The following is a 115,343-nucleotide window of genomic DNA, read 5'->3' on the forward strand; positions in this document are numbered from 1 at the left end:
TCTCACCGCCCCACGCAGTCGCCAAACTCAATGGCATCGCCCGCAGTTTGCTGGGGCCGGCATGAAGCAGAGCCTTTTCGAAAATCGCCATCGAGCCGAATGGGATCAATTTGCCCAGCGGCTCGATCTGCTTGAACGCGGCAAAGCCAATGCCCGCGATGGCACCTCGTTCCCCAAGGATTACCGACGGCTGTGCCAGCACCTCGCGCTGGCACAGGAGCGCGGCTACAGCAGCTACCTGATCGACCCCTTGCAACAGCTGGTACTGCGCGGGCACCAACAGCTTTACCGGCATCGCGGTCGGGTCGGCGCCCATCTGCTGGCGTTTGTCCTCGCCGGTTTCCCGCGACTGGTTCGTGAGCAATGGCCTTTCGTGCTGGTCTCAAGCCTGCTGTTTTTCGGCTCGCTGATCGGCATCGGTGTGCTGGTGTATCTGTTTCCCGAGCTGGTTTATAGCCTGGTCCCGGCCGGACAGGTGTCCGAGATGCAAAGCATGTACGACCCGGCAGCCGGTCACTTGGGGCGCTTGGGTGAACGTGCAGCCAGCGATGACTGGGTCATGTTCGGTTACTACATCATGCACAACATCGGCATCGCCTTTCAGACCTATGCCAGCGGATTGCTGTTTGGCCTGGGCAGCGCGTTTTTCCTGTTCTTCAACGGTTTGATGATCGGTGCGGTTGCCGGTCACCTGACGCACATCGGCTACGGGGAAAACTTCTGGTCATTCGTCATCGGCCATGGCGCCTTCGAACTCAGCGCCATCGCCCTGGCCGGTGCGGCTGGCCTGCAACTGGGCTGGGCGCTGATCGCCCCTGGCCGCTTGCCACGCGGTGAAGCCCTGCGCCTGGCGGCTCATAAAAGCGTGTTGATGATCTGCGGCGTCATGCTGTTTCTACTGCTTGCTGCGTTTATCGAGGCCTATTGGTCATCCCGCAGCGGGCTTGCCCCGTTGATCAAATACCTGGTGGGTGCAGCCCTCTGGTTAGTGATGGCGACTTACCTGATGGTTGCCGGACGTACACGCCATGCGCCTGAGTGACGCCAGCGTGGTCATTCGCCCTCGTACCACCTGGGAAGCCATGGACCTCGGGGTTCTGCTGAACCAGCAACATCGCCGCCTGCTGATGACCAGTTGGGCCATCGTCACGCTGCCGGTGTTTGCCCTGCTGAGCCTGTTGCTGTGGGACTCGCCCTCAATGGCCGTGCTGCTGTTCTGGTGGTTGAAACCGGCGTTCGAACGATTGCCGCTGTACATCCTCTCGAGCGCCCTGTTCGGCGAAACCCCGACCTTGAGACAGGCGCTGCGCCAATGGCCGCGACTGCTCAAACCGCAGTTGCTGGCCAGCCTGACATGGCGGCGCTTTGGCCTGAGTCGCAGCTTCATCATGCCGGTCGTGCAACTTGAAGAGCTCAGCGGTCTGGCACGCCAGCAGCGCCTGGCCGTGCTGCAACAACGCGATCGCGGCGCAGCACGCTGGCTGACGCTGATTGGCGCGCATCTGGAAGCCGCCCTGTGGATCGGCCTGATGGTGCTGTTCTATTTTTTGCTGCCAGCGCAAATAGAACTGAACTGGGACTGGCAAACGCTGATCGCTACCCCTGAACAGGACTGGATCTGGCTGGACCACCTGATCAATGCGCTTTACGCGCTGATCCTGATCATCTGGGAACCGATCTACGTCGCCTGTGGTTTCAGTTTGTACCTGAACCGTCGTACCCGACTCGAAGCCTGGGATATCGAACTGGTGTTCCGTCGCCTGCGCCAGCGCCTGAGCAGCGTCGCCGCCTGCCTGCTGATGGTCGGGCTACTGTGGTTGCCCGCCACGCAGCCACTCTGGGCCGCCGAACCCGCCAACGCCCCCGACAGCCCGCGCCTGCTCCAGCAACCGCTGACCAGCCAGGCCGCCAGTAACAGCATCAAGGCCATACTCGACACGCCACCGTTCAAGAATCCGCAGACCGTCACCCACTATCGCTTTGGTAAAGAAACGCCCGATCAACCTGCCGAGCCGCAAACACCGGGTTGGCTCAAAGCGTTTTTCGCACTGCTCGACAGCCAGCGCTTCGCCGGTCTGGCGCAGGTCATCGAGGTGCTGCTGTGGGCGAGTGTCATCGGCGCCATCGCGTTGCTGATCTGGCGTTACCGCGACTGGCTACGGACCTTTGTCAGCCGCCGTCCAAAACTGCGCCAAACGCCCGCACACCCGGCGCCGGCCCAACTGTTCGGCCTTGATCTCGATCGGGAAACCCTGCCGGACGATATCGCCGCCAGCGTCGAAAACCTCTGGTCGACCCAGCCCCGCGAAGCCCTCGGCTTGCTCTATCGGGCCTTGCTCAGCCGTTTGCTGCACGACTTCAACCTCCCGCTGAAAAGCGCCGACACCGAGGGCCAGGTGCTGGAACGGGTCCAACAGCTACAAGAACCGGCTCTGCATACCTTCAGCAGCACGTTGACAGTCCACTGGCAGAACATGGCCTATGGGCATCGCTTGCCACCGGCACACCTGCAACAGGAACTGTGTGATGGCTGGCGGGCGTTGTTCGGCCCGGGAGCTTCGCGTTGAATCGGCGCCTGATCCCTGGCCTGCTGATTGCCGGGCTGCTCGCTGCATTGGCGGTTTATCTGTACCAGCAGGCCACGCCCTATCAGGAAGTCATCGACCACGGTCCGTCCCCCGAAGCCCGAGCCAACCCGTACCTGGCGGCCGAACACTTTTTGCGTCAACAAGGGCTGACCGTGACTCACGCCAACAGCCTCGACATCCTGCAGTTTCTGGAACCGCATCAACAGAGCCTGTTACTGCTCGGTGATCGCGCCAACATGACCCCGCGCCAGGCCGATCAGCTGCTGAACTGGACCCGTGCCGGTGGTCGTCTGCTGTTTGTGGCCGAAGCCTTGTGGGATGAAAAAACCGGCAAGAGCGGCGACCTGCTGCTCGACCGGGTGCAACTGCATCAATCCATGAGCAAGGATCTCAAGGATCCACCGCCTGATGCCGAGCCTGATCCTTACCCGAACCTGACCAAACTCTATCTCGAAGACGAAGACGCTCCGGCCTACGCCAGCTTCGATCCGCAGTTCCACCTCGAAGACCCGAAAAACCTCGCGCAGTCGTGGGCCAACAGCGCGTTGGCCACTCACATGATGCAACTCGGTTATGGCCTGGGTTCCATCACGGTGGTCACCGACGCCGAATTGTGGAAGAACCCGAACATCGGCCAATACGACAATGCCTGGCTGCTCTGGTACCTGTATTCGGACACCGGCGTGACCCTGCTCTTCAATATCGATCACGACAACCTGCCGACCTTACTGCTGCGTTATTTCCCGCAGGCACTGGTGGCGCTCGTCGCGTTGATCGGCCTGTGGATCTGGCAAGCCGGGTTACGTCAGGGGCCCGTGCAGGCTCCAGCCCCCAAAGCCCGTCGGCAACTTCAGGAGCACTTGCGGGCCAGTGCAGACTTCATGCTGCGGCGCAACGGTCAGCGCAGCCTGCTGCTGGCTCTGCAACACGATGTGCTGCGCCGCGCCCGACACCGTCACCCAGGCTTCGAACAACTCGGCGTTGCCGAACAATGGCAGGTGCTCGCGCGCCTGACCGGCCAACCGACCCGCGCCATCAGCCAGGCACTCAGCCCACGGCCCGAACAGCGGCTCTCCAGCGCTGAGTTCAGCCGTCAGGTCGCCCACCTGCAAACCCTCAGGAATGCCTTATGAATGACTCCACCGAACCTGCCGGCCTGACCCATGCCGCCCAACAACGCCAGCGCGCCAGTCAACTGGCGCAAGCGGTGCGCCTTGAATTGCAAAAGGCCGTCATCGGCCAGGACACGGTGATTGACGATGTACTCAGCGCACTGATCGCCGGTGGCCATGTGCTGCTCGAAGGCGTTCCGGGGTTGGGCAAGACCCTGCTGGTACGCGCCCTCGCCCGCTGCTTCGGTGGCGAGTTTGCGCGCATTCAGTTCACCCCGGACCTGATGCCCAGCGACGTCACCGGGCACGCGGTGTACGACCTGCAAACCGAGCAGTTCAAACTGCGCAAAGGCCCGTTGTTCACCAATCTGTTGCTGGCCGACGAAATCAACCGCGCACCGGCGAAAACCCAGGCTGCGCTGCTCGAAGCCATGCAGGAACGCCAGGTCACCCTTGAAGGCCGCGCCCTGCCGATTGCACAACCGTTTATGGTACTGGCGACGCAAAACCCCATCGAACAGGAAGGCACTTACCCCCTGCCCGAAGCGGAGCTCGACCGTTTCATGCTCAAGGTGCGCATGGACTATCCCGACGCCGATCAGGAGCTGAACATGGTCCGTCAGGTCAGCCGCTCGACCCGCGCCGACATGCTCGATGTGCAACCGCTGCGCACCGTCCTGCAAGCCAAGGATGTGCTGGCCCTGCAACGGATCGCCAGCGACCTGCCGCTGGATGAACAGGTCCTGGACTACGCCGTGCGCCTGGCGCGCACCACCCGCAACTGGCCCGGCCTGACCCTCGGCGCCGGTCCACGGGCGACGATTGCCCTGGTGCGGGTCGCACGGGCCCGGGCGCTGCTGCGCGGTGGCGAGTTCGTGATTCCGGACGACATCAAAGGCTGCGCGCTGGCCGTGTTGCGCCATCGCGTGCGCATCGCCCCGGAGCTGGACATCGAAGGTCTGGAAGTCGATCAGGTGCTCAGGCAACTGCTCGATCAGGTTCCGGCGCCAAGAGCGTGAGCAACGCCCTCCTGCAGACGGGCTCCCCTGTGGCGAGGGGGCTTGCCCCCGTTGGGCTGCGAAGCGGCCCCAAAACAGGCCATCGAATAATGTCAGGTAATACGCGTCTCTCGGTTTTACGACTGCTTCGCAGCCGAACGCGGGCAAGCCCGCTCGCCACAATGGCTGTATTCCTGATCGATGAGCGTCGTCTTTACCGAAGAGTCGCCACACCATGAAACCCACTCGCCTCTTGCTGATCTGGCTGGCCGCCCTGCTAGGCCTGAGCATCGTGCTCGGTACATTAAGGGCGCTGGGCTTCAGCGTTGCACCGAGCCTGCTGTCGATCAACTGGGGTTTGCTGCTGGCGCTTCCAGTGCTGGCGCTACTTGATGCCGTCCGGCTGCTGCGCCTGCCGTCGCCCGGCGTAAATCGTCAGATGCCCGGTAGCCTCGCGCTCGGGCGCTGGAGTGACGTCCATGTGGAGATTGCGCACGACTATTCTCAGCCGCTGAACGTGCAACTGTACGATCACGTCCCCGACGGCCTGAGCTTCGAACACCTGCCGCAATCGGTCGAACTGCAACCGGGCCAGCACAGCCTGATCAGTTATCGCCTGCGCCCTCTGCGGCGTGGCCATTTCAGCTTCGAGCGCTGCGAAATCAACCTGCCCAGCCCCTTCGGTTTATGGTCCGCCCGGCGCTACCTGAACGTCACCGACAGCACCCGCGTCTACCCGGATTTCGCCCGTCTGTACGGTGCGCAATTGCTGGCCGTCGACAACTGGCTGAGCCAGCTCGGCGTGCGCCAGCGGCAACGTCGCGGGTTGGGTCTGGAGTTTCATCAACTGCGCGAATTTCGCGAAGGCGACAGCCTGCGCCAGATCGACTGGAAAGCCACCGCCCGCCAACGCACACCGATTGCCCGTGAGTACCAGGACGAGCGCGACCAGCAAATCATCTTCCTGCTCGACTGCGGCCGCCACATGCGCAGCCTGGACGGTGAACTGGCGCATTTCGACCATGCGCTCAATGCCTGCCTGCTGCTCAGCTACGTGGCGTTACGTCAGGGCGATGCCGTGGGTCTTTGCACCTTCGCGGGCGATCAACCACGCTACCTCGCACCGGTCAAAGGCACGGGGCAGCTCAACGTATTGCTCAATAGCGTCTACGACCTGGACAGCAGTCAACGCCCGGCCGACTACCAGGCTGCCGCCAGCCAATTGCTGGCCCGTCAAAAACGTCGGGCGCTGGTGGTGCTGATCACCAACCTGCGCGATGAAGACGATGACGAATTGCTCAGCACGGTCAAACGCATCGGCCGCCAACATCGGGTGTTAGTGGCGAGTTTGCGCGAAGGAATACTCGATCAGGTACGGCAGTCACCCGTGCAAACCCTGGATGAAGCCCTGGCTTACTGCGGCACGGTGGATTATTTGAATGCCCGGGCCGAACTCCATGAGCGGTTGAGCGCTCATGGAGTGCCGGTGCTGGATGTGCGGCCCAGTGAACTGGGCGCGGAGTTGGTGACGCGGTATTTGAGCTGGAAAAAAGCCGGGGCTCTTTGAACCCCAATCAACCAACCACACCGCAGTCCTGTTACGGGTTACCTTGAGTGGGCTCATCGTACTCAATGCTCACTTCATCAGAATCGGCAGCTGATGCTGTGACGGTGAAACGTATGCCTGTAGATCCATCAAAAACAGGTGAGGATATGGCAATTCTAAATGATGACTCAGGCAGTGCCCCGACGTTCATCACCCACGAAAGCTCTGTCTCGATAGCACGGAGATCTCCAACTCTCGGTTCGAATTGCACATCGTTACGAGTGCAATAAATAGCAAGCTTCTGGCCACGTAGTCTGGAGCCATCAAGTAGTTTTAATCGGATTGTGATGTCTTTATTTTGACTCACCTTTCCCGAGGCCACTAACGGAAAAATAACAAGCGTCGTGTTCACCCATAGCTCAGTGCTTCCTAGCGCAGGATTTTCACTGTTTTTATTGACCCAGACATCATTCGATAACGTCGATTCGACATCAGTCCCCACATGCACCGTAGCGCTCACGTTCGCAAAGTTGCCGTCCGGAATCTGCGTCGCTGTAAACGTGCGAGTTGCCCATCCCTCGGCATCGGTTGAAGACGTGCTATCCGGCATCCCGGTAAATTTCCAGAGCACCTCGGTCCCCTGCGGCACACCTTCTACATGAGCATCGGCGGTCAAGTCCGAGCCAAGAAGTACCAGCGAACTGGACACCTTTATCTCGGTTATTTCGTAAAGTTTCACAACAGTGAAAACCAACGACTTGCTGGCACCAAAACCAACCGTCGCCGTCAGCGGATGCTCCCCCGCCTCCGTCGGTTTGAAAGTTATCCGCGATGTTCCATCCTCCTCGGTGGCGGTTGGCGGCAAGGTCAATCCCGGGAACGCCCACCAGACTCTTATCCCCTCAACAGGCTGACCGTCACCCCGGGAAACCACTGTCACCACAGCATCTGTTTCTTGCCCCAGCTGAATACTCAGCTCAGAACTGATCAACGACTCGATCACCGGGACCAGACCGCCATACAGCAGCTGTGCCGTGTCCCAGCCACCCACACCGCCTCTGACCGTAGCCATCAGCACTCCGTTACCTCCCGCAGTCAGCGCGAAGCTCAACGTTGCAATGCCGTCCTTGTCGGTGACTGAGGACGGCAACGCTTGACCCGAAAAGTCCCACATGACCTCGACGCCTTCCAGCGGCTCTCCTGTTCGGCTAGAAACAACTGTCGCCTGCGCGCGAGCCTCTGATTCCTGACCAGTCCCCTTGTCAACGTTGCTGACCTCAATGAGTTCACTGAGCTTGCGCGGTTCACTCAAGGTAAACGGCAACAAAACCGTCTCCGAGTAATCCTTATCCCCCACCGTTGCCGTCAGCTGACCGGCCCCCGTGGTTTTCGGCGTGAATCGGATCCTGGCCACACCATAAAAGTCAGTCCGGGTTACCACCTCTGCCAGATCGTGGCTACGCCAGGTCACGGCCCAATCCACCATGGCTTTGCCACTGATGGCAGAAACCACCGTGATCTGTTCAACAAGCTCCTGTTCCCAATCGAGCGTTTGATGAACGCGGTTGTTGACGATGATTTTCAGCACCTGCGAATCTGTCCCCAACGACATGGCATTGGCCGGTGACAGGTTTTGCAGCCTCGACGCCGCCAGGCGCAGCGCGAAGCTCCCGTCCGTCAGATCATCACATTTGAGCGTGTAGCTTAATTTCCCGTCGATAAACCTCTTTGGCACTCCAAGCGCTACCGGCGAAAAGCTCAGACCAAGAGCGGTGGGGCCAGTCCCGGTCAATCCAAGCGTCACCTCTTGATCTCGCAGCACGCTGTCCGCGTCCACCTCCAGTTCGATACGGTGTTCGCCCTTGCGGCGTGGGAAATACGTTTTTGCGCCCCAAGGCTGGTGAGGTTGTCGATCAAAGCGAACCCTGACCTCCTTCCACGGATCACTCGCCAGAGCCTTGACCGTCATGGGCACATGGTCCTCATAGCCGTTAAAAAAACTGTGAACCCGTGCTTCGACGTCATACCGCTGAGCGACCTTCGGTTTGAAGGGATAACCGGACCAGCCCTTCTCATCGGTATCTACCGCAAGCGGGGAATTATCAGCAGTCCACAAGACCGGTACATGCTCTACCGGTTGCCGGGTGTAAACGGAAATCACCCTGGCCCACATCCAGGCATTGTCCTGCTCTGCTACCGGGTCGACAGCGGCTTCATGCCACTTCTCGATCCGAAGGTTGTTATGCCCCAGGAACATCACATTGGCCGTGGACGTCAGCTTGAGCTGAGGCAGTTGCAGCGCCAGAGAAAACTCACCATTTTCCTGACTGGCGGTGAAGTTCAACACCCGGGGCGCCCCTCCGGCGCTGATAACCTGATGTAGACCCAACGGTGGTTCCACGCTTGCATCCAGCTCGTCGGCCGGCGTGCCCGACCATGTCAGCATGACATCCAGCCCGATCAGCGGGCTCAGGGCATTGGGCAAGAAGTTGTAACGATGAACAGCCCCCAGACACGGGAAAAATGTCCCATCCTCCTTTGCCGACACCTGATCAAGCCGCGCACTCGCTTCATCTGCCAACTCGCTGGACAGCAAACGCCCGGACAACCCCCGTGTTTCAGGCAACGCGTCGCTCTTGAGCGACAACTCGAACAACCCGCTGCGGCTGGAACCGAACACAGAGCTCAACCGCCATTCCCAGCCTCCTTCCGGCGTGGCGGTCGGCGCCCCGATCGTCAGCCCCAGGCCTGGATCGGCAGCACGCCAGGTCAAGGTCATGGGTTTATCTTTTAGCGGACTCCCGGCCGTCGGCGTCATGCGAAAGGTAGGCGACTCCCCCCGCAGGCAGGCGATGCCAACGGTGGCCAAATCCACTGGCACGCCATCCAGATCAAACTCGGCTTTACCACGCCAGGAACTGGTTGCCTGTGGCGTCACCTCAAACTGACGCTCAATCGGCGGCATGTCCGCATGTGCCCGGACCTGTACGGTGATGCTGTAAGGATCCGCACTTTCCGGTGTGTCCAGTACACTGGCCCAACCACCGGCCCCCGTGACGGTAGAAACCGTGCCGTTTGGTCCCAGCCACTCAACCAGTGCATTGATCACCGGATCACCGAGGCCGCTGGCAAGGACGTGCAACACCTGCACCATCAACAGCACTCGGCCCTCCTCGTCCACCACCGGGGACGTGTTAAACGTTCGCACCTCGCCGATCTCGACCACATTGCGCGCCAGCGACATTGGTTTTTTACGCGAAGGTAGCAACAGCTTCGAGCAGCCCAGCAGCAGTTCGAATTTGCCGTCGAGACGATCATCGCAGGTCAGCCACCAGATCAGCTCGTCGACGGTGACCGGCACCGGCTCCTTGAGTCCAGGACTCACCGCCACCCCCAATTCGGCAGGCGAATCGCCTTCCCACATCAGCCACAGCTGAGTACCCAGTAACGGACTGTCATCAGGCAGCTTCAGGCTCACCGGGTATTCAGTGCCGCGATTGGGGTAACCGGTCTTCTCGGCCCAAAGGGTTTCCTTACCGTCGACGACCGCCATGACCTCCTTCCAGGGATCGGTCGCCAGCACCTGAACGTCAAACGATTGAGTGATCACTGCGCTGGCGTAGTACAGGCTCTCCACCGACGCCTTGATGACGTACTGACCAGCGCCCGTCGGCTCATAGTCATAATAAGCCCAGCCATTGTCTTCAGTGAGGACCGTGCCCCCCGGTTTTTGCCCGTCGAGTATCCAGGTCACTGCCCGCCCGGCAAGCGGATCACCGGTGTAATACGACACCACCCGAACGCCCAGCTGAACACTTTGCTCGTACTCGAAAACCGGGTAGTAATCCGCGTCCTGTACCCCATCGAACTTGAGTCGATGATGCCCAAGCGAAGCCTTGATCGGGTAAGCCTCGGCGGTGTATTTGCTCAGCAGGTTGAACCAAAACTCATAGGGCGCGTCAGCATCCTCGATCACAGGGCAGTCGAGCGACCACAGTTTATCGAGCGGATGATCAACACCCAGAGCCGGCGTCGTGACCACCGCGCCTTGTGGGTTGTCGTCGCTGATCAGAGAGGCATGGGTGTCCAGCCAGGGGTTATTTTCGACAGGCACAAAACCAAGGCTGTGCGGCGAATCCCCGGTTGCCCCCAGACACAGGTACAACAGACGATCTGGCGACTGTGGCATGCAGTCAAACGTCACCTCCTGCAACTTTAATTCCCCCAGATGCAGATGGACGTTGATCCGGGTGATGAAGATGATCTTCGAATACTCACCGTCCTGGTTTTTTGGGCTGAATACGCTGACACGAACCTTGTCGTTTTGTTTGAGCGGCAGCGTCAGCTCGACCTCGTACTCGACAGGCTCGAATGCCAACAGTTGCCCATCAGCACGATGCGCCTTGTTCGCCTGGTTATTGCCTGGAGGAAGTGTGATCACCTGTGCAGGCTCCGAACTCCCTTCAATGCTGATTTCCAGCCTGCCGGCTTTGTCATGCCACGACTCGCAGAGAAAGTTGATGACGTAACTAGCATCAGCGCGAAGGTCCTTCGGCACCTCGATAATCTGACTGACCGACGCTTCATTCCCGACCGTCAGACAATAAACGTCTTCACCCTGATAGCTGACTGTTACGCGATTGGCCCAGAGTGGATTGATCGGACCTTTTTCCCAGGGAGAATACCCTTCGCGAAAATCACCATTGACTACCAGGCTCGCATTGGCCTGGATGACCGGTTCACTCATGACTGCCAACTCCTGTCCCTGTTTGGTTTAGCCGCTGTGTATCAGTGTTCGATCCGCCATCTACCAATCGACACGATTGACCAGGTCTTCGACTTTTCGGGTGAATGTCGGGTCGCCCACCTTGGCGGTGTAATGAACGCGCAGGATGATGTCGGTCAGCGAGGCCAACATGGATTGTTGCGGCTCCTTGAGTGGCCACGGGAAGTGCAGTGTCCAGCGCGAGACTGCCCCGGTGCATTCAAAGGGGTTGAGCAAACCTTCATCGGATTTCACCGTGATCATGCCGGTGTCACCAATGCCCACCGACAAAGCTATTTTCTGGCCACTGCGCAGGTTGAACCGCACATCCGCCGGAGCTATCTTTTCGAGGTTATGCAGGTACTCCACCGAACGGGTCGAGGCCTTGGTGGCGGTGATACTGCTGACCTGCAACAACGTAGCTTTGATATTTTCGTGAGGCCCTATCAGCGCGGGGATATCGACGTCCAACCTGCCGATCTGCCGGCAGTAGTGGCCCGGGTGGTCGCGATCGAAGAGCAACTGCGTGAGTTTGAAATCCAGCGTGCCAGTGCGTTGCAGCTCCGCCAGCGCGTCCTCCCAGCTTTTAAAACCTTCTTGCGGATCCACATCCTTGTCATTGAACAATTGCCGCAGGGAAATCGTCTTGACCAGCTCCAATCGTCGCTCATGGCGATGCAAGTATTCATGCTCCATGCGCAACAGGTGCACCCGCAGATGTTCACCCGCCGTAAGACCGTGATGCTCGTCCTGCCAGACCTGTGGCAGGAGAATCTGCGAATCGTAGTCTCCGGTCTCAAAGCTCAACGAGGCCTGCGCACTCCTGCACAAACTGACGACGGCGTCATGGGCCTGATAATGCAGGGCCTTGAGTTGGCCCAGCAGCCAGCCGAACAGCTCGGCGTTGGTCGCGCGTTTTTTGATGAAGGTGTAGAGCGTCAGCGCGTGGGCATTGGCCCGCAGGGTTTGCCGCAGGTTGGCCCTGGCGGCTTCGACGGCATGATTTTGCGCGGTGATTTGCTCGGTGAGTGCGCGCTCTTCAGCCCGTGCCTGTTGACCTTGCAGTTCCCATTCGCCGCGACGACGGCGGTAGGTTTCGTTGGTGGCGGTTCGCTCGGCTTGCAGGGAATGCACAGCGGCAACAGTATCGAAAGCGCTACCAATCCCTTCGAGCATCCCCCCGGGGTTCGCCACACCGTATGACGTACCGGCTTTATTCGGGACGACTGTTTTAGCGACTGCTCCCGCCGCCTTGAACCCTGTACCCACACCGTTGAAGATTTTCGCCAACAACAGGGCATCCATCACCTCATATTCCGCAGCACTCACATTGCTTACAACCTTTGCCTCATACGCAACAGCACGCTCAGTCGCCATCGCCTTGCTCTGCGTCAACGCGGCCACGCTCGCTGTCATCTGCTCGATGATTTGCTCCTGCAAGGTCTGGGCGTACGCCCCCAGGTCCAACAGATGACTGTGCCGCAACGTTTCCATTGCAGCCCGATCACGCTGTTCGAGCAGGCGCAGTATCTGATTGCCATAATCCTGCAACGTCTGCACCGCCCGCAGCGCGGCTTCGAACATGACCCGCCAACGGAACCCCACGACTTGCACCTGCCCGCCCATTGGCCGTGGCGAACCAGCGCCGCCAGCCGCCAGATCCTGCAGCAACCGTTTGGGGTCCGTCGGCGGGCTGAAGAGCGGAATATCCAGCGTTTTACCATCGATCGTGAGGTTGTTGCGCAGGTTACTCAGGCGCGTGCCGGACAAGTCGAACAGTTCGAACAACGGCTCATTGATCGGTAATTCAAAACCTTTGATTCCGAGCATGCCCAGCATGGGTGCCACCTCGGCCTTGGCTGGCACATCCGCCAGAGTGAACGCGAGTTTTTTCTCGAACGCTTCCAGCGCAGGTCGGGAAGAGGTATCAGCCAATAACTGGCCGACGGTTTTCGTCGTCCAACGGTTGACGGTTCTCCCCGTAGGGGGCTTACCCATCAAAAACTCGGCCTGCACATAACACAACCTCGCCGCTACCAGACTGTCACGGGTAAGTTGGCGGTAATACCAGTCACCCCAGGCGATCAGGTTTTTTACATACTCGGTGAACGCCACAATCCGAAAATGCCTGGGTTCCGAATAACCGATCGCATCCGGGTCGGTAGCCGCCTCGGCTTCCCAACCCGGGTTGCCGGGCCCCGTCAAGGGGCGGCAGCGCCAGTAAAGGGGTTTGTGCGGGTCGGTTGTAGAATCTACCGGGGCCTGAGGATCGAACAGGTAATGCAGCCATTGCTGCGCCTCCAGAAAACGGTTTTCAGCGTTCAACCGTGACGCCACCAGGTGCGGCAGGTGGAAAAACAGTTCCCAGAAGAACAGCCCGTTGGCGCCATCGAACGGTCCGTTCGGCTCGTCAATGGGACCTGCGGCCGGGCCCGGTTCTTTCAGATGCTGAGTTTCCCAATCCAGCACGGCATCGACCGAAATATTGGCGCGCTGCACCAGATCGGGACCAATCAACGAGTTCAGACGCACCTGCTTGAGGTACGGTTCAGGCAGGTTGAGCGTGAGAAATTGCGCGCCCTGAGCGTTGGTCTTGTCCAGAGACGGAGGGATAAAAGCAGCATTCGCAACCACCTTTACAACCTTGTACTTGTTGCGCCCATAACTTTGTGTTGGGGTGCTCCCCCCAAAAGAAAACTCGAAATTGCCGACAAAACCACCAGCCGGACGCTCAATTAGCATCCATTCGGTGGTCCAGCCACCTGCATCGGAATAACTGCCAGTGATCGACTCGGGGTCGTCACCTACTGGATTAAGAAAGCTCAAATCGAAGCGTCCATCGGCGAGCCCGCCAAGACCCGTTTTCGCAGCGCAGACACCACGAACAAACAGAACGTCCAGAGGCTTGCTGTCGGTATCGAACCCGCGAAATACCATAGCCTCCAGGGAGTAATAATTGGTCAACGTACCGGCGAGCTCGAGAGACTCGGTAACGTCCGGTCGACTGCCTGGCAATATTGGATGCTGCACGGTTTCAGGCGTCAGAAAACGATAATCGGCCACTGCATCCAGCCAGCCCGTACCGTCGTCAATGCTGCGAAACAATACATCTCGCGTCCGATAAACATCGATGGGGACCACTGGAGGTGTTTCACCCTTGCGGTTACGGTTGGTCAACAACACCCCCAACTTGCCTTTGGGATGCTGCTCATCAACCAACACCGTCGCGATCAAACGGCTGCCGAGCGAGACGTCGGTATTCTGATCCTCGCTGTGCAATAAAAACGGTGCTGACCAATGACCGTTCTGAGCCATGAACGCCAACTTGATCTCCAACTTGGGAAGCACGGGAGGAAGGAAGTCCACACTCGCTGCAATGCCTTCACGCCACTCGCCCCACACCACACACAAACGTCCGCCCCAGAACACCAGCCGTATATCCAGCACCTTATCCCCGACTGGAATCTCGAGTGGCTGCCACTCACGCCACGCGGCCGGGTTGATAGCCCGGCTACTGGACGTCAGTTCAACCTCGGCCTTGCGCCAGAAATACTGAAAAGGCTGAATCCGCTGCCGGGCAACCAAGTAATAATCTGCTTTCGTGGGTGTAAGGGACTGTGTGAGCGAGGTGCCGTCCATATAGCAGCTGATGACATCCAGGTTGCAGATCTGCTCGAACTCTTGCAGGTACTCCTGCAATGCCACCTGCACGGAGTCAGTGCTCAGGTGCGTCTGGTTCAGATTGTTCTCAAGGGTTTTGAACAGGTTGGTCTTGCGCCGACGTACATAGGGGGTGATGAAATTTTCCGGGTACAGGGCGATCATCATCAACGCCGCCCAATCCGGGTAGTTGTTGTAGAGTTCCCAGATTTGCAAATCCCGTCTATCGAACTCGCAATCTGAATACCCCGGTTCCAGCTTGCGATACGCCGCATGGATGAATTGCTGGGCACAACTGATGGCTTGGGCGACCCAGGAACTTTGCACCGAGTAGCTGTCCAGCGGATCCATGCGCAGGAGTTCAAGCAGGTCCGCCGGTGTTCTCAGGAAGTAGAACTTATCGTCAGCAGGAGCTGAGCCCTTTCTCACCTGCCCGATGCAATACTCAAGCAATGCCGTACGACGCTGTTCGAGCAGCCCGGCGATCTTGCTGTTTTCCATAACCCTTGCTCCTGAGGTCTCACCAAGTTGTACACGGCGGTGCAGAGGGCACCTGACCGTCAAGCTTCTGCTTCAACGGAAGGAGGAGCGGCGAAGGTAATAGCGTCAAAAAAAGCTGTTACAGAACCGTCCCGGCTGGTAACGCCGAGCTCGAATGTCCCGCCGGTGGGACTGGAGACGAAGACTCGTGTGATCCCCTCCTGATTGGTTACACCCTCAGCTGGCCGGATAAACAACGAAGGTATCGTCGTCCCGGGATTAGCCTCGACATCACTGCTCCACCTCACTGGCATGCCAATACCCCGATTGCCATAACGGTCCTGCATCGCGGCATACAACTCGACTTCCGCACCAGCCTTCACAACCCCATCCGGCACCTTGGACTTGAGCTGTCCCGGAAAGCTCATCGTGGTTCTATCAGCACCGATCACTACATGCGGCGCTGTCTGTTCCTCATACAGGTCCAGCCAGAAGCGTGGCGTTGCCGTGCCCATGACCTTGTCCGGTATAAACTCGGCGGTCGCCACTCCATCTGTCCAGGTAGCGGTCTGCTTGATGCTGCCCAGTGAGGTCTGCCAGTACACATTGACCCCGCTCAAACCCTTGCCTGCATGGTTCTTGATGGTCACTTTGAAGGTGGCTTTTTCCCCCGGCTTATTGGCCACCAGCACCGTACGATCCACCTCGCTAGTGAGCGTGACCATGTGTTCCAGGGCTTCATCTTCATTGGGGATCAACGGCGCGGGCGAGGTATTCAGGCTGAGCAGTGCATGTTCGGCAGCCAGTGCGTAAGCCGGTTTGTCGATTTCTGCCGGGAGCATGCCCATCAGGAAAATCGTCTGGGCATCCATGCCACTACGGGCTGACAGCTCACGGACGCGGATCAACAGATCCAACTGCGCGAGGTTCTTGATCAGCATCTTTTCCGGATCGACCCGTTTTGCGCACTCACGCACTTCCTGGACGCTCCAGGCGAAAAAAATCGCCAGCCTGATCGCCGCAGTCTCTCGGGCCAGCGCCAGGGCATCGTCAGAGAGAGGCTCAGGTAGTGCGTTGACCTGACGCAGGTAATCAAGCAGTTTTTCCGGTGGCTGCTGACCCAACGCAAAGGCCTGGTTGAGCACCGTCAAGTAATAAAGGGTACTCAGCGTGAACTCATGTTTGTTGTCGCGGCTCAGCCACGTTATATAGCCGTAGGCCAGGTAGTCCTCCAGCAGTTCGACGCTAAGGTCCAGCTTCACCACCACCGCACTGCGGCGCTGCACATCGGCCAATAGTTCGAGCAGCGGATCAGCTTCGTCTGCTTGTTGCCGCCGACGTCCACTTGCGGCGCCGTCATCGTGCCTTGCACCTTCGAGCGCAGACTTGAGCACCTGATAAACCGTCCCGCCTGCCCAGGTGAGTACCGTTAATACCAGCTCGGACTTCAGACCGGCATAGACCGCCAGGCACTCCTTGATCACCGACACCTGGCCTGCCCTGGCTTGCAGCAATACGCCGAGCATTTTTTCGACGATCAGCGCACGCGACTCTTTATCGCCTTCGCCAATGCCGATTTTCACCGCCTCATCGAGCCTCTCGCGGGCAAAGGTCAGGTAATCGAGTTCAATCGCCTCCGACAGCACTTGAACCAACCCGTTGCTGTCGACCAGAGCGGTCAGTAAATCCAGCCAGCTCGCACCGCCCGCCAGCGGCGGGACACCGGCCATCAGTAATGCAGTTTCGGAAAACAGGGCCGCAGACAGCAGACTTCGCAGCTGTTCGAACAACTCCTGCTCATTCGACGATACGGCCGATACCACAACCGGTGAAGCGTGTTGCAGCATCCAGAGCACCGACAGCTCACGCTCATTGCACCAGCGAACACAGGCCTCCATGGCCTGGATGATGTTCAGAGCATCCGGTACGCCTTCGTGTTTGTTCGACTTGAGCTCGGGCACGCCGGCCAACGCCTTGAGCCAACTGTCGCCCCCCAGAATAATGAGCAACAGAATGCCCTCGACCGGACTGATGCCCAACATTCGGGGCAGTTTCACCATGCGGTAAAAGCTTGAGAGGGTTGCCAGGTCGCAGATCAGCGTGTCCTCGCGACCATGGGCATGGGCAATTGCCTGTGCCAGGTGACGGTAGGTATGCAGGTCAATCTTCAGGCCACTGCAGAGTTGATTGACGGTTAACGCGTCCTCGCCCGGCACCGGAAACACCGGAAACTCGTGGCCATCGAGTTGCAGCGGCTTGGGGAAATGCACCGAAGCATTAAAAATGCGATCGAACTGCGACAGCACTTCGCCACGACCGAAAATCGACAGCACGTAGATAAACACCGCGAAGTCCTCGGCGGTACAGCCATAACGCTCGCGTAACTCTTGAAACAGGCCGATGGCCTGCAGGGTGTTTTCTGATATCCAGCACTCGGGCTCAAGCACCCAAGGGGTCACATTGGCATTGATTGCCGCCATCAGCAGGCAATCCACTTGCTCGCTGGGCAGACCTAGCCAGTTGTCCAGGCGCAGCTTGCGGTTCATTCGGTCGAATCGGGTGTGGCTGCTATCTATCAATCGGTGAAGAGCTTCATTTGTTCTTCTGAACTCAATTCTGACAGCAGGTGTTATACCCGCATTGAGATAGACCGAACCTGACTGTGCTCCGCTGGGAGGCAACTCCTCGCCACCTTTCAGAGGAACATTGGTAGACCGCACAGGAGCGAAGCTTTGAATCGATAGCAGCGCCTCAACCTCCAGGGTTTCGAGTTTTGTTCTTTCACAGAAAAAACGTACCTGATACATATTCAACCTCTCGATTGGAGAGGTTCCAAAGTTCAGTTGATAAAAGGCATTCAAAACCTCTGGAGCACCTCCGAGAAAGGGCTCCTCAGTCAACAACGCCCGCTGATAAGGCCCCAACCGAGATGCATGGAGCAAGGCCCGCTCCCCCTCACAGCCTTGGGCATTGAGTTGCAGAAAGTACGGAAAGGACCGATCGACCACACGGGCCACAGCTCCTACCGACAGGTCATGGTGCCGGGCGACAAAATCGATCGTCTTCCAGTCCTGGCAATGGGGCAACCCGTTGGGATAACGGGCCTCGCGCAGGGCATCATCGATATCACTGCCCGCCTGACCGTGGGCATTGATAAACGCTTCCAGCACCCGGACGATAATGTCCACCGATGACACCGGTTGATGCACCGCCTTGTGATCGATGGGCAACGGCAGTAGATCCGTGCGCCGCTCCATGAGTGGTATTTTTTCTTTATCACCACGAGGTTCGATTTTGTCTCTGATCCACATCAGCAGCTCAATCAGATACGCGACCGGCGAAGTCACCGACTCCAGGGCATCAGGCGGGCATAACCTATCAAAGGGGGGATAAAAGAGTTTTTCAAAACTGGGTCCCGTCACCAATGATAAAAGCCCGCTCATCGGTCTCATGGGGTCTGTTTTATCGCTGGTCAACTCCTGCTCGATAAACTGCCGTCGCACATAAATTGCCAAGGCATTGGCACGCCGCAAAAACATTTGCGCGTCACCCGGGTTCAAGCCGAAGTCACGCACCAGACCTTCCACACCCTTTGCCACCAGAGGGAAAACCGATCCATCCTGTTCGATGTATTGGCTCAGCGAACCATTATCCTTGCGCTGTTTCTCACTGAACACTTCGCGGTAGATCTGCCGAAGGGGGGGATTCTGTGAGGCAGCCATGATGACACTCCTTGTACGGATGACAGGACGCTGAACACCCTGGTGAGGGCGTCGCCGGGTTCAATTCACTGGTTGAATTTGGCGCCAGAGCGAAGCCTGCGTCTACTGTCATAACTGACAGTAACGCTGACCGCTCGTCGGAAGCCCTGAAGGCTGTTACTCAGACGAAGGCTTCGGCGATTCAACCTCGAAGCGCGAACTTTCGGCCCGGCGTGATAACCCCGTTCCACCCGCAAGGCGTTGCTGAAAGCAGACCCAATTACCCCCCGGCCTCAGCTTCACTTGAGCCGTAGCCCTCCAATCCGTCTCAGCGATCTCGATGCCGTCAACCAGCGTCTGATCGGGGTTGGACCAGTCAACCAATTTACCCACACCGGCCAGGCCTTTCCCGCCAAATACCACCGGATCAGCGACCCTGCGGCCCTCTGCCGGTACATTGATCAGTGGCTGATAAGCGCCCAAGCGAATCAGCCGTTCAGGTGACGGGGCAGAAGCAAAGCCATCGCGCGATTGCACGGCAATCAACAGGTGATCACCTCCCGGGCAGTCGAGCGTGATCCGCATCGACCAGCTCCGATCAGCAAGAACCTGGACTTGCCCCAGATCCGTTTGCAGAGCATCGGCGAGCGCCACCGTGACCGTATCGCCCGTAAAACCAAACCCGGAACACACCACCTCGTTCTGTACGAGTTCGTCAGGGGCCGGGGTTTCCATGAACGGCACATTCGGCACCACGTTACAGATCAGCGGGGGGCTGTCTTTTGACGTCTGCTGCTCAAAGGTTTGCATGGCCCAAATGACTATTTTGCCGACCGAAAACAACACCACCGAGCCCTCCCAGTGACCGGATTCGTCAACGGGAATTTCGCTAAGCACAGGCACCGGATTGTCTTGGCGCCATACCGAGACCCGGGCACCGGGCATGCCTTGGCCTGAAATGATCGAGGTGCGCGGTAGATCGTCTCCTGGCTGCGGCACCTCGATCATTGGCGGCAACAGCACCACCGTGAACGTGCACTCCTCACTACGCTCCGACTCCCGCACACTATTGCTCTGCGTCGCGTCAATGCTGTATCGACGAAACGCCAGTGGCTCATCAAGACACACTGACCAAGGGCCGTCTTTGGTTAGAAGACTGGAACCCAATATTGAGCTGTATTGAGCGTCCCGGATCTTCACCGTGGCGCACTTCACCCCGTTGTTACCTTTAACGATCAGGTCACGGCCAACCTCTTCGTCTTTACCTGGCTCAGGTGATGTGATGTCCAGTTTGGGGAGCGGAATAGTGAACATCTTGCTCGCCGATTCCGACGTTTGCGAGTCGACCGTCTGGCTCACGGTGACTGTATGAGTGACATCGTGGGCAAAGGGAATGGTGCGTTGAAAGGTCCAGGTGTCGTTCGTGACGAAAGGATTATGCACAGTGGAGGGGGCGTCGCTGTAGACAAGATTGACCCCGGCCCCGGCCCAGCAGGTACCGGTGATGTCCGGCGATAACTCATTGTCGACAATACTCGTGATGACGGGTGCCAAGGGACGGATGGTGACTGTCAGATCGACCTTCGTGGACCACAGACCATCCAATTCTTGTCTAACCCGGACCTGACGCCCAAGGGTCGGGCCCCAGAGTAGTGAAGCCTTCATTGACCACTCCAATCCGAAGACCTTGGTATCTGGAGCGACACTGCCGCCATTCTTATCGGTGACTTCAACCGTAGCCCCGTTCACACCTTTGCCGGAAAAAGTCGGCGTGTACTCCTGCGTATGCTTCAGATCTGTCGGAGGGGCGGGGGGAGGTCGTACCCAGTCAAAGTCAAACTCAACGTGATCCGATGGAATCCAGCCACCGGCGTTATCGGAAACGCGCTGCACGGCAGACAGCGTGTACCGGCCTGCCTCCCAGTTCGTCGCCTCTACCGCCCACTGACTCGTATCGCCCACGGTCGCCGTCAACGTCTTCCCACCCGGTCCATCGACCACGGTCAGGACAACCTCGGCTCCCCCGTACCCTCCTCCCGAGAACTTGACTTTGTTATCCGGCAGTGATTTGACCGTGACTTGCAGCTTGCGCGGGCGTATGTGGAAAATCATCGAATTGGACGATAGTGATATTTTTTCGCCAGCCCAGTACTGAGTCGCAACAATTGAGTGAACACCCGGCGTCAGCTTCCGGTTAGCAGACTCCCGCCAACGTCTTTCAAGATTCACGTGGGCAGTGCAAAGGGGCTGCTCGGGCTCACGATCTGGATGGATGATTACCTGAGTAAAGACTACTGGAGCACCCGCTGGAATCGTGCCTGAAATCACTGGCAATTGATCTTCTGTCCAAGACCCAACAGGTTCAATGAGAGGGGCAGGAACAAGAACCCCCAATTTGTTAAAAGAGACCGGAAGAGTGTCAGCGGTAGTACCGTCTATCCCATAACTCCTTGCAACGATGGTATGCCGTCCGAGGGGAACGAAAGTCGACAGAGCCCAAGGCCCTCCAGGAGTAAGTGCAGGAAAGGTAAACCCTAGAGGAATCTCACTCTTATCAGGGTTTACTTTAAATACATGGACAGCTACAGGAATGATTGTCCCCCCTTTCACGACGAAGGGGTCGGCCTCGACTGCCTGCCCTTGATACGGTTGGTCGATGCGAAAAGGCTCCTTGGCATTTTCAAGGGGCACTTGAAGCTCATATTTCGGGTCATCTTCCATAGCAGGCTCGCTAGCAGGAGAAGCGTTAGTGGCATACCGTCGATTTTTACAACCAAGGCCCGCGACTAGCTACCTGTAAAAACTGACAGTTCAGACGAACGGTATAGTTGATCTCCTTGCCTTCCCCCCGTGTTCTCATCCCCTCAGTCAGCGGCTACACCTCCTTGCGCCGCAGCCTACACATCCGCCAGAATCCGCCGGCTTGTGCACCTTGTTCGCCACGGCTAACGTGAGTCCTATCGCTGCCCATCAGCGATCGGGTTTAGTCGCTCGGAGGTTACACGTAGGTGCACTGCGCTCCAGATGGTCAGGTATTCCCTATCCCTGAACGTTATGGTGGCTGTGCGCAGGGCGCCCTCGGGCGCGCCGGTTTTTCGTGTTTCCTCCCGGTCGACTAACCTGCGTTCAGCCGCCACCCCTCGTTTAGTCGCGAGTCGGTGGCAGCCCCACTCAAGGAAACAACAGAATGTTCAAAGCCACGCCTAATCCCCCTGAATACGACAACGTTTCCCCCTACGATTCCCCCGACTCGAAAAAGCTCCACGCCGCCGCCCACAAGGCGCTGGACCACTACCTCAAACCCGGCACCGGCAACCCGCGCGACTATGAACGGCGCTCACTGAAGTTCTTCGCGGTGCTCCCCGACATCAACAACGAAGCCTTGATGGCCTAAACCTACGAGACCTTCTGCTCGGTGAGCACATTGATCCTCGACCTGTCCGACGACCTGGAAGACAAGCACCGCAACCTGGCGCTGGCGATCCATCAGCTGACCGAGCACGGGTTGTTGTTGGTGGAGAAGGCGCTGGACAACGAGTACCCGATCCAGCCGATCGAGTACGGGCTTCAGCTGTAACGCGTTGAACGGCAAAAGATCGCAGCCTTCATCGATCAAGTCCAATGCCTCTGTGGATAGAGGCATTGGTGGTAATACTCAATCCAGAGCAAGTGGTGGGTGCGCCCCGGACTTAGTTGCCACCACCAAGTCGAATGAGCCGTTTTGAATTCTTTTGCCTGTATACGTAGTAAATTGGAACGTGCCTTCCACACGCGTTCCATCTGCACTCACTATGATGGCGACCCAACCTGATACACCCATCTGGAGTAAATAGGTGCCATCTGGTCTTGTAAGCATATACGTGGCGGTTGCTTCGGTACCAACAACGTAACGTTTCGTCTTCACATCCGGAGGTAACACGATGCTTACCTCACTCTCGCCTAATGAATGGCCTTGTCTGGCATACACGTAAAAATTGCCATCCGACTGTTTTCCACAAATGAATTTTTCTCCAGAAAACCTCCCAGGTGGATCTGGTAGATCACAGGTGTATGTCTGCAAGAGCTTGGCTTCTTGCGACAAACCTTCGACTCTGGTGTTCATGATAGTGCTCCCTTTCATTCAGTAAACTTCAGATGACCTCGTAACGGCGTCAATCCAAAACTAAACAAAAAAAACGGGCGCGAATACTGTCACTTATGGCAGGTATAAAAACAGATTTTTTATCGCCAATTGATTAACCAGAATGCTGTTTTCGAAATAACATGCCTCCGATCCTGGCAACACTTCTTGTGTCGTCCAACGTTCGGAGAAGCTCATGCTGGGGATCCAGTCGCAGGCGATCTTTTGCTGCATCAGACCGAAGCCGGCATCGGGTAAAAGCTGAAGTACTGGTGCAAGGCACTCACCAGTTGCCCGTATTCAGCCGGTGCGCGTTGCACCTCGAAACCGGCGTCGTAGTGGTGGGGAGTGGCGTCTTCACGACACCACAGGCAACGGGCACGCAGGTCGATGACCTGCAAGGCTCCTTCGCTGGCCGGGATTTTCAAGCGCAGGTCAAACGCTGCGCCGACCATCATCGGCAACGGGCAAATGAGCATCAGGCTATCATCCGTGACATTGCCGATAAAGCCGACAGGCTTGTCGGTGACACTGTTGAACACTCGCAGAAAACACGGCAGTTGATGCCGCTCGATCCGACGGTCAGTGAACAGGCTGTTTATCACTTTGGAAAGCCCCTTGAGCAGGGTCGTACTGATACTTCGGAACGTGCCTGACAGACAGGAGCGCTCTCCCCGATTCCGTTGCCGGTCACAGGTATCAACATGGTTTAGGTTGAACATTCTAAAACACGCTAATCGAAGATTAGCTCAAGGCGGGCACACACACCCTGATGCTCGTCAGTTAACGAATATCTATCGACGGGTGATCAATTGTGGCGAGGGAGCTTGCTCCCGCTCGACCGCGAAGCGGTCGTAATCCGGTAATCGCGTTCCATCTGAATATTCGCGGTGGCTGATTTCAGGGTCGCTTCGCCCGAGCGCGGACCGACCCGCGGGAGCAAGCTCCCTCGCCACAGGTTTTGCGTTCGGCACGCTTGTCTCTTGGCTGACGGGGATCAGGCACATACCATTACAGAGGCGCGGGCATACTTTTGGCGCTGCTGCGCGGTGGGTACCAACCCAGCGACTGCAAGGTTTCCAGCCGCGCGCGGGCACGGTACGCGTACTCGTTGTCCGGGTACTGGGCGATGATGAACTGGTAAGTCTGGGCCGCATCGACATAGAGCTTCTGACGTTCCAGGCACTGGCCGCGCAGCATCGACACTTCCGGCTGTATATAGCGCCGCGCCCGGCTGTTGCGATCGACCTGGGACAATTCGAGCATCGCGTCCTCGCAATTGCCTCGGTCATAAGCGCGGTAGGCGTTGTTCAAATGATGGTCCATCGACCAACGGGTGCAGCCCGTGGCACTGAGGGCAAGGGCGGCAATGAGCACGAATCGCATGGGGGTTCTCCTGTCTTGTGCTCTGTATCGACCCGTTGGTGAAAATCTTCAATCACCGGATCAAGCGAAAAAAGCCCACTGAGCCGCCAAGGCTCAGTGGGCTTTTTAATGAACGACAACATCCTGGTCAGTCGACCTTAAATGTTCGAGCCGGTGACCAAGGGCCGGTGCCGGTGCCACGGATCAGGCGTGCAGTAATCATATGCACACCCTTGGGCAGATCTTCGCCCAACGTACCTGACCAATGACCGTCCGCTGACACCTCGCGTCTCAAAAGCAAATGGCCGCTCCCTGCTTCTGCGATTTCAACAACGTCGCCTTTTTCAGTTTTAGAAGCGGTGCCCGATACCTTGACCTTGTTTTGCTCTGTTGCGCCCTCTACCGGTTGCACGATTACCGGAATAATCAGTACCTGGGTGTCCGTGGTCATGTTGTCATCTCCTTGACTCGTCACCTTTTGACGAGCCTCCAGAGCATTCAACCCCCCCCCTAATGCCTGCCTACCTGTTAAAACTAACAGCGCCGACAAACGGCAGGTGCTTATCAATGAACGGATCCGAAAATTTTCAGGAATGTTCGTTTAAAGAAACAAATGAAAAGTAGTGCAAACGAACAATGACTACAGCATCGGACCATAGTAGCCTCACCCAGCGCTTGAACTCAGGAGTCTTTGCATGTCCGTCCGTCGTACCAAAATCGTCGCTACCCTTGGCCCGGCCAGTAACTCGCCGGAAGTTCTCGAACAGCTGATTCTGGCTGGCCTGGACGTTGCCCGCTTGAACTTTTCCCACGGCACCCCCGACGAGCACAAGGCTCGCGCCAAGCTGGTGCGTGACCTCGCTGCCAAGCACGGGCGCTTCGTTGCCCTGCTGGGTGACCTGCAAGGCCCGAAAATCCGTATCGCCAAATTCGCCAACAAGAAGATCGAGCTGAAGATCGGTGATCAATTCACCTTCTCCACCAGCCATCCGTTGACCGAAGGCAACCAGCAAGTGGTCGGCATCGACTACCCGGACCTGGTGAAGGACTGCGGCGTGGGCGACGAGCTGCTGCTCGACGACGGTCGCGTGGTGATGCGCGTTGATACCGCCACCGCCACCGAACTGCATTGCACCGTGACCATCGGCGGCCCGCTGTCGGACCACAAAGGCATCAACCGTCGCGGTGGCGGCCTGACGGCTCCGGCCCTGACTGAAAAAGACAAGGCCGACATCAAGCTCGCCGCCGAAATGGAAGTCGACTACCTCGCCGTGTCCTTCCCGCGTGATGCCGCCGACATGGAATACGCCCGCCAACTGCGCGACGAAGCCGGCGGTACTGCCTGGCTGGTGGCGAAGATCGAGCGCGCTGAAGCCGTGGCCGATGACGAAACCCTCGATGGCCTGATCAAAGCCTCGGACGCCGTGATGGTCGCCCGTGGTGACTTGGGCGTGGAAATCGGCGACGCCGAGCTGGTGGGTATTCAGAAGAAGATCATCCTGCACGCACGCCGCCACAATAAAGCGGTGATCGTCGCGACCCAGATGATGGAGTCGATGATCCTGAACCCGATGCCGACCCGCGCTGAAGTGTCCGACGTAGCCAACGCCGTACTCGACTACACCGACGCCGTAATGCTCTCGGCAGAAAGCGCCGCCGGCCAATACCCGCTCGAAGCGGTCCAGGCCATGGCACGGATTTGCATCGGCGCTGAAAAGCACCCGACCAGCAAAACCTCCAGCCACCGCATCGGTAAAGTGTTCGAAAGCTGCGACCAGAGTATTGCCCTGGCCGCCATGTACACCGCCAACCACTTCCCGGGCGTGAAGGCGATCATCGCCTTGACCGAAAGTGGCTACACGCCGCTGATCATGTCGCGCATTCGTTCTTCGGTGCCGATCTACGCGTTCTCCCCGCACCGCGAAACCCAGGCCCGCGCGGCCATGTTCCGTGGCGTCTACACCGTACCGTTCGACCCGGCATCGTTGCCGCCCGAGCAAGTCAGCCAGGCTGCGATCGACGAGTTGCTCAAACTCGGTGTGGTCGAGAAAGGCGACTGGGTCATCCTGACCAAGGGCGACAGCTACCACACCATCGGTGGCACCAACGGCATGAAGATCCTGCACGTTGGCGACAAGATGGTCTGAGTAAAAGAGCGCTGAAACGCAAAAGCCCCGCCATGTGAATGGCGGGGCTTTTTTTCGTTTAAAAATAATCAGATAGACGATTTAAGCGTTTCTCACCTGTCAGATCTGACAGTAGACGCCCTTCCGTTCACCCCCTTTAATCGATTCCGTCCACCGCTGCTATCGCTGTCATCAAGGCTTTCTCGCGCTTGGCTGATGCGGCTCGTCATTGGCAGCCCTTGACGGATAACTCACTCCAATTAAAGGAATAGAACGATGAGCCAATACACAGCACTGACCGCTCGCGCCGCGGGTGATCTCGACCCGGAATTTGGTGAAGACAAAGACGGTAAAGTCATTCTGCGTTTTCCCGATGCACGAGATACTTCAGGCGAATGTATTGCCGAAGGCCCCGACGGCGAGATCTATGTCGGCGGCAGTGTCGACGCCGAAGGCATTGACATCATCCACAAGCTAGGTATCGCTTGCCTGCACAAAAATGGCACTTTAGATACGGAGTTCGGCAAGGACGGATATGTAGTCTTACGTTTTGGCCCGATGCAAGACACCCACCTGCGCCAGATCCTTTTTCTCACCGTCGGGGGTGAACCCAGAATCCTGCTGTCCGGTATCGATACGAAAAGAGGTGAAGTTGTGCTCGCTCGCCTTCATATCGACGGGCGTGTGGATGAGCGTTTTGGCGTGAAAGGCCTGCTGACGGTCAAACAGCCTGAAAACCTTGCCAAAGACCTTGGGCTGGGTTTTACACCGCAGACGACCGCCAGCATGGACGCCTCAGGGCCTTGCACGGTGGCGGATGGGAAAATCTATGTGGTCATGGAAGTGTACATGCCGATCTGGATTGCCACGGTGGCGTTACTGATCCGCCTCAATGATGACGGCTCGTTTGACACCGCCTTCAACAAAACCGGTTATGTCGCCGTTACCAATCAGTACTGGGGCAATAGCACCATCAAGGACATTTTGGTGCATAACGGAAAAATCACCGTGTGCGGAACACTGGCAGGTCATGGCATGGTGGCTCGTGTGAATGAGGATGGCTCTTTCGACCGCACCTTCGCCGACAACGGTTTCAAACTGGTCGAGAATCCCGGTCCCTCGCTCGAAAAGCTCGTCCAGTATTCCGAAGACGCTGTTCTTGCAGCCGGTTGGGTGTCGTCTCCGACGCGGGGCGTGCTGGTTTGCCTCAATGATAAAGGTGAATTTGAACCAGGATTCAATGACGCAAAGGTACTGTTTCAGACGTTCGAAAGCGGTGTCATGTATTTTGGTGTCGGGTTGACCAATGGGAACATTATCGCGTCCGGGAGGCTGGTATCAGCAGACGGCTCTCCCTCATTCGTGGTGGCTCGTTACCTGATTAACGGCAAACTGGATACCGACTTTGGCCACGGTAAAGGCTGGAGCTCCACCCGATTCGAAGACCATTACACGGTCGCAAACACCATGACCTTACAAAAAGACGGGAACGTGCTGGTCCTGGGCGATTGGGGGAGCGGCGCCAGCTACGCTGCGCTAATTGCCCGCTTCCTGAACCCCGCAGCCTCACGTTGAATACAGTGCAGAACCGCCCCCGTAGTAGCTGTCGAGCCTGCGAGGCGGCGTTCGAACGAAGTCCTCGCAAATCCTGCATACGCGGCTTTCTGGTAAGAATGCGTTGCCTGATTTTACGACTGCTTCGCAGCCGAACGCCGCCTCGCAGGCTCGACAGCTGCTACAGAACCGGATCGCGGGCTCGGCAGCTGCGGCAACCTTCAGGATCTGTTGATAAACCCCGACAACGCCGCAATCGCTTCCGGCGAGCGCAACCGTTGGACAAACAGCTTGCCCTCCTCCTCGATCGCTTTGCGCAGCTGTTCGCGGTCCGGGGCTTTCATCAACTGCTTGCTGATGCGCACGGCTTCGGGCGCCAGTGTTTCGAAGCGCAATGCCATCTCGCGCGCCTTGGCCACTGCGGCCTCGCCAGTGGGCAACGCTTGGGTTGCGATACCCCAGGCGGCGGCCTGTTCACCGCTGAAACCTTCGCCCAGCAGCAACAGCTCGGCAGCTTTGGCCTGCCCGAGCAAACGCGGCAGGATCAGGCTGGAACCAAATTCCGGGCACAGCCCGAGGTTGACGAACGGCATGCGCAACTTCGCGTCCGCGCTGATGTACACCAGGTCGCAATGCAACAGCAGGGTAGTGCCGATGCCCACGGCAGCGCCGGCCACTGCCGCGATCACCGGCTTGCGGCATTCCAGCAGGTTGCGCATGAACTGGAACACCGGGCTGGTGAGGTCGCTTGGCGGCTCTTCGAGGAAATCAGCAATGTCGTTACCCGCGGTAAAGCATTCACGGGTGCCGGTGATCAGTATGGCGTTGATCTCGGGGTCGGCGTCGGCCTGTAGCAAGGCGTCCGCCAATTGGCTGTACATGGCGCGGGTCAGGGCGTTTTTCTTGTCCGGGCGGTTCAGGCGCAAGGTCAGCAGCCCGCGCTCACGTTCCAGCAGGATTGCGTTCGTCATGGTGAGTCTCGTGAAAGTGATTTCGCGTTCAACCCCGCGGCACGAAGACATCGGCCAATAGTTGATTGCGCGGCAGCCCTGCCAGGTACAGGCGCCGGGCAAAGGCGTCGACGCTGTCGGGGTGCCCGCAGAGTAAGGCCAGGGTTTGCCGGGAAACAAGGCGTAATTGCGCCAAAGCCGCCGCCAGCTCAGCCGTCGTCAACAGCTCGACGCTAAGGTTGGGACGCTGTGCCGCCAGCGCCGCCAAGGGTTTGGCCAGGTAATGCTCGCTGGCATCATGGGCCAGGTGAATTACCCGGATGGGGCCTTGATGATCCTGGCGCAACGCCTCGCGCAACACACCGAACAATGGCGCCAATCCGGTGCCGGCCGCCAGCAGCCACAACGGTTGGGTTTGCCAGTCGGGGTCATAATGCAGCGCACCGCCGCGCAACTCGCCCAGGCGAATCGGGTCGCCGATTTTCAGCAAGCGTGCCGCATCGCTGAATTCGCCCGGCAAGCGGCAGTCGAGGTGAAACTCCAGAAAACGATCTTCCTGCGGCAGGCTGGCCAGCGAATACGGCCGCGCCACATTACCGGCCCACAACACCAGATGCTGCCCGGCCTGATAGCGCAAGGGCCGCTCGGGCTGCAAACGCAGGCGCAACACGCTGGCACTTAACCAGTCGGCAGCTTCGACGGTGGCCGGCAAGCCGTCGCGCAGCGGATCGAATACCGCTACGTGCAGGTCATCGACGACCTCGCACTGACAGGCCAGCCGCCAACCTTGCTCACGTTGCTCGGCGCTCAGCGCATCGGGACGTCGGTCGCTCACCTCGCCTTTGAGGCAATGCACCATGCACGCATGGCAACTGCCGGCGCGGCAGCTGTAGGGCACGTGCATCCCCTTCTGGTTAAGCGCGTCGAGCAGGTTGCTGCCCGCTGCCACCGACCATTGGCTATCGCCCACCCTTAGTTCAGGCATCGGCGTTTTCCCAAGCGGCAGCGCAGCGATTGCGACCGTCACGCTTGGCGCGATACAGCGCCTGATCGGCACGCTGCAAGGCGTCATCCAGATAGTCACCCGACTCAAGCAAGGTCATGCCGGCGGACAGGCTCAGGTCCTGCACCGGCAGACCGACCAGTTCGACCTCGGTAAAGGCAATGCGCAGCCGCTCGCAGCAAGAGGTCAGGCGCTCGGGATCACAATCGGGTAGTAACAACACAAACTCCTCACCGCCATAACGCGCCAGTACATCGTCTTCACGCAGGCAGGCCGTGGCGACACCGGCGAACGCCTGCAACACCTGATCGCCGGCCGCATGGCCATACTTGTCGTTGATGCGTTTGAAATAGTCGAGGTCAATCAGTGCCAGACCATGCACCGTACCCTCTTCCATGCTGCGCAGTTCGCGCGTGGTCAGGCGTAGAAAATGCCGGCGGTTGAACAACCCCGTGAGTTCGTCGGTGGCAACCAGGCCTTCGAGTTGGCGCATCATCCCGCGCAAGGTGTCTTGATGCGCTTGCAAGGCAAAGCGCCGCTTGCGCATGCGTTGGCGTGAGGTCTGAACGTAGCCGGCATATAGCGTCAGCCAGACCAGCACGATAAACAACACGCAGACTTGCAGCGCCGCCAGCGCCGGGTCGACCGGTTCGAGGTGATAACCTTCCCAGAGGTTAAGGCCCGCAAAGCTGAAAAAGACCAAGGCCGCACATCGGATGAACGCTTGGCGCGGCAGATGGAAAAGTCCGAATAACAGAATCAACAGGTAAAACACCAGGAAGGCGCCACGGGCCGAGTCCAGATGAGCGATCAACCAGGTCTGCCAGCCAAGCCCCAGGAGCACCTGAACTTCAGTCAGGCCAGGGTCGGCAAAACGCAGATTGCTCCCGGTGGAGAACACCGCGAACAACACCGCCTGGCTGAGTATCACCAGCAGCGTACCGATTACCGCGCTGCGCACCGAGCCTTGATAGTGACCACTGAGAATCGCCAGCCACAGCAGCAATAACACCAGCGCATAGGTGCCCGTCGCCAGAATAAAGCGCTTGAGCAACAGACTCTGGAGAGCGTTATGGGTCAATCGTTGGCTCACCGTGCGAAGGGGGGACTGATAACAGTGTCCTACCCTGAAATGCCAGATGTCACTTTAGTGTTGCACCTCAAGAATGACCATTCAATTTTGAGGTAATCAACCGCACACAGACTCCTTGTGGCGAGGGGGCTTGCCCCCGTTCGGCTGCGAAGCAGTCGTAATATGGTTGAACGCGTTCTGCCTGGGAAATGCGATGACAGATTTTGGGACTGCTGCGCAGTCCAACGGGGGCAAGCCCCCTCGCCACAACTGCCCTGTCGTCTGAGTATCTTTGTCGTTGCATGTGACCAAGGTTTGACTGCCGGCGGGTGTGCCCGGCTTCGAGGCGCGTTATACTGCCGCGCCTTTTTAGCGTCGCGCCAGCAACCCCGGCGTGCCTTGAAAGGTGTTTGCAGCCGACCGATGCACCCCAACTGCAAGCACCTTATTGAATGTTCCCGTCTTTTAGAGGAGCGCGACTCATGACCGTGATCAAGCAAGACGACCTGATTCAGAGCGTTGCTGACGCCCTGCAGTTCATTTCCTACTACCACCCCGTGGATTTCATCCAGGCGATGCACGAGGCCTACCTGCGTGAAGAATCGCCGGCAGCCCGCGATTCGATGGCGCAGATCCTGATCAACTCGCGCATGTGTGCCACTGGCCACCGTCCGATTTGCCAGGACACCGGCATCGTCACCGTGTTCGTTCGCGTGGGCATGGACGTGCGCTGGGATGGCGCGACCATGGGCCTGGACGACATGATCAACGAAGGCGTGCGTCGCGCCTATAACCTGCCGGAAAACGTCCTGCGTGCTTCGATCCTCGCCGACCCGGCGGGCGCTCGTAAAAACACCAAGGACAACACCCCGGCGGTGATCCACTACTCGATCGTTCCGGGTAACACCGTGGAAGTCGACGTGGCAGCCAAGGGCGGCGGTTCCGAGAACAAGTCGAAAATGGCCATGCTCAACCCGTCCGACTCGATCGTTGACTGGGTGCTGAAAACCGTTCCGGAAATGGGCGCTGGCTGGTGCCCACCAGGCATGCTCGGCATCGGCATCGGCGGCACCGCCGAGAAAGCCGCGGTCATGGCCAAGGAAGTGTTGATGGAATCCATCGACATCCACGAGCTGAAAAAACGCGGCCCGTCCAACCGTATCGAAGAGATGCGCCTGGAGCTGTTCGAGAAGGTTAATCAACTGGGCATCGGCGCCCAGGGCCTGGGTGGCCTGACCACCGTGCTCGACGTGAAGATCATGGATTACCCGACCCACGCCGCCTCGTTGCCGGTGTGCATGATCCCCAACTGCGCCGCCACCCGTCACGCGCACTTCGTGCTCGACGGTTCCGGCCCGGCGTCGCTGGAAGCGCCACCGTTGGACGCCTACCCGGAAATCGTCTGGGAAGCCGGCCCGTCGGCCCGCCGCGTCAATCTCGACACCCTGACACCTGAAGAAGTGCAGAGCTGGAAGCCGGGCGAAACCGTCCTGCTGAACGGCAAGATGCTCACCGGTCGCGACGCTGCGCACAAGCGCATGGTCGAGATGCTGAACAAGGGTGAAACCCTGCCGGTGGACCTCAAGGGTCGCTTCATCTACTACGTCGGCCCGGTCGATCCGGTACGCGAAGAAGTGGTTGGCCCAGCTGGCCCGACCACCGCGACGCGGATGGACAAGTTCACCCGCCAGATCCTCGAGCAAACCGGCCTGCTGGGCATGATCGGCAAATCGGAACGCGGCCCGACCGCGATCGAAGCGATCAAGGACCACAAGGCGGTTTACCTGATGGCAGTCGGCGGCGCGGCTTACCTGGTAGCGCAAGCGATCAAGAAATCCCGCGTGGTGGCGTTCGCCGAACTGGGCATGGAAGCGATCTACGAGTTCGACGTCAAAGACATGCCGGTGACCGTTGCGGTCGACAGCAAGGGCGAGTCGGTGCACATCACCGGCCCAGCCATCTGGCAGAAGAAAATCAGTGAAAGCCTGGCGGTAGAAGTGCAGTAAGTCTTTAACCGCAGGTCAAGAAAGCCGCAGTGTTTGCAAAAACAGTGCGGCTTTTTTTCGCCTGTCGTTTGCGCAGGTCGCTACAAACGGATGGCGATAAAAAATCCTGCAGTTAAGCGCATTCGTTCTAGAAAAAACCCTCTCACCTGTCAGGTCTGACAGGTTACGTCGTGTGCCCTACTTGGTAGCGTGAGTCATCCGCTCGTCAGGCTGGAACAGAATCGACCATGGAAGATCAAGCCTCCCAAAGTCTCACCCCGCCTTCCATTGCCAAGAGCGCTGCAATTACCACGATTGGCAAAGGCTGGGGCGCCATTGGCACCAGCGGCAAGGCTTCCTTCGAGTTACCGTTGCCTATCTCGCCGGGGCGCGGCTTTGATCCGGCACTGGTGCTGAGCTACGACAGTCAGGCGGGCAATGGCCCGTTCGGCTTCGGCTGGCGCTTGAGCGTCAACGCCATCACGCGCCAGACCAGCAAAGGCGTGCCGCGCTACCTCGCAGACGATGTCATCGTGGGGCCCAGCGGTGATGAATGGATGCCCGAGCGTGATAAGGATGGTCACATCCAGTCCCGCCCCGAAGATCACTACAACGATGAACCTGTCGGCAAGCACTCGGTGACCCGTTACTGGCCTCGGGTCGAAGGCGCCTTCGATCGGATCGAGCTCTGGCAATCGAGCACCAAGCTTAACCAGCCGCCTTTCTGGCTGGTACACGGGGCCGACGGCAGTCTGCACATTTATGGCAAGACCGAGGCTTCGCGGCGCGCCGATCCAAACGACGGGTTACGGGTTGGCGTCTGGCTGCTGCTTGAAAGCAAGAGCGCCCATGGCGAACACATCGTCTATGAGTACAAACCCGAAGACCCGCTCAACGACCAACCCCACGACTACCGGGCCCAGCGTTATCTGCGACGGGTGTGTTACGGCAACTTCAGCGCCAGCGAGCATCTGTATGCCTGGACCGTGGACAACCCGGCTGAACTGGATTGGCACTTTCACCTGGTGTTCGACTACGGAGAACGGACGCTGGAGTGGGACAAGAAACCGGTCTTTGGCGAACCGTTTGCACAACCGAACGATGACATCGGCGAGTGGCTGATTCGCCCCGACTCGTTCTTTACCTATGGCTATGGCTTCGAATTGAGCACCCGCCGCCTGTGCCGGCAGGTTTTGATGTTTCACCACTTCCCCGATGAACTGGGGCCCAATCCCGCGCTGGTCAAACGCCTGTTGCTGGACTATCACCCGGAGCCGGCGTTCTACAGCCAGCTGTGCGCCGCGCACTATCAAGCTTTTAACGCCAGTGGTGCAGTCGAACACCTGCCGCCGATGGAATTCGGCTACTCGCCCTTCGAGATCAACACCCAGTCGGTACCCTTCTTCCCCTTCGAACACATGCCCGGCATCCAGGACGGGCAACACCATCAATGCATCGACCTGTATGGCGAGGGTGTGCCCGGTTTCCTCTGCCAATACACTCAGAGCTGGTACTACCGCGAACCGATGCGAGGGCCGAACCACCCCGACGAAATAACCTACGGCCCGTGGCGGGTATTGCCGACCATCCCGGTCACCGATGGCAGCAAACCGGTGAAGCAGTCGCTTAACGACCTGACCGGTGATGGCTTTTTCGACTGGGTCGTCGCACAACCGGCTTTCAGTGGTTTCTATGCCCTAAACCCTGACCGCAGCTGGTCGCCGTTCAGCCCCTTCACGTCCTTTCCCCTGGAGTTCTTCAACGCTCTGGCACAATTCGGAGACCTGACGGGCAGCGGCCTCAGTTCACTGGCACTGATCGGTCCAAAAAGCGTACGTCTTTATCCCAGCCTTCGGGAAGACGGTTTTGGGCCCGCGAAGGACGTGCCCCATGAACCGAACGGCGACAACCTGCCATTGTTCAGCAACTCACGCAGCGAACTGGTGCTTCTGGGCCATATGCTCGGCAGCGACCTGCCGGACCTGTGCCGCATTCGTCACGACGAAATCAAATGCTGGCCGAACCTGGGCCACGGACGTTTCGGCAAAGGGTTTGTCATGGATACCTTGCCCTTCGAGTACGGGACGTTCGACGCAGCGCGGGTGCGAATCGTCGACATCGATGGTTGCGGTGCCACGTCGGTGATTTACCTGCATTCGGATCACTTCGATATCTACCTCAATCTCGGTGGCAATCGGCTCAAGCAAACGCCGATCAGCGTGGCCTGGCCCGAGGGTGTGCGCTACGACACCCTGAGCCAGGTCAATTTCGCCGACCTGCAAGGGCTCGGTTGCGCCAGTTTGATCTTCACCGTGCCGTACCCATCGCCACGGCACTGGCGTTACGACTTTGTCGGCGTGCGGCCTTACGCGCTGATAGCAACCAATAACAATATGGGTTGCAGTGGCACCGTGCGCTACCGCAGTTCGGCACAAGAGTGGCTGGATGAAAAACGACAATGGCCGGATGCCGATAAACCGCCGCCCTGCTACCTGCCGTTCCCGGTTCAGGTGGTCAGCCAACAGAGTCAGCTCGACGAGATTACCGGCAACTGCCTGAATCAGTTTTTCAACTATTTTCATGGCTATTACGACAGCCATGACCGCGAGTTTCGTGGCTTTGGCCTGTTGCACCAGACCGACAGCGAAACCAGCCCGGAGGAAGGCGAAACGACGTTTAGCGCACCGGCACTGAACCGTACCTGGTTCCATACCGGACGTCTGGTCGACTTGCCTCGTGCGGGATATTTCGACGGCGACAGTGAAGCCTGCCCCTTGGGGCCGACGCTGATCAGTCGCTACCACGAAAAAGACCATGCCGATGAACTCTTCAAGCCGGTCGACAAGGACACGCTGCATGAAGTTGCCCGGGCACTGAGTGGCTCGGTGCTGCGCGTGGAGGTCTTCGGGCTACAGAAAGACCGCGTCGCAGCCATGCCCTACTCGGTAGAGCAATCGCGTTATCTGGTGCGAGAACTCAGGCCCATGGCCCCGCACCATCCCCATGCGATCGTCCTGCCGTTGCTGGTCGAAAAAATCAGCTACCAATATGAACGCTGCGTTGATGATCCGTTGTGCCGTCATGAAATCACGCTGCAGTGGGACCGTTTCGGCACGCCTGTTCACGCGTTGACCGTCAGCTATGCACGGCGCAGAACCGAACGGGACGATTCCCCCTTCCCAGAAGACCCCGATCAAGATCAATGGTGGCGCGATGCCCACGATAAAGCTCAACAGCGTTATTACCTGAGCGAGTCGCGTGCCGAGTTCATTCACCTGGACTCGTCGCAAGGCTGGAGGCTGAGGCTACCGTGGCGCCAGCGCCTCAACGCACTTGAGCTGCCCAAAGGCTCGCTCCCTACCGGCCTCAATCCCCAAGAAGTGTCGTATGAATGCTTGAGAAAATCCCACACGTGGAAGGAATGGAGCGCGTTGCGGCAGTTGAGCCAGTTGTCGCGGCAAAGCTATCTGTCTGCCGACGGCAGTCTGTTGCCAGACGGTAGCGCTCAGCTCCAGGCATTGGCGGGTCCCCTGGAGCGGGCGGAATATGACAAGACGGCATTGGCCGCCTACGACACCTTGCCCGCTCCATTCGACATCCGAAAGGAACTGCAAAACATCGGCTTCCAACCCATGCCGTTGTTTCTCGACAAAGACGAGGAAGAAGACAAGCTGGAAAACCTCTGGTCGGGCCTGCACGGTTTTTCCCTTTACGCCGACCTCGACGGCTTCTACAAGGTGCTGCAATTCAATGCGACCGCCAGTCACGGCTTGACCACGATCAGCTACGACCCCTATCGCTTGCTGACCACGGCAGTTGAGGTGCCGGACGGCTGCATCACACACGCCCAATACGACTACCACGCACTCCAGCCAAAATGCGTCATCGATGCCAACGAAAATACTCGGGAAGCGATCTACGAACCCTCCGGGCAACCGCTGGCAACCAGTTTTTTTGGCACTGAAAATGGCGCGGACGTCGGTTTCGATCCCCTCGATAAACACCGTCTCCCCGAAGACTCCAGCCCTGGCGAAGCGATCCGGGACCCGATCGAAGCCTTGCAAAAAGCGGCCAGCGTATTACGCAAGAACTTGCTCGGCTGGATGGGCACGCTACCCGATACGGTTCGCCAGCGCCCTGATCAGTTAGCCCAATGGATTGCACGAGGTTACATCCTGCCGTCCCTGCATATTTGCGCCAGCGCACGCACGCGTCTGGCCAGGCTCAAGGTCCGAACAGCGACCGAACAGACGCTGCTGGAGCTGATTCGCGGTGTTGCGCGTGAACCCGTGCACAGCCTGGTACTGACCGCCGCCGACTATCCGGACCCGGACGCCGAAACGGGCCAGCAAATCCAGATGCAGATGACCTGCGTCGATGGCTTTGGCCGTACCTTGCAAACCAAGCAATTGGTTGAGCCGGGGATGGCCTATGTCGTCAATCCACAAGGTGAGCTGGAACTCGACCCGGTAACCGGCGAACCGCTGGAACGTCATGCCGACCCGCGCTGGCGCGTCAGCGAACGGGTGGAATACAACAACAAGGGCCTGGCCGTGCGGGTCTATCGCCCCTACTTCGCTAACGCCTGGCGCTACATCAACGATGCATCGTTTCGCCGGTTCGGCTATCACGACCAGCAGTTTTATGATCCGTTGGGCCGACCGGTCAAAATCATCAATGCCAAAGGCTATGAGTCTCGCGAGACCTACCATCCTTGGTATCAGACCAGTGAGGACTTCAACGACACCGATGACTCGCAGCCCATCAAACCTCGGCGCCGGAACACGCCATGAACCTTCAGGTGCATCGCCATACACCGAGCTTGAAGGTCAACGACGGCCGTGGCTTGCCCATTCGGCACGTCGAATACCTGCGCAAGGTCATCGACGGTCCCGTGGAAACCCTCGTTACCCGGCAAATCCATGACCCTATCGGACGACTGATCGCGCAATGGGACCCGCGACTGTTCGGTACCGCCCCAAAGCCCAACATCTCCACAGTCCATGGGTTATCCGGCAACGCACTGCGGGTCGATGGCGTAGATGCGGGTAAGCGTTTGAATCTGACGGGCGTCGCCGGGCAAGCACTGCAGCGCTGGGACGGGCGCGGTTGTCACTGGCAAACCGACTACGACAACCAGTTGCGCGTGACAGCCCTGCACGAACAGCCGCCTGGGCAGCCGCAGACCATCGTCGAACGCATCATTTACGCCGACCATTCGGCCGATTCGGGCCACAACTTGCGTGGTCAGAAAACGGCTCTGGAGGATCCGGCGGGCAGGCTGGATGTCACACGTTTCAGCCTGCTGGGCGCACCGTTGAGCGAAACCCGAACGTTCCTCGACGGCAAGGCCTGCACCACCTCGTGGCACTACAGCGCCAACGGTGCGGAGCTGACCCGGACCGATGCCGCCGGCCATCGACAGCACACGCGTTTCGACCTCGCGGGGCAGCTCAAGCAAAGCTTTCTTCAGCTAAAGGATGACGACTCACTGCAACCGGTATTGCGAGGTCTGACCTACAACGCGTTCAACCAGACAGCAACGCAAACCACTGGCAACGGCGTGGTCCGCACCTGGACCTATCACCCTGCCGACGGTCGCCTGACAAGCCAGACGGCCGGCGTCCCAGGACAATCGCTGCTGCAAAACCTCAGCTATCACTATGACCGCATGGGCAACATCCTGCGTATCGAAGACCACGGCTTCAAACCGGTATTCTTTGCCAACCAGCGCATCGACGGCGACCGCGAGTTTGCCTATGACTCGCTGTACCGGCTGACCTGGGCGAGCGGTTTCGAGGCTGAAAAACCCAACCTCCAGCCGGGCTTGCCAGACTTGATCACGCCCATCGATCCCGCTCGCCGCTTCAACTACACCGAGCACTACCATTACGACCATGGCAACAACCCGACGACGGTGTGTCACCGCCGCGATGGCAATAACTTCACTCGCCAGATGCGCATTGATGAACACAGCAACCGTGGCGTGCGCTGGGAGGAAGGTGATCCAGAGCCGATTTTCGATGAGCTCTTCGACCCCAACGGCAACCTGTTACTGCTGCAACGTGGCCAGCCGCTGAACTGGAATGCCCGTGACCAACTGGCCAAAGTGACCTTGCTCGAACACAGCAACGGCCTGTCCGACGATGAAGAAATCTACGTCTACAGCCAAGGCGTGCGGGTCTACAAACACCACGTCTGGCATACCCCGTCCGCGACCCACTCTCAGGAAGTACTCTATCTGCCAGGACTGGAAATCCGCACCTGCAGCGACGGCCAGCAACTGCACGTCATCACCTTGTCGACCGGTGCCGGCAGCGTGCGCTGCCTGCACTGGGTCGTTGGAAAACCCACCGACATCGAGCCTGATCAACTGCGTTACCACCTCGGAGATCATCTGGATTCCATCGCTCTGGAACTGGATCGCGACGGCGTAGTGATCAGCCACGAAGCGTATTACCCCTTCGGCGGTACGTGCTGGTGGGCGGCGATCTCAGAGCTTGAGGCCAATTACAAGACCATTCGATATTCGGGTAAGGAGTTGGATGTCAGTGGGCTGTATTACCACGGGGTGCGTTACTACGCACCGTGGTTGCTGCATTGGATCAGTGCCGATCCGGGTGGGGATGTGGATGGGCTGAATCTGTATGCGTTCGTAGGGAATAATCCTCTGGCGTACATCGATCTGGACGGGGGTATGCGCACCCCCAAGGAAATGGCTGAACAGTACCAACAGTGGAGCGCGAAATATGATGATGACCTGGCTTTCAATCAAGTGGTCTATCGACATCTAGAGTTACTGAGCCTGGTAAAACAACGGACGCGGGACGCTGAGCAACAGATACTCAATCACCGCTCACCTGATCAGCACGCACTGTCCAGTGCGCGGCGAACAGGAACATTTCTGGCCGGACAAGGCGCTTCATATGCAACCAGCATGGCAGTGGGTGCCGTTGTTGGCGCTGCCGGCGGCCCTCCGGGCATGCTGGTCGGTGCGGGTGTCGGGTTCGTGGTTGGTAAAGTCGTGTCTCTGGCCTTCAATCATGTAGCGGAAACAACCGGCGCGAGCGCCTCGGTGAAATTAAAAAACAAGCGGATAGATCCGGACAAACTACTCGCACAGGTCAAATCCGAGACAGGGGGTCCTGTAGCCTATGTCAAAAATGTACTCCGCTCATTTGACCCAAGAACCGATGGTGGAAAACGAAAGTTGGCAAAGGAGATATACGCAACAACAGCGGGCAAAGCGCCGATTGTAGGCACAGGTATGAAAATGGCATTAGCTGCATCTGAAATTCTTCATGAAGTCAACGGCGCAGGGAAAGAGCTGACAGAGGAAAAAACAAACACTCTGGATACCCATCTTGAAAACCTGGCCCTTATGCTGGATCGGGGAATGACCCGAATAGAAGCAAAGTTCGAAGCAACTGGACGGGAAACATCATTGGGCTATACCCCGCAAGCACTTCGACAGAAAACCAACAAGAGAATCCGCCAGATGAATGACACCCAGTCGATACTCCGGTCTAGCTCCTCAAGGTTCACCGCAGTGTAAGGAGCGATATCCTTGTTGCGGGAGCCCCCCCAACCTCATGCTATGGTGCATTCCCCCAGACTCTTGCCAATGCACATAGCATGTTGCCGATCTCACGTTCGCTACGCCTGACGCTTTACACCCTGCTCATCATTGCCGGCGCTGCATTGGCGGCCGGCTTCGCCATGCGCCATGCCGAACGCCAGGCCCAGGTGGACGATGCCGCCCGCGCCAATCAGCAACTGGCGCTGTACGCTAATTCCCTGCACACGCTGATCGAACGTTACCGCACCCTGCCCGCGGTGCTGGCGCTAGACCCGGAACTGCGCGCCGCACTCGATGGCCCGGTGAGTGCTGATCAACAGGACGCACTGAACCGCAAACTGGAGAAGATCAACGGCACGGCCCAGTCGTCCACCCTGGAACTGATGGATCACACGGGCCTGGCCGTGGCCGCCAGCAATTGGCGCTTGCCCAGCAGTTACGTCGGCCACAACTACGGCTTCCGCCCTTATTTCAGCCAGACCCGCAGCCAGGGCGCCGGGCGCTTTTACGCGGTGGGCGTGACCAGTGGAATTCCCGGGTATTTTCTGTCCAGTGCGGTGACGGGCGATAACGGCGAGTTTCTCGGCGCCATGGTGGTGAAACTCGAGTTTCCGGAGCTGGAACGCGAATGGCGTCAAGGCAGCGACACGCTGCTGGTCAGCGATGCACGGGGCATAGTGTTTATCGCCAATCAGCCGGGGTGGCGCTATCGGTTGCTGAGCACGCTATCGGACACCGACCGCGCCGAGCTTAAAACCACCCGTCAATACGACAAGCAGCCGCTGACCCCGCTCGACCATCAACCGATTCGACGCTTTGACGAGAACAGTTACCTGGCCCGTGTCGACGGCCCCGACGGCACAGCGGATTACCTGTGGGAATCGCTGCCCTTGAGCACCGAAGGCTGGACCTTGCACCTGCTGCGTCGCCCGCAAGTGGCCTTCGAAGATTTGCGTAACGCCGGGCTGGCCGCTGCCGGAGTGTGGCTGACGCTGGTATTTTTGCTGCTGTTTCTCAGCCAGCGTTGGCGTCTGGCCAGGTTGCGCCAGCGCAGCCGCGAAGAGCTTGAACGCTTGGTCGAAGAGCGCACTCGAGAGCTGCGCACCGCTCAGGACGGCCTGGTGCAATCGGCCAAACTCGCGGCGCTGGGGCAAATGTCGGCGGCCCTGGCCCATGAAATCAACCAGCCACTCACCGCCCAGCGCACGCAGCTGGCGACCTTGCGCCTGCTGCTCGATCATGGCCGGGTCGACGACGCGTATAAAGCGCTGAGGCCGGTGGATGAGATGCTGACGCGCATGGCCGCCCTCACCGGTCATCTCAAGACGTTCGCGCGCAAAAGCCCCAGCGGTTTGCGCGAGCGTCTGGACCTGGCGGCGGTGGTCGATCAATCCTTGCAGTTACTTGACGCTCGACTGCGCGATGAACAGATCGACCGGGTTTTGCACATGAGTCGCCCGGCCTGGGTTCGCGGCGATGCGATTCGCCTGGAACAGGTGCTGATCAATCTGCTGCGCAACGCCCTCGATGCGATGCGTGACAAACCACTCAAGCGTCTGGAAATCCGCCTTGAAGCCGATGAACAGCTATGGCGCCTGACCGTCGCCGACAGCGGCGGCGGTATTGCGCCGCAGGATCTGCCGAAGGTCTTCGATCCGTTCTTCACTACCAAACCGGTGGGTGACGGCCTGGGCCTCGGGCTGGCGGTATCGTTCGCCATCGTGCATGAACTCGGCGGTCGCCTGAGCGCCGACAATCACGGCGACGGCGCCGTCTTCACCCTCACCTTGCCCATCGATCTGGAGGCGCACATTCAATGTTGAACTCGGTGATCGTGGTCGACGATGAGAGCAGTATTCGTGATGCCGTCGAACAGTGGCTGAGCCTCTCGGGGTTCGAGGTCAAACTGTTCAGCCGCGCCGATGAATGCCTGGCGCAACTGCCGGCAAATTTTCCCGGGGTGATCCTCAGCGATGTGCGGATGCCCGGCATGACCGGCCTGGAACTGCTGGCCCGGCTGCAACAGCGGGACGCCGATTTGCCGGTGATCCTGCTGACCGGCCACGGCGATGTGCCGATGGCGGTTGAAGCCATGCGCGATGGCGCCTACGACTTCCTCGAAAAACCCTTCAGCCCGGAAACCTTGCTCAGCAGCCTGCGCCGGGCGCTCGACAAACGTCGACTGGTGCTGGAAAACCGTGCCCTGCACGAACAGGCCGATAACCGCAGCAAACTCGACGCCAGCCTGCTCGGCGTCTCCCGTGGTTTGCAGACCCTGCGTCGGCAAGTGCTGGACCTCGCGGCGCTGCCGGTGAACGTGCTGATTCGCGGCGAAACCGGCAGCGGCAAAGAGCTGGTCGCCCGTTGCCTGCATGATTTTGGTCCGCGCGCCAACAAGCCGTTCGTAGCGCTGAACTGTGCGGCGATCCCCGAGCAGCTGTTCGAAGCCGAGTTGTTCGGTCATGAAAGCGGCGCCTTCACCGGCGCTCAGGGCAAACGTATCGGCAAGCTGGAATACGCGGACGGCGGCACCTTGTTCCTCGATGAAATCGAAAGCATGCCACTGGCTCAGCAGGTCAAATTGCTGCGGGTGCTGCAGGAGCAAAAGCTTGAGCGACTGGGCTCCAACCAAAGCATTCACGTGGACCTGCGGATCATCGCCGCGACCAAACCCGACCTGCTCGATGAAGCCCGCGCCGGGCGTTTTCGCGAAGACCTGGCGTATCGGCTGAACGTCGCGGAGTTGCGCCTGCCGCCGTTGCGCGAACGACGCGAAGACATTCCGTTGCTGTTCGAACACTTCGCTCACGCTGCCGCGCAGCGGCTGGGACGCAGCTTTCCACCGCTCAGCGGCCCACAGCTGAGTCGGTTACTGAGCCACGACTGGCCCGGCAACGTACGCGAATTGGCGAACGTCGCCGAGCGCCAGGTACTGGGCCTGGGTGAACCGGAACCGGTCGGCATCGAGCCCGGCCAGTCCCTCGCCGCCCAGCAGGAAGCCTTCGAAGCCCACTGCCTGCGAGCCGCACTGACCCGGCACAAGGGCGATATAAAAGCCGTGCTGGAAGAACTGCAACTGCCGCGCCGCACCTTCAATGAAAAGATGCAGCGGCATGGGCTGAGCCGAGAGATGTTCCTGCGAGAAAGCTGATTTTTGTGGTGTCTGTACTGGCCTCTTCGCGAGCAAGCCCGCTCCCACACTGGGTCTGTGGTGAACACATAATTTATGTACACCCAGGATCAAATGTGGGAGCGGGCTTGCTCGCGAAGGGGCCAGTACCAACAAAGTAATCCTTCGGCATGAATAAGCGAATTTCCGCCCACCCACCCTTCTGAATAAGCGGATTTCCGCTCACCCGTTCCCGTTAACCCCTCTAAACCGGCCCTCTCCCCCTTGGCACAGCTCCTGCTATAGCCCTCGCAGGCTGCGTTTACGCGCGCTCCACAAAAACAATTAAATGAAGGATCCGTCATGGATAACTCACAAACCCTGCCTCTTGGGTCGGCCGCTGCGCCTGCCAAAGAAAAGACCACGGCCAGCCGCATCAAGTCGATCTTCAGCGGCTCAGTCGGCAATATGGTCGAGTGGTACGACTGGTATGTCTACGCCGCCTTCTCGCTGTACTTCGCCAAAGCCTTTTTCCCCAAAGGCGACACCACCGCCCAACTGCTGAACACCGCTGCGATTTTCGCCGTGGGCTTTCTGATGCGTCCGATCGGCGGCTGGCTGATGGGCCTGTATGCCGACCGCGCCGGGCGTAAAGCCGCGTTGATGGCGTCGGTGTACCTGATGTGCTTCGGCTCGCTGATCATCGCCTTGAGCCCGGGTTATGAAACCATCGGCGTCGGCGCACCGATTCTGTTGGTGTTCGCCCGTTTGCTGCAGGGCCTGTCGGTGGGTGGCGAGTACGGCACCTCGGCGACTTACCTGAGCGAAATGGCAACCAAGGAGCGTCGCGGCTTCTTCTCGAGCTTCCAGTACGTCACGCTGATCTCCGGCCAGCTCATCGCCCTGGGCGTGCTGATCGTGCTGCAGCAAACCCTGACCACCGAACAACTGTACGACTGGGGCTGGCGCATTCCGTTTGGCATCGGCGCACTGTGTGCCATCGTCGCGTTGTACCTGCGTCGCGGGATGGAAGAAACCGAGTCGTTCGCCAAGAAAGAAAAGTCCAAAGAAAGCGCCATGCGCACCCTGCTGCGTCATCCCAAGGAACTGATGACCGTGGTCGGCCTGACCATGGGCGGCACCCTGGCCTTCTACACCTACACCACCTACATGCAGAAATACCTGGTGAACACGGTCGGCATGAGCATCTCCGACTCCACCACCATTTCGGCGGCCACGCTGTTCCTGTTCATGTGCCTGCAACCAATCATCGGCGGCCTGTCGGATAAAGTCGGGCGGCGGCCGATCCTGATTGCCTTCGGCATTCTCGGCACGCTGTTCACCGTGCCGATCCTCACCACCCTGCACACCATCCAGACCTGGTGGGGCGCGTTCTTCCTGATCATGGCGGCGCTGATCATCGTCAGCGGCTACACCTCGATCAACGCGGTGGTCAAAGCCGAACTGTTCCCCACCGAAATCCGCGCGCTGGGCGTCGGCCTGCCGTATGCACTGACCGTGTCGATCTTCGGCGGTACCGCTGAATACATCGCCCTGTGGTTCAAGAGCATTGGCATGGAAACCGGTTACTACTGGTATGTCACGGCCTGCATCGCGGTGTCGTTGCTGGTGTACGTGACCATGAAAGACACCCGCAAACACTCGCGGATCGAGACTGACTGACCATCACATCGAGGTTGGCTGGACCGGCCTCTTCGCGAGCAAGCCCGCTCCCACACTGACCGAGTCAGACATGGATTTCATGTCTGACGCCGATCTAATGTGGGAGCGGGCTTGCTCGCGAAGGCCGCGCCTCGGTCTTGAGCCGATCAAGACAACTCGGCAGCCCCACGATTCGCGTACTTGTTCTGCACGAACGAAGCGCCGGCGATCATCACCACCAATACCCCCGCCAAGACCAGCGACGAACCGATGGTGCCGAAATCCAGCCCGCCCTTTTCATGGGGTTTGGTCAGGAAGTCGCCCAGGGTTGCGCCGAACGGACGCGTCAGCACGAACGCCACCCAGAACAGCAGTACCGACGAGATCCTGGTGAAGTACTTGAGCAGCACGACCACGGCGATGGTCGAGCCGATCAACAGCGCGCCACCGGCAAAACCCAGCCCGGAGTCGTCCGCCAGGAAATCGCCCAGTGCGGTGCCCAGGGTGTTGGAGAACAGGATCGCGATCCAGTAGAACAGCTCGCCGCGAAAGGTCTGGATCTTGTTCACGTTCAGCGAATCACCGCTCAAACGCCAGGCCGCAAAAATCGCTATCAGGATGGCGATCAGAATCATCGAACCCGACGCGTAACCCAAGCCCAACGTGCGATCCATGAAGTCCGACATGGTGGTGCCGGCGGTGCTGGTCGAGAGGATTACGACCCAGTACAGCAGCGGGTTGTAGGTTTTGGAAAACAGCTGCGTAACCAGCGTCAGCAGGAACACGCTGATCAGGATCATCGAGCTGATGGCATAACCGACATTCAGGGTCATCGACAGCAAATCCCCGGCTGTTTCCCCCAGGGTCGTCGCGCAGATTTTCATGACCCAGAAGGCCAATGTGATCTGTGGAAGTTTGTTCATGTGATGCAGTGCTCCAGAGCTCGGATTAAGTGGCCAGATTCATGTGGCTTTGGCCCGGGCGGAGACTGAATGGCCGGCCGTGAAAAATAGGTCAGCGTCGTATGAAAAAACCATACAGAAGGCTCTGCTTCGGGGACTCAGCGCGATTAATGATCCGTTAATGCCCTGGCGACACGCTTGCGCTGTCGCCGTTTGAATCCATATCGACGTCTCGTGCGTATACAGAATGCAGGCCTCGAAGCAGCGTCTGGAAATACTCTGCCACGGCCTTAACATCTATTTAATCGATTGCTTTTAGCATTTATTTGCGCTTTTTAATCAAATTTACTTGCGTAGTATGAGCCCCATACCCAACGCACAACACGCAAACACACTTGGAGTACACATCATGAAAACCCAACTGATCCTCGCTCTGACCCTCTCCGTACTGGCCGCCAACACCTTCGCCGCCGACGGTTATGACCGCACCGGTTCTGGCGCTTTCACCGCTGAACGTTCGGCCGCTGTCGCGGCTGATGGTTACGATCACACAGGCTCGGCGTCTTTCGCCGCTGATGGCTTCGATCGCACTGGCTCGGCCAAAGTCGCATCTGACGGCTTTGATCACACCGGCACCGCTGACGCTATCGCCGCCGACGGTTTTGATCGCACCGGTACTGCCGCCGCTATCAGCTAAACCTTGGGCAGACTTCACAGCCCGGCTTCGGCCGGGCTTAGTTGTTTCTGGGACAGTGAAAACCCGGCGCTGCGAGAGTGGCACTCACCCTCAATGACTTGCACTATGGCAACCTTCACCTTTACGTCTGCACAAGAGCCCGCCATGTCTGATGATATTCACTACTACGAACCTGCCCTGGGCCATGGCCTGCCCCACGACCCGTTCAACGCCATCGTCGGCCCGCGGCCTATCGGCTGGATTTCCTCGCAGGATGCCGAAGGTCGGCTGAACCTGGCGCCGTACAGTTTCTTCAATGCGTTCAACTACATTCCGCCGATCATCGGGTTCTCAAGCGTCGGCCGTAAAGACAGCCTGAACAACATCGAGCAGACCGGCGAATTTGCCTGGAACCTGGCCACCCGACCGTTGGCCGAGCAGATGAACCAGAGCTGCGCGACGGTCCCGCCCGACGTCAACGAATTCGCACTGGCCGGGCTGACGCCGGCAGCCTCGAAAATCATTCAGGTGCCGCGCGTCGCTGAAAGCCCGGTGTCCTTCGAGTGCAAGGTCACGCAGATCATTCAGTTGCAACGTGCGGATAAAGAAGTGGTGCCGAGCTGGCTGATTCTTGGCGAAGTGGTCGCCGTGCATATCGCCAAGTGGCTGCTCAAGGATGGGGTGTACGACACCGCCGCGGCAGAACCGATTCTGCGCGGCGGTGGGCCGGCGGATTACTTTCAGCTGGGGCCTGAGGCCTTGTTCAAGATGTTCCGCCCGGGGGCGACCAAGGCATAAGCCAAAGGGTTACCAGACCAGTTCGCCGTCTTCAGCGACGTCGGTCAACTGCTCAAGCTTCTGCTCGGCAGCCTGATCGGCTTCGAAGGCGGTCTTGAATTTCTGTTCATCGAGGATTTTGTGAAAACGCGGGGCGCCTGAGCCACCCAGGGCTTTGACGGCGATGGCGGCGCTGTAGCCTCCTTCACCCGGTACTACGGCGGAAACAGCTTCGAACTGTGCAAACTCTTTACGTGCCATGTCGCGGATCCTGGCCAATGGAAAGTCGGCCATTCTAAACCGTCAGCTGGCCAACTGGTGTAATGACGCACTGTTCAACTGCGGATATTCGCCGTGGGCCTGAGCCGCCGAGACTTCGCTGAAGGTGTGAAAATCCAGGCTGTTGACCACCAACTCTTGCACCAGCTCGGCAAAGATCTGCATGGCCGGGGTGCCGAAGTAGGCAGTCATGGCCTGCTGGTCGACCCAAAAACCGGACACCAGCCACAGTTCGGGATCGCACAACGAATGCTGCAAGGCAAAGTGCAGGCAACCGCTGGCCTGACGCGACGGTTCGATCAGGCTGCTCAAACGCGCGCCCAACTCCATCGAGCGGCCTGCGCGGGCACGGACAAAAGCCATATGGCTGACGGGGATCTGCGTGGACATGTTCGACTCTCCCTGATGTAGACGATCGGCAGCCTGAGAGAAGCTGCGACAGGGACAGAGATTAAGCGACAGGCGCTAGGCCCGTTAGTCGATTCCTGCCGGCTTATTGCACAATCCTGCACGCAAACAGCGTTATCGCCGTGCCATGGCAAGCGCTGATCCTGGAATGTGACAAAGGGGTTTCAAGCAAGTTTTCCCGCGTTCTGTTCACGTTCTCTATGCTGAATCCGACCACACAGCAGGATCAGGCAAGTTTTGCGCAGGATTCGCCTACCACCTGGACTTGCACAAATTTAAGCTGTGCTCATCCCATCTCCTTGCCGAGGATGTTTCGCATGCCGTCTCTGGATTCCACTCACGCCCCGCTGGATGCCAACATGGAAAAACAGCGTGTGGAGCTCTCGGCAATCATTCGTCGTAATACCTGCGAGGATGGCAGCTACGCGACCGCCATCGGCTCGTTGTTTTTGTCGCGTCACAGCCAGTCCCACGACTTTGCCCCGGTGCTCGCGCAACCGGCCCTGTGCATCATGGCCCAGGGGCGCAAGGAAGTTCGGCTGGCCGACGAAGTCTTCAACTACGACCCGCTCAACTATTTGGTGGTCTCGGTCTCGATGCCGCTCAGTGGACGGGTGGTCGATGTCTCGCCGCAAGAACCGATCCTGGCCTTGCGCCTGGATATCGACCCGGCGGAAATCACCGCATTGATTGCCGACGCCGGGCCCATCGGCGTGCCCACCCGCCCTGCCGGGCGCGGCCTGTATGTCGAACAACTGGATCAACCGATGCTCGATGCCGTGCTGCGCCTGGCACGCTTGCTCGACACCCCGAAAGACATCGCGATGCTCGCGCCGCTGATTCGCCGGGAAATTCTCTATCGCTTGTTGCGCAGCCCCCAGGGCCATCGGCTGTATGAGATTGCCGTCGCCAACAGCCAGAGCCATCGCATCGGCCAGGCAATCAAATGGCTCAACGGTAACTACGAGCAGCCGTTGCGCATTGATGAGTTGGCCAAGGAAGTGAACCTGAGTGTGTCGACCCTGCACCATCGCTTCAAGGCGATGACGGCGATGAGTCCACTGCAGTATCAGAAGCAACTGCGCCTGCAAGAGGCGCGGCGCTTGATGCTCGCCGAGGGCATCGACGCCTCGGCGGCAGGTTACCGCGTGGGCTATGAAAGCCCCTCGCAGTTCAGCCGCGAGTACAGCCGGCTGTTTGGCGCGCCGCCGTTGCGGGATCTGGCGCGGTTGCGGATGTCTGTCTACCCCCCAAAACCCGTAGGAGCAAAGCTTGCTCGCGATGAACGATGACGCGGTCAGCGAGTGAGACCGCGGCGCCTGCATCGCGAGCAAGCTTTGCTCCTACGGGTTGAGCGGTGTGGATTTGTGGATGCGTGGCGGGTCAGGCGGCGAGTACGCGGCAGGCTTCGGATGGAATGGTCACCGACACCGGGTTGCCGATGCTCAGGCCGATGCCCTGGCACGGCGTGCTCAACGCTGTCAGCGTCACGCCGGAACACTCGACCGTGGTTTCGATGGTCGCGCCGATATCGCGCACGAACGTCACCCTGCCCAGCAAGCGATTACCGGCGGTTGCCTGTGGGTGCGACAGCTGCAGGTCTTCCGGGCGCACCAGCATCTTGACCTTTTCGCCGACCACGATGCTGCTGCAAATCGGCACCTGAAGTGCATCGCCACCGGGCAAACCGACTTTACCGTCACCCAATGCGGTGGCCGGAAAAATGTTCCCCGAGCCGATAAAGTCGGCGACGAACTCGTTGGCCGGATGCCGGTAGATCTCGATCGGCGTGCCGACCTGCTGCACCCGATTCTGCCCCAGCACCACCACGATGTCCGCCATAGTCATGGCTTCGCGCTGGTCGTGGGTGACCATGATGGTGGTGATGTTCAGGCGTTGCTGAAGCTGGCGGATCTCCACTTGCATCGATTCGCGCAGCTTGGCATCGAGGGCCGACAGCGGTTCGTCGAGCAGGAGGATTTTCGGGTGCGAGGCAATCGCCCGGGCAATCGCTACGCGCTGACGTTGCCCACCAGAGAGCTTCGCAACCGGGCGATCAATCATTTCTTGCAGCTGAATCAGCTCTAGCAACTCCACCACCCGCGCCTGCTGATCGGCCTTGCTCACGCCACGCAGTTTCAGCGGATAGGCGATATTCTCGCCGACCGTCATGTGCGGGAACAGCGCCAGCGACTGAAACACCATGCCGAAGTTGCGCAGGTGCGCCGGTGTGTTGCCGATGTCTTCACCGTCCAGACGAATTTCACCGTCGCTCAGGGTTTCCAGGCCAGCGATCATTCGCAGCAAGGTGGTTTTGCCACAGCCCGAAGGGCCGAGAAAACACACCAGCTTGCCCTCAGGCAGGTGCAGATTGACGTCCTTCACCGCGCACGCCGTGCCGTAGCGTTTCTCGACGTTTTCCAGAATTAAACCAGTCATGCTTCACCTCAAGAATCAGAACGAGACGCCACCTTCACCGACCAGCTTCTCCAACGCCCAAATGAGGACGAAGTCGATCAGCACGATCAGCACGGCAAACGAGAATACGGTTGGGTCCAGCGACGATACGGTGCGGCTGAACATCCAGATAGGCACGGTCATGACATCGATGGTGTAGAGGAAGTAAGTCACGGTGAACTCGTTGAACGAGACAATGAACGCCAGCAGCATCCCGGCGAGGATCCCCGACTTCATCAACGGCACCACCACATCGACAATCGCCCGCATCGGCGAAGCGCCGAGCATTTGTGCGGCTTCTTCGACTTCGCTGCCGATGGACAGCATCGCCGCGGTGCAGTTTTTCACCACAAACGGCAAGGCCAGGATCACGTGGGCAATCACCAGTCGCGACACCGTCATCTGGAACGGCAGGCTGTCGAACACCAGCAACAACGCCAGGCCCAGCACCACCATCGGAAACACCAATGGCAGTGACATCAACTGCAGTGCCACGGCCTTGCCACGAAACTCCAGGCGGGTCAGCGCATAAGCCGCCGGCACCGCAACGAGGGTGGCGAAGATCATGGCCGTGAACGACACCATCAGGCTGGTGGTCATGGCTTTGCCCAGGCTCAGCACATCGCTGGCGTCCGGGGACGCGAAGGTGTGCCAGGCGGCCTTGTACCATTGCAGGCTGTAACTGCTGGGTGGGAAGTCGAGGTTCGAAGAACCACTGAACGACATGACAATCATGGTCAGGATCGGCAACACCGCCAGAAACAGGATGACGCCTGAAAGGATCCCGGCAAATTTACCGGTATCGCCCGGTAACAGCGACAGGCGCTTCTTGCTCAACGTGCTCATTGCGAAGCCTCCAGCATGCGCCGACGACGGCCAGTGATGTATTCGGACAAGGTCATGATGGCCAGCGTGGTGACGATCAGCACCACACCCGCCGCGGAGGCAGCCGGCCAGTTCATCAGCGGGGCGATCTGGTCATGCACCATCACCGCGAGCATCGGCACGCGCCGACCGCCGAGCAGCAAGGGCACCACAAAGCTGCTGGCGTTATAGGCGAATACCAGGGTCGCGCCGGTGATGATCCCCGGCATGCTCATCGGCAGCACCACCTGGAAAAACACCTTCAAGCGGCTCGCGCCCAAGGTCGCTGCGGCTTCCTCGTAAGTGCGCGCAACGCCGCGCATGGCGCTGGCAATCGGCAGCACGGCCAACGGGAAAGCGGTTTGTACCAGGCCCATCAATACGCCGTTCTGGTTGTACAGCAGCATGATCGGACGCTTGATCAGGCCCAGGCCCATCAGCGCCTGGTTGAGCATTCCGCCAGGTCCCAGGATCACCAGCCAGCCGTAGCTTTGTAGCAACAGGTTGACCAGCAACGGCAACAGCACGGCGGCCAGAAACACTCGACGCAGCAACGGCGAGGTCAGGCGCGACATGGTGTACGCCACCGGGATTGCCAGCAGCACGGCAATCACCGCGCTGATCAATGCCAGGCGCAAGGTCAGCAGCAGGGATTTGAGGTAATAGGGTTCCAGCAGCTGGGCATAACTGGCCAGGCTGAATCCGCTCCATTCCGCGCCTTTAGTGCCCACGCTCATGCGCAACACCAGCAGGCTGGCGGCAATCAGCACACCGAGAAACAGCATCGATGGCGAAAGAAATAACCAGGCGCGCGTCGTCGGCGAAACGCCGAAGCTCGGGCGTACGGCAACGGGGCTGACCGTTTGGGTCAGAGGTTGGTGTTCCATAGCAATGGTCTCGTCAATGGAAGATCAAGTGCAAGGCGAGTGCTGCGCACTCGATCGCTGGCAAGCCCCGCTCCTACAGGTATTGCGCTGCTCCAGTAGGAGCAAGGCTTGCCCGCGATGAGGTTCGAAGAACCTCCCTGCGATTCAGATCAGGAAGAGAAGATTTCCGTGTAGCGACGAATCCATTGGTCATGCACGGTCGCCAGGAAGGCGTTGTCGTGCATGATCGCCTTCTCGGCAATCTGCTCCGGCGTCAGGATGTACGGGCTCTTGCGCGCTTCGGCAGAGATGATTGCCTTGGCGTTGACCGGGCCGTTGTAGATGTCTTCGGCCATCTTGCCCTGCACCAGCGGATCGAGTGAGTGGTTGATGAAGGCATAGGCCAGGTCGGTATCGCCCGGACGGTTCTTCGGCATGACCGACTGCATCAGGTCGGTGTAGAAACCTTCCTTCATGCCAAAGGTTGCACTCAGACCGTAGTTCGGATCGCGGATCTGTTTCGGGAAGAACGCTGGAGCGTACAGCCCACCCATGTCCAGAGAGCCGGTGCGGAACAGCTCGGCGATCTGGTTCGGGTTTTCGCCCAGGGTCACCACGCGGCTCTTGAGCTCAGCGAGTTTCTTGAAGCCGGGTTCGATGTTGTGTTCGTCACCACCGGCCAGTTTGGCGGCGATGATGATCAGGTCCATGGCCTCGGTCCAGTTCGGCGGCGGCAGGAAGATGTTCGGCGCCAGGTCCGCGTCCCACAGGGCCGCGTAGCTGTCCGGGGCTTCTTTCTGAGTGCGGCTGCTGTAGACGAGGCTGTTGCACCAGAGCAGGTAACCGATGCCGTGACCGTTGGCCCCGGTGCGGTATTTTTCCGGTACGTCGATCAGGTTGGGAATGCGGTTCAGGTCCGGTTTTTCCAGCAGGCCGGCGGCGGCCAGGCCTTCAGCGCCGACGCCAGCCAGGGTGATGACGTCGTATTGCGGGCGATCACCACCGGCCTTCAGTTTGGCGACCATTTCCGAAGTACTGCCGGTGCGGTCCGCAATGACCTTGGCGCCGGTCTTGGCTTCAAAGGTCGCGGCGATGTTGCGCAGCGCCGCAAGCCCGGTGTCATCGGACCAGGTCAACAGCCGCAGGGTCTTGCCCTGAAAACGTGTGTCACTGGCGTTGGCGCGGATGAACGGCATGCTCATGGCCGCCGCCGCAACCGATGCAACACCGACGGTCTTGATGAATTGTCTTCTGTTCAGATCATGATCGCCCATGAAGGACTCCCTTTATTGTTGTAGGTATGAGTTAGGAGCATCCCTTGCGCCCGCGCTCTTCGATCCGCTGCCAGCCCCGTGTTACAAGGGCTGTAGCGAGGTCTGCGGGTTCATCCTGAGGTCACGCAAAACGCGCAACAATCGAAAAAAAATCATTGGTGCCATGTCCCTGGCGCATGCCTCGTTACGAGGCATGCGCGGGCCGTTTTCGTGCCGTCAGACGGCCCGAATCACGTGCTTTATTTCTTGAAACGCCTGCAAGCCCCACGGCCCCAACTCGCGGCCGATACTGCTCTGCTTGTAGCCGCCCCAGGCCGTCTGCGGGAAGATCACCTGCGGCGCGTTGATCCACACCAGCCCCGCCTGCAAGGCGTTGGCGACCCGTTCGGCGGTTGTCGGATCACGGCTGACCACGCTGGCCACCAGACCGAACTGGCTGTCGTTGGCCAGCTCGATCGCCTCCTGCTCCGTGGCAAAACTGCGGACACAGAGCACGGGGCCAAAAATCTCTTCACACCACAACGCACTGTCGAGGGGCACTTCAGTGAAAATGGTCGGCCGCAAAAAATAGCCATGCGGCAGATCGGCAGGCCGGTCACCGCCACAGACCAACCGCGCACCCGCGCTCAAGCCGCGATCAATGTGGCCCAGCACGCGCTGGTATTGCGCCTGATTGACCAACGCGCCCATTTCAACCTCGGGGTCAAACGGGTCGGCCACGCGAATCGCCTCGGCCCGCGCCGTCAGGCGCAGCAGGAATTCATCCGCCAGTTCATCGGCGACCAACACCCGGCTGGTGGCCGAACACATCTGCCCGGCATTGAAGAAACCACCGCCACTGGCCAGCTCCACGGCCAGGTCGAGATCGGCATCCGCCAGCACCAGCAGCGAAGATTTGCCGCCCAGCTCCAGGCTCACGCCCTTGACGGTTTCCGCCGCACGCTGCATGACCTGAACGCCCACCGCGTTGCTGCCGGTGAAGGAAATTTTTGCCACCCGCGGATCGGCCGACAGCGGCGCACCGACCGCCAGCCCCGTACCGCAGACCAGGTTGAAGACACCGTTGGGCAAGCCGCTCTCGGCGATGATCGCCGCCAGCTCCAGCTCCGGCAGCGGCGTGACTTCCGAAGGCTTGAGCACCACGCAGCAACCCGCCGCCAAGGCTGGCGCGAGCTTCCAGGCGGTGGTGACCATCGGGAAGTTCCACGGCACGATCAACCCGACCACACCGCACGCCTCACGGCGCACGCGGGCGGCGAAGTCTTCGCTCGGCAGTTCCACAACGCGGTCCTGGCCGGCGTCCAGCGCTTCAGCGAGACCTGCGTAATACTCGAACGTGGCGATCACGTCATCGACGTCGATGCCCGCTTCGAACTGTGGCTTGCCGTTGTTGCTCGACTGCAAATACATCAAGCGCTCGCGGCGTGCCTGCACTCCATTGGCGATCTTGCGCAGCACCGCGCCACGTTCGGCACCGGTGGTTTTCGACCACTGCACAAACGCCGCGCTGGCCGCTGTAACCGCTTGATCAACCGCGCGCTGATCGCCACCCTTGACGGTGGTCAACAGCGCTTCGGTCGCCGGATTGATAACCCGCAAGTGCTCGTCGCCAGCCGACCATTGGCCGTCGATGTACAAACCGTCCTGGATGATTGGAAAGCTCATGCCGACACCGCCTTCATCCACTGGGTCTGATCGATTTCGATCAGCGTCGGGCCCTGGCGATCAGTGGCTGCACGCAGTGCCGCGCGCAGTTCTTCAACGCCGCTGACGGTGTGGGCCGCACAGCCCAGGCCTTTGGCCACGGCGATGAAATCCGGGGTGTAGATGTCGACGCCAACCGGTTCGATGTCGCGGTTGACCATGTACTTCTTGATCTCTTCGTAGCCCTGGTTATTCCACAGCAGGACGATGACCGGGGTGCGTGCTTCCACCGCGCTGGCCAGTTCCGGCAAGGTGAATTGCAGGCCGCCGTCGCCGATCAGGCACACCACCGGTGGACGACTGTTGCGTTCCTGACCACCGCCGAGCCACGCGCCAATGGCCGCCGGCAAGGCATAACCGAGGGTGCCGTAACCGGTCGATGAGTTGAACCAGCGACGCGGGCGCTCCGGGTTGAATGTCAGGTTGCCGGTGTACACCGGTTGGGTCGAGTCGCCGACGAATACCGCTTCCGGCAACTCATCCTGCACGGTCTTCAGGAACAGCGTCTGCGCACGGGTTGGCGCGTCCCAGATGGTTTCAAGCTCAGCACGCAAGCTGGCGGCGCGAGCCTGGCCCCAGTCGCTGCTGCGCTCGGCCAGCGAATGTTTGGCCACGCCGTCGAGCAAGGCCTGGGCCGCGCTTTGTGCATCGGAGACCAGCGCCACTTTCGGCGGATAGTTGCGCACGGTCTGGTCCGGATCGATGTCGACCCGCAGCAAGGTGCCCGGAATTTCAAAGCCGCCGGCAAAGGTCACGTCGTAATCGGTCTCGGCCAGTTCAGTGCCGATGGCCAGCACCACATCGGCGTCAGCCACCAGGGCACGGGTGGCCACCAATGTTTGGGTCGAACCAATGAGCAACGGGTGAGCCGACGGCAGCATGCCTTTGGCATTGATGGTCAGCGCCACCGGTGCATCGAGTAATTCGGCGAGCCGGGTCAGCTCGGCCGCTGCATCGATCGAACCGCCACCGGCGAGGATCAATGGGCGTTTGGCGTTGGCCAGCAGTTCGCTCATTTGCGCGACGGCGGACGGCGCTGCACCGGCACGAGTGATGCTCACCGGTTGGCTGGCGAGCAAGGCATCGGCGTCTTCGACCAGCACATCGAGCGGAATTTCGATGTGCACCGGACGCGGACGACCGGCCTGGAACAAGGCGAAGGCTCGGGCCAGCACGCCCGGCAATTCGGCAGCGGACATCAGCGTGTGGGAGAACGCAGCAACGCCGGCCACCAGTGCGCCCTGGTTCGGCAGTTCGTGCAGCTTGCCGCGTCCGCCGCCCAACTGGCTGCGCGATTGCACGCTGGAAATCACCAGCATCGGGATCGAATCGGCGTAGGCCTGGCCCATCGCGGTGGTGATGTTGGTCATGCCGGGGCCGGTGATGATGAAGCACACACCCGGTTTGCCACTGGTGCGTGCATAACCGTCAGCCATGAAGCCGGCACCCTGCTCGTGACGCGGAGTAACGTGGTTGATGCTCGAACGGGCCAGCCCGCGATACAGCTCAACGGTATGTACGCCGGGAATGCCGAACACCTGCTCGACCCCGTACCCTTCGAGTAACTTGACCAATACTTCGCCGCACGTCGCCATATCTTTACCCTTCTTGTTCGTTGAGACGCTGGCCCCGCGCGGCATTGGATGGCGCGCCGCGGTGCTCAGTCATGGCGGTATTGGAACGGTCAGCGGGTAGCCGCAACAATCGATAAAAAGTCATACTCGCCATGTCCTCACCTCATGCCTTGGCGTCCCATGAAACGACTTCCCCCCCTTCCCGCGCTGCACACGTTCCTGATCACGGCCCAGTGCTGCAATTTCACCCGGGCGGCCGAGCAGCTGCACATCACCCAGGGCGCGGTGAGCCGGCAGATCGCCGGGCTGGAAGAACATTTGGGCTACACGCTGTTTCATCGCCAGGCACGCGGTTTGAGCCTGACGGCCGAGGGGCTCGAGTGGCTGCCACGGATCCAGCAGGTGTTCGGCTTGATCGATGAGGCGGTGGAACAGGTGGGCGCACACCGCGAAACCTTGCAGCTCAAGGCCCCGACCTGTGTCATGCGCTGGTTGCTGCCGCGTTTGCTGCAATGGCAAAAAGAACGCCCGGACGTGCCGGTGGAGTTGACCACCACGGTGCAACATGGCGTGGATTTTCATCGCGAGCAGTTCGACGCCGCCGTCATGTACGGCGCGCCGCCCGACAGTTCGCTGGCCTCACTGCATCTGTTTGACGAGCAACTGACGCCGGTCTGTTCGCAGCCTCTGCTCGACGGCCCGGTGCCGCTGCACAGCCCGTCAGACCTGAGTCAACATTTGCTGCTGCACCCAACGCGCGATCAGCGGGACTGGAAGGCCTGGCTGAAAGCGGCGGACGTCAACCTCAGCACACTCGGCAAGGGTCAGCATTTCGAAACCCTGGACTTGGCGATGTCCGTGGCGTCTCAAGGAACGGGGGTGGCGATTGGGGATTGGTCGTTGATCGGCGATGACCTGAGTGCCGGACGGCTGGTCATGCCTTTTGATTTGAAGGTGAAAACGGGGCTGGGGTATTACCTGGTGTTCCCGCAGAAACCGGGACCGTCGCCGCAGTTGCGTGAACTGATGGAATGGCTGGTGGTGCAGGCGCAGGCGCGCTGAACACCCGTATCGGGACAATCACTCACTGTGGCGAGGGGGGGCTTCTGTGGCGAGGGGGCTTGCCCCCGTTGGCTTGCGAAGCGAGCCCAAATCATGCAAAACGAGATCTATCAGGTAGAACGCACTCGCAGATTTTACGACTGCTTCGCAGCCAAACGGGGCGGTGCGGCGTTCCGACAAGCCCCCTCGCCACAATGTGTGGATCAGTAGCCGACAGTAAACCGCTGGCGGCTATGCGCTGGCTTCTCGACTTCATCGAGCATCGCAATCGCGTAGTCGGCGAAGGTGATCCAGCTCTTGCCTTCGGCGCTCACCAGCAGATGGTCCTTGCCCACACGGAAGGTGCCGGTACGCTCGCCTTCGACGAACAGTGCCGACGGTGAAAGGAAGGTCCAGTCCAGATCCTTTTCCTGACGCAAGGTCTCGAGGTAGACGCCACCGGCAGTCGCCTCGGCCTTGTACTCTTCAGGAAAGTTCGGGGATTCGATGACTTTGCTGCCATCCGGCACCAACAGGGAACCGGCACCACCGACCACCAGCAGACGTTTCACGCCAGCCTTTTTGACCGGCTCGATAATCGCGCTGGCCGGGATCGTCGAAAAGTGTGCCGCGCTGATCACCACATCAGCACCTGCAACCGCCGCTTGCAACGCTGCGCTGTCGGCAACGTCGACATTTTTGCTGACAACACCGGCACGCGGGCTGATTTTCGAGGTGTCGCGGGCGATGGCGATGACGCTGTGACCGCGACGCAGGGCTTCTTCCAGCAGTTGGCTACCGGCACGACCGGTGGCGCCAATGATTGCGATCTTGCTCATGAACAGTGCTCCAGTTGATTAGGTTGACCTGTGGCGATAGGGTTTGTGTGGTGAGGGGGCTTGCCCCCGTTGGCTTGCGAAGCGAGCCCGAAACCAGTGAACAAAATCTGTCAGGTAGAACGCGTTCACAGGTTTTACAACTGCTTCGCAGCCGAACGGGGCGGTGCGGCGTTCCGACAAGCCCCCTCGCCACAAAAGCCCCTTGCCACAGTTGTTACTTCAGCGATTTACCACTTCATCTCGCCTTTGGCGACTTTGGCGCTCAGCTCAAGCGAGCTTTCTTCGCCGAGGTTCGGGTAACGCTTTTTCATCGCGGCGATCAGCTCGGCCGAATCTTTGGCCTTGGCAGTTTCAGCGTCGAACGCCTTGATGTAGTCGGCGGTGAAGTGCACAGCGGCCAGCGAACGTGCGCTGTCACCCAGGTAATGACCTGGAACGATGGTGTTCGGTTTCAGGCTGTCGATGGTCTTCAGCGTAGTCAACCAATCGGCATGGGACTGCGCGCTTTGAGTATCGGCCATCCACACGTGGATGTTTTCCGCGACGACCACACCACCGACCGCGGCTTTGATCGACGGGATCCAGACAAAGCTCCGGTCCGGTTGCTTGCCGTCCAGGCCAATGATGTCGAGCTGCTTGCCTTCCAGGGTCAGGCTATGGCCCTTGAGCACACCCGGCACGATGGTTTTTGCCGGTGCATCGGCACCCAGTTTCGGTCCCCAGAACGCTACTTTGCCTTCAACGGTGGCCTTGATGTGATCAACCGTCGGCTGTGAGGCCAGCACTTTGGCTTTTGGGAACGCAGCGGTGATCGTGTCCAGGCCGAAGTAGTAATCCGGGTCACCATGGCTGATGTAGATGGCGGTCAGTTGCTTGCCACTGGCGCGGATTTTTTCCACCACCTGCTCGGCCTGGGATTTGCCGAATTGCGCGTCCACCAGAATCGCTTCTTTCTCGCCGCTGACCAGTACCGAGGTCACCGGAAAAATCGCAGCGGCGCCTGGGTTGTAGACGTCCAGAGTCAGTGCCGGAGTGGCGGCTGCCGCATGAGCGGCAAAGCCCAGGGTGGCGGTGGCGAGTAAAAGACGCTTGAGAGAAGTGAAGCCGATCATGGTGCTGCTCCGTTGTGCATAAGCCGTGTTTGGCGATGGGACAGAGCTTAGTTGCCTGACTCGCTACAAAAAATGCGATGCTTGAACATAGTTTGTTTCTGAAAGCGGGCAAATCATGGATCGTCTCCAAGCAATGCGGGTGTTTGTCACCGTCGTCGACCTCGGCAGCCAGTCAGCCGCGGCCGATCACCTGGACCTGTCGCGCCCGGTGGTGTCGCGCTATCTGGCCGAACTGGAGGACTGGGTCGGGGCGCGCTTGATGCACCGCACCACGCGCAAACTCAGCCTGACCGCCGCCGGCACCGAGATCCTGCCGCGTTGCCGGCAGATGCTCGATCTGTCGAGCGACATGCAGGCCGCCGTCACCGAGCCGGACGATGCGCCACGCGGCTTGCTGCGGATCAGCGTCAGTACCTCGTTCGGCCAGGCGCAATTGGCCGACGCCATGGCCGTGTACGTCAAACGCTTTCCCGGCGTCAGTATCGACCTGCAAATGCTCGACCGCACGGTGAACCTGGTGGACGAGCGCATAGACCTCGCGATCCGCACCAGCAACGACCTGGACCCGAACCTGATTGCCCGGCGGCTGACCGTCTGCCGTTCGGTGATCTGCGCCTCCCCCGCCTACCTGCGCGAGCACCCGACGCCGCAACGGGTGGAGGATTTGAGCCAGCACAATTGCCTGACCCACTCCTACTTCGGTAAGAGCCTCTGGCATTTCGAACAGGACGGCGAGCAGGTTTCGGTGCCGGTACAGGGCAACATCAGCGCCAACGAAGCCAGCACGCTGTTGCGCGCAGCAATGGCCGGTGCCGGCGTGGCGATGCTGCCCAGCTACCAGGCCGGCGTGCATATCCACAGCGGCGAACTGGTGCGCCTGCTGCCACACGCCGAACCACGGCAGATGAACATGTACGCGGTGTACGCCTCACGCAAACACATGCCCGCGGCGCTGCGCAGCATGCTGGATTTTCTGGTGTCGAGGTTTCCCGAAGAACCTGCGTGGGATGTGGGCCTTTAAAGGCAGAACACATACTTTGTGGCGAGGGGGCTTGCCCCCGTTCGGCTGCGAAGCAGTCGTAAAACTTGCAAGCGAGTTCTATCTGATAGATCTCGATTGCAGGATTTGGGCTTGCTTCACAAGCCAACGGGGCGGTGCGGCGTTCCGACAAGCCCCCTCGCCACAATGGTTTCGCTGCTGATACTGAGTAAGTGGTGTGGGCGGGGTTTATGGCAACTCACCACCGCTGACCTATGCTGATATCAGTACCCCTTAAAAAATAAGGGGTATCGGTTCAGAGGTCAGCGCCATGAGCGTTAAAACCAGAAGGTATCTTGCGATCTTTATCACCTGCACCGCCGCGCTGGCGTTGTATGGCACCGCCGCCTATCGCGTTGAACAGGCCCGGCAGCTGCCACGTGAGTACGCCAGCTGCAACTTTGAACGGTGCATTCCACACACCGCGACCCTGAACCTCAAGTAACGAGGGCGCTTAGCCCTCGCTATCCTGATCAGCTTTCAAGCGATCCCGAAACGCCTTCGGTGAGATCCCCACGCGGCGTCGAAACAGCCGGGTGAAATTGGTCGGGTCGGAGAACCCCAACACATCCGACATCTCGTAGATGGTCATGCTGGTGTAGGTCAGCAGTCGCTTGGCCTCCAGCAACTGGCGCTCGTGCATGATCTGCAGTGCTGGTTGTCCCGCCAGCTCACGGCAGGTGCCGTTGAGGTGGGACACGGAAATTCCCAACCGGTGTGCCAGATCCTCAACCTTCACGTGCTGGCGATAATTCTCTTCCACCAACTGAATAAACCCGTTGAGGTATTCGCGTGCACGCTGTGGTCGCTGACTGGCGGCGCGGCGCTGGATCACCTGACGGCTGACCCACACCATGATCACGCTGACCAGCGCATGCATGAGCATTTCGCGTGCGGGCTGGTGCCCGATGTATTCATTCTGCAAGGCTGAAAACAGGCTGTTGAGGTAGTCCGCATCGCTACCCGCCGAGTAACTCTCGGCCACTGCCAGGGCATTCACCGAACTGCCCAGCTGCGCTTGAAGATGAGCCACCAGCGGCGCCGCCAGCGTCACCACAAAGCCTTCTACCTCTTCGGAAAATCGAAAACCGTGCACCGACAGCGGTGGCAGGATCTGGATCGCGGCTTCGCTCAGTTGCGTACGCTGGCCCTCGATTTCAAGCTCCGCCTGGCCTTTGTACACGAACAGCAATTGACATAAATCGGCATGCCGATGGGGTTTGATTTCCCATTGATGTTCCCGGCTGCGTTTGGAAATGGTTTCGCAATGCAACAGGTCAGGGGTCGGCCAATCCAGGCTCTCGCCATAGAGTTTGAATACGGGAATCGAAGGAAGGGCAGGCTTGTTCATCACTTCAGTCCAGGCCTCAGCGTAACGGGCGGTAATCGCCCCGATTGGCGAAATGTACAGGTTTCAGCGCAGTTTTCACCTTCAATTGACCGACTCACAAGCGAAAAATGCAAGCACTCGATTCATAAAAACCATTCACCGACTTTGTCCGCGTGAAGCTTGTGAGCCCTAACAATAATGAAAACCCTCAAAACCCAAGTCGCGATTATCGGTGCCGGCCCCTCTGGCCTGCTGCTCGGCCAGTTGTTGCACAATGCCGGCATCGCCACCGTCATTGTCGAACGCCAGACACCCGAGTATGTACTGGGGCGAATCCGCGCCGGGGTCCTGGAGCAAGGCATGGTCGAGCTGTTGCGCCAGGCCGGCGTCAGCCAGCGCATGGACGCTGAAGGTCTGGTGCATGGCGGCTTCCAGCTGGCCCTCGATGGACGCCAGGTGCACATCGATCTACACGCGTTGACCGGCGGCAAAACCGTGATGATCTACGGCCAGACCGATGTCACCCGCGACCTGATGGCCGCCCGTCAGTCGGCGGGGGCATCGACCCTCTACGAAGCCAGCAACGTGGTGCCCCACGGGATGAAATCCGCCGAGCCGTTCCTGACCTTTGAAAAGGAAGGTGAAACCTGGCGCCTGGACTGCGACTACATTGCCGGTTGCGACGGTTTCCATGGTGTCGCACGGCAATCGATTCCCGCCGACACGCTGAAAATATTCGAACGGGTCTACCCGTTCGGCTGGCTCGGTATACTCGCCGACACCCCGCCAGTCCACGATGAACTGGTGTACGCCCGCCATGCTCGCGGCTTCGCGCTGTGCAGCATGCGTTCGACTACGCGTACCCGCTATTACGTGCAGGTGCCCGCTGACGAGAAGGTCGAGGACTGGTCCGATCAACGCTTTTGGGAGGAATTGAAGTCGCGCCTGCCGCAGGCGCTTGCCGACACGCTGGTGACCGGACCGTCGATCGAAAAGAGCATCGCGCCGCTGCGCAGTTTTGTGGTCGAGCCCATGCAGTACGGACGGATGTTCCTGGTCGGCGACGCGGCCCATATCGTCCCGCCCACCGGCGCCAAAGGCTTGAACCTGGCCGCCAGCGATGTCAGCACCTTGTTCAACATTCTGCTCAAGGTCTACCGCGACGGCCGCACCGAGCTGCTGGAGAGGTACTCGGAAATCTGCCTGCGCCGGGTCTGGAAGGCCGAACGGTTTTCCTGGTGGATGACCTCGATGCTGCACACGTTCGAAGGCAGCGATGCCTTCAGCCAGCGCATCAGCGAGTCGGAACTCGAGTACTTCGTCGACTCCGAAGCCGGTCGAAAAACCATTGCAGAAAATTACGTCGGCCTTCCTTATGAGGCTATCGAATAGCAGGCTATCGACTTACACTGGCGAGCATCCCCGCTCGCCTTGCTTCTTGCGGGTTAATCACCGCCTGCAGGTTTGACCCGTGACCAATCTGAACCAGCCTGACTCCACCAAACCGGCCATCCGCAGCGTGTTGGTCTCCCTGATGCTGGCGATCTTTCTCGGGGCGCTGGATCAAACCATCGTCGCCGTCTCGATGCCGGCCATTTCTGCCCAATTCAAGGATTTCAGCCTGTTGGCCTGGGTCATCGCAGGCTACATGGTGGCGATGACCGTGGCGGTGCCGATCTATGGCAAGCTCGGCGACCTTTACGGCCGTCGGCGGCTGATGCTGTTCGGCATGGGGTTGTTCACCCTGGCCTCGGTGTTTTGCGGCATGGCCCAGAGCATGGAGCAGTTGGTCCTCGCCAGGATTTTTCAGGGCATCGGCGCCGGCGGAATGATTTCGGTCAGCCAGGCGATCATCGGCGACATCGTGCCGCCCCGCGAACGCGGGCGTTATCAGGGTTACTTCAGCAGCATGTACGCGGTGGCCAGCGTGGCCGGGCCGGTGCTCGGCGGTTACATGACCGAGTACCTGTCGTGGCGCTGGGTGTTTCTGATCAACCTGCCGCTGGGCCTCGGCGCCTGGCTGGTGGCCAACCGCACGCTGGTGGGTTTGCCGGTGCCACAGCGCAAGCCGGTCATCGACTATTTGGGCACGCTGCTGATGATCATCGGCCTGACCGCGTTGCTGCTGGGTATCACTCAGGTTGGCCAAGGGCATTCGTGGCGCAGCAGCGAAGTGCTCGGGTTGCTGGCGTGTGCGCTGCTGACCCTGACGCTGTTCGCCTGGCATGAGCGGCGGGCGCGCGAGCCGTTGCTGCCGATGCACCTGTTCGCCAACCGCAATGCGCTCCTCTGCTGGTGCACGATTTTCTTCACCAGTTTCCAGGCGATTTCGCTGATCGTGCTGATGCCGCTGCGTTTCCAGAGTGTCACCGGGGCCGGAGCCGACAGCGCGGCGCTGCACTTGTTGCCGTTGGCGATGGGATTGCCGATGGGCGCCTACTTCGCCGGTCGCCGGACCTCGGTGACCGGTCGTTACAAACCGATGATCCTGACAGGCGCCCTGCTCACCCCGATCGCAATTCTCGGCATGGCGTTCAGCCCGCCGCAAGCGATGCTCATCAGCAGCGCCTTCATGTTGCTCAGTGGCATCGCCGCCGGCATGCAGTTCCCGACCTCATTGGTCGGCACGCAAAACTCGGTGGAGCAACGCGACATCGGCGTCGCCACCAGCACCACCAACCTGTTTCGCTCACTTGGTGGCGCGGTCGGCGTGGCATTGATGTCGGCCTTGTTGCTGGCGCTGTTGCAGGATTCGAGTTTCGCCCATTTGACCGGCTCGTCGCTGATCGCCGAAGGCAGTTCCGGAAACGTTTTGCTCGATGGCCTGAACGCCGCACCGGGCGAGACTCAAAACGCCTTGCGCGCCGAGCTGCTGCTGACCTTCCAGCATTTGCTGATGGTCAGCGCAGCGGTGTCGTTGCTGGGGCTGGCGGCGGCGATTGCGATGCCGAACAAGGTGTTGCGCGGGCGGGAAGACAAGGTTCGATAGAAAGACCGAGTCGCCTGCATCGCGGGCAAGCCTTGCTCCTACAGGTAATGCACTGCTCTTGTAGGAGCAAGGCTTGCCCGCGATGGCGTCATCACAAACACCACATCATCAAGAGCTGTAATCCCCCCGCAGCCACAGGTGTTCAACGCCTATACATCAAGGTCGAGCGTTGAGCTGCTGCTGCAGGTTCTGAATCTGGCTCTGCAAGGTGGTGATGTTACGCGTGACCTGGCCACGGAAGGCGTCGAACTCGGCGACATTCGCATTGCTGCCTTGAGCCGTGGCCGGGCGGCTGTCCTGCTGGCTTTTGATCACTACCAATTCTTGCTCCAGGCGCTCGATCGCCGCGCTCGGGTTGCCTTGTTTCTTCAAGGCGGCGATTTCGGCACCCAGGCTTTTCAGCTGGGCATCGAACTTGCTGCTGTCGCTCGGGGTATTTTTCAGGGTCGCCACGTCAGCGCCCAGGGCTTTCAGGTCGGTTTGCAACTGAGCGTTGACGGCATGTTGCTCGACGCTTTGCGCAGCGATCTGTGCCAGCCGCTTGTCCAGGTCCGACGCCTGGCCGACTACGCCTTGCTGCTGTTGGTTTTGCTCCACCAGCTTGGTTTCCAGTTGCTTGATTTTCAGTTTCAGCGCTTCGCTGTCGCTGGTGACGTTCGACTGACTGGCGACCACTTTGCCGGAAATATCCTGCAAGCGCCCGGCGGCTTCCTCGCTGATGCGGGCAAAACTTTCCTGGGTCGCGACCAGTTGCTGCTCCATCAGCGAGATCTGCTGAAAGCTCCACCAGGCAAGGCCGGCAAAAGCGAACAGCAACGCCCCGACCAAGGCCCACAACGGGCCGGTGCTCGGGACTTTTACTTTGCCCCTGCTCGCGCTTCGCGCATGTACGCTGGTGTGTTCACGGGCAGCGGCGGCGGTTGGAAAATCGTCGGCATCGTGAGGGTCGGCACGCAGGCTCGGTACATCGTCGAAGTCGTCGTTGGCATCGTTACGCATGGACATGAGGCAACCTTTCTGAACCACAGTGATGGCTAAATGCGACGAGTATAAACCCTGAACTCGCCGCATTGATCGACCGTGATCAGTTGGCTCGGTTCAGAGTTTATTTTGCGCCTGGGTCCTGGGCCTTCCACCAGCCGCAAAACTCATCGAGCGCCGTCCACAGACTGACCTTGGGATCGTAGTCCAGATAATGCCTGGCGCGGCTGATATCGAGGGTGAAGTTTTTGTTCATCACTTGCATGCCCAAACGTGACAGGGTCGGTTCCGGACGCCCCGGCCAGAGTGCGCAAAAGCCCTCGTTCAGCGCCGCAATGCTGTAGGCCAAACCGTAGGAGCGATGACGAGTCACCTGCGGGACGTCCATCTGGCGCATTACATAATTGACCACATCCCACAGCGGCACCGGTGCGCCGTTGCTGATGTTGTAGGCCTTGCCAAGCGCCGAGCCCGTCGCCAGCAAACAGCTGAGCATGGCTTCGTTGAGGTTCTGCATGCTGGTGAAATCGACCTTGTTCAGGCCGTTGCCGATGATTGCCAAACGCCCTTTGCGCTGCATGTTCAACAGACGCGGGAAAATGCTCATGTCACCGGCTCCAGTGACAAAGCGCGGGCGCAGGGCCAGTACTTCAAGACCAAACTCCTGAGCACCGAAGACTTTTTGCTCGGCCAGGTATTTGGTCGCCGCATAAGGATGCTTGAAGCGCTTGGGTACCTGTTCTTCGGTCAGCCCCAGGTGGTCACGGCCATCGAAGTAGATCGACGGCGACGACAAGTGCACCAGCCGCCGGACGTTCTGTTTCAGGCAGGCTTCGACCACGTTTTCGGTGACCAGCACGTTGCCCTGATGGAAGTCCTGATAACGCCCCCAAAGCCCCACCGCACCCGCGCAATGCACCACGGCTTCGACGTCAGCGCACAGCTCGCGAACCAGTTCCGGGTCACTCAAATCGCCCTGGACGAACTCAGCGCCCCGCCGTACCAGATGTTCGACGCCTTCGGCCCGGCGGCCGTTGACCCGCACGTCCAGGCCCTGCTCCAGGGCGAAACGCGCAAAGCGCCCGCCAATGAAGCCGCTTGCGCCGGTGACCAGAATTTTCATGACTTGCTCCGATGTGTTTCGTTTTTCATGCGTGTCGCATTACAGATTTCGTGTGCTCTTGACGCTGCCCGTCAGTCCAACGGCACCAGCCACTGCCTGGATAAACGTACCAGATGCTCGGTGAGTAACCCCAGCAACTGGCCACCATTGCGCCAATGATGCCAGTACAACGGCACATCAATCGGTTTATCTGGCAACAACTCCACCAGCACACCGCGTTCAAGTTGTTCGCGCACCTGCAACTCCGGCACCAGCCCCCAGCCCAGACCGGCTTCAGTCAGTCGGATAAAACCTTCGGATGACGGGCACAAATGATGCTCGAAACCACCCTCCACGCCCAATGACGCCAGGTAACGGTGCTGCAGAAAGTCATCCGGGCCAAACACCAGCGCCGGCGTGCGCGCCAACTGATCGGCCCTGACCCCGTGGGGAAAATGCCGGGCAATAAACGCCGGGCTGGCCAGCGCGCGGTAACGCATGGCGCCCAGCAACACGCTGCGAGCGCCCGCCACCGGGCGCTCACTGGCACACACGCACGCCGCCACTTCACCGGCGCGCATGCGTTTGAGGCCAACGGTCTGGTCTTCCACCACCAGGTCGAGCAATAGATGTTGCTCGGCGCAAAAGTCACTCACCGCCTCGGCCCACCACGTGGCCAGGCTGTCGGCGTTGAGGGCGATGCGCAGGCGTTCCGGCAAGCCTTCTTCGTCCAGCGCCGGCACCAGGCTTTGCAGATCGCGCTCCAGCAAACGCACCTGCTGCACATGGTTGAGCAAACGCCGGCCAATTTCGGTCGGCGCCGGCGGTGTAGCCCGCACCAGCACCGGCTGGCCGATGCGTGCTTCGAGCAACTTGATGCGCTGGGAGATCGCCGATTGCGACAACCCCAACACCTGGGCAGCACGCTCGAACCCGGCCTGCTCAACCACCGCAGCAAGGGCGGACAGCAATTTATAGTCGAACATCAGTTTTCCTAATGAGCGATCAGCAATATTGGTTTTTCTTATACAGCCTGGAACAGGAGAATGACCAGCAAGAACTCCTCAACAAGGATCGGCGACATGGCTGGTGAAATCTCACTGAACACCCTGCTGCGCAGCATGAGCCCGCAGCTCAACGACGGCGAATACGTGTTCTGCACGATTCGCGACGGTCATCTGCCGAAGGACTGCGAAATCATCGGCAGTTTCCGCGAACAGGAAGGCCTGACGGTGATCCTTGAGCGCTCGCAAGCCGAAAAGGCCGGGTTGAGTTTCGACTATCTGGCGGCGTGGATCACCCTCAACGTGCATTCGGCCCTCGAAGCCGTTGGCCTGACCGCCGCCTTCGCCACAGCCCTCGGCCAGGCCGGGATCAGCTGCAACGTGATTGCCGGCTATTACCACGACCATTTGTTTGTCGGCCAGGCCGACGCCAAACGCGCGATGTCGGTACTGCGGCAACTCGCGGCCAACGCGGAGTAAACCTTATGTGGCAAAGCTATGTGAACGGCCTGTTGGTCGCTGCGGGACTGATCATGGCGATCGGTACGCAAAATGCGTTCGTGCTGGCGCAAAGCCTGCGCCGCGAACATCACCTGCCGGTGGCGGCGCTCTGCGTGACCTGCGATGCGTTGCTGGTGGCCGCCGGGGTGTTCGGGCTGGCGACGATCCTCGCGCAAAATCCATTGTTGCTGGCGATCGCCCGTTGGGGCGGCGCGGCCTTCCTGCTGTGGTACGGCAGCCTGGCCCTGCGTCGCGCCTGTTCCAGGCAAAGCCTGCAACAGGGTGAAAACCAGACCGTGCGTTCATTGCGCGCGGTATTGCTCAGTGCATTGGCGGTGACCCTGCTCAACCCTCATGTGTATCTGGACACGGTGTTGCTGATCGGTTCGCTCGGGGCCCAACAAACCGTGCCGAGCGCTTATGTAGTGGGCGCGGCCAGTGCATCACTGCTGTGGTTTTTCACCCTGGCGCTGGGCGCCGCGTGGCTGGCGCCGTGGCTGGCACGCCCGAGCACCTGGCGGATTCTCGACCTGCTGGTGGCGGTGATGATGTTTACCGTGGCCTTCCAACTGATCAGCGCCGCCTGATTATTCCCAAAGGCTCTGGAACCTCTATTCCACACAGTTGTTGCGTGGTTAAGCCGCACCCCCGGTGCTATGATCCGACACCTGCGCCGCAAAGAGTACAAACTCCCGGCGCTTGTCTGGCCGCCCGTGATCGGCCTTGCGCTCACCGCAACTGACCTGATTAGGAGAATCACCATGGCTTTCGAATTGCCGCCACTGCCTTACGCACACGATGCACTGCAGCCGCACATTTCCAAGGAAACGCTGGAATATCACCACGACAAGCACCACAACACCTACGTCGTGAACCTGAACAACCTGGTGCCAGGCACCGAGTTCGAAGGCAAGACCCTGGAACAAATCGTCAAGACTTCTTCGGGTGGCATCTTCAACAACGCCGCTCAGGTCTGGAACCACACTTTCTACTGGAACTGCATGGCGCCAAACGCTGGCGGTCAACCAACCGGCGCACTGGCTGACGCAATCAACGCGGCTTTCGGTTCGTTCGACAAGTTCAAAGAAGAATTCACCAAGACTTCGATCGGCACCTTCGGTTCCGGTTGGGGCTGGCTGGTGAAAAAAGCTGACGGTTCCCTGGCCCTGGCCAGCACCATCGGCGCCGGCAACCCGCTGACCAGCGGCGACACCCCGCTGCTGACCTGCGACGTCTGGGAACACGCTTACTACATCGACTACCGCAACCTGCGTCCGAAGTACGTTGAAGCGTTCTGGAACCTGGTCAACTGGAAGTTCGTGGCTGAGCAGTTCGAAGGCAAAACCTTCACCGCTTAAGTCTGCTTGCAGTCAAAAAAACCCGGCATTGCCGGGTTTTTTTATGGCTGAACATTGGCTACTGGTTCTGGGGTGCCTCAAAACCACGCTGCTCAATCACCCCAAACACATCGGCAACATCCTGGATCATGATCCGGGCGATGTTGGTGACGGTGTTGATGTCGTTCTCGGCGTAGTCCGGCAGGCTGGTGCAGGCCATGAGGTTGAGGTACTTGAGGACGGCATTAAGGCGTTCGCTGACGCAGTTGTGGAGATCGCATAGCGGCGCATCACTGTCGATGAGCAGGACGGGGTAATCGGTGGCGAATTGAGCCATGGGGGTGAAGCGGCGTGACGGGTTGTTCATCGTCATAAGTGAATCTTCCTCGAATCTAAAAGAAGAGCTACCGCCGTTCGCTGCGAAACGAATGGGGTGGTAGCTATGTGCGGGTTCGCAGACCAGGGATACGAGGAACCCGGCAGACCCGAAGATCTCCCACACACAGCCACCATAAAACGGACTTCGGGCGTTGAGGCGACCGTCGTTACTTTTTAGGGTGCTAGGTTACTACACGTATCGTAAGGGCTGCGAAACCCCGTAGCCGATTGATATTGGCCACGGGAGAACTTTAGGCGTCGACTTTAGTGACTGCAACTGCGGTGTAGGACGGATGCGCGGTCATTGTGGCGAGGGAGCTTGCTCCCGTTCGGCGGCGAAGCCGGCGTAAACCGGCCACTCGATGTGACTGGAGGAATGAACGCGCAAGTTTTTGGGCTGCTTCACCCCCCTGATGAGAACAAGCTCTCTCGCCACACCGGGAGCAGTCCTACAAGAATTACGGACATGCAAAAATCAAAAAATCGCAGCGTTGGCAGCGCCTATTTTTGGAAACAAACCCGCCCTTACGCGTCCCTTGCAGATGCCTGCCGGTGGCGTGCTCATGCCGCTTCCGTGGCCTGCGCTGCCAATTCAGCCTCGCGTTTGGCGATGGCGGCGTCCAGTTCCGGGGAGCGTTTGGCCCACTGTTCCGGGGGTAATGGTTTTGACCATTCGATGATGTCGGGATAGGGCAAATCGAGGGGAGGATTCAGTTTCCAGCGTTCAAGCACGTCTATCAGCAGCGTGTTGAAAATAAAAAGCCCGCAAAACCCTTCCCACAGGGCGGTTACGAACCAGCCTCTCAATTTCGCGGCTTTGATCAGATCGTCAAGGTAAGTAGCCCAGATTCCTTTTGACCTGTCGAAACGGGCTGTTTGATCCTCAACAGCCTCTGGTCCAACCTCCATATAACTGCGCATACACTCCCACAACGCCATCGCCGTGGTGCCGCCGCCACAGTTGAAACCCAGTGAAAAGTGCTTGTTATCTTCCTTGGCCTGCGGATCTGGGTTTTCGAAACCAATGATCAGTAAGCCCATCGTCGCTCTCCCCGCCTGACTGACCGACGACTGCTGGGTGGCGGCAGCCGTCACGCTTTCCCACGGCACTATCCAATACTCGCCATTGTCGCGCGGTACGCAGACTTCTCGGCGTTGTCGATTGAAACGCACTGGAAGTGGCACCTCGCGAAATAGCCCTTTGATTAATAAAAAAATTGGAATGGCCATGATGCAAGCCCCCAAAACCAATGCATCAAAATCTTTGAAGATATAGGCCATTCCTAAGAACAGCATCACCATAGGCCACAACACCATCACCGCCGAACCGATGCTGTAGCTACCGATATCAAGAAACACCTCGTTCTTGCGCCAAATGGTGTTGAGCACATCTGAGGGTTTTCTACCCGTGGGAATCGGCAACGGCGCCAAATAGTCATTGCGCGAAAGCATCCGTTTTTTCGTGGTGCCTGCCGGTGGCGTGCTCATTGTTTGTCCTTGGGTTGCAAGTAAATGGCGCCGGGGTGGTCCTCGCCGAGTGGGTAACTCGGCACTCGATCGAGTTGCGGCGTTGGGTCGGCCCGCAGTTCTATAACGCCAGTGGTGTCATTCAGGGTAAAAGCGAGTCCCAGTTCGCCGCCGATAAAAGTGCGGGCGCCGAGCATCGCGATCAATGGCGTGCGATACCGCAACCTTAGTGAAACCGTGCTGGGTGTCGTGCCCAATACGTTGCGCAGCTCTTTAAAGGGGCCACTCAAACGTAAGCCCTGACCTTCCTTGTGCGGTATCCACTGACAGGTTCTGCTGGGCAAGCAGCCTTGAGTATTCGCCCTCAAGCCAACGCTCGCTCTGCCTGCGTGGCCAGTTCAGCCTCGCGTTTGGCGATGGCTTCTTCCAGTTCCGGGGAGCGTTTGGCCCACTGTTCCGGGGGTAATGGTTTTGACCACTCGATGATGTCGGGATAGGGTAAATCAGGTGGTGGCGATAATTTCCACTCTTGCAACATCATTGCGAGTGGAGCACCCAGGAGCACAGCCCCAATTACCAGCCATAACGCCTTGCCAACTTCTTGCGCGACCAAGTGCTGTCTGATGCCATCTAAATATGCGCAACAAATGCCCCAAAAGACGTTTCTACCCCGCAGCTTTTCTCGTCCGCCCTCAAAGTCATTTGTGATTGGCAGAACGTGCGGCCCAATCTCCATATAACTGCGCATGCACTCCCACAACGCCATGGCCGTGGTGCCGCCGCCACAGTTGAAACCCAGTGAAAAGTGCTTGTTATCTTCCTTGGCCTGCGGATCTGGGTTTTCGAAACCAATGATCAGTAAGCCCATCGTCGCTCTCCCCGCCTGACTGACCGACGACTGCTGGGTGGCGGCAGCCGTCACGCTTTCCCACGGCACGATCCAATACTCGCCATTGTCGCGCGGTACGCAGACTTCTCGGCGTTGTCGATTGAAACGCACTGGAAGTGGCACCTCGCGAAATAGCCCTTTGATTAATAAAAAAATTGGAATGGCCATGATGCAAGCCCCCAAAACCAATGCATCAAAATCTTTGAAGATATAGGCCATTCCTAAGAACAGCATCACCATAGGCCACAACACCATCACCGCCGAACCGATGCTGTAGCTACCGATATCAAGAAACACCTCGTTCTTGCGCCAAATGGTGTTGAGCACATCTGAGGGTTTTCTACCCGTGGGAATCGGCAACGGCGCCAAATAGTCATTGCGCGAAAAGATCCGTTTTTTTGTGGTGCCTGCCGGTGGCGTGCTCATTGTTTGTCCTTGGGTTGCAAGTAAATGGCGCCGGGGTGGTCCTCGCCGAGTGGGTAACTCGGCACTCGATCGAGTTGCGGCGTTGGGTCGGCCCGCAGTTCTATAACGCCAGTGGTGTCATTCAGGGTAAAAGCGAGTCCTAGTTCGCCGCCGATAAAAGTGCGGGCGCCGAGCATCGCGATCAATGGCGTGCGATACCGCAACCTTAGTGAAACTGTGCGGGGTGTCGTGCCCAATACGTTGCGCAGCTCTTTAAAGGGGCCACTCAAACGTAAGCCCTGACCTTCCTTGTGCGGTATCCACTGACAGACGCTGCTGGACAACCAATGAGGCGTCATATCTCGCCAAGGTCGGGGCAGCTTGAAATTATTAGTCGGGCTGTTTTTGATCAGATTACGGTAGCCCTGGGTATCCACCGGGTCACCAACCATGCTCATCTCCAGATAGACACTGCCCGGCTCCGCCCCCGGTAAATCGATGGTCAGGGCATTGATGGAGCTGACGAAAGCGAGGCCGGAAGGGCCATTGCTCGGGGTCGACTGTGAGTTGCTTTGCATGCTGACCCGAGGCGAATAAAGGATGCGGTACAGCCGGTCGAGTTCCTCCACTTGGGTTTTCGGCGGTATAGGTGCCAGGTCCAGCGCCCGGGCTTTTGACCAGCAGCAGTAGCTCAGGAAGTTCTGCAGCGGGGTCTGCTGCAAGAACGTGGTAATTAGGTGCAATGCACCCAGCACCAGAATGATCCAGTTCAATGGTCCCATGTACTGCGTGTAACGCAAGATGGCGACTTCGACTTCAACTAACCCAGCCAAGGCTCTGCCGGTTTGGGCCATCCCCAAAAGTGCCTGAGCACCAAAAGCACCGACCTGCCCTGCGACCACGGTCTGACGCATCTCCAGCCATGGATCGACTCGGTTTTGGACACTCTCCAGTTGTATTTTCAGGGATTTGAATTCTTTTAATGCAGCATAGGCCGACAATCCACCAATCACCCCACCAAACAAAGTAAGTGTTGGTGCGCTTCCGACTCTGCCATCAGGCAGCCGTACGGACATTTCCTTGACCCCGAACCCCTTCCGCACCTGACTATCAACCACCGCCACCAAAGCCGCCGCCGCATACAACGTCGCCGACACCGTGTCATTGACCCGCCGACTGTCCATCCCCTCCAACACCCCGGCCTGACTCAAATAGTTATGCGCATTCAACACGTTCAACAACAACGCCGCCAACGGCACCACCCCACCGCTGTCGGTCACAAAAGGCGATCTGACAATCCGTTCCACACGCCCCATGCCTATGGCCTTCGCTGTGGCACTCACCCATTGACGAAGCCCTTCGGCCTGTTGCCCCAACAACTTCCACACCTGCCGGCCACCCTCGGTCACGAACTGCAAACGCGTGTCGCTGCCCAGTTGGGCGGCGATGAGGATGCCCATCCATGAACGGCTAAAGGTGCCGTCACCCATGAGCAACAACAGCGCCGCCGCCAGCCGGTTGACCAGCACGCTCCATTGGCTGCCGGCGTCTCGGGCCATGGCCGCGATGTCGTTCAGAACCACTGCGCTCAAAGGCGCCAGTGCCTGATGGGTGGCGCTGATGTTGTCGGAGGCCAGTGCCGCCATCAGCTCGCCCAGACGAGAGATGTCGTTAACCGCCGCCTCGATCGAGGGCGTCCAGGCGTTGAACAGTTGTTTCAGGGCGCCGCCATCGGCGGCCCGCACGTAATCGGCGAATTGTTCGGCACCCTGGGCACGGATGCATTGGGCCGTCAGGCAACCGTTGGCCAGTTCGGTCAGCCAGTGGCGCGTCTCCAGGTCGTGGTAGTCGACAAACCAGGTGCCGCTGCGGGAGCGTGCCAGGTACACGCCTCGGTCGGCAAACAACGTGGTGTGACGCTGTTCGATGTGCTGATAGTGCGTCGCGGCAGTTTCGGCGAACCAGCGGTTCATGGCGTGCAGATCGATGTACTCACCGACCTTGGCACTGAAGATCTGGTTATCGATATTGGCCTGTTTTTCAGCGCGGTATTCGCGCACCAGGTATTCCACTTCGGAGTACAAGTCCGCCGGAATAAACGCCCGCGCCGGGGCCACGATGTGAGTGATGCGCGCATCACGGGCGGCGACTTCGGCCTGGCTGGGCTGGCCGCCGTGCTGCCGGGCCTGGGTTTCAGCCCGGAGTGCTTCATCGAGCTGACGCTGAGTATCGAGCATGACCTGGCCCTGCTCGGGCGTGAGGTTAATGTCGCGCCCCTTGTAGCGGTAGCTGATGGACCCGGCCAATTCGGCGCCGTCTTCACTGATCAGGCTGCGCACAAAGCCGCCGATGCTCAGGCGCAGGTGGTTATCTGCGAGCCATTGCTCGTGATCCGCCTCTAGCCACTCCTGCTCGTGATTGATGTCACGCAGCACGCCCAGGTCGTCGTCCAGGCAGGCGAACACGGGAAACAACGCCCCGGCCTTCGCCTTGGCGGTGTCCAGCCAATCCTGGGTGCCCTGAGCATCCCAGCGTTCGGCGCTCCACTCGCCCGGCACCTGATCACTGGCCTCAGGATGTCGGGCGATGACCTTCTCGCGCTCACGTGCCCGATGCATGGCGTCGGTGTAGGCCTTGATGTTGGCCTGGGTCGGGTCTTTCATCAGGGTTGCGCCCAGCGCGTCGGTGTCCTCAGCGCCCTGTTGCTGGTCAGCCTTCATCGACCGCGCATAGGTACTCGGAATGAGTTCGGCCATGACCTGAACGGCTTTTTCCAGTGACGGACAATGCTCGGCTTGCAGTTCGTTGGCCACGGTGCGCAAGGCCAACTGGCGCATGTACGCGCTGCGTTGGGTGCTGCTGTCGCTCAGCGATTGGCAATGTTCCGGGCCCAGTGGGAACTCGCTGTAGAGCATCCAGGCATCGTGGACTTTTTTCAGGGCCAGCCCCGTCAGGGTGGCGTCGAGCACCTGAGTGGCATCGGCCTCCAGCGTCTGTTCCTTGAGCAAACCATTCGGCGAGACGGCAAAACGCTTGAGGGGGCCTGTGTCCTGCCACAGATAAACAAACCCGGCGCGCAGACGACGCGCCGCCATGGGACGACTTTGCGTGCTCACACCGGGAACGCAGCAGGGGTGCTCGGCCTTTTCCTCAGCCAGGGCATAGCGCACGGGCACCACGAATAGCTCGGACTGGCTGGCCGGACAAGGTGCCATCGTAGTGTTGATATCGACGTGAGGCTGAGCCTTGGCGGCCCGTTCGGCCTGAGCGGCGCGGTCGACCATCGCCAGTTTTTGGGCGCTCATACGCAGCCTTCCTTGTCGGTGAGCTGTTGACGCGTCAATTCGGCATTCAGGTTTTCCAGCCGTTGCCTGGGCGATACGCCGGGCTCGACCAATATCTGTCGGTAAGCCGCGTGAGCCGGCGCATCGGGAAAGTCAGTGCCCAGCACTGCGTGGAAGCGAGCCCAAAGCAGGACTTCATCGATGGCGCTGTAACCGTGACGTCCGGCAGTGTGCTGGCACTGCGACGCCCACTGTTGCAGGGCAAAGGCGTCCAGCCCTTGCAGGTATTCGGCAAAGTACTGTTGGCTATGTTCGATCAACCGTTGAGCGAGCTGCTGCCGTTGGGCGGTGCCCAAGTGCTCCAGTTGCTCCGCAGGCAGGTATAACCAAGGCTCTTGCGCATACTGTGCAGCGGGCTGATCCGGATTTTCCTGATGGATATCCAATTCCGGGAGCCGGATCAAGCGCACCGGTCCCATCAGCCGATCACGCTCATGGGGAGGCAAACCCGTCAGCCACAAGGCTGTGATGCGAGGGTCGTAATAACGAAATAAAACCGTGACATCCCCTTCGACACGAGCGTGAATCAGACTGCGTAAATGCTCAAGCACGACCGCTTCTTGCGCCTCTGACTCCAGCCAGATGCCACACATTGCGCTCCACTCCCGAAAAAAGATGTCAGCCAGCGGACTATTGGGGGAAACAGGCACCAAAACCGGCCCGACTTCCTCCAATGGGTCAAAAGCGGTGGTCTGGTAAAGCGATTGGAACGTTGTGCTCTCGAGCTCGAACAAACGCTCAGGCAGGCGTTCAATCTGGGCGCGATCCAGCAGCAGGTAAGCCTGACTCATGCCGATGTCTCCGCCAGTTTTTGACACACGGCACAGATCGGTGCGGCCTGCTGCGCCGCCTCAGTCAATGCCTGTTTTTGCACGGCCAGTGATGGCGTAATCAACGCCTGTGGCGCCACGGGGAGCAATGAGCGAGCAGGCTCCGGAGCTATCCCGGCCATCGGCGCGCCACCTTCAACAATGGCCACGCTGCTGAAAATCCCGCTGGCATTGATCACGATATGGTGACCACCCGCCTTGAGCGTCAGGCTCATGCCGGCATCGATCACCACGTTGGTGGCGGTAACGCGAGCCTGTTGACCCGCCTTAATCACCAGCGTGCCTTCTGCCGTCGTGCTGCTGTTGCTGCTGATAGTGATGAGTTCATCACCACCGATCACCGTGTTACGCACGCCTTGGGTGGTGTGCAGTTCGTCGCCCTTGATCAGACTGGTGCTGTTTTTGTGCACCTGTTCGAAGCGGTTGTTGCTGATCAGACAGTGGCTGTCGTTGAGGATCAGTTGCTCGAAGTCGCGTTGGGCGCGCAGGTAGATTTTTTCCTGCCCCGCACGGTCTTCAATCGACAATTCGCTGTAGCCGCCACTACTGCGCGGCGAGCTTTGGCTGCGCAGAACCGTTCTGGTCTTGTTCTTGGGCAATTGATGAGCGACGGACGTGACCTTGTTGACCACGCAACCGGTGATCAACGGTTGATCCGGATCGCCTTCCTGAAATGTCACGACCACTTCCATGCCGACGCGCGGGATGGTCACTGCCCCAAAACCCTCGCCGGCCCAACTGGATGCAACCCGTAACCAGCAACTGCTTTTTTCGCTGTTGAGTTCGTCCCTGCACCAAGGAAACTCAACTTTGACGCGACCGTATTCATCGCAAAAAATCTCCTCTCCGGGCGGTCCTGTGACACGAGCGGTCTGGCAGACCAGCACGGGTTTGCGGGGAGGCAGCGGTGGACGGTAGAGCACGTACGACGCAATTGCGCTGAAGCGGTTGCGGTAGCCTTGGGTAAAACCGCTTTCGGGTGTGGTGTCGCTGGTGATCGCTTCCTCCAGTGATTGAGGTTGTCGCCCAACGTGCTGAACGCTGACCAGCAGCCACAAATCGTTGCACGTTTTGCGCGGATGCTCGGTCAGGTCGAAGAAGTGACCGCTGCGCAAGGTCGGCTGATCGCTGTTGCCCTCGGCCAGTTGATAATCGGTACGGTGCCGTTCCAGCGCCTGGCGGGCGAGCTGTTTGCCGCGTTCTTCAGTGTCCATCCGCACCGGGTAGCGATAGTCCTCAAGCTCTGGGCTGAACTCGGCCGTGAAGCGGCTTTCCAGCAGCAAACTCGGGCGTATCAGGTCATAGTCACGGCGTGTGACTGTGCTGGTGCGAGTACTGAAACGCAGGGAGAACTGGTTAACGACCGGATGCTCCGCCACCATGCCGGCGTCTTGTTGATAAGGAGTTTCGCCCAGCTTCGGGAAAAAGACCTGATCGTCCGTGAATACCAGTACATGGCCATCAGGCGAATGCTGGTGATGCCACGCGATACCATCTTCGGCACACAGGCGCTGAATGAACTCAAAATCACTTTCCCCATATTGGGTGCAGTATTTGCGGCGGGGACTGGTGCTGACATGAAAGGTGAAGGCATCGGCCTGAACGCCGTGGCCTTCGAACACCTTCGCAATGATCTGCGGCACCGTCAGGTTCTGGAAAATCCGCTGATCGTGACTGAACTGCAAGTAATGCAGTGTCGGTACGAGAGTCAGGCGATAACGGGTCAGGCGCGTACCGGTTTCACCGACGAATACCTCTTCGATATGACCATGAAGGCCTTCGCCGTTATGACCGAACTGAAGGAATGCGGGTTGGGCGAGCAGGCTCTCCAGATCGAAATCAGGGTTTTCGCTGACCAGTTCAACCTGGATCGCGTACAAGGCGCTGATGGCCTCAGTGCCGTCGAAGGCCAGCACCTTGAAATCGTTGCGAACAGCGGGAATCTGCAGCGCGAAGTGCGCCGTATTGGCCGAATCGAACATACGCTTATCCCTAAGCAAAGAGGAAATGAAGCGCGATGTCCAAACCGTCCATGGTTTGTGCACGCGAAAATTGGCGGGCACGTTAACAATGGGGAAATTGGATTGATGTAGGAGGGTTCCTCGAATACAGCCAGACTGTTCTGCCCTTCAAGATGTTGCGTTAACAAATTGAAGCAGGCGGCCGGCACCCTGAGCCCTGGCGACTTGCAGGACCTGAAGCGTTATCTCGAAAACAAACGTTCCCTTGCCCCAACGCCACAGCCGTCTACCATCAACCAGACACAAATATTCGCCCCTCCCCCTCAAGTTGCAGGAGGTGCCTACCGAAACACTACTAATGGGCTCTAATTGCCAATACCCCGGGCAATGCGGCCAAGCCAGCAGACAAAATCTACACGGCTTGATTGTCCCTTTGACTGCCATCATCGGATTGCCAATACTCATGGCAACTTGACGTTACCCGCACGGAACAAGGAAAAACCCTTTGAAGCTGGAACTCAAAAACAGCTTGTCGGTGAAGTTGCTCCGGGTCGTGCTCCTGTCGGCATTGATCGTCGGTGTGGTGTTGAGCTGCGCGCAGATTGTTTTCGATGCTTATAAAACGCGCCAGGCCGTGGCCAATGATGCCCAGCGCATCCTCGACATGTTCCGCGACCCCTCGACCCAGGCGGTGTACAGCCTCGATCGGGAAATGGGTATGCAGGTTATCGAAGGCCTGTTCCAGGACGACGCCGTGCGCATGGCCTCCATCGGCCATCCCAATGAAGCCATGCTTGCGGAAAAAACCCGTGACTTGCAGCATTCTCACAGCCGTTGGCTGACCGACCTTATTCTGGGCCAGGAACGCACGTTCACCACGCAACTGGTGGGGCGCGGCCCCTATAGCGAGTATTACGGCGACCTCAGCATCACCCTCGACACCGCCACCTACGGTCAGGGTTTTATTGTCAGCTCGGTGATCATCTTCATCTCCGGCGTATTGCGGGCCCTGGCCATGAGCCTGGTGCTGTACCTGGTCTATCACTGGCTGCTGACCAAACCGCTGTCACGGATCATCGAGCACCTGACCAACGTCAATCCCGACCGTCCCAGCGAACACAAGATTCCGCAGCTCAAGGGCCATGAAAAGAACGAACTGGGGATCTGGATCAACACCGCCAACCAGTTGCTTGAGTCCATCGAACGTAATACCCACCTGCGCCACGAAGCCGAAAACAGCCTGTTGCGCATGGCGCAATACGATTTCCTCACCGGCCTGCCGAATCGCCAGCAATTGCAGCAGCAACTGGACAAGATTCTGGTAGACGCCGGTCGCCTGCAACGCCGGGTCGCCGTGCTGTGTGTGGGCCTGGATGATTTCAAAGGTATCAACGAGCAGTTCAGCTACCAGACCGGCGACCAATTGCTGCTGGCCCTGGCCGACCGTCTGCGAGCCCACAGTGGTCGTCTCGGCGCGCTCGCCCGCCTGGGGGGCGATCAGTTCGCGCTGGTTCAGGCCGATATCGAGCAACCCTACGAAGCCGCCGAGCTGGCACAAAGCATCCTCGATGACCTGGAAGCGGCGTTTGCCCTCGATCATCAGGAAATCCGCCTGCGCGCAACCATCGGCATCACCCTGTTCCCGGAAGATGGCGACAGCACCGAGAAGCTGTTGCAGAAAGCCGAACAGACCATGACCCTGGCCAAGACCCGTTCGCGCAATCGCTATCAGTTCTATATCGCCAGCGTCGACAGCGAAATGCGCCGTCGCCGCGAACTGGAAAAAGATCTGCGCGATGCCCTCACCCGCAATCAGTTCTATCTGGTTTATCAACCGCAGATCAGTTACCGCGATCAGCGGGTGGTCGGTGTCGAGGCGCTGATTCGCTGGCAACACCCGGAACATGGGCTGGTGCCGCCGGATCTGTTCATTCCGCTGGCCGAGCAGAACGGCACGATCATCGCCATCGGCGAATGGGTGCTGGACCAGGCCTGCCGACAACTGCGTGAATGGCACGACCAGGGGTTCAGCGACCTGCGCATGGCGGTCAACCTGTCCACTGTGCAACTGCACCACGCCGAGTTGCCGCGGGTCATCAACAACCTGATGCAAATGTATCGCCTGCCGCCGCGCAGCCTCGAGCTGGAAGTCACCGAGACCGGCTTGATGGAAGACATCAGCACCGCCGCGCAACACCTGCTCAGCCTGCGCCGTTCGGGGGCCTTGATCGCTATCGACGACTTCGGGACCGGCTACTCATCGCTGAGTTATTTGAAAAGCCTGCCGCTGGACAAGATCAAGATCGACAAGAGCTTCGTTCAGGACCTGCTCGACGACGATGACGATGCAACTATCGTTCGCGCGATCATCCAGCTCGGCAAAAGCCTTGGCATGCAGGTGATCGCCGAGGGGGTGGAAACGGTCGAACAAGAGGCTTACATCATCTCCGAAGGCTGCCACGAAGGTCAGGGCTATTTCTACAGCAAACCGCTGCCTGCGCGAGAGCTGGCCGCTTATCTGAAACAGGCCCAACGCAGTAATGCGTTGATCTTGTGATGCTCACACCCGATCCGTAGCAGCTGCCGAAGGCTGCGTTCGGCTCGGTCCGCGCTCGGGCGCAGCAGTCGTAAATCCTGATGTCGCGATTAGCCTGACACAACGCAGTGCCTGATTTCACGACTGCTTCGCAGCCGAACGCCGGCTGCTACAGGTGATGTGCAGGTCATGTGCAGGCGCTACTACCCTCCTAAACAAGACATATTTCCATCCGCGGCCCTTTACACATAATGCGAAAGATTTGCATTATGTCGCAGTTTTGCGCACCCCCGCGCCTGTCCATTATTTACCGAAGCAGGATGTTCGCCATGATTCGTATGCCTCTGGCTACCGCCAGTTTGCTGGCCATCGCTATTTCCCTCGCCGGTTGCGGCGAAGGTAAAGACAAGGCTGCTGCTCCTCAAGCGCCTACTCCGGCCACCAGCACTTCGGCACCTGCTGCGCCTGCCGCCACCGGAAAAGTCGATGAAGCCGCTGGCAAAGCCGTTGTCGCGCACTACGCCGACATGGTTTTTGCGGTCTTCAGCGATGCCGAATCCACTGCGAAAACCCTGCAAACGGCCATCGACGCCTTCCTCGCCAAACCGAATGCCGAGACCCTGAAAGCCGCTCGCGCAGCCTGGGTCGCTGCACGCGTGCCTTACCTGCAGAGTGAAGTATTCCGCTTCGGCAACACCATCATTGACGATTGGGAAGGTCAGGTTAACGCCTGGCCGCTCGACGAAGGCCTGATCGACTACGTCGACAAGAGCTACGAGCACGCATTGGGTAACCCGGGGGCCAACGCCAACATCATCGCCAACCCGATCATCCAGGTGGGTGAAGACAAGATCGACGTGACCGACATCACGCCGGAAAAACTCGCCAGCCTGAACGAACTGGGCGGTTCCGAAGCGAACGTCGCGACGGGTTACCACGCCATCGAATTCCTGCTCTGGGGCCAGGACCTGAACGGCACCGGCCCTGGTGCCGGCAACCGTCCGGCGTCGGACTACCTGGAAGGCGCCGGCGCTACCGGTGGCCACAACGATCGTCGTCGCGCTTACCTGAAAGCCGTGACCCAGTTGCTGGTCAGCGACCTGGAAGAAATGGTCGGCAACTGGAAGCCGAACGTGCCCGACAACTACCGCGCCGAGCTGGAAGAAGAACCGGCTGAAAGCGGTTTGCGCAAAATGCTCTTCGGCATGGGTAGCCTCTCGCTGGGCGAACTGGCGGGCGAGCGCATGAAAGTTTCCCTGGAAGCCAACTCCCCGGAAGACGAACAGGACTGCTTCAGCGACAACACCCACAACTCGCACTTCTACGATGCCAAAGGCATTCGTAACGTCTACCTGGGCGAATACACCCGCACCGACGGTACCAAAATGACCGGCGCCAGCCTGTCGTCGCTGGTGGCCAAAGCCGACCCGGCTGCCGATGCTGCGCTCAAGGCTGACCTGGCCACCACCGAGGCCAAAATCCAGGTCATGGTTGATCACGCCAACAAGGGTGAGCACTACGACCAGTTGATCGCTGCCGGTAATACCGCGGGCAACCAGATCGTGCGTGACGCCATTGCGGCACTGGTCAAGCAGACCAGTGCAATCGAACTGGCTGCCGGCAAACTGGGCATCAGCGACCTGAACCCGGACAACGCCGATCACGATTTCTGATCAACGCTGACCGACCAATAAGGCGACCTTCGGGTCGCCTTTTTTATACCTGCTGCTTGCCCTGTAGGAGCAAGGCTTGCCCGCGATGAACGATAACGCGGTCAATCCGATGCACCGAGGCGCCTGCATCGCGAGCAAGCTTTGCTCCTACAAATGGGAGCAAACGATAATTCCTCTTATTCAAACTCCGCTGCCCTGTTAGACTTTGCGCCCTTGTTTGGCTCGTCTTTCAGGATTGCCGATGCCCTCGCTGCCTCTTCGCTTGTCTGCACTGCTTCTGGCCCTGGGCCTGAGTGCCTGCGATGACGCCCCGCGTTTCACCAAGGCCGAACCCGGTGAAGCCCGCTCCGGTGGCGCAGCGACCGTCAGAAAGACCGACCAGAATGCGTTCTCCCTGCCTTCAGCCAACCTCTCGCCGACCCGTCGGCTGGACTTCAGCGTCGGCAACAGTTTTTTCCGCAGCCCTTGGGTGATCGCCCCCTCGACCACCACCGCCCGCGATGGCCTCGGCCCGCTGTTCAACACCAACGCCTGCCAGAACTGCCATATCAAGGACGGTCGCGGTCATCCGCCGACGGCCGATTCCGCTAATGCCGTGTCGATGCTGGTGCGCCTGTCGATCCCCAATGCCCCGGCCTACGCCAAGGTCATCGAGCACATGGGCGTGGTGCCTGAGCCGGTCTACGGCGGGCAACTCCAGGACATGGCCGTGCCCGGCGTCGCCCCCGAAGGCAAGGTTCGCGTCGACTATGATCCGCTCCCGGTGCGCTTTACCGACGGCACTGAAATCGAACTGCGCAAACCCAGGCTGCTGATCACCCAACTGGGCTACGGCCCGATGCATCCCGACACGCTTTTTTCCGCTCGAGTCGCCCCGCCGATGATTGGCCTCGGACTGCTCGAAGCCATCTCCGACGCCGATATCCTGGCCAACGCCGACGCCCAGGCTAAAGCCAAAAACGGCATCGCCGGACGTCCGAATCGGGTGTGGGATGACGCGCAGCAAAAGACCGTTTTGGGGCGCTTTGGCTGGAAAGCCGGGCAACCGAATCTCAATCAGCAAAACGTTCACGCGTTTTCCGGTGATATGGGCCTCACCACCCGTCTGAGACCGTTCGATGATTGCACCCCGGCCCAGACCGACTGCCTGCAGGCGCCTAACGGCAATGGCCCGGATGGCGAGCCGGAAGTCAGCGACAACATCTTGCGCCTGGTGCTGTTCTATAGCCGTAACCTGGCCGTCCCGGCCCGCCGTGACGTCAACGGAGCGCAAGTCCTGGCCGGTAAAAACCTGTTCTATCAGGCCGGTTGCCAGTCCTGCCACACGCCGAAATTCACCACCGCCGCGAATGCCGCAGAACCTGAACTGGCCAATCAACTGATTCGCCCCTACAGCGACCTGCTGTTGCATGACATGGGCGAAGGCCTGGCCGATAACCGTAGCGAATTCCAGGCCTCAGGCCGCGACTGGCGCACCCCGCCGTTGTGGGGCATTGGCCTGACGCAAGCGGTCAGTGGCCACACGCAGTTTCTGCATGACGGCCGCGCTCGCAACCTGCTCGAAGCCGTGCTCTGGCACGGCGGTGAAGCACGCGCGGCGCAGCAGCAGGTTTTAGCGTTCAATGCCGAGCAGCGCGCTGCGTTGCTGGCCTTTTTGAATTCTCTTTGACGCATTTCCCATACGCTTTTGCCCATAAAAAGGGAGCCCGACATGTTCCGCCCCAAGCTGTTGTTCACCAGCCTTGCCGCACTCGTCCTGGGTGCCTGCTCGCCCCAGGACCCTCAAGCCGTCACCTCGGCAGCCATCGCCAAGCAAGTGATCCTGCCGACCTACAGTCGCTGGGTTGAAGCCGACCGCCAATTGGCCGCCAGTGCGCTGGCCTACTGCGAAGGCAAGGCAGACCTTGCAACAGCTCGCGCCGATTTCCTCCATGCACAAAAGGCCTGGGCACAATTGCAACCGCTGCTGGTTGGCCCACTGGCCGAAGGCAATCGCTCCTGGCAGGTGCAGTTCTGGCCGGACAAGAAAAATCTGGTCGGCCGTCAGGTCGAGCAACTGGTCACTGCGCAACCGCAGATCGATGCCGCTGCGCTGGCCAAATCCAGCGTCGTCGTGCAGGGCCTCTCGGCCTATGAGTACATTCTGTTCGACGAAAAAACCAACGTGGCCGACGCCGCGCAAAAAGCCCGTTACTGCCCACTGCTGACGGCCATCGGCGAGCGTCAGAAACAGCTGGCCGAAGAGATCCTCGCGAGCTGGAACAGCACCGACGGCATGCTGGCCCAGATGAGCAAATTCCCGAACCAGCGTTACGCCGATTCCCACGAAGCCATCGCCGATTTGCTCCGCGCTCAAGTGACGGCACTGGATACCCTGAAGAAGAAACTCGGCACGCCGATGGGGCGCCAGACCAAGGGTATTCCACAGCCGTTCCAGGCCGATGCATGGCGCAGTCATTCGTCGCTGCAAAGCATGCAATCGAGTCTGGCTGCCGCGCGGACAGTCTGGGTCGGTGTCGACAACAAGGGCCTGCGTGGCCTGTTGCCGGCCGAGCAAAAGCCGCTGGCGGACAAGATCGATGCCGCCTACGCCGCGTCGTTGAAACTGTTTGAAAGCAGCCAGCGCTCGCTGACCGAAATGCTCACCGACGATGCCGGTCGCCAGCAACTCAACGACCTTTACGACAGCCTCAACGTCGTCCATCGCCTGCACGAAGGTGAACTGGCCAAGGCACTGGGCATCCAACTCGGCTTCAACGCCAACGACGGTGACTGATGAGGGGTAGCGCCATGCTGCGACGTCAGGCTCTGACATTAGGCAGTTTGTTGCTGGGCGCCGTGACGCTGGGCGGCTGGAAGCTGTTCAAGCAAAAGGACCACGGTCCTTTGCTGCTTTCGGCGCGCGACGACAGCGACGGCAAACATTACGCCGTCGGCTATCGGCTGGACGGCACTCGAGTGTTCGCCACCGAAGTCGGCCAACGCTGCCACGACATCATCAACCACCCTGCTCTGCCAATAGCCCTGTTCGTCGCGCGGCGGCCGGGCACCGAGAGTTATCTGGTCGATCTGCGTGACGGTGCGCTGCTGCAAACTGTGGTGTCGCAACCGAACCGGCATTTCTACGGTCACGCGGTTATTCATAAAAGCGGCGACTGGCTCTACGCCACCGAAAACGACACCACCGACCCGGGTCGCGGCCTGCTCGGGGTGTACCGTTTCGAGGGTCAGCGATTGATTCACAGCGGTGAGATTTCCACCCACGGCATCGGCCCGCATCAAGTGTCATGGATGCCCGACGGTGAAACCCTGGTGGTGGCCAACGGCGGGATTCGTACCGAAGCCGAGAGCCGGGTCGAGATGAACCTCGACGCCATGCAACCCAGCCTGGTGCTGATGCAGCGCGATGGCACGCTGCTGAGCAAGGAAACCCTGGCCCAGCAGATGAACAGCGTGCGCCACATGGGGATCGCCAGCGATGGCACCATCGTCACCGGCCAGCAGTTCATGGGCGCCGCCCATGAATCATCCGAGCTGTTGGCGATCAAGCGTCCCGGCCAGCCCTTCGTCGCGTTCCCGGTCGCCGAGCAGCAGTTGCAGGCCATGGGGCACTACACCGCAAGCGTCGCGGTGCACAGTGACTTGCGGCTGGTGGCGCTCACCGCGCCGCGCGGCAACCGTTTTTTCATCTGGGACCTGGACAGCGGCGAAGTGCGCCTCGATGCACCGCTGCCCGACTGCGCCGGTGTCGGGGCAGTGGCCGATGGCTTTGTCGTGACCTCGGGGCAAGGGCGTTGCCGTTTCTATGATTGTCGCCAGACACCGCTGCTGGCCAAGCCCCTCGAACTCCCCGCAGGGCTTTGGGATAACCACCTGCATCTGGTTTGAAACCTGCGCTGCCAAATTGATCGTTCCCACGCTCAATCTGGCCGATACCCCTGTAGCAGCTGGCGCAGCCTGCGTTCGAGCGCGAAGCGGTCGTAAATCCTGCAGCCACGGTTGAGCCTGACACACCGCGGCGCATGATTTTACGACTGCTGCGCCCGAGCGCGGACCGAGCCGAACGCAGCCTTCGCCAGCTGCTACGGGTCAGGTGTGACCGCCGAGAGAATGCTGTCTGGAATCACCTGCATACACGGAGTAATGTCTGGTCTGTCTCGCCTGATTTTTTCCAAGGAAGTGGAATATGCTGCGTCGCCGCATGCTGATCATGTTGGGTGTCGTGCTGTTGATCATCCTGATGCTGGGAGGCTACAAGGCCTTCTCCATCTACAAGATGATCCAGACCTTCGCTGTGCCAAGACCACCGGTGAGCGTTGCCGTGGCCACGGCCACCGAACGGCCCTGGCAATCGCGCTTGCCCACGGTCGGCACACTCAAGGCGCTGCAAGGGGTCAACCTGAGCCTGGAGATTGCCGGTACGGTCAAGGACGTGCAGTTCGAATCCGGGCAGAAGGTCAAGGCCGGCCAACCGCTCGTGCAACTCGACAGCGCCGTTGAAAGCGCCCTGCTGGAAACCGCCCAGGCCGACCTGGGCCTGGCGCAACTCGATTACGGCCGCGGCAGCCAACTGGTCGGCAGTCAGGCGATCTCCAAGGGCGAGTTCGACCGGCTCACCGCGGTGCTCGCCAAGAACAAGGCCACCGTCAATCAGCTCAAGGCTGCGCTGGCAAAGAAACACATCGTTGCGCCCTTCAGCGGCACCATCGGCATTCGTCAGGTGGACGTCGGCGACTTCCTGCCCAGCGGCACGGTCATCGCCACCCTGCAGAACCTGAGTAGCCTTTACGTCGACTTCTTCGTGCCGGAACAAATGGTGCCGAAAATCGCCCTCGGCCAGGCGGTTCAAGTCACGGTCCCGGCCTACCCGACACAGAGCTTCCCCGGTGCCATCAGCGCGATTAACCCCAAGGTCGAAAGCAGCACCCGCAACGTGCAGGTACGTGCCACTCTCGCCAACCCGGACGGCACATTGCTGCCGGGCATGTTCGCCAGCCTGCAGGTCATGTTGCCGGACCCGCAACCCAGAATCGTCGTACCGGAAGGCGCGATCACCTACACCCTCTATGGCAACTCTCTCTACGTGGTCGCCCAGAAGAAGGACGCGAACGGCAACGTCGAGAAAGACGACCAGGGCCAGCCGATCCTGATCGCCGAACGGCGCTTCATCGAAACCGGCGAGCGTCGCGAAGGCCTGGTGACGATCAACAAAGGCTTGCAGAACGGCGAGCAAGTGGTCAGTGCCGGTCAGATCAAACTCGACAACGGCACGCATATTGTCGTCAGCCCCGACAAGAACCTGCCAACTGAACAGACCAGCCAACCGCGCACGAACTGATCAAGGAATTCCCATGGCTTTTACCGATCCGTTCATTCGCCGCCCGGTGCTCGCCACCGTGGTCAGCCTGCTGATTGTGCTGCTGGGTTTCCAGGCCTGGAGCAAACTGCCGCTGCGCCAATATCCGCAAATGGAGAACGCGCTGATCACGGTGACCACGGCCTACCCCGGCGCCAACGCCGAAACCATTCAGGGCTACATCACCCAACCCTTGCAGCAAAGCCTGGCCAGCGCCGAAGGCATCGACTACATGACCTCGGTCAGCCGCCAGAACTTCTCGGTGATTTCGATTTATGCGCGCATCGGCTCCAACAGCGACCGCTTGTTCACCGAGCTGCTGGCCAAAGCCAACGAGGTCAAGAACAAGCTGCCCAAAGACGCTGAAGACCCGGTGCTGAGCAAGGAGGCCGCAGGTGCTTCGGCGCTGATGTACATGAGTTTTTACAGCAAGGAATTGAGCAACCCGCAGATCACCGACTACCTGTCGCGGGTGATCCAGCCCAAGCTCGCCACCCTTCCCGGCATGGCTGAAGCGGCCATTCTCGGCAATCAGGTGTTTGCCATGCGCCTTTGGCTAGACCCGGTAAAACTCGCCGGTTTCGGCTTGAGCGCCAGTGATGTCGGTAACGCAGTGCGCCAGTACAACTTTCTGTCCGCTGCCGGTGAAGTCAAAGGCGAGTACGTCGTCACCAGCATCAATGCCAACACTGAATTGAAGAGCGCCGAAGCCTTCGCCGCCATTCCGCTGAAAATCGACGGCGACAGTCGGGTACTGCTCAGCGACGTGGCGCGCGTGGAAATGGGCGCCGAGAACTACAACTCCGTCAGCTCCTTTGGCGGTACGCCGTCGGTGTACATCGGGATCAAGGCCACACCAGCTGCCAACCCGCTGGACGTGATCAAGGAAGTGCGCAAGCTCATGCCGGAGCTGGAATCCCAGCTGCCCCCGACGCTCAAGGCTGAAATCGCCTACGACGCCACGTTGTTCATTCAGGCCTCGATCAACGAAGTGGTGAAAACCCTCTTCGAAGCCGTGCTGATCGTGATTGTCGTGGTGTTCCTGTTCCTTGGCGCGCTGCGTTCGGTATTGATCCCGGTAGTGACCATTCCGCTGTCGATGATCGGCGTGATGTTCTTCATGCAACTGATGGGCTACTCGATCAACCTGCTGACGTTGCTGGCGATGGTGCTGGCGATCGGCCTGGTGGTGGACGACGCCATCGTCGTGGTCGAAAACATTCACCGACACATAGAAGAAGGTAAATCGCCGCTGAGCGCTGCCCTCGAAGGCGCCCGGGAAATCGCCATGCCGGTGGTCTCGATGACCATCACCCTGGCGGCGGTCTATGCGCCCATCGGCTTTCTGACGGGCCTGACCGGTGCTCTGTTCAAGGAGTTCGCGCTGACCCTGGCCGGCGCCGTGGTGATCTCCGGGATCGTTGCCCTGACGCTGTCGCCGATGATGTGCGCACTGCTTTTGCGTCACGATGAAAACCCGTCCGGCCTGGCCCATCGCCTCGATCTGATTTTCGAAGGGCTCAAGCGTCGTTATCAAAGTGTCCTGCACGGCACGCTCAATACCCGGCCGGTGGTGCTGGTGTTCGCCGTGATCGTGCTGTGCCTGATCCCGGTACTGCTCAAGTTCACCAAGTCGGAATTGGCACCGGATGAAGACCAGGGCGTCATTTTCATGATGGCCAACGCCCCGCAAACGGCCAACCTGGATTACCTGAATACCTACACCGACGAATTCCTCGCGATATTCAAGGTGTTTCCCGAGTACTACTCGTCCTTCCAGATCAACGGATTCAACGGCGTGCAGTCAGGTATTGGCGGTTTCCTGCTCAAACCCTGGAATGAGCGCAAACGAACCCAGATGCAGATTCTGCCTGAGGTGCAGCAAAAGCTTTCGAGCATCGCCGGCCTGCAAATCTTCGGCTTCAACCTGCCCTCTCTTCCGGGCACGGGTGAAGGCTTGCCGTTCCAGTTTGTGATCAACACCGCCAATGACTACGAGCCATTGCTGGAGCTGGTCAATCGGGTGAAGAAGCGTGCCCTGGAGTCCGGCAAGTTCGCGTTCCTCGACATCGACCTGGCCTTCGACAAGCCCGAAGTGGTGGTGGATATCGACCGCGCCAAGGCCGCTCAAATGGGCGTCTCGATGGAGGATCTGGGCGTGACACTGTCGACGTTGCTGGCAGAAGCCGAGATCAACCGCTTCACCATCGAGGGGCGCAGTTACAAGGTCATCGCCCAGGTCGAACGGCCTTACCGGGACAATCCCGAGTGGTTGAGCAGCTACTACGTTAAAAACACCAAGGGTGAACTGTTGCCCCTGTCGACCTTGATCAACATCAGTGACCGCGCACGACCGCGACAGCTGAATCAGTTCCAGCAACTCAACTCAGCGATTCTTTCCGGCGTTTCGACGGTCAGCATGGGTGAGGCAATCGATACCGTGCGCCAGATCGCCAAAGAGGAAGCACCACCGGGTTATGCTTTCGATTACGGCGGCGCCTCGCGGCAGTTCGTTCAGGAAGGCAGCGCCCTGTGGGTGACCTTTGCCTTGGCACTGGCGATCATTTTCCTGGTGCTGGCGGCGCAGTTCGAAAGTTTCCGCGATCCATTGGTGATTCTGGTGACCGTGCCACTGTCGATTTGCGGTGCACTGATCCCGTTGTTCCTGGGCTGGTCGAGCATGAACATCTACACCCAGGTCGGGCTGGTGACCTTGATCGGACTGATCAGCAAACACGGGATCCTGATCGTCCAGTTCGCCAACCAGTTGCGCAGGGACAAGGGCCTGACGCCCCGCGAAGCCGTGGAGCAAGCGGCAGCCATTCGCCTGCGTCCGGTATTGATGACCACGGCCGCCATGGTCTTCGGCATGGTGCCGTTGATCATCGCCACTGGCGCGGGAGCCGTCAGCCGCTACGATATCGGGATGGTGATCGCCACGGGCATGTCGATCGGAACACTGTTCACGCTGTTCGTGCTGCCCTGCATCTACACGCTGCTGGCCAAGCCCGACAAACCGTAAATACGGACTCCGCGCAGGAGATTATGCGTTACGGCGGTTGAGCCATCTCAAAAGCAAAAAGCCTCGCGCATGCGAGGCCTTTGATGTGGGCCGAGGGGTTTCAACTCTGGTGTTTCATTCCCTGAGTCATGCCAAGCATGAACAAGAACAGCTCATCATTTTCGGAGTGGGTCACTCTGGATGACTTCGTAGTCCGTGGTAGCGGGCAATGCACGCCGCCATTCTTTGCACTGAGAACTTGCGTACGTGGCTGCTCCAGGCCGACCACCGCCAATGAAACAACTGCCAAGGCTCCTGCCAAAAATAGCCCCCTAGCAATTTCTAGTTTCATCGCTACAAACCTTTGATAGAGCTGCCAAACACCTTCTTATAAAAATAGATGAGCTTCGCCCAATCCGCCGAGCCCCACGACGAGTGGCGGCGCAGCTGTTTCATGTCATGCGAAGCCGCTTGCTGGCGGGTCCTGAACCCGAAAATCCGCCTGCTTGAACTCCGCTTCTACGGTTACGACCGTGGCATCAGGCGTCCGGCTTGCCCAGTTCGACATGAAAGCGGCAGCCGTTGGGCTCCATGGTGCTGAGACTGACGCTCCAGCCCTGGTTTTCACAAATTCTCTGCACCAGCGACAGGCCCAGCCCAAGCCCGTCCCCACGTTTCTCGCCCCCGCGTACAAACGGCTCGAACATCGCTTCACGCTTCTCTTCGGGAATACCGACACCGCTGTCTTCGACCAGAAAACCGCAGGGCAGAATGGTCAGGCGAATAAACCCGCTGTCGGTGTAGTGCAAGGCATTACGCAACAGGTTCCCCATGACCGCGTGCAGGAATGTCGCGTTATAACGCGTATCCGTCGGGTTGCCGGGTTCATAAAACAGCGTGAGACCCTTGTCTTCGATCGGCTCGCGCCACAGACCGAGCAAGTCCTCGGCCACCTGCCCCAGGGTCTGTTGCGGCGACATGCTGGCATCTTCGCGCTGGGCGCGGGCGAGCATCAGGAAGGTCTGGACCAGTTCGCGCATCTCTTCACAGGCACGAGCGATCCGCTCGACCTGGTTGCGACTGCGCTGATCGAGGTCCGGGTTCTCCAGCAACAGTTCGCAGGAGCTGGCCAATACCATCAACGGGGTGCGCAGTTCGTGACTGACGTCGCTGGTGAACAGCCGTTCGCGACTCAGCGCCTGGCGCAATCGGCCCAGCGTGGCGTCGAAGGCGACGGCCAGTTCACCGACTTCATCGGCGGCATAGTTCGGCGCCAGGGGCGGTGCCAGGCCGAGCAGTTGATCGCGGTGACGCACCTGGCGCGCCAGCCGGACCACCGGCGCCATGACCTTGCGCGCGAGCACCCAGCCAAGGAACACCGCCAATGCCAGACTTAATACAAACCCCACCAGTACCACGGCAAACAGCACTCGCTCGCGCTCTTCGAAATCGCTTTGATCCTGCATCAGGACGTAGCGGCGGCCGTCAACAATCTCGACGAGCGCGTGGTATGAGAGCTGCTCGCGAAATACTTCATGAAAGCCCGCATTCAGATGCCGCAGGTCCCTGGGCAAGTCAAAGTCGCCAGGGCCGCCACTGAAGTAGAACAACTGATCGGGTTCGGGACGATGACTCCAGTCGGCCATGCTGTCCATCAACAGCAAACGCTGTAAATCGCCACCCAGGCCTGAAGAAATCAGCTTTTCTTCGACCAGATGCACGGTCGCCACGATGCCTATGGCGAATGCCCCCGCCACCAACGCACTCATCAAGGCAAAGGCAATAATGATCCGCTGAGCAAGGCTCTGCTTAAACTCCATCACGTCCCTCGGCCAGGCGATAGCCGACGCCGTGCACGGTTTGCAGCAAGGGTTTGGCGAACGGCTTATCGATCACCTGACGCAACTGATGGACGTGACTGCGCAGGCTGTCACTGTCTGGACAGTCGTCACCCCAAAGGGCTTCTTCGAGTATTTCGCGACGCAAGACATGCGGGCTTTTCTGCATCAACACCGCCAGCAGCTTGAGGCCTACCGGGTTGAGTTTCAGCAGGCGACCTTCGCGGGTCACTTCCAGCGTGTCGAGGTCGTAGCTCAGATCGCCAACCTGCAGGGCTCGGCGACCGCCACCCTGGGTACGGCGCATGACCGCCTCGATGCGCGCCGCCAGTTCAGACAGGGCAAACGGTTTGACCAGGTAATCATCGGCACCGGACTTGAAGCCCTGCAGCCGGTCATCCAGTTGGTCACGGGCGGTCAGCATGATCACCGGGGTATCGCGCCGGGCATCTTCACGCAGGCGTTTGCACAGGGTGTAACCATCGATACCGGGCAGCATGATGTCGAGCACGATCAGGTCGTAATGCTCGGTGGCCGCCAGGTGCAGACCTGACAAACCGTCCTGCGCGCAATCCACGGTATAGCCTTTAAGCCCCAGGTAATCGGCCAGATTGGCGAGGATGTCGCGGTTGTCTTCAACCAATAGAATTCGCATGGGCACTTGCTCCGTACACAGTTACGGCCGTCTTGGACCGCGCAGCTTAAGGCCAAGAGTGGCTCAGGGATAGATCTGTTGATCCAAACCCTGTCAGGGACGCAGAGCGTCCCGGGCTGCATTCCCACGCAGAGCGTGGGAACGATCATCTTCACAGAAAATAAAAAACCCCGCTGGCTTACGCCAGCGGGGTTTTTTCGTACAGGGTAAGGCTGGCTTACATCATGCCGCCCATGCCGCCCATACCGCCCATGTCTGGCATGCCGCCGCCAGCTGGTGCGTCTTCCTTGATCTCGGCGATCATGGCTTCGGTGGTGATCATCAGGCTGGCAATCGACGAAGCCGCTTGCAGAGCCGAACGAGTCACTTTAGCCGGGTCCAGGATACCCATTTCGATCATGTCGCCGTATTCGCCGGTAGCAGCGTTGTAACCGTAGTTACCCTTGCCCTGCTTGACCTTGTCGACTACAACGCTTGGCTCGTCGCCGGAGTTGGCAACGATCTGGCGCAGTGGCGCTTCAACAGCGCGACGCAGCAACTGGATGCCGACGTTCTGGTCATCGTTGTCGCCTTTCAGCTCGGAGATCGCTTGCAGAGCGCGAACCAGTGCCACGCCACCGCCAGGTACCACGCCTTCTTCAACGGCTGCACGGGTAGCGTGCAGGGCGTCTTCAACGCGGGCTTTCTTCTCTTTCATTTCAACTTCGGAACCAGCGCCAACCTTGATCACTGCAACGCCGCCGGACAGCTTGGCCAGACGCTCTTGCAGTTTTTCACGGTCGTAGTCGGACGAAGTGTCAGCCACTTGTTGACGGATCTGCACAACGCGAGCCTGGATGTCAGCCTCAACGCCAGCACCGTCGATGATGGTGGTGTTTTCTTTGGACAGGATCACGCGCTTGGCATTACCCAGGTGTTCCAGGGTAGTGCTTTCCAGGCTCAGGCCGATCTCTTCGGAGATAACGGTACCGCCAGTCAGAACAGCGATGTCCTGCAGCATGGCCTTGCGACGGTCGCCGAAGCCCGGGGCTTTGACGGCAGCCACTTTAACGATGCCGCGCATGTTGTTCACAACCAGAGTCGCCAGGGCTTCGCCTTCAACGTCTTCGGCAACGATCAGCAGAGGACGGCCGGCTTTGGCAACGGCTTCCAGTACTGGCAGCATTTCGCGGATGTTCGAGATCTTTTTGTCGACCAGCAGGATCAGCGGACCGTCCAGTTCGGCGGTCATGGTCTCTGGCTTGTTGACGAAGTACGGGGACAGGTAGCCACGGTCGAACTGCATGCCTTCTACAACCGACAGTTCGTTTTCCAGGCCCGAGCCTTCTTCAACGGTGATCACGCCTTCTTTACCGACTTTTTCCATGGCTTCGGCAATGATGTCGCCGATGGAGCTGTCGGAGTTGGCCGAGATGGTGCCGACCTGAGCGATTGCCTTGGTGTCAGCGCATGGCTTGGACAGGGCTTTGAGCTCTTTGACGATAGCGATGGTCGCTTTGTCGATACCGCGCTTCAGGTCCATCGGGTTCATGCCGGCAGCGACGGCTTTCAGGCCTTCGTTGACGATCGATTGAGCCAGAACGGTCGCGGTGGTGGTGCCGTCGCCTGCGTCATCGTTGGCACGGGAGGCAACGTCTTTGACCAGCTGCGCGCCCATGTTTTCGAAACGGTCTTTGAGTTCGATTTCTTTGGCTACGGAAACGCCGTCCTTGGTGATGGTCGGGGCGCCGAAGCTCTTCTCGATGATCACGTTACGGCCTTTAGGGCCCAGGGTCGCTTTTACTGCGTCAGCCAGGACGTTGACACCGGCGAGCATTTTCTTACGGGCGGAATCGCCGAATTTAACTTCTTTAGCAGCCATGATCGATATTCCTTAAATACTTTTGTAGTAGCGGGAAATTGAGCGCAAATCAGCCTTCGATAACAGCGAGAATCTCGTTCTCAGCCATTACCAGCAGGTCTTCACCGTCGACTTTCACAGTGTTGCTGCCGGAGTACGGGCCGAACACAACCTTGTCACCCACTTTCACGGCCAGCGCACGCACTTCACCGTTGTCCAGCACGCGGCCGGTACCTACAGCGAGGACTTCACCGCTGTTGGCTTTTTCGGCAGCCGAACCTGGCAGAACGATACCGCCAGCGGTTTTCTTTTCTTCTTCGCTGCGACGGATGACGACGCGGTCATGCAGAGGACGAAGCTTCATTGTCGATCTCTCCTAATTGTGGTTTTCAGCGGCCGGTGTAATCCCGGCGGGTTAAATTCCGGCGTTGCCGGTTGCGGCTCGTCAAGCGAACCGCGGAAGTCTGTCTGGTGATCTTCACCAGAAACCTTGCGGTGACCGTTACATAAGGGCGCATAAGCTTATTACAAGGGCTGGGCAGTGAAATTTTTTACGGCACCGACCACAGAAACGAACACGGCACCCGAAGGTGCCGTGTCAATGAAACAGTTATTTGGAGTCGCGGTGCTCGAACTCGCCCTCGATCACGTTCGGCTCACGGCCCAACGGTTGACGTGGAGCCGGGCCGCCACGCGGTTGCAGATCATCGGCAAAGGCACGCTGACGAATTGCCTGCTCCTCGGCGCGCTTGCGCATCGCGTTGGCCAGCAACCGACGGGTGATCGGCAAGATCATGATCAGACCGATCACGCTGCTGACGAAACCTGGCAGGATCAACAGACCGCCGCCCAAGGCGAGCATCAGGCCTTCAAGCATGGTCTGCGCAGGCAACTCGCCGCGGTTCAGGCTTTCACGAGCACGCAATGCGGTAGCCAGGCCGGCGATGCGCAGCACGAACACGCCGAACATCGAGCCGAGAATAATCAGCAGCAGTGCCGGGAAAAACCCGATGGCCGCGCTGACCTTGACGAATACGAACAGCTCCAACACCGGGAACAGCAGAAAGAGCAACAAAAAAGGGCGCATCAAATGGTTCCTCAACGCAAGAATGCCTTGCAAGTAGAACGTAGATGACGTCGCCGTTTCGTGATTTCAAGCGTCGGCTGTCGCATTTTTCGGCCATTGCTCGGCGTGAGCCAATAAAACCAAGGCTTCGCGTACTTGTGTCGGCGTATTACACACTTCCGGGAACGGTAACCAGTACAGCCCCTGGCCAATGCGCAGGTGCATGCCTTCGGCGTCGATGCCCGCCAACTGAGCGGGTGCGGTTTTCGGCAGGCCGGCCAGTTCGACGTAATGGGCGATGGCCTTGGCATGGTCGGCGTTCATGTGTTCGATCATGCTCGCTTCGGCCTTGCCGGCGAATGGGTTGGCCAGGGTCAATTGGTCGACCCAGTGAATCGCACCGAAACCGCCGATGTAGCGATGCCGTATCGGTTTGAGTACCCAGAAGTCGAAATCATGCGCCTTGTGATAATTCTGCGAATCCGGGAAATAGCGGTAATAACGCTCGGCGGCGGCATCGATGGCGGCCTGATCCTGGATTTTTTCCGCTTCGGCCAGGTAGGTCAGGCGACCAACGGCCTGTACGTCTTCAGCCTCGCGCTCACCCACCAGCAATGAGCATTTGGGGTCTTTTTGCAGATTGTGGGTGTGCTGGGCGATCCGGCTGATCAGGATCAGCGGCCGGCCCTGCTCGTCCAGGCAATAAGGAACCACTGAGCCGAACGGGAAACCGGGCATTGCCTTGGAGTGCGTCGAGAGCACTCCGCGGTATTCCTTGAGCAACAATTCTCGGGCATGCTTGGCAGCTTCAACGCTCAATTTATGACTCCTTATATAGAATCCGTCAAAAAAACGGACAGGCTCCTGGGACAAAGTTCCAGCAACGCCATCGGGGCAGTTCTCATGTGCAGCCAGGCCACATCAGGTGCAGATCGAGAGGCTCTCTAAAAGGAAACCACTCTGACCTGCCATTTGGGGCATGCGAATGAAACTCACTGACAAAGTAATCATTATCACCGGCGGTTGCCAGGGTTTAGGCCGTTCGATGGCCGAGTATTTCGCCGCCAAGGGCGCAAAACTGGCACTGGTCGATCTCAACCAGGAAAAGCTAGACCAGGCCGTCGCCGCCTGCAAAGCCGCCGGTGTCGAAGCTCGCGCTTATCTGTGCAACGTCGCCAATGAAGAACAGGTGACGCACATGGTCGCCCAGGTTGCCGAAGACTTCGGCGCGATCCACGGCCTGATCAACAACGCCGGGATTCTGCGCGATGGCCTGCTGATCAAGGTCAAGGATGGCGAAATGACCAAAATGAGCCTGGCCCAGTGGCAGGCCGTGATCGACGTCAACCTGACCGGCGTGTTCCTGTGCACCCGGGAAGTGGCGGCGAAAATGATTGAGCTGAAGACCGGCGGCGCGATCGTCAACATCTCCTCGATCTCCCGCGCCGGCAACGTCGGCCAGACCAACTACTCCGCCGCCAAGGCCGGGGTTGCTGCGGCCACCGTGACCTGGGCCAAGGAGCTCGCGCGCTATGGCATTCGCGTGGCCGGTATTGCGCCAGGCTTCATCGAGACCGAAATGACCCTGAGCATGAAGCCTGAAGCCCTGGAGAAAATGACCTCCGGGATTCCGCTCAAGCGCATGGGCAAGCCCGAAGAGATCGCCCATTCGGCGGCGTACATCTTCGAGAACGATTATTACACCGGCCGGATCCTGGAAATGGATGGCGGTTTGCGGATTTAAGACCTGCACAAATCAAATGTGGGAGCGGGCTTGCTCGCGAAAGCGGTGTATCAAACAACATCAACGTTGACTGACGCGCCCTCTTCGCGAGCAAGCCCGCTCCCACATTAAATTGCATTTCAAATGAGCGGCTTTGATAGCCGCTCATTGGTTTCACCTCATCAATCGTCGCTGACAGTGATGTTCGGCATCGCTGGCGTGGCGGCTTCCTGCAAGACAATTCGCGCACCGACGTGACGGGCCAGTTCCTGGTAGACCATGGCGATCTGGCTGTCCGGCTCGGCGATCACCGTTGGCTTGCCGCCGTCAGCCTGCTCGCGGATCAACATCGACAGCGGCAGCGATGCCAGCAGTTCGACGCCATATTGACTGGCCAGCTTCTCGCCGCCGCCTTCACCGAACAGGTGCTCGGCATGACCGCAGTTGGAGCAGATGTGCACGGCCATGTTTTCCACCACGCCGAGCACTGGAATGTTGACCTTGCGGAACATCTCCACGCCTTTGCGGGCGTCCAGCAATGCCAGATCCTGCGGCGTGGTGACGATCACCGCCCCCGCCACCGGGACTTTTTGCGCCAGGGTCAACTGAATGTCACCGGTGCCCGGCGGCATGTCGATCACCAGATAATCCAGATCGCTCCAGGCGGTCTGTGTCACCAGTTGCAGCAAGGCGCCGGAGACCATCGGGCCACGCCAGACCATCGGCGTGTTGTCGTCGGTCAAAAACGCCATGGACATGACTTCAACGCCATGCGACTCGATCGGCACGAACCACTTCTGGTCCTTGATCTTCGGTCGGGTGCCTTCCGGGATGCCGAACATGATGCCCTGGCTCGGGCCGTAGATATCGGCATCGAGGATCCCGACCTTGGCGCCTTCGCGGGCCAGCGCCAGCGCAAGGTTGGCGGCGGTGGTGGATTTGCCCACGCCGCCCTTGCCGGACGCCACCGCGACCACGTTCTTGACGTTGGCCAAACCCGGGATCTGCGCCTGCGCCTTGTGCGCGGCAATCACGGTGCTGATGTCGACTTTGGCCGAGGTCACGCCCTCCAGTCCTTCGATCGCCATTTGCAGCATTTGCGCCCAGCCACTCTTGAACAGGCCGGCGGCGTAGCCCAGTTCCAGCTGAACGCTGACGCGGTCGCCCTGAATGTCGATGCTGCGCAGGCAACCGGCGCTGACCGGATCCTGGTTCAAGTAAGGGTCGGTGTACTGACGAAGGACGGCTTCCACCGCTGCGCGATTGACGGCGCTCATGGGCAACTCCGATAACAAGGCTGGAAAATCAGACGGGTATCCTACGCCGGACACTCATTTGTGGCGAGGGAGCTTGCTCCCGCTCGGGTGCGCAGCAGCCGTAATTTTATTGACGCGGTGGTACTGCCAGCTCGGCGTCGCCTTATATGGGGCGGCTTCGCCACCCAGCGGGAGCAAGCTCCCTCGCCACAGATATTCGCAGCGACGCATCGGGAAACAGGCCTGAAGGGTGAAAAATATGCGCCGGCGCTTTATAGTGGCCGACCTCCGTTTCATCAAGTAGCCGAGCCCCATGTCCGAGCCACGCAAGATCCTCGTCACCAGCGCCCTGCCCTATGCCAATGGTTCAATCCACCTTGGCCATATGCTTGAGTACATCCAGACCGATATGTGGGTGCGCTTCCAGAAGCATCGCGGCAATCAATGCACGTATGTCTGCGCGGACGACGCCCACGGTTCGGCCATCATGCTACGCGCAGAAAAAGAAGGCATCACCCCGGAACAACTGATCGCCAACGTCCAGGCTGAACACAGCGCCGACTTTGCCGAGTTCCTGGTGGACTTCGACAACTTCCACTCCACTCACGCTGAAGAAAACCGTGAGCTGTCGAGCCAGATCTACCTGAAGCTGCGTGACGCCGGGCACATCGCCACGCGCTCGATCACCCAGTATTTCGACCCGGAAAAGAAAATGTTCCTGGCCGACCGCTTCATCAAGGGCACCTGCCCGAAGTGCGGCACTGAAGACCAGTACGGCGACAACTGCGAAAAGTGCGGTGCCACTTACGCGCCGACCGACCTGAAAGATCCGAAGTCGGCGATCTCGGGCGCCACGCCGGTGCTCAAGGATTCCCAACACTTCTTCTTCAAGCTGCCGGACTTCCAGCAGATGCTGCAGGAATGGACCCGCAGCGGCACCCTGCAAGACGCGGTTGCGAACAAGATCGCCGAATGGCTGGATGTCGGCCTGCAACAGTGGGATATCTCCCGCGATGCGCCGTACTTCGGTTTCGAAATCCCCGACGAGCCAGGCAAATACTTCTATGTCTGGCTGGACGCGCCGATCGGCTACATGGCGAGCTTCAAGAACCTCTGCGCACGTCGTCCTGAACTGGATTTCGACGCGTACTGGGCCAAGGACTCTACCGCCGAGCTGTACCACTTCATCGGCAAGGACATCGTCAATTTCCACGCGCTGTTCTGGCCAGCCATGCTCGAAGGTGCGGGCTACCGCAAGCCGACCGGTATCAACGTACACGGCTACCTGACCGTCAATGGCCAGAAAATGTCCAAGTCCCGCGGCACCTTCATCAAGGCCCGGACCTACCTGGACCACCTGTCGCCGGAATACCTGCGCTACTACTACGCCTCCAAGCTCGGCCGTGGCGTCGACGACCTGGACCTGAACCTCGAAGACTTCGTACAGAAGGTCAACTCCGACCTGGTCGGCAAAGTCGTCAACATTGCCAGCCGCTGCGCCGGCTTCATTCACAAAGGCAACGCCGGTGTGCTGGTGGCCGGTAATGCCGCGCCAGAACTGACCGAAGCGTTCCTGGCCGCCGCGCCGAGCATCGCCGAGGCCTATGAGGCTCGCGACTTCGCCCGTGCCATGCGCGAAATCATGGGCCTGGCCGACCGCGCCAACGCCTGGATCGCCGACAAGGCGCCATGGTCGCTGAACAAGCAAGAAGGCAAGCAAGACGAAGTCCAGGCGATCTGCGCCCTGGGCGTCAACCTGTTCCGCCAACTGGTGATCTTCCTCAAGCCTGTGCTGCCGTTGCTCGCCGCCGACGCCGAGGCGTTCCTCAACGTCGCACCGCTGACCTGGAACGATCACGCGACCCTGCTCAGCAACCATCAACTGAACGAGTTCAAACCGCTGATGACCCGTATCGACCCAGTCAAGGTGCAAGCCATGACCGACGCTTCGAAAGAAGACCTGGCCGCCAGCCAGACCGACACCGGTGATGCCGCCCCACAAGGGAATGGCGAACTGGCCAAGGATCCGCTGTCGCCAGAGATCGAGTTCGATACCTTTGCCGCGGTTGACCTGCGGGTGGCGCTGATCCTCAAGGCCGAAGCCGTGGAAGGCGCGGACAAGCTGCTGCGCCTGACCCTGGATATCGGTGACGAGCAACGCAACGTGTTCTCCGGCATCAAGAGCGCATATCCAGACCCGGCCAAGCTTGAAGGTCGTCTGACGATGATGATCGCCAACCTCAAGCCACGCAAAATGCGTTTCGGGATCTCCGAAGGCATGGTCATGGCGGCAGGCCCTGGCGGCGAAGAAATCTACCTGTTGAGCCCGGACAGCGGCGCCAAGCCGGGTCAGCGCATCAAGTAAGTTGCCTGACTGAACCGATCCCACCGTCGCGTTGACTCGCGGCGGTGGGATTTTCATATCTGCTTGCCGGATAATGCCTAATCTTTATGCACAGGCCCGTTCGCTCAACCCGGCACGCCCATGACCGACATTCTGCTCACGCTCATCAGCACCGCCCTGATCAATAACTTCATCGTGCACTGGCCGCTGGGTGTCGATCCGTTGATGCAATCGACGCGTGAGCCTGCCATCGAACGTCGTCAGGTTCATGCCCTGGGCATTGCAACCACCTGCCTGATGTTGCTCAGCGGCGTTCTGGGTTACGCGGCCTATTACTGGTTGCTGATACCGCTCGGGCTGACGTCCTTGTACCTGTTTGTGTTTTTGCCCTTGAGCGTACTGCTGATTACCCCGCTGCTGAATCTGCTGACGCCTGCCCTGCCGCAGTTACCGTTCAACGGCTTGTGGCCGTTATTGCTGGGCAACGCTGGCGTGCTGGGGCTGAGCCTGTTCGGCATGCAGAGTGACAAAGGCTTTGGCTATCACGTAGCGCTATGTCTTGGCGCCGGGCTGGGTTTCTGGCTGGTGCTGAGTCTGTTCAGCGACCTGCGCCAGCGCATTCTCAATAACGATGTGCCCCTGCCCTTTCGTGGCCTGCCGATCGACCTGATCAGCGCCGGACTGATCGCAGTGGCCTTTCTCGGCTTCAGCGGACTGATCAAAACATGAGTCTGATTCAACGTATCGACGCACTCCTGCCGCAGACCCAATGCGGCAAATGCGGCCACCCCGGATGCAAGCCCTACGCTGAAGGCATTGCCAATGGCGAGGCAATCAACAAGTGCCCGCCGGGCGGCAACGAGACCATTTCAGCGTTGGCCGAACTGCTGAAAATCCCGGTGTTGGAACTGGACACCAGCCGTGGCTCGGCACCGGCGCAAATTGCATTTATCCGTGAAGCCGAATGCATCGGCTGCACCAAGTGCATTCAGGCCTGCCCGATAGACGCGATTGTCGGCGCGGCAAAACTGATGCACACGGTGCTGATCGACGAATGCACCGGCTGCGATCTTTGTGTAGCACCCTGCCCGGTGGATTGCATCGAAATGCATCCTTTACCCTCGACCCAGGTGCTGCCGATTATCGGTGGTCTGGCGTTCACGCCCGAAGAACTGCAAGCACGCAACGCCAAACGCGATCACGCAAGGCAGCGCTTCGAACAGCGCAATGCACGCCTGCGTCGTGAGGAAGAGCAAAAGCACGCCGAACGACTGGCCCGCGCGCAAAAAGCCGCTCAACACAGCGATGCCAGCAATACCCCGCTGCAGGACGCCATTGCCCGGGTTCAGGCCCAAAAAGCCGCAGCCGCCGATGCCGCGCTGAAAAAGGCCAAGATCGATGTGGCGATGAGCCGCGCGCAACTGAACAAATCGCTGAAAGCTTTTGGGCATCCTCCGACCTTCGAACAGCAGTCGCAGCTGATCATTTTGCAGCAGCAATTCGAAGCCGCCGAGCAAGCTCTGACGCAGCTCGAAAGCACAGTCCCCTCAGCACCTGTGCAACCGACGGCGCCGGCCAACGATGCCGAACTCAAACGCGCGAAAATCCAGCTGGCGATGCGTCGCGCCGAGCTGAAAAAAGCCCAGGCCAGCGAAGCACCGGCCGAGCAACTGGAAGCGCTCAGCGCGGCCCTCGCTCAAGCGGAGCAGGCGCTGCACGATGCCGAGGGAGCCAGCGAAAAACCGGCACCCGATCTGGTACGCGTCGAAAAACGTCCCATCGACGCTCAACTGCGGCAACTGAAAACCGAGCTGGCTTATGCCCGCGCCGACGTCAGCAAGCTCGAGCGGCGTCCTGATACACCGGCGGAGCTGCTGGCCAAGGCCCGCGAACGGCTCTGCGAAGCCGAGCGCCAGGTAAACGCCTATGTCGCCCCTTGAACCGGTCGATGATCGCCTGCAACAGGCGATGAAGCGGGTTTTACTGGCTACCGTGCCGGGCATGCTGGTGTTGTTCTGGTTATTTGGCTGGGGCGTTCTGATCAATCTGCTGCTGGCCTGCGGCAGCGCATTAGCCGTTGAAGCCTTGGTGTTGCGCTTGCGCAAGTACCCGCTCAAGCCTGCGCTAAGCGACGGCAGCGCGTTGGTCAGCGCCACCTTGCTGGCACTGGCGTTACCACCTTACTGTCCATGGTGGCTGACGGTCAGCGCTGCGGCATTCGCGATGTTTTTCGGCAAGCACCTTTATGGTGGCGTTGGCAAAAACCCGTTCAATCCGGCCATGCTCGGTTTTGCGCTGGTGCTGGTGTGTTTCCCGCGACAGATGACCCACTGGCCGACGTCCCACGGGATGAATCTGCTCGCCGGCCTGCAACAGATTTTCGGTTTCAATTTCAGCGGTGCCGAGCAGCCCGACGCCTGGGTGACGGCCACGGCGCTGGATAGCCTGCGAATCAACAAAAGCCTGACCATGGACGAACTCTTCGCCGGCAACCCGGCGTTTGGCCACATGGGTGGTAAAGGTATCGAATGGGTGAATCTGGCTTTCCTCGCCGGCGGCGCGTTCCTGTTACAGCAGCGGGTGTTCAGCTGGCATGCGCCGGTCGGCATGCTCGGCAGTCTGTTCGTCATCAGCCTGTTGTGCTGGAACGGCTCAGGTTCGGACTCCCACGGCTCCCCGCTCTTTCACTTGCTGACGGGTGCGAGCATGCTCGGGGCATTCTTTATCGTGACCGAACCGGTGTCGGGAGCGAAAAGTCCAAAAGCCCGCCTGATGTTCGGCGCGGGCGTCGGCCTGCTGACCTACCTGATTCGAACCTGGGGCGGCTATCCCGACGGGGTGGCCTTTGCGGTGCTGCTGATGAATCTCTGCGTACCGGCCCTGGAACGCCTCGCTGCTGCACAACCAGAGCCTCGTACACCATGAAGCGGAATTTCAGTGTGCTGATGCTGGTGGTCGTGGCCGGATTGGGCGCAGGCGCTACATTTTTCCTGCAACACGCCACCGCGCCGCAGATCTCGGCTGAACAGCGCTTGATCGAAAGCCGCAAGCTGTTCGACATGCTGCCAGTCGGCAGCTACGACAATCAGCCTTTGGACCAGCCACTCGCGTTCAAGGATATCGCGCTGAGCAACAGCACCTTGCTGGGCGGTTACCTGGCCACAGCAGGCGGAAAACCCAGTGCAGTGATATTACGCAGCCAGGTGACGGGTTACGAAAATGCGATCGAACTGCTGATCGTGATCGACATCAACGGCAAGTTGCTGGGAGTCAAAACCCTCAAGCAATCGGAAACACCAGGGCTGGGCGGGAGAATCGCCGACCAGCCCAATCCCTGGCTTCAGGGCTTTTTCGGCAAGTCGCGCAACGACCCTGGTGACAGTGGCTGGGCGCTGAAAAAAGATCAGGGGCAATTCGACCAGTTGATCGGCGCAACCGTCACTTCCAGGGCGGTGATCAGCGCGATCCATGATGCGTTACGCTATTTCGACGAGCATCAGCCACAACTGATCGGGAGCGGACAATGAACCAGTCCTCGATGCTGCAGAACTCGCTGATATTGACCCCGTTGATCGGCGCCAGTGACTCCTTGGTAAAAGCCTTGGGTCTGTCGCTGTTATCGCTGCTGGTCATTGGTGTTTACGGCCTGAAGATGAGTGTATTGCGGCCGCGAATCGTCCCGTCCATGCAGTTGATCACCTGCATTGCACTCGCCGCCACATTGACCAGCCTGGCAACATTGGCATTACAGGCCTGGGCCTTTGAACTGCATCAGCAACTGGGAATGTATGCCGAACTGATTGCCCTGCAGTGCATTGTGCTGGAGTACAGCGGCTTTTTTACCCAGGCAAGCATGATCGACCGGACTCGCCTGTCCAGCCTGTTTTTTGGGCTGATGGTTGTACTGGGCGTGTTGCGAGAAGCCCTTGGCAATGGGTCATTCGCCAGCCATGTGTCCTGGTTGAGCGGAATTATTGATTCCAGCGGGCAAGGCTGGCTGTTTGCCGCTGATGGCGGCATACGACTGGCCATCCTCGCCCCCGGCGGATTTATCCTGCTGGGACTGCTCATAGCCGCCAAACAAGCCTGGCCCGGCGCCTCGACCTCACACTGACCGCCTTCAAGGAACTGCTCTGCCCATGAATGCTGCAAAACGCCTGGAAATTTTCCGTCGGCTTCACGAAGACAATCCGGAACCAAAAACCGAACTGGCCTACTCGTCGCCCTTCGAATTGCTGATCGCCGTGATCCTTTCCGCGCAGTCCACGGACGTAGGCGTCAATAAGGCCACCGCCAAGCTGTTTCCGGTGGCCAATACTCCGGCAGCGATTTATGCGCTGGGTATAGAAGGATTGTCCGAGTACATCAAGACCATCGGCCTGTACAACAGCAAGGCAAAAAACGTCATAGAAACCTGCCGAATGCTGGTAGAGCTTCATGGCGGCGAAGTACCGCAAACCCGTGAGGAGCTGGAAGCGCTGCCCGGGGTCGGTAGAAAGACCGCGAACGTGGTGCTCAATACGGCTTTTCGCCAGCTGACCATGGCCGTCGACACGCACATTTTCCGGGTCAGCAACCGCACAGGGTTAGCGCCAGGCAAGAATGTCGTCGAGGTGGAAAAAAAACTGATGAAGTTTGTTCCCAAGGAGTATCTGCTCGACTCCCATCACTGGCTGATCCTCCACGGACGCTACGTTTGCCTGGCTCGCAAGCCCCGTTGTGGCAGCTGCCGTATCGAAGACCTGTGCGAATACAAGCAAAAGACCTCCGACGATTGAGGTTCTATTAGATTTATTGATTTACCGATTGAAAAAATCTTTTTTACCCGCCGGGAGAATGTCGATATAAGAAGCGCCAATGGCATTCTTAGCCTGGAGTTAACCTTATGAGCACTGGCAAAGAACAACTGGACACAGAAGACGACTTCATCTCTGTTGAGGCCGATGATGCCGAGCCTGTGGTAGAGGTAGCAAAGACCAACCTGAGCAAACGTCGCACCATCGATAATCTCCTGGAGGAGCGCCGCTTGCAAAAGCAACTGGCCGATTACGACTTTGACCTTTAACACCTGAAAGCCTCCCGAAATGGAGGCTTTTCAGCACTCCCTCAACCGCTGGGCAATGCTCTCTGATTCATCAATGAGTCCGGCGCGGCGGGGACATCAGGGCAAGCCATCCGGCGACTCAAAATCCGATCAGACTCCGCTTACCTTCAGACGCTTTCCATGCACAAAGCACTACTCGCCCCGAGAGATTCAAACCAGACCATTACGCTGCGCAAGCTCGATAAGGTCTACCAGCGAGCGGGCATTGAGCTTCAATAGCAGACGCGTTTTGTAAGTACTCACGGTTTTGTTGCTGAGGAACATTCCATCGGCAATTTCCTTGTTGGTCTTTCCTCGGGCCAACTGTTGTAAAACCATCATCTCCCTTCCTGACAGACGATCCACCATGTCGGCTTCGCTCGCGTTCCCCAAACTTGAGCGAACCGAGTGCAACGCCTGATTCGGAAAGTAGCTATATCCTGACAATACAGCCTTGATTGCACTGAGCAACTCGGTGAGGTCCTGCTGTTTGCAGACATACCCGGCTGCCCCTGCCTGCATACAACGCATTGAAAAGTGACCGGGGGCCTGCGACGTCAAGACCAGCACTTTCAAAGGCATGGTGGTCGAGGTCAAGCGTGCAATAACTTCCAGGCCATCCAGTTTCGGAATACCGATATCCAGTATCACGATATCCGGCATCTGTTCACGGGCAAGTTGCAAGGCATCGACACCATTGTCCGTTTCGGCAATGACTTCGTAGCCATGACGCTCCATTAGCATACGTACAGCAAGACGAATGACGGGGTGATCATCCACGATCAGCACTTTATTCATGGGCAAGTCCAATTTCGCTGTTCGAATTTTTAGAGCCCGCACAATAGCGTAGTCGTTTCGACCTTGGGATGCTGCCCACCCCAACCACCTACACCGAGAGACAATCCCTACAAACAACAGGGATTCCCCCTACAGGATTTCATAAAAAACAATGTCGCTTAAAGTTTATTCGAGGCGTCCCCCCTCTCTGGTCACCGGTATTTTTCTGTGGACATCTAAGAAACCAGCTGACAATACACACTCTATCCCGGCCATTAATTAAACATGCGTCTATTATCAAAAAACAACCCGCTTTCACCCGCTTACATGAATCACGTTAAAACAAGGCTATTGATCCGTTAAAAATAGTGATAAAACTGCAAAGCAGACCGATCCATAAACCCTTTACAAAAACCAATAAATCAATACCGAACCACCACGACCACTTAACATTTTCACCCACAAGGAATCACTATAGATCACTATTTAACGAGTAATAAAAATGACAAAAATTCAAAGAAGAATATCCAACCCGATGACCATAATTGCGATATTTGCGACGCTCTCCGAAACGTCGGCAGCCGTATCGTTGCCCTTTCTCGACAACGAGGAGCGCCAGACGTACATCTGGTTTCTGATCAGCTTCCCCTTTTACCTGCTCTTTTTATTTTTTATCACACTCAACTTTAACTACAAATCACTGTATGCACCTTCTGATTTTCAAAAGAGCAAACAGTTTGTAAAAGTCATCGACGATGCTGCTCGACCAGAAAAAAACAGAAACACCTCCCTCAACGACCCTGCTGAAGAGGAGAATCAACCCAACTCAATCAAAGGACATAAACCCGACTATCTGCTTCAGAGCGCGCCCGCTCCACCCGCCTATATAACCTTCATCACGAACCTTTCGACCCAACAGCCAGTGTCTTTACCGGCGTCGATACATGGCATGCAAATCATTGATGCACGATGGATTCGCAAAAAGAAAGATGTCGGCGGTTTGATGAACGCGCTCTATTCAAGGAAACACCATGACCGTGAAGTGATCGTCTTCCTGACAAGCGGTGAGTCGGAACATTTGATTAACGAAAGAGCACTCAAAAAATCAGGTGCAAGATCCCTGAAGCCCAAAGAGTCTTTTTACATGAGTTATAACTTGAGTACTTTGGCAGTGACCGTCGTCAGCCAGCACTGACACAGACAGAACAGAAGGGGGGTACAGACAATCCAGGAAGTTAACAACCAGGACCTGGTGACGCAGATTCAGGAGACAAACCACACACAAACGCTTCGATCACATTGTGGCCCCGTTACAAACGGGGCCACAATCGTTGATCATACCAACAGCATCAGAACAGCTTGCGGCCTTTGTTTGCGGCAATGCGCATACGCAGAGCGTTCAGCTTGATGAAGCCGGCTGCATCAGCCTGGTTGTAAGCGCCGCCATCTTCTTCGAAGGTAGCAATGTTGGCGTCGAACAACGATTCGTCAGACTTGCGACCGGTAACGATCACGTTGCCTTTGTACAGCTTCAGGCGAACCACACCGTTCACATGCGCCTGGGAAGCATCGATCATCTGTTGCAGCATCAGACGCTCAGGGCTCCACCAGTAACCGGTGTAGATCAGGCTGGCATATTTAGGCATCAGCTCGTCTTTGAGGTGAGCCACTTCACGGTCCAGAGTGATCGACTCGATCGCCCGGTGAGCACGCAGCATGATGGTGCCGCCTGGGGTTTCGTAGCAACCACGGGACTTCATGCCGACGTAACGGTTCTCGACGATGTCCAGACGGCCGATGCCGTGCTCGCCACCGATACGGTTCAGGGTCGCCAGCACGGTAGCCGGAGTCATTTCGACGCCGTCCAGTGCAACGATGTCGCCGTTGCGGTAGGTCAGTTCCAGGTACTGCGGCTTGTCAGGAGCGTTCTCCGGGGAGACGGTCCAGCGCCACATATCTTCTTCGTGCTCGGTCCAGGTGTCTTCCAGCACGCCGCCTTCATAGGAGATGTGCAGCAGGTTGGCGTCCATCGAGTACGGGGATTTTTTCTTGCCGTGACGTTCGATCGGGATCGCGTGCTTCGCCGCATAATCCATCAGCTTCTCGCGGGACAGCAGGTCCCACTCGCGCCAAGGGGCGATCACTTTCACGCCAGGCTTGAGTGCGTAGGCACCCAGTTCAAAACGAACCTGGTCGTTGCCCTTGCCGGTCGCGCCATGGGAAATGGCGTCAGCGCCGGTTTCGTTGGCGATTTCGATCAGGCGTTTGGCGATCAACGGACGAGCGATGGAAGTACCCAGCAGGTACTCGCCTTCGTAAACGGTGTTGGCACGGAACATCGGGAAAACGAAATCACGCACGAATTCTTCGCGCAGATCGTCGATGTAGATTTCTTTTACGCCCATGGCTTGTGCCTTGGCGCGGGCCGGCTCGACCTCTTCACCCTGACCCAGGTCAGCGGTAAAGGTCACCACTTCACAGTTATAAGTATCCTGCAGCCACTTGAGGATCACCGAAGTGTCCAGGCCGCCGGAATACGCCAGAACGACCTTGTTTACGTCCGCCATGCCATCACTCCACGGGGTTCTACGGAAAGCCGAGAAGTCTACCGCTGCGAGCGGATAAATTACAGAGGCGCGACAGCTTATGATGACGAAGCGACAGATTATGTCGAGCGGGCGACGATTTCAGCCGGTTCAGGAGGTCGTCGCGGCACTGCTTGCCGAGCTGACTTGCGGAGCCGGTTTATCGGTGGGTGCAACGCGCTCAAGATGAACGTTGACCCGGCGATTCCTGGCCCGATTGGCGGTGTTGGTGTTAGGGGCCAACGGATAGCGTTCGCCGTGAAAACGCATCGTGATCTGTGATTCCTGAATGCCATTGGCCTTGAAGAAGTCCATCACCGCCAACGCCCTGCGCCGAGACAGATCACGGTTGGTCAGGCGATTGCCGCTGTTATCGGAATGGCCGTCGAGTTCGATGTGATTGACCGTCGGGTCGGCCTTCATGAAGTTCAGCATAACCTGCAGCTTGGCCTTGGCCTGCGCGTCCAGATCGATACCACCGCCCGGAAAACCAACCTCAGCCTGCTTAACCTGCTCGTAATTCATCGGCAGCAACTTGGCGACACACGCCTGATAATCGGCGTAGGCCTTGCTGAAGCTGACCGGTAACAAACGGACTTCCGACACACCGCCATCGCGCGAATAATGGCGAATCAGCGGACTGCGACCGTCCATCAAACCGCCGATAAGGCGTCCGGCCTGGAGTTGCGAGCTGTTGAACAGCACATCACCGCTGCCAACCTTGACCGCCCCCAGATTGATATCGCCGCGCCCCGGCTGCCAAGGCGCAGCGGCGGCCAGCAACGTCGCCGAGCCGCCGCTGATCATCGGGTTGTAGGCCTTCAGACGAAAGGTGGCCTGCTCGCCTGCGCGCCGCACGAACTCGCCCGAACCGAAATCGGTAATCGGCTGGCTCAGGCGACATTCGAACTTGTCGCCTTCGACCGTCCACTCGATGCTCTCCAGACGCGTCTGGAAAGTGAGCGCCATCGCAGGAAGGCTGGCAAACACGCTGAGCAAGGCTAAATAACGCTGGCGCACGGGAGGCTCCACTGGCTTCTACAACAAAAAGACCGATACATATAATTACGGCATACCTTTGTCATATCGGAAGCTTGCTGCAAAACTTGATAGCGAGTGCCTGGATGAGTCTTTTCCGGTAGCATTCCCTTGAGTTTGACCCGCCTGGAATCCCCAATGTCCGACCGCCTGACCCTGCTGCGTCCCGACGACTGGCATATTCATCTTCGCGATGGTGCTGTGTTGCCCAATACTGTCGCGGATGTCGCGCGCACCTTTGGTCGCGCGATCATCATGCCTAACCTGGTACCACCGGTGCGTAACGCCGCTGAAGCCGACGCCTATCGCCAGCGCATTCTCGCTGCGCGCCCGGCCGGCAGCCGTTTCGAACCGCTGATGGTGCTCTACCTGACCGACCGGACTACACCCGATGAAATTCGCGAGGCCAAGGCCAGCGGTTTCGTTCACGCCGCCAAGCTGTATCCGGCTGGCGCGACCACCAACTCGGACTCCGGTGTTACCAGTATCGACAAGATCTTCCCCGCGATCGAGGCCATGGCCGAGGTCGGGATGCCCTTGTTGATTCACGGTGAAATCACCCGCGGCGACGTCGATGTCTTCGACCGCGAAAAAATCTTCATCGACGAGCACATGCGTCGGGTCGTGGAGCGTTTCCCAACGCTCAAAGTGGTGTTCGAACACATCACCACCAGCGATGCCGTGCAGTTCGTCAACGAGGCTTCGGCCAACGTTGGCGCAACCATCACCGCTCACCACCTGCTGTATAACCGCAACCACATGCTGGTGGGCGGGATTCGTCCGCACTTCTATTGCTTGCCGATTCTCAAGCGCAATACGCATCAGGTCGCCCTGCTTGACGCCGCTACCAGCGGCAGCGAGAAGTTCTTCCTGGGCACGGACTCGGCTCCGCACGCCCAACACGCCAAAGAAGCCGCGTGTGGCTGTGCCGGTTGCTACACCGCTTATGCCGCGATCGAGATGTACGCCGAAGCCTTTGAACAGCGCAATGCGCTGGACAAGCTCGAAGCCTTCGCCAGCCTCAACGGCCCGCGTTTCTACGGCCTGCCGGCGAACACCGACCGCATTACCCTGGTCCGCGAAGAATGGACTGCCCCAACCAGCCTGCCGTTTGGCGAGCTGACTGTCATCCCGCTGCGCGCCGGTGAAAAACTGCGCTGGCGCCTGCTGGAGGAACACGCGTGAGTGAAGACCATTTCGACGACGAACAGGAAAGTTCAGGCGGAGGTGGTTCACGTCACCCGATGGCAGCCAGGTTCCGTGGATACTTGCCCGTTGTCGTCGACGTTGAAACCGGTGGTTTCAACTGTGCCACTGACGCCTTGCTGGAAATTGCCGCCACGACCATCAGCATGGACGAAAAAGGTTTTGTGTACCCCGATCACACCTATTTCTTCCGTGTAGAACCGTTCGAAGGCGCCAACATCGAAGCCGCGGCGCTGGAGTTCACCGGGATCAAGCTCGATCACCCACTGCGCATGGCCGTGAGTGAAGAAGCGGCACTGACCGACATCTTCCGTGGCATACGCAAGGCGCTGAAAGCCAACGGCTGCAAACGGGCGATCCTGGTCGGCCATAACAGCAGCTTTGACCTGGGCTTCCTCAATGCCGCCGTTACGCGCCTGGACATGAAGCGCAATCCGTTTCACCCGTTCTCCAGCTTCGACACCGCGACACTGGCCGGTCTGGCGTATGGTCAAACGGTCCTGGCCAAGGCGTGCCAGGCTGCAGATATCGACTTCGACGGTCGCGAGGCCCACTCGGCTCGCTACGACACCGAGAAGACTGCCGAGCTGTTCTGCGGCATCGTCAATCGCTGGAAACAAATGGGCGGCTGGGAAGATTTCAACGACTGATTCAGTCGCAGGATTTATCCCGCCCATAAAAAAACCGGCCTCAGCGGCCGGTTTTTTTATGCCTGACGCGTGGCTTACAGCTTGCCAGCGTTCTCGGTCAGGTAAGCTGCAACGCCTTCTGGCGAAGCAGTCATGCCCTTGTCGCCTTTTTTCCAGTTGGCCGGGCAAACTTCGCCGTGCTCTTCGTGGAATTGCAGGGCGTCGACCAGGCGAATCAGCTCTTCCATGTTACGGCCCAGTGGCAGGTCGTTGACGATCTGCGAGCGAACAACACCTTTGTCGTCGATCAGGAATGCGCCACGGAAAGCCACGCCGCCTTCAGACTCAACGTCGTAGGCCTTGGCGATGTCGTGCTTCATGTCAGCAGCCATGATGTACTGAACCTGACCGATGCCGCCGGCATTGATCGGGGTGTTGCGCCATGCGTTGTGAGTGAAGTGCGAGTCGATCGAAACAGCGATCACTTCAACGTTGCGAGCCTTGAAGTCAGCCATGCGGTGGTCCAGAGCGATCAGCTCGGACGGGCAGACGAAGGTGAAGTCCAGTGGGTAGAAGAACACCAGGCCGTATTTGCCTTTGATGGCCGAGGACAGGGTGAAGCTGTCAACGATTTCGCCATTGCCGAGTACGGCCGGTACGGTGAAGTCAGGGGCTTGTTTGCCTACGAGTACGCTCATTGGATATCTCCTGGTGTGGTGGCGTGAAGAACGGCATCGAACCAGTCTGTCGCCAATAAACGACAGGTTCATGACTCGAGTGCCCTTCGCAAAGACCGCACATCATACACCGCGTTTTTCGCCTGTCCTTAGCGCTTTTTACAACGACATCAAAAACCTCGGCGCAGGCTTGATGACACTGTCCCGGGCGCATTATGCCGTTCGTCAGGCTGTCGCTGTTCTGGCGCAAAGCGTGCCGAAACCACTTTGACAATCATTCTCGTTAACATTAAGATCCATCGCAACCGAGCCATAACCCACGACGGTTCTCATTTTATGTATGTCTGCCTTTGCA

At 59.0% G+C, this 115,343-nt stretch carries 91 protein-coding genes and 2 pseudogenes (2 of these 93 cut by a window edge); 47 read left to right on the forward strand and 46 right to left on the reverse strand.

All coding sequences use genetic code 11. The features are described 5' to 3' along the window. The 6 genes from AC3WK5_RS09130 to AC3WK5_RS09155 form a co-directional block, all read left to right on the forward strand. Positions 1–65: the end of an RDD family protein gene (locus AC3WK5_RS09130; protein WP_103315031.1), read on the forward strand. The gene continues 661 nt to the left of window position 1, outside the view; 65 of the gene's 726 nt are visible here — the last part of the coding sequence; its start codon lies beyond the left edge, outside the window; it ends in the stop codon at positions 63–65. Beyond that, on the forward strand, positions 62–1,042 hold the full coding sequence (locus AC3WK5_RS09135) for a stage II sporulation protein M (RefSeq protein ID WP_103315107.1): 981 nt from the start codon (positions 62–64) through the stop codon (positions 1,040–1,042). Before AC3WK5_RS09130 ends, AC3WK5_RS09135 begins: the two co-directional genes overlap by 4 nt. Continuing rightward, positions 1,029–2,567: a DUF4129 domain-containing protein gene (locus tag AC3WK5_RS09140; RefSeq protein WP_103315032.1), complete on the forward strand. Its 1,539-nt coding sequence runs from the start codon at positions 1,029–1,031 to the stop codon at positions 2,565–2,567. The genes AC3WK5_RS09135 and AC3WK5_RS09140 overlap by 14 nt, the downstream gene beginning before the upstream one ends. Further along, positions 2,564–3,721, forward strand: coding sequence for a DUF4350 domain-containing protein (locus AC3WK5_RS09145; protein WP_103315033.1), 1,158 nt, complete (start codon positions 2,564–2,566; stop codon positions 3,719–3,721). Before AC3WK5_RS09140 ends, AC3WK5_RS09145 begins: the two co-directional genes overlap by 4 nt. Next, positions 3,718–4,719 (forward strand): AAA family ATPase, encoded by a 1,002-nt coding sequence (locus AC3WK5_RS09150; protein WP_103315034.1) that lies wholly within the window; start codon positions 3,718–3,720, stop codon positions 4,717–4,719. The genes AC3WK5_RS09145 and AC3WK5_RS09150 overlap by 4 nt, the downstream gene beginning before the upstream one ends. A 214-nt stretch (positions 4,720–4,933) precedes the next feature. Continuing rightward, entirely contained in the window at positions 4,934–6,265 is a 1,332-nt protein-coding gene (locus tag AC3WK5_RS09155; RefSeq protein WP_103315035.1) for a DUF58 domain-containing protein, read from the forward strand. Between the two features lie 31 nt (positions 6,266–6,296). On the opposite strand, the gene AC3WK5_RS09160 is transcribed toward AC3WK5_RS09155, so the two are convergent. The 4 genes from AC3WK5_RS09160 to AC3WK5_RS09175 form a co-directional block, all read right to left on the reverse strand. Beyond that, positions 6,297–10,991 (reverse strand): hypothetical protein, encoded by a 4,695-nt coding sequence (locus AC3WK5_RS09160; RefSeq protein ID WP_103315036.1) that lies wholly within the window; start codon positions 10,989–10,991, stop codon positions 6,297–6,299. A 60-nt stretch (positions 10,992–11,051) separates the two neighbouring features. Beyond that, on the reverse strand, positions 11,052–15,170 hold the full coding sequence (locus AC3WK5_RS09165; RefSeq protein WP_103315037.1) for a Tc toxin subunit A-related protein: 4,119 nt from the start codon (positions 15,168–15,170) through the stop codon (positions 11,052–11,054). A 59-nt stretch (positions 15,171–15,229) separates the two neighbouring features. After that, positions 15,230–18,688: a Tc toxin subunit A gene (locus AC3WK5_RS09170; RefSeq protein WP_256585118.1), complete on the reverse strand. Its 3,459-nt coding sequence runs from the start codon at positions 18,686–18,688 to the stop codon at positions 15,230–15,232. Between the two features lie 339 nt (positions 18,689–19,027). Next, the gene (locus AC3WK5_RS09175; RefSeq protein WP_103315039.1) at positions 19,028–21,571 is read right to left on the reverse strand and encodes an Ig-like domain-containing protein; all 2,544 of its coding nucleotides are present in this window, start codon (positions 21,569–21,571) and stop codon (positions 19,028–19,030) included. 466 nt (positions 21,572–22,037) lie between these two features. Here AC3WK5_RS09175 and AC3WK5_RS09180 point away from each other — a divergent pair, with 466 nt between their 5' ends. Beyond that, complete coding sequence (locus AC3WK5_RS09180; protein ID WP_371919116.1) at positions 22,038–22,244, forward strand: hypothetical protein; 207 nt, start codon at positions 22,038–22,040, stop codon at positions 22,242–22,244. Positions 22,245–22,256: 12 nt separating this feature from the next. Beyond that, positions 22,257–22,427, forward strand: a pseudogene (locus AC3WK5_RS09185) (DUF6124 family protein); the annotation flags it as partial. A 78-nt stretch (positions 22,428–22,505) separates the two neighbouring features. On the opposite strand, the gene AC3WK5_RS09190 reads toward AC3WK5_RS09185, so the two are convergent. From AC3WK5_RS09190 to AC3WK5_RS09205, 4 genes are all read right to left on the reverse strand, one after another. Beyond that, positions 22,506–22,952 carry a hypothetical protein gene (locus AC3WK5_RS09190; RefSeq protein ID WP_103315041.1) on the reverse strand — a complete coding sequence of 149 codons (447 nt, stop codon included), beginning with the start codon at positions 22,950–22,952 and terminating at the stop codon, positions 22,506–22,508. Positions 22,953–23,203: 251 nt separating this feature from the next. Further along, positions 23,204–23,563, reverse strand: coding sequence for a pilus assembly protein PilZ (locus AC3WK5_RS09195; protein WP_103315108.1), 360 nt, complete (start codon positions 23,561–23,563; stop codon positions 23,204–23,206). 418 nt (positions 23,564–23,981) lie between these two features. Further along, positions 23,982–24,356, reverse strand: coding sequence for a tetratricopeptide repeat protein (locus AC3WK5_RS09200; protein WP_103315042.1), 375 nt, complete (start codon positions 24,354–24,356; stop codon positions 23,982–23,984). A gap of 127 nt (positions 24,357–24,483) precedes the next feature. Next, a complete protein-coding gene (locus AC3WK5_RS09205) occupies positions 24,484–24,786 on the reverse strand; it encodes a hypothetical protein (RefSeq protein ID WP_103315043.1) in 303 nt (100 codons plus the stop codon). Positions 24,787–25,030: 244 nt separating this feature from the next. On the opposite strand from AC3WK5_RS09205, the gene pyk reads away from it, so the two are divergent. Continuing rightward, positions 25,031–26,482: a pyruvate kinase gene (gene pyk, locus AC3WK5_RS09210; protein ID WP_054593742.1), complete on the forward strand. Its 1,452-nt coding sequence runs from the start codon at positions 25,031–25,033 to the stop codon at positions 26,480–26,482. Positions 26,483–26,737: 255 nt separating this feature from the next. Next, positions 26,738–28,036 carry a hypothetical protein gene (locus AC3WK5_RS09215; RefSeq protein WP_103315044.1) on the forward strand — a complete coding sequence of 433 codons (1,299 nt, stop codon included), beginning with the start codon at positions 26,738–26,740 and terminating at the stop codon, positions 28,034–28,036. A 200-nt stretch (positions 28,037–28,236) separates the two neighbouring features. Here the strand turns inward: AC3WK5_RS09215 and AC3WK5_RS09220 are convergent, their stop codons facing one another. The 3 genes from AC3WK5_RS09220 to AC3WK5_RS09230 are packed head-to-tail and all read right to left on the reverse strand — an operon-like array spanning position 28,237 to position 31,049. Beyond that, entirely contained in the window at positions 28,237–28,986 is a 750-nt protein-coding gene (locus AC3WK5_RS09220) for an enoyl-CoA hydratase-related protein (protein WP_103315045.1), read from the reverse strand. Between the two features lie 28 nt (positions 28,987–29,014). Then, positions 29,015–29,950 carry an iron-sulfur-binding ferredoxin reductase gene (locus AC3WK5_RS09225; protein WP_103315046.1) on the reverse strand — a complete coding sequence of 312 codons (936 nt, stop codon included), beginning with the start codon at positions 29,948–29,950 and terminating at the stop codon, positions 29,015–29,017. Continuing rightward, on the reverse strand, positions 29,943–31,049 hold the full coding sequence (locus tag AC3WK5_RS09230; RefSeq protein ID WP_103315047.1) for a GGDEF domain-containing protein: 1,107 nt from the start codon (positions 31,047–31,049) through the stop codon (positions 29,943–29,945). The genes AC3WK5_RS09225 and AC3WK5_RS09230 overlap by 8 nt, the downstream gene beginning before the upstream one ends. Before the next feature lie 473 nt (positions 31,050–31,522). On the opposite strand from AC3WK5_RS09230, the gene AC3WK5_RS09235 reads away from it, so the two are divergent. The 6 genes from AC3WK5_RS09235 (at position 31,523) to AC3WK5_RS09260 (ending at position 45,396) form a co-directional block, all read left to right on the forward strand. After that, positions 31,523–33,046, forward strand: coding sequence for a fumarate hydratase (locus AC3WK5_RS09235; protein WP_019693298.1), 1,524 nt, complete (start codon positions 31,523–31,525; stop codon positions 33,044–33,046). Positions 33,047–33,273: 227 nt separating this feature from the next. Further along, positions 33,274–37,818 carry a SpvB/TcaC N-terminal domain-containing protein gene (locus tag AC3WK5_RS09240; RefSeq protein WP_103315048.1) on the forward strand — a complete coding sequence of 1,515 codons (4,545 nt, stop codon included), beginning with the start codon at positions 33,274–33,276 and terminating at the stop codon, positions 37,816–37,818. A gap of 263 nt (positions 37,819–38,081) precedes the next feature. Next, positions 38,082–40,580 (forward strand): RHS repeat-associated core domain-containing protein, encoded by a 2,499-nt coding sequence (locus AC3WK5_RS09245; RefSeq protein WP_492574147.1) that lies wholly within the window; start codon positions 38,082–38,084, stop codon positions 40,578–40,580. Between the two features lie 80 nt (positions 40,581–40,660). Continuing rightward, the gene (locus AC3WK5_RS09250) at positions 40,661–42,427 is read left to right on the forward strand and encodes a sensor histidine kinase (protein WP_103315050.1); all 1,767 of its coding nucleotides are present in this window, start codon (positions 40,661–40,663) and stop codon (positions 42,425–42,427) included. Then, a complete protein-coding gene (locus AC3WK5_RS09255; RefSeq protein ID WP_103315051.1) occupies positions 42,421–43,755 on the forward strand; it encodes a sigma-54-dependent transcriptional regulator in 1,335 nt (444 codons plus the stop codon). Before AC3WK5_RS09250 ends, AC3WK5_RS09255 begins: the two co-directional genes overlap by 7 nt. Positions 43,756–44,076: 321 nt before the next feature. Beyond that, positions 44,077–45,396 (forward strand): MFS transporter, encoded by a 1,320-nt coding sequence (locus AC3WK5_RS09260; protein ID WP_103315052.1) that lies wholly within the window; start codon positions 44,077–44,079, stop codon positions 45,394–45,396. A 146-nt stretch (positions 45,397–45,542) separates the two neighbouring features. Here the strand turns inward: AC3WK5_RS09260 and AC3WK5_RS09265 are convergent, their stop codons facing one another. Further along, positions 45,543–46,298 (reverse strand): COG4705 family protein, encoded by a 756-nt coding sequence (locus tag AC3WK5_RS09265; RefSeq protein WP_103315053.1) that lies wholly within the window; start codon positions 46,296–46,298, stop codon positions 45,543–45,545. 388 nt (positions 46,299–46,686) lie between these two features. Between AC3WK5_RS09265 and AC3WK5_RS09270 the strand changes: the two genes are divergently transcribed. Together AC3WK5_RS09270 and AC3WK5_RS09275 are read left to right on the forward strand one after the other, a co-directional pair. After that, a complete protein-coding gene (locus AC3WK5_RS09270) occupies positions 46,687–46,974 on the forward strand; it encodes a hypothetical protein (RefSeq protein ID WP_103315054.1) in 288 nt (95 codons plus the stop codon). Positions 46,975–47,118: 144 nt separating this feature from the next. Continuing rightward, on the forward strand, positions 47,119–47,751 hold the full coding sequence (locus AC3WK5_RS09275; protein WP_103315055.1) for a flavin reductase family protein: 633 nt from the start codon (positions 47,119–47,121) through the stop codon (positions 47,749–47,751). 9 nt (positions 47,752–47,760) lie between these two features. Here the strand turns inward: AC3WK5_RS09275 and AC3WK5_RS09280 are convergent, their stop codons facing one another. Further along, a complete protein-coding gene (locus tag AC3WK5_RS09280) occupies positions 47,761–48,024 on the reverse strand; it encodes a hypothetical protein (RefSeq protein ID WP_054593752.1) in 264 nt (87 codons plus the stop codon). A gap of 9 nt (positions 48,025–48,033) precedes the next feature. Continuing rightward, positions 48,034–48,399 carry a putative quinol monooxygenase gene (locus tag AC3WK5_RS09285; protein WP_103315056.1) on the reverse strand — a complete coding sequence of 122 codons (366 nt, stop codon included), beginning with the start codon at positions 48,397–48,399 and terminating at the stop codon, positions 48,034–48,036. Between the two features lie 335 nt (positions 48,400–48,734). Here AC3WK5_RS09285 and AC3WK5_RS09290 point away from each other — a divergent pair, with 335 nt between their 5' ends. Beyond that, a complete protein-coding gene (locus AC3WK5_RS09290) occupies positions 48,735–49,709 on the forward strand; it encodes an AraC family transcriptional regulator (RefSeq protein WP_103315057.1) in 975 nt (324 codons plus the stop codon). A gap of 91 nt (positions 49,710–49,800) precedes the next feature. Here AC3WK5_RS09290 and AC3WK5_RS09295 read toward each other — a convergent pair whose 3' ends face one another. The 6 genes from AC3WK5_RS09295 to AC3WK5_RS09320 form a co-directional block, all read right to left on the reverse strand. Then, positions 49,801–50,856: an ABC transporter ATP-binding protein gene (locus AC3WK5_RS09295; protein WP_103315058.1), complete on the reverse strand. Its 1,056-nt coding sequence runs from the start codon at positions 50,854–50,856 to the stop codon at positions 49,801–49,803. 15 nt (positions 50,857–50,871) lie between these two features. Next, the gene (locus AC3WK5_RS09300) at positions 50,872–51,720 is read right to left on the reverse strand and encodes an ABC transporter permease (protein WP_103315059.1); all 849 of its coding nucleotides are present in this window, start codon (positions 51,718–51,720) and stop codon (positions 50,872–50,874) included. After that, positions 51,717–52,625 (reverse strand): ABC transporter permease, encoded by a 909-nt coding sequence (locus AC3WK5_RS09305; RefSeq protein WP_103315060.1) that lies wholly within the window; start codon positions 52,623–52,625, stop codon positions 51,717–51,719. Before AC3WK5_RS09305 ends, AC3WK5_RS09300 begins: the two co-directional genes overlap by 4 nt. 149 nt (positions 52,626–52,774) lie before the next feature. After that, a complete protein-coding gene (locus AC3WK5_RS09310; protein WP_054593758.1) occupies positions 52,775–53,878 on the reverse strand; it encodes an ABC transporter substrate-binding protein in 1,104 nt (367 codons plus the stop codon). Positions 53,879–54,094: 216 nt separating this feature from the next. After that, the gene (locus AC3WK5_RS09315; protein WP_103315061.1) at positions 54,095–55,543 is read right to left on the reverse strand and encodes an aldehyde dehydrogenase family protein; all 1,449 of its coding nucleotides are present in this window, start codon (positions 55,541–55,543) and stop codon (positions 54,095–54,097) included. Next, positions 55,540–57,177: a 5-guanidino-2-oxopentanoate decarboxylase gene (locus tag AC3WK5_RS09320; protein WP_103315062.1), complete on the reverse strand. Its 1,638-nt coding sequence runs from the start codon at positions 57,175–57,177 to the stop codon at positions 55,540–55,542. Before AC3WK5_RS09320 ends, AC3WK5_RS09315 begins: the two co-directional genes overlap by 4 nt. 159 nt (positions 57,178–57,336) lie before the next feature. Here AC3WK5_RS09320 and AC3WK5_RS09325 point away from each other — a divergent pair, with 159 nt between their 5' ends. Next, positions 57,337–58,218 (forward strand): LysR substrate-binding domain-containing protein, encoded by an 882-nt coding sequence (locus AC3WK5_RS09325; RefSeq protein ID WP_103315063.1) that lies wholly within the window; start codon positions 57,337–57,339, stop codon positions 58,216–58,218. A gap of 203 nt (positions 58,219–58,421) precedes the next feature. Here the strand turns inward: AC3WK5_RS09325 and AC3WK5_RS09330 are convergent, their stop codons facing one another. After that, positions 58,422–59,036 carry an NAD(P)-dependent oxidoreductase gene (locus AC3WK5_RS09330; RefSeq protein ID WP_103315064.1) on the reverse strand — a complete coding sequence of 205 codons (615 nt, stop codon included), beginning with the start codon at positions 59,034–59,036 and terminating at the stop codon, positions 58,422–58,424. Between the two features lie 227 nt (positions 59,037–59,263). Beyond that, the gene (locus tag AC3WK5_RS09335) at positions 59,264–60,148 is read right to left on the reverse strand and encodes an MBL fold metallo-hydrolase (RefSeq protein WP_103315065.1); all 885 of its coding nucleotides are present in this window, start codon (positions 60,146–60,148) and stop codon (positions 59,264–59,266) included. 115 nt (positions 60,149–60,263) lie between these two features. Between AC3WK5_RS09335 and AC3WK5_RS09340 the strand changes: the two genes are divergently transcribed. Further along, positions 60,264–61,169 (forward strand): LysR family transcriptional regulator, encoded by a 906-nt coding sequence (locus AC3WK5_RS09340; RefSeq protein WP_103315066.1) that lies wholly within the window; start codon positions 60,264–60,266, stop codon positions 61,167–61,169. Positions 61,170–61,458: 289 nt separating this feature from the next. Continuing rightward, positions 61,459–61,632, forward strand: coding sequence for a hypothetical protein (locus tag AC3WK5_RS09345; RefSeq protein WP_173859945.1), 174 nt, complete (start codon positions 61,459–61,461; stop codon positions 61,630–61,632). 9 nt (positions 61,633–61,641) lie between these two features. On the opposite strand, the gene AC3WK5_RS09350 is transcribed toward AC3WK5_RS09345, so the two are convergent. Then, positions 61,642–62,538: a helix-turn-helix domain-containing protein gene (locus AC3WK5_RS09350; protein ID WP_103315067.1), complete on the reverse strand. Its 897-nt coding sequence runs from the start codon at positions 62,536–62,538 to the stop codon at positions 61,642–61,644. Positions 62,539–62,715: 177 nt separating this feature from the next. Between AC3WK5_RS09350 and pobA the strand changes: the two genes are divergently transcribed. Further along, on the forward strand, positions 62,716–63,909 hold the full coding sequence (gene pobA, locus AC3WK5_RS09355) for a 4-hydroxybenzoate 3-monooxygenase (RefSeq protein WP_103315068.1): 1,194 nt from the start codon (positions 62,716–62,718) through the stop codon (positions 63,907–63,909). A gap of 79 nt (positions 63,910–63,988) precedes the next feature. After that, entirely contained in the window at positions 63,989–65,506 is a 1,518-nt protein-coding gene (locus AC3WK5_RS09360) for an MDR family MFS transporter (protein ID WP_103315069.1), read from the forward strand. A gap of 156 nt (positions 65,507–65,662) precedes the next feature. Here AC3WK5_RS09360 and AC3WK5_RS09365 read toward each other — a convergent pair whose 3' ends face one another. The 3 genes from AC3WK5_RS09365 to AC3WK5_RS09375 form a co-directional block, all read right to left on the reverse strand. Further along, complete coding sequence (locus AC3WK5_RS09365; RefSeq protein WP_177474751.1) at positions 65,663–66,511, reverse strand: ATPase; 849 nt, start codon at positions 66,509–66,511, stop codon at positions 65,663–65,665. 100 nt (positions 66,512–66,611) lie between these two features. Continuing rightward, on the reverse strand, positions 66,612–67,610 hold the full coding sequence (locus AC3WK5_RS09370; RefSeq protein ID WP_054593768.1) for an NAD-dependent epimerase/dehydratase family protein: 999 nt from the start codon (positions 67,608–67,610) through the stop codon (positions 66,612–66,614). 71 nt (positions 67,611–67,681) lie between these two features. Continuing rightward, a complete protein-coding gene (locus AC3WK5_RS09375) occupies positions 67,682–68,575 on the reverse strand; it encodes a LysR family transcriptional regulator ArgP (RefSeq protein WP_103315070.1) in 894 nt (297 codons plus the stop codon). Positions 68,576–68,671: 96 nt separating this feature from the next. Between AC3WK5_RS09375 and AC3WK5_RS09380 the strand changes: the two genes are divergently transcribed. The 3 genes from AC3WK5_RS09380 to AC3WK5_RS09390 all read left to right on the forward strand — a co-directional run bounded on the left by AC3WK5_RS09380 (position 68,672) and on the right by AC3WK5_RS09390 (position 70,452). Further along, positions 68,672–69,073, forward strand: coding sequence for an ACT domain-containing protein (locus AC3WK5_RS09380; protein ID WP_103315071.1), 402 nt, complete (start codon positions 68,672–68,674; stop codon positions 69,071–69,073). Between the two features lie 5 nt (positions 69,074–69,078). Further along, complete coding sequence (locus tag AC3WK5_RS09385) at positions 69,079–69,681, forward strand: LysE/ArgO family amino acid transporter (protein WP_103315072.1); 603 nt, start codon at positions 69,079–69,081, stop codon at positions 69,679–69,681. A gap of 174 nt (positions 69,682–69,855) precedes the next feature. Further along, complete coding sequence (locus AC3WK5_RS09390; protein ID WP_054593772.1) at positions 69,856–70,452, forward strand: superoxide dismutase; 597 nt, start codon at positions 69,856–69,858, stop codon at positions 70,450–70,452. A gap of 58 nt (positions 70,453–70,510) precedes the next feature. Here the strand turns inward: AC3WK5_RS09390 and AC3WK5_RS09395 are convergent, their stop codons facing one another. The 7 genes from AC3WK5_RS09395 to AC3WK5_RS09425 all read right to left on the reverse strand — a co-directional run bounded on the left by AC3WK5_RS09395 (position 70,511) and on the right by AC3WK5_RS09425 (position 79,726). Then, positions 70,511–70,804, reverse strand: coding sequence for a fructose-bisphosphate aldolase (locus AC3WK5_RS09395; RefSeq protein WP_103315073.1), 294 nt, complete (start codon positions 70,802–70,804; stop codon positions 70,511–70,513). Between the two features lie 566 nt (positions 70,805–71,370). Then, entirely contained in the window at positions 71,371–72,297 is a 927-nt protein-coding gene (locus tag AC3WK5_RS09400; protein WP_103315074.1) for a DUF6708 domain-containing protein, read from the reverse strand. After that, positions 72,294–72,566, reverse strand: coding sequence for a hypothetical protein (locus AC3WK5_RS09405; protein WP_146039796.1), 273 nt, complete (start codon positions 72,564–72,566; stop codon positions 72,294–72,296). Before AC3WK5_RS09405 ends, AC3WK5_RS09400 begins: the two co-directional genes overlap by 4 nt. A 74-nt stretch (positions 72,567–72,640) precedes the next feature. Further along, positions 72,641–73,591, reverse strand: a complete 951-nt coding sequence (locus AC3WK5_RS09410) for a DUF6708 domain-containing protein (protein ID WP_103322111.1) — start codon at positions 73,589–73,591, stop codon at positions 72,641–72,643. Next, a complete protein-coding gene (locus AC3WK5_RS09415) occupies positions 73,588–76,875 on the reverse strand; it encodes a toxin VasX (RefSeq protein WP_256585117.1) in 3,288 nt (1,095 codons plus the stop codon). The genes AC3WK5_RS09410 and AC3WK5_RS09415 overlap by 4 nt, the downstream gene beginning before the upstream one ends. Next, a complete protein-coding gene (locus AC3WK5_RS09420) occupies positions 76,872–77,705 on the reverse strand; it encodes a DUF4123 domain-containing protein (RefSeq protein ID WP_103315077.1) in 834 nt (277 codons plus the stop codon). The genes AC3WK5_RS09415 and AC3WK5_RS09420 overlap by 4 nt, the downstream gene beginning before the upstream one ends. Further along, positions 77,702–79,726, reverse strand: a complete 2,025-nt coding sequence (locus tag AC3WK5_RS09425; RefSeq protein ID WP_103315078.1) for a type VI secretion system Vgr family protein — start codon at positions 79,724–79,726, stop codon at positions 77,702–77,704. Before AC3WK5_RS09425 ends, AC3WK5_RS09420 begins: the two co-directional genes overlap by 4 nt. Before the next feature lie 484 nt (positions 79,727–80,210). On the opposite strand from AC3WK5_RS09425, the gene AC3WK5_RS09430 reads away from it, so the two are divergent. From AC3WK5_RS09430 to AC3WK5_RS09460, 7 genes are all read left to right on the forward strand, one after another. Continuing rightward, positions 80,211–82,262 carry a putative bifunctional diguanylate cyclase/phosphodiesterase gene (locus tag AC3WK5_RS09430; protein ID WP_103315079.1) on the forward strand — a complete coding sequence of 684 codons (2,052 nt, stop codon included), beginning with the start codon at positions 80,211–80,213 and terminating at the stop codon, positions 82,260–82,262. Between the two features lie 308 nt (positions 82,263–82,570). Further along, on the forward strand, positions 82,571–83,914 hold the full coding sequence (locus AC3WK5_RS09435; protein WP_103315080.1) for an imelysin family protein: 1,344 nt from the start codon (positions 82,571–82,573) through the stop codon (positions 83,912–83,914). Positions 83,915–84,155: 241 nt separating this feature from the next. Beyond that, entirely contained in the window at positions 84,156–85,583 is a 1,428-nt protein-coding gene (locus AC3WK5_RS09440; RefSeq protein ID WP_103315081.1) for a di-heme oxidoreductase family protein, read from the forward strand. Positions 85,584–85,625: 42 nt separating this feature from the next. After that, positions 85,626–86,690, forward strand: coding sequence for an imelysin family protein (locus AC3WK5_RS09445; protein ID WP_054593783.1), 1,065 nt, complete (start codon positions 85,626–85,628; stop codon positions 86,688–86,690). A 14-nt stretch (positions 86,691–86,704) separates the two neighbouring features. Next, the gene (locus AC3WK5_RS09450) at positions 86,705–87,802 is read left to right on the forward strand and encodes a DUF1513 domain-containing protein (RefSeq protein ID WP_103315082.1); all 1,098 of its coding nucleotides are present in this window, start codon (positions 86,705–86,707) and stop codon (positions 87,800–87,802) included. A 298-nt stretch (positions 87,803–88,100) separates the two neighbouring features. Beyond that, positions 88,101–89,252, forward strand: coding sequence for an efflux RND transporter periplasmic adaptor subunit (locus tag AC3WK5_RS09455; protein ID WP_103315083.1), 1,152 nt, complete (start codon positions 88,101–88,103; stop codon positions 89,250–89,252). 13 nt (positions 89,253–89,265) lie between these two features. Continuing rightward, positions 89,266–92,292: a multidrug efflux RND transporter permease subunit gene (locus tag AC3WK5_RS09460; RefSeq protein WP_103315084.1), complete on the forward strand. Its 3,027-nt coding sequence runs from the start codon at positions 89,266–89,268 to the stop codon at positions 92,290–92,292. Between the two features lie 100 nt (positions 92,293–92,392). On the opposite strand, the gene AC3WK5_RS09465 is transcribed toward AC3WK5_RS09460, so the two are convergent. The 8 genes and pseudogenes from AC3WK5_RS09465 to AC3WK5_RS09500 all read right to left on the reverse strand — a co-directional run bounded on the left by AC3WK5_RS09465 (position 92,393) and on the right by AC3WK5_RS09500 (position 98,489). Further along, positions 92,393–92,623 (reverse strand): hypothetical protein, encoded by a 231-nt coding sequence (locus AC3WK5_RS09465; RefSeq protein WP_103315085.1) that lies wholly within the window; start codon positions 92,621–92,623, stop codon positions 92,393–92,395. Between the two features lie 2 nt (positions 92,624–92,625). After that, a pseudogene (locus AC3WK5_RS09470) lies at positions 92,626–92,754 on the reverse strand (lipopolysaccharide kinase InaA family protein); the annotation flags it as partial. A 56-nt stretch (positions 92,755–92,810) separates the two neighbouring features. Continuing rightward, complete coding sequence (locus AC3WK5_RS09475) at positions 92,811–94,091, reverse strand: sensor histidine kinase (protein ID WP_103315086.1); 1,281 nt, start codon at positions 94,089–94,091, stop codon at positions 92,811–92,813. Then, complete coding sequence (gene colR, locus AC3WK5_RS09480; protein ID WP_054593790.1) at positions 94,081–94,764, reverse strand: two-component system response regulator ColR; 684 nt, start codon at positions 94,762–94,764, stop codon at positions 94,081–94,083. The genes AC3WK5_RS09475 and colR overlap by 11 nt, the downstream gene beginning before the upstream one ends. Before the next feature lie 217 nt (positions 94,765–94,981). Further along, on the reverse strand, positions 94,982–96,625 hold the full coding sequence (gene groL / locus AC3WK5_RS09485) for a chaperonin GroEL (protein WP_054593791.1): 1,644 nt from the start codon (positions 96,623–96,625) through the stop codon (positions 94,982–94,984). Positions 96,626–96,674: 49 nt separating this feature from the next. Further along, complete coding sequence (locus AC3WK5_RS09490) at positions 96,675–96,968, reverse strand: co-chaperone GroES (protein ID WP_008032125.1); 294 nt, start codon at positions 96,966–96,968, stop codon at positions 96,675–96,677. A gap of 246 nt (positions 96,969–97,214) precedes the next feature. Beyond that, entirely contained in the window at positions 97,215–97,691 is a 477-nt protein-coding gene (locus AC3WK5_RS09495) for an FxsA family protein (protein WP_054593792.1), read from the reverse strand. Between the two features lie 66 nt (positions 97,692–97,757). After that, positions 97,758–98,489 carry a HugZ family pyridoxamine 5'-phosphate oxidase gene (locus AC3WK5_RS09500; protein ID WP_054593793.1) on the reverse strand — a complete coding sequence of 244 codons (732 nt, stop codon included), beginning with the start codon at positions 98,487–98,489 and terminating at the stop codon, positions 97,758–97,760. Between the two features lie 166 nt (positions 98,490–98,655). Between AC3WK5_RS09500 and AC3WK5_RS09505 the strand changes: the two genes are divergently transcribed. Then, positions 98,656–99,414, forward strand: a complete 759-nt coding sequence (locus AC3WK5_RS09505) for an SDR family oxidoreductase (RefSeq protein ID WP_103315087.1) — start codon at positions 98,656–98,658, stop codon at positions 99,412–99,414. Between the two features lie 161 nt (positions 99,415–99,575). Here the strand turns inward: AC3WK5_RS09505 and apbC are convergent, their stop codons facing one another. Continuing rightward, the gene (gene apbC, locus AC3WK5_RS09510) at positions 99,576–100,670 is read right to left on the reverse strand and encodes an iron-sulfur cluster carrier protein ApbC (RefSeq protein ID WP_103315088.1); all 1,095 of its coding nucleotides are present in this window, start codon (positions 100,668–100,670) and stop codon (positions 99,576–99,578) included. Between the two features lie 292 nt (positions 100,671–100,962). Here apbC and metG point away from each other — a divergent pair, with 292 nt between their 5' ends. The 8 genes from metG to AC3WK5_RS09550 all read left to right on the forward strand — a co-directional run bounded on the left by metG (position 100,963) and on the right by AC3WK5_RS09550 (position 108,058). Continuing rightward, positions 100,963–103,014 carry a methionine--tRNA ligase gene (metG, locus tag AC3WK5_RS09515; RefSeq protein ID WP_103315090.1) on the forward strand — a complete coding sequence of 684 codons (2,052 nt, stop codon included), beginning with the start codon at positions 100,963–100,965 and terminating at the stop codon, positions 103,012–103,014. Between the two features lie 120 nt (positions 103,015–103,134). Continuing rightward, positions 103,135–103,722: an Rnf-Nqr domain containing protein gene (locus tag AC3WK5_RS09520; RefSeq protein ID WP_103315091.1), complete on the forward strand. Its 588-nt coding sequence runs from the start codon at positions 103,135–103,137 to the stop codon at positions 103,720–103,722. Beyond that, positions 103,719–104,933, forward strand: a complete 1,215-nt coding sequence (gene rsxB, locus AC3WK5_RS09525; RefSeq protein ID WP_103315092.1) for an electron transport complex subunit RsxB — start codon at positions 103,719–103,721, stop codon at positions 104,931–104,933. Before AC3WK5_RS09520 ends, rsxB begins: the two co-directional genes overlap by 4 nt. Then, on the forward strand, positions 104,920–105,918 hold the full coding sequence (locus AC3WK5_RS09530) for an RnfABCDGE type electron transport complex subunit D (RefSeq protein ID WP_103315093.1): 999 nt from the start codon (positions 104,920–104,922) through the stop codon (positions 105,916–105,918). The genes rsxB and AC3WK5_RS09530 overlap by 14 nt, the downstream gene beginning before the upstream one ends. Next, complete coding sequence (locus AC3WK5_RS09535; RefSeq protein ID WP_054593800.1) at positions 105,915–106,520, forward strand: RnfABCDGE type electron transport complex subunit G; 606 nt, start codon at positions 105,915–105,917, stop codon at positions 106,518–106,520. The genes AC3WK5_RS09530 and AC3WK5_RS09535 overlap by 4 nt, the downstream gene beginning before the upstream one ends. Beyond that, positions 106,517–107,107, forward strand: coding sequence for an Rnf-Nqr domain containing protein (locus tag AC3WK5_RS09540; protein WP_103315094.1), 591 nt, complete (start codon positions 106,517–106,519; stop codon positions 107,105–107,107). Before AC3WK5_RS09535 ends, AC3WK5_RS09540 begins: the two co-directional genes overlap by 4 nt. Before the next feature lie 25 nt (positions 107,108–107,132). After that, entirely contained in the window at positions 107,133–107,771 is a 639-nt protein-coding gene (gene nth, locus AC3WK5_RS09545) for an endonuclease III (protein WP_103315095.1), read from the forward strand. Between the two features lie 107 nt (positions 107,772–107,878). Next, positions 107,879–108,058: a PA3496 family putative envelope integrity protein gene (locus AC3WK5_RS09550; RefSeq protein WP_019693351.1), complete on the forward strand. Its 180-nt coding sequence runs from the start codon at positions 107,879–107,881 to the stop codon at positions 108,056–108,058. Positions 108,059–108,247: 189 nt separating this feature from the next. Here AC3WK5_RS09550 and AC3WK5_RS09555 read toward each other — a convergent pair whose 3' ends face one another. Further along, positions 108,248–108,874, reverse strand: coding sequence for a response regulator transcription factor (locus AC3WK5_RS09555; RefSeq protein WP_054593803.1), 627 nt, complete (start codon positions 108,872–108,874; stop codon positions 108,248–108,250). 481 nt (positions 108,875–109,355) lie between these two features. On the opposite strand from AC3WK5_RS09555, the gene AC3WK5_RS09560 reads away from it, so the two are divergent. After that, positions 109,356–110,048 carry a hypothetical protein gene (locus AC3WK5_RS09560; protein WP_103315096.1) on the forward strand — a complete coding sequence of 231 codons (693 nt, stop codon included), beginning with the start codon at positions 109,356–109,358 and terminating at the stop codon, positions 110,046–110,048. 154 nt (positions 110,049–110,202) lie between these two features. Here the strand turns inward: AC3WK5_RS09560 and AC3WK5_RS09565 are convergent, their stop codons facing one another. Beyond that, positions 110,203–111,420, reverse strand: coding sequence for an argininosuccinate synthase (locus tag AC3WK5_RS09565; protein WP_019693354.1), 1,218 nt, complete (start codon positions 111,418–111,420; stop codon positions 110,203–110,205). A gap of 129 nt (positions 111,421–111,549) precedes the next feature. Beyond that, complete coding sequence (locus AC3WK5_RS09570; RefSeq protein ID WP_054593805.1) at positions 111,550–112,458, reverse strand: flagellar protein MotY; 909 nt, start codon at positions 112,456–112,458, stop codon at positions 111,550–111,552. Positions 112,459–112,614: 156 nt separating this feature from the next. Between AC3WK5_RS09570 and pyrC the strand changes: the two genes are divergently transcribed. Then, positions 112,615–113,661, forward strand: a complete 1,047-nt coding sequence (pyrC, locus tag AC3WK5_RS09575; RefSeq protein WP_054593806.1) for a dihydroorotase — start codon at positions 112,615–112,617, stop codon at positions 113,659–113,661. Further along, the gene (gene rnt, locus AC3WK5_RS09580; RefSeq protein ID WP_103315097.1) at positions 113,658–114,332 is read left to right on the forward strand and encodes a ribonuclease T; all 675 of its coding nucleotides are present in this window, start codon (positions 113,658–113,660) and stop codon (positions 114,330–114,332) included. The genes pyrC and rnt overlap by 4 nt, the downstream gene beginning before the upstream one ends. A gap of 74 nt (positions 114,333–114,406) precedes the next feature. Here the strand turns inward: rnt and AC3WK5_RS09585 are convergent, their stop codons facing one another. Next, positions 114,407–115,009, reverse strand: a complete 603-nt coding sequence (locus AC3WK5_RS09585) for a peroxiredoxin (protein ID WP_019693358.1) — start codon at positions 115,007–115,009, stop codon at positions 114,407–114,409. Positions 115,010–115,324: 315 nt separating this feature from the next. Here AC3WK5_RS09585 and AC3WK5_RS09590 point away from each other — a divergent pair, with 315 nt between their 5' ends. After that, positions 115,325–115,343, forward strand: the beginning of a protein-coding gene (locus tag AC3WK5_RS09590) for a bacterioferritin-associated ferredoxin (protein WP_019693359.1). It continues 200 nt past the right edge of the window; the window shows 19 of its 219 coding nt (coding positions 1–19); its start codon is at positions 115,325–115,327; its stop codon lies beyond the right edge, outside the window.

The sequence above is a fragment of the Pseudomonas sp. FW306-02-D09B genome (assembly GCF_058782685.1).

What these genes read in the sequence shown, in the direction of transcription:
- AC3WK5_RS09565 (WP_019693354.1), bottom strand. Translation starts at nt 111,420, where the DNA reads ATGGCGGACGTAAACAAGGTCGTTCTGGCGTATTCCGGCGGCCTGGAC.
- AC3WK5_RS09315 (WP_103315061.1), bottom strand. Translation starts at nt 55,543, where the DNA reads ATGAGCTTTCCAATCATCCAGGACGGTTTGTACATCGACGGCCAATGG.
- pyk (WP_054593742.1), top strand. Translation starts at nt 25,031, where the DNA reads ATGTCCGTCCGTCGTACCAAAATCGTCGCTACCCTTGGCCCGGCCAGT.
- AC3WK5_RS09495 (WP_054593792.1), bottom strand. Translation starts at nt 97,691, where the DNA reads ATGCGCCCTTTTTTGTTGCTCTTTCTGCTGTTCCCGGTGTTGGAGCTG.
- AC3WK5_RS09310 (WP_054593758.1), bottom strand. Translation starts at nt 53,878, where the DNA reads ATGGGCGATCATGATCTGAACAGAAGACAATTCATCAAGACCGTCGGT.
- AC3WK5_RS09490 (WP_008032125.1), bottom strand. Translation starts at nt 96,968, where the DNA reads ATGAAGCTTCGTCCTCTGCATGACCGCGTCGTCATCCGTCGCAGCGAA.
- AC3WK5_RS09420 (WP_103315077.1), bottom strand. Translation starts at nt 77,705, where the DNA reads ATGAGTCAGGCTTACCTGCTGCTGGATCGCGCCCAGATTGAACGCCTG.
- AC3WK5_RS09150 (WP_103315034.1), top strand. Translation starts at nt 3,718, where the DNA reads ATGAATGACTCCACCGAACCTGCCGGCCTGACCCATGCCGCCCAACAA.
- AC3WK5_RS09425 (WP_103315078.1), bottom strand. Translation starts at nt 79,726, where the DNA reads ATGTTCGATTCGGCCAATACGGCGCACTTCGCGCTGCAGATTCCCGCT.
- AC3WK5_RS09445 (WP_054593783.1), top strand. Translation starts at nt 85,626, where the DNA reads ATGTTCCGCCCCAAGCTGTTGTTCACCAGCCTTGCCGCACTCGTCCTG.
- metG (WP_103315090.1), top strand. Translation starts at nt 100,963, where the DNA reads ATGTCCGAGCCACGCAAGATCCTCGTCACCAGCGCCCTGCCCTATGCC.
- AC3WK5_RS09235 (WP_019693298.1), top strand. Translation starts at nt 31,523, where the DNA reads ATGACCGTGATCAAGCAAGACGACCTGATTCAGAGCGTTGCTGACGCC.
- AC3WK5_RS09295 (WP_103315058.1), bottom strand. Translation starts at nt 50,856, where the DNA reads ATGACTGGTTTAATTCTGGAAAACGTCGAGAAACGCTACGGCACGGCG.
- apbC (WP_103315088.1), bottom strand. Translation starts at nt 100,670, where the DNA reads ATGAGCGCCGTCAATCGCGCAGCGGTGGAAGCCGTCCTTCGTCAGTAC.
- AC3WK5_RS09455 (WP_103315083.1), top strand. Translation starts at nt 88,101, where the DNA reads ATGCTGCGTCGCCGCATGCTGATCATGTTGGGTGTCGTGCTGTTGATC.
- AC3WK5_RS09555 (WP_054593803.1), bottom strand. Translation starts at nt 108,874, where the DNA reads ATGAATAAAGTGCTGATCGTGGATGATCACCCCGTCATTCGTCTTGCT.
- groL (WP_054593791.1), bottom strand. Translation starts at nt 96,625, where the DNA reads ATGGCTGCTAAAGAAGTTAAATTCGGCGATTCCGCCCGTAAGAAAATG.
- AC3WK5_RS09530 (WP_103315093.1), top strand. Translation starts at nt 104,920, where the DNA reads ATGTCGCCCCTTGAACCGGTCGATGATCGCCTGCAACAGGCGATGAAG.
- AC3WK5_RS09535 (WP_054593800.1), top strand. Translation starts at nt 105,915, where the DNA reads ATGAAGCGGAATTTCAGTGTGCTGATGCTGGTGGTCGTGGCCGGATTG.
- AC3WK5_RS09180 (WP_371919116.1), top strand. Translation starts at nt 22,038, where the DNA reads ATGTTCAAAGCCACGCCTAATCCCCCTGAATACGACAACGTTTCCCCC.
- AC3WK5_RS09220 (WP_103315045.1), bottom strand. Translation starts at nt 28,986, where the DNA reads ATGACGAACGCAATCCTGCTGGAACGTGAGCGCGGGCTGCTGACCTTG.
- pyrC (WP_054593806.1), top strand. Translation starts at nt 112,615, where the DNA reads ATGTCCGACCGCCTGACCCTGCTGCGTCCCGACGACTGGCATATTCAT.
- AC3WK5_RS09155 (WP_103315035.1), top strand. Translation starts at nt 4,934, where the DNA reads ATGAAACCCACTCGCCTCTTGCTGATCTGGCTGGCCGCCCTGCTAGGC.
- AC3WK5_RS09370 (WP_054593768.1), bottom strand. Translation starts at nt 67,610, where the DNA reads ATGAAAATTCTGGTCACCGGCGCAAGCGGCTTCATTGGCGGGCGCTTT.
- AC3WK5_RS09435 (WP_103315080.1), top strand. Translation starts at nt 82,571, where the DNA reads ATGATTCGTATGCCTCTGGCTACCGCCAGTTTGCTGGCCATCGCTATT.
- AC3WK5_RS09475 (WP_103315086.1), bottom strand. Translation starts at nt 94,091, where the DNA reads ATGGAGTTTAAGCAGAGCCTTGCTCAGCGGATCATTATTGCCTTTGCC.
- AC3WK5_RS09450 (WP_103315082.1), top strand. Translation starts at nt 86,705, where the DNA reads ATGCTGCGACGTCAGGCTCTGACATTAGGCAGTTTGTTGCTGGGCGCC.
- AC3WK5_RS09440 (WP_103315081.1), top strand. Translation starts at nt 84,156, where the DNA reads ATGCCCTCGCTGCCTCTTCGCTTGTCTGCACTGCTTCTGGCCCTGGGC.
- AC3WK5_RS09350 (WP_103315067.1), bottom strand. Translation starts at nt 62,538, where the DNA reads ATGAACAAGCCTGCCCTTCCTTCGATTCCCGTATTCAAACTCTATGGC.
- AC3WK5_RS09410 (WP_103322111.1), bottom strand. Translation starts at nt 73,591, where the DNA reads ATGAGCACGCCACCGGCAGGCACCACAAAAAAACGGATCTTTTCGCGC.
- AC3WK5_RS09160 (WP_103315036.1), bottom strand. Translation starts at nt 10,991, where the DNA reads ATGAGTGAACCGGTCATCCAGGCCAATGCGAGCCTGGTAGTCAATGGT.
- AC3WK5_RS09390 (WP_054593772.1), top strand. Translation starts at nt 69,856, where the DNA reads ATGGCTTTCGAATTGCCGCCACTGCCTTACGCACACGATGCACTGCAG.
- AC3WK5_RS09285 (WP_103315056.1), bottom strand. Translation starts at nt 48,399, where the DNA reads ATGTCCACGCAGATCCCCGTCAGCCATATGGCTTTTGTCCGTGCCCGC.
- AC3WK5_RS09190 (WP_103315041.1), bottom strand. Translation starts at nt 22,952, where the DNA reads ATGAACACCAGAGTCGAAGGTTTGTCGCAAGAAGCCAAGCTCTTGCAG.
- AC3WK5_RS09200 (WP_103315042.1), bottom strand. Translation starts at nt 24,356, where the DNA reads ATGCGATTCGTGCTCATTGCCGCCCTTGCCCTCAGTGCCACGGGCTGC.
- AC3WK5_RS09320 (WP_103315062.1), bottom strand. Translation starts at nt 57,177, where the DNA reads ATGGCGACGTGCGGCGAAGTATTGGTCAAGTTACTCGAAGGGTACGGG.
- AC3WK5_RS09255 (WP_103315051.1), top strand. Translation starts at nt 42,421, where the DNA reads ATGTTGAACTCGGTGATCGTGGTCGACGATGAGAGCAGTATTCGTGAT.
- AC3WK5_RS09340 (WP_103315066.1), top strand. Translation starts at nt 60,264, where the DNA reads ATGGATCGTCTCCAAGCAATGCGGGTGTTTGTCACCGTCGTCGACCTC.
- nth (WP_103315095.1), top strand. Translation starts at nt 107,133, where the DNA reads ATGAATGCTGCAAAACGCCTGGAAATTTTCCGTCGGCTTCACGAAGAC.
- AC3WK5_RS09395 (WP_103315073.1), bottom strand. Translation starts at nt 70,804, where the DNA reads ATGACGATGAACAACCCGTCACGCCGCTTCACCCCCATGGCTCAATTC.
- AC3WK5_RS09175 (WP_103315039.1), bottom strand. Translation starts at nt 21,571, where the DNA reads ATGGAAGATGACCCGAAATATGAGCTTCAAGTGCCCCTTGAAAATGCC.
- AC3WK5_RS09380 (WP_103315071.1), top strand. Translation starts at nt 68,672, where the DNA reads ATGGCTGGTGAAATCTCACTGAACACCCTGCTGCGCAGCATGAGCCCG.
- AC3WK5_RS09585 (WP_019693358.1), bottom strand. Translation starts at nt 115,009, where the DNA reads ATGAGCGTACTCGTAGGCAAACAAGCCCCTGACTTCACCGTACCGGCC.
- AC3WK5_RS09280 (WP_054593752.1), bottom strand. Translation starts at nt 48,024, where the DNA reads ATGGCCGACTTTCCATTGGCCAGGATCCGCGACATGGCACGTAAAGAG.
- AC3WK5_RS09385 (WP_103315072.1), top strand. Translation starts at nt 69,079, where the DNA reads ATGTGGCAAAGCTATGTGAACGGCCTGTTGGTCGCTGCGGGACTGATC.
- AC3WK5_RS09560 (WP_103315096.1), top strand. Translation starts at nt 109,356, where the DNA reads ATGACAAAAATTCAAAGAAGAATATCCAACCCGATGACCATAATTGCG.
- AC3WK5_RS09550 (WP_019693351.1), top strand. Translation starts at nt 107,879, where the DNA reads ATGAGCACTGGCAAAGAACAACTGGACACAGAAGACGACTTCATCTCT.
- AC3WK5_RS09330 (WP_103315064.1), bottom strand. Translation starts at nt 59,036, where the DNA reads ATGAGCAAGATCGCAATCATTGGCGCCACCGGTCGTGCCGGTAGCCAA.
- AC3WK5_RS09290 (WP_103315057.1), top strand. Translation starts at nt 48,735, where the DNA reads ATGCCGTCTCTGGATTCCACTCACGCCCCGCTGGATGCCAACATGGAA.
- AC3WK5_RS09460 (WP_103315084.1), top strand. Translation starts at nt 89,266, where the DNA reads ATGGCTTTTACCGATCCGTTCATTCGCCGCCCGGTGCTCGCCACCGTG.
- AC3WK5_RS09260 (WP_103315052.1), top strand. Translation starts at nt 44,077, where the DNA reads ATGGATAACTCACAAACCCTGCCTCTTGGGTCGGCCGCTGCGCCTGCC.
- AC3WK5_RS09270 (WP_103315054.1), top strand. Translation starts at nt 46,687, where the DNA reads ATGAAAACCCAACTGATCCTCGCTCTGACCCTCTCCGTACTGGCCGCC.
- AC3WK5_RS09415 (WP_256585117.1), bottom strand. Translation starts at nt 76,875, where the DNA reads ATGAGCGCCCAAAAACTGGCGATGGTCGACCGCGCCGCTCAGGCCGAA.
- AC3WK5_RS09265 (WP_103315053.1), bottom strand. Translation starts at nt 46,298, where the DNA reads ATGAACAAACTTCCACAGATCACATTGGCCTTCTGGGTCATGAAAATC.
- AC3WK5_RS09240 (WP_103315048.1), top strand. Translation starts at nt 33,274, where the DNA reads ATGGAAGATCAAGCCTCCCAAAGTCTCACCCCGCCTTCCATTGCCAAG.
- AC3WK5_RS09520 (WP_103315091.1), top strand. Translation starts at nt 103,135, where the DNA reads ATGACCGACATTCTGCTCACGCTCATCAGCACCGCCCTGATCAATAAC.
- AC3WK5_RS09140 (WP_103315032.1), top strand. Translation starts at nt 1,029, where the DNA reads ATGCGCCTGAGTGACGCCAGCGTGGTCATTCGCCCTCGTACCACCTGG.
- AC3WK5_RS09400 (WP_103315074.1), bottom strand. Translation starts at nt 72,297, where the DNA reads ATGAGCACGCCACCGGCAGGCACCACGAAAAAACGGATGCTTTCGCGC.
- AC3WK5_RS09540 (WP_103315094.1), top strand. Translation starts at nt 106,517, where the DNA reads ATGAACCAGTCCTCGATGCTGCAGAACTCGCTGATATTGACCCCGTTG.
- AC3WK5_RS09205 (WP_103315043.1), bottom strand. Translation starts at nt 24,786, where the DNA reads ATGACCACGGACACCCAGGTACTGATTATTCCGGTAATCGTGCAACCG.
- AC3WK5_RS09375 (WP_103315070.1), bottom strand. Translation starts at nt 68,575, where the DNA reads ATGTTCGACTATAAATTGCTGTCCGCCCTTGCTGCGGTGGTTGAGCAG.
- AC3WK5_RS09365 (WP_177474751.1), bottom strand. Translation starts at nt 66,511, where the DNA reads ATGTCCATGCGTAACGATGCCAACGACGACTTCGACGATGTACCGAGC.
- AC3WK5_RS09275 (WP_103315055.1), top strand. Translation starts at nt 47,119, where the DNA reads ATGTCTGATGATATTCACTACTACGAACCTGCCCTGGGCCATGGCCTG.
- AC3WK5_RS09325 (WP_103315063.1), top strand. Translation starts at nt 57,337, where the DNA reads ATGAAACGACTTCCCCCCCTTCCCGCGCTGCACACGTTCCTGATCACG.
- AC3WK5_RS09465 (WP_103315085.1), bottom strand. Translation starts at nt 92,623, where the DNA reads ATGAAACTAGAAATTGCTAGGGGGCTATTTTTGGCAGGAGCCTTGGCA.
- AC3WK5_RS09505 (WP_103315087.1), top strand. Translation starts at nt 98,656, where the DNA reads ATGAAACTCACTGACAAAGTAATCATTATCACCGGCGGTTGCCAGGGT.
- AC3WK5_RS09250 (WP_103315050.1), top strand. Translation starts at nt 40,661, where the DNA reads ATGTTGCCGATCTCACGTTCGCTACGCCTGACGCTTTACACCCTGCTC.
- AC3WK5_RS09335 (WP_103315065.1), bottom strand. Translation starts at nt 60,148, where the DNA reads ATGATCGGCTTCACTTCTCTCAAGCGTCTTTTACTCGCCACCGCCACC.
- AC3WK5_RS09345 (WP_173859945.1), top strand. Translation starts at nt 61,459, where the DNA reads ATGAGCGTTAAAACCAGAAGGTATCTTGCGATCTTTATCACCTGCACC.
- AC3WK5_RS09165 (WP_103315037.1), bottom strand. Translation starts at nt 15,170, where the DNA reads ATGGAAAACAGCAAGATCGCCGGGCTGCTCGAACAGCGTCGTACGGCA.
- rsxB (WP_103315092.1), top strand. Translation starts at nt 103,719, where the DNA reads ATGAGTCTGATTCAACGTATCGACGCACTCCTGCCGCAGACCCAATGC.
- AC3WK5_RS09135 (WP_103315107.1), top strand. Translation starts at nt 62, where the DNA reads ATGAAGCAGAGCCTTTTCGAAAATCGCCATCGAGCCGAATGGGATCAA.
- AC3WK5_RS09170 (WP_256585118.1), bottom strand. Translation starts at nt 18,688, where the DNA reads ATGTTTTTGCGGCGTGCCAATGCCTTGGCAATTTATGTGCGACGGCAG.
- pobA (WP_103315068.1), top strand. Translation starts at nt 62,716, where the DNA reads ATGAAAACCCTCAAAACCCAAGTCGCGATTATCGGTGCCGGCCCCTCT.
- AC3WK5_RS09215 (WP_103315044.1), top strand. Translation starts at nt 26,738, where the DNA reads ATGAGCCAATACACAGCACTGACCGCTCGCGCCGCGGGTGATCTCGAC.
- AC3WK5_RS09225 (WP_103315046.1), bottom strand. Translation starts at nt 29,950, where the DNA reads ATGCCTGAACTAAGGGTGGGCGATAGCCAATGGTCGGTGGCAGCGGGC.
- AC3WK5_RS09305 (WP_103315060.1), bottom strand. Translation starts at nt 52,625, where the DNA reads ATGGAACACCAACCTCTGACCCAAACGGTCAGCCCCGTTGCCGTACGC.
- colR (WP_054593790.1), bottom strand. Translation starts at nt 94,764, where the DNA reads ATGCGAATTCTATTGGTTGAAGACAACCGCGACATCCTCGCCAATCTG.
- AC3WK5_RS09300 (WP_103315059.1), bottom strand. Translation starts at nt 51,720, where the DNA reads ATGAGCACGTTGAGCAAGAAGCGCCTGTCGCTGTTACCGGGCGATACC.